We start from the raw sequence: 111,878 nt of genomic DNA on the forward strand, positions 1-111,878 counted from the left end.
GCGCGCAAGGCCCCCAAGCCCGCCGCCCTCGCCGAGGCCGGCGAAGAGTGGGCCGAGTTCTAGTCCTCTCCTGAGGCTCAACCTCCTCTCCCCCCCTCGAGCCTCTTCAAACCTCCGGCAGGCAACTGCCGGGGGTTTTCTTTTTCCGGCCTACAGAAACCAGCTTCGCAGCCGATACGGACTGTGGGCCCGTACCCGATCCAACCCGAGGATGCACCTCGCGTGAGCGCAGTCGAAAAAGAGTTCGATTTCAGCGACCGTGACTTCGATGAAGTCCGGCGGCTGATTCACAAGCACGCGGGCATCGCGCTGCATCCCGGCAAGCGCCACATGGTCTACAGCCGCGTGGCACGACGCCTGCGCGCGACGCGCCTGACCCGCTTCGACCAGTACCTCTCCCGGCTCGAGAGCGATCGCGTCGAGTGGCAGAACTTCGTCAATTCACTGACGACCAACCTCACGGCGTTTTTCCGTGAGTCGCACCACTTCCCGCTGCTGGCAGAGCACGTGCAACAGCACTGCCGCGGGCGCGAGGTGGTGATCTGGTCGGCGGCCTGCTCCACCGGCGAGGAAGCCTGGTCGATCGCCATGACCATGGTCGACGCGTTCGGCACTTTCACGCCGCCGGTGAAGATCGTCGCCACCGACGTCGATACCAACGTCCTGATGCACGCAGAAGAAGGCGTGTACAGCACCTCGCGTATCAGCGGCATCCCGGAACAGGACGTGAAGCGCTTTTTCCTGCGTGGGAAAGGCGCCCGCGAGGGGCTGGTGAAGGTCCGGCCCGAACTGATGGAGCTCGTCACCTTCCGGCCGCTGAACCTGCTCGCCGAAGAGTGGTCGGTGCGCCCGCCGGTGGACGCGATCTTCTGTCGCAATGTCATGATCTATTTCGACAAGCCCACGCAACGGCGGGTGCTGGAGCGTTTCGTGCCGCTGTTGCGGCCCGAGGGCCTGCTGTTCGCCGGCCACGCCGAGAGTTTCTCGCACGCCGCCGACCTGTTCCGCGCCCGCGGTAAAACCGTTTACACCCTGACGGGGGCCAAATGAAGCCGACCCCGGCAGTCACGACGCCGCCGCTGGGCAGCAAGCTGGTGCCCAACCTGTACTTCGACCGCGACCACGGGTCCATGGCGGTGAAGATCCTGCCGGGCGAGTTCTATGTTTCCACCCGCGGCGAGATCATCGTCACGGTGCTCGGCTCCTGCGTCTCGGCCTGCATTCGCGATCCCAGGCTCGCCATCGGCGGCATGAACCATTTCATGCTGCCGCATGGGCACCCCGACAGTCGTTGGTCGCAATGCCTCTCCCAGGCGGCGCGCTACGGCACCTATGCCATGGAGTGCCTGCTCAACGAGCTGTTCAAGCTGGGCGCCGACCGCCGCCGACTCGAGATCAAGCTGGTCGGCGGCGGTCGGGTGCTGGCGCAGATGTCGGACATCGGCAAGCGCAACGCCGAGTTCGTGCGCGAGTTCCTGCGCACCGAGGGGCTCAAGGCGGCCGGTGAGGACCTTGGCGGCGACTTCCCGCGCAAGGTCGTCTATATGCCCGAGTCAGGTCGCGTAAAAGTGAAGCGACTCCAGGTGCTGCGCAACGACACCATCGCACAGCGCGAGAAGAGATACCTGGATGAAATCGACCATATGCCCGACCAGGGCAGCGTGGAGCTTTTTTGAGGTGCGCACATGAGCGGCAAGCCTATCAAGGTGTTGGTGGTCGACGACTCGGCCCTGGTCCGCAAGATCCTCACCCTGATGCTGCAGCACGACCCCGCCATCGAGGTCGTCGGCGCGGCCCCGGACCCCTATATCGCACGCGAGAAGATCAAGGAGCTGGAGCCGGACGTCATCACGCTGGACGTGGAGATGCCGCGCATGGACGGGCTGACCTTCCTGCGCAACCTGATGCGCCTGCGGCCGATGCCCGTGATCATGGTCTCTTCACTGACCGAGCGCGGTGCGGATGTCACGCTCGAGGCCCTGTCGCTCGGCGTGGTGGACTTCATCACCAAGCCCAAGGGCGACCTCGGCAACCAGCTGCAGGCGCTGGGCGAGGAGCTGTGCGCCAAGGTGAAGGCGGCCGCGCACGCGCGCATCCGTGGACCGGTCCCGCAGCAGAAGCTCAGTGCCGATGCCGTGCTGCCGCGCCGCCCGCACAAGCACCTCGCCACCACCGACAGCCTGATCGCCATCGGCGCCTCCACCGGCGGCACCGAGGCCATCAAGGAAGTCCTGCTCGGCATGCCGCCCGACGCTCCTGGCATCGTCATCACGCAGCACATTCCGCCGGGCTTCAGCCGGGCCTTCGCCGAGCGCATGGACAAGATGACGCGGCTGCGCGTGAAGGAAGCCGAGGACGGCGACGCGGTCATCCAGGGACATGCCTTCGTCGCACCCGGGGACAAGCACTTGTTAGTGGAGCGCTCCGGCGGCCGCTACGTGTGCCGCCTCAGCGACGGGCCGCCGGTGAACCGCCACAAGCCCAGCGTCGACGTGCTGTTCCGCTCCATCGCGCATTCCGCCGGGCCGCGCGCCACCGCGGCGATCCTTACCGGTATGGGCGCCGACGGCGCGCAGGGCCTGCTGGAATTGCACGAGGCCGGCGCCCACACCGTCGCCCAGGACGAGGCCACCTGCGTAGTCTGGGGCATGCCCGGCGAGGCGGTGAAACTCGGTGCAGCGGATGAAGTGCTGCCCCTGGCCAAGGTGGCTGCGGCACTGCTCGCCGCGCCGGCGACCCGCGGCACTGCGCGTGCTAAAGCGGCGGCCGGTACCGGCCGATAACAAGCACACACGGACGCGACCACCTGGACACCAGACATGCATAGCATCCCGACCCGAATCTACATCGCCATCGGCGCCGTCGCTGCGCTGGTGCTGCTCGGTCTCGCACTCGCTGCGGGCGCATGGCTCCAGGCCAGCGTGGCGGTCGCCGCGGTGCTCGCGCTCGCCGCAGCGGCCGCTGCGGATATCGCTTCGCGGCGGAATGCCGTGCGGCAGGAAGCGCAGGTCGCGAAGGTGGTCGACGCCGCCCTGGCCGAGGAACTGCCTCGCATCCACACCCAGATCGACCGCGTGAAGCGGCTGATCGCCGACGCGGTGAACCAGTTGTCGCGCAGCTTCAACAAGATGCACGGCCTGAGCCAGGCCCAGTCCGCGGTGCTGCAAAAGGGCTTCCAGGAAGCCTCGCGGGACGAGGGCCACGCGCGCGAAGAACAGCCCAGCGACGCGCTGGAACGTTTCGTGGACGCACTGATCCAGTCCAGCCAGCAGAGCGTGCACATGGCGAACGAGACCGAGAAGATGCTCGGTCACCTGCAGGGCATCTTCAAGCTGCTGGAAGACGCGCGCAGCCTGGCGGAGCAGACCAACCTGCTGGCGCTCAACGCCAGCATCGAGGCCGCGCGCGCCGGTGAAGCGGGCCGCGGATTCGCGGTCGTCGCCGACGAAGTGCGCAAGCTCTCCATCCGTTCCGCCGAGTTCAACGAGCAGATCCGCGGACGCGTCACCGAGACCAGTGAGGCCGTGGCGCGCGTGCAGCAAAAGGTCAACCAGATGGCGGCGCGCGACATGAGCGAGACGCTGCATGAAAAGGAACGCATCACGCACATGATCGCCCAGGCCGAGGCCGTGAAGGCCCAGCTCCGGTCTGCTATCGGAGAGCTGGGCCCGATCGGCGACGAGCTCGGTGCCGCGGTGGCGGATGCCGTCCGCTCGCTACAGTTCGAGGATATATCCGCCCAGTCGCTGGGGGTCGCGGTGGAGAGCATCGAGCATCTGGAAGCGCTGCGTGGCGAGATCCATGCGCCGACGGCCAGGCCAGCCCCGATGGAACACGCCGCAACCAGGGCCGCCCCGGTCCCCGCTCCGGCTGCGCCGGCGCCGCGCCCGCACGGCCCGGTCTCCCAGACCAGCATGCAGGCAGGCAGCGTCGAACTGTTCTAGATACTGTCGTCGCCGGGCCGTACGTGGCCCGGCGCCTCATTGCGGCGGGGTTCGGCCGTGCGCAAGCAGCGCCCGCGCCAGCCCGTCGGCCACGCCTCCCCCGGCATTGACCAGGACGACGAGCGCGAGGTCCTCGTCCGGGACGATGGCGAGAAAGCTGCTGCTGCCGGCGGTCCCGCCGTTGTGCCAGGTCACCGTCCGGTCCGCGATGGTGACCTGATGCCATGCCAGCCCGCCACCGTCCTCCGTGCGCGGCTCCAGTGCGGCAGTCACCCAGGCCGGCTCTCCGGACACCAGGCGCTGCGCCAGCGCCAGTGCGTCCCGCGCCGAGGTCTGCCAGCCGCCTGCCGGGGCGTAGGCATCCAGCGTCCACGGCGGGACAGGCTGGCCCGCCTGGTGGCCCTGTGCACGGCGGCCATCCACCGCATCGGGCGCCAGCGCGGGCGCCGCCAGCCCCAGCGGAGCGAACACGCGCTCTGCCAGCAAGTCCGCGTACGACGCCTCGCCCGCCCGCGCCAGGAGCTGCCCGAGCAGGGCGCTGCCGAAGTTGGAATAGGCATAGCTGCCGCGACCGGCAGCGACCTGCGCCGCGTCCACCCGCGCCACGTCGGCGAAGATCTCCTCCGGCGTGCTGCCCGCATAGGGGTCGGCGCTGGTCATGCGAGCCTGCATCTCGGGCCCGCTCGCCAGCCGGGGCAGGCCCGAGCGATGCGTGGCGAGCTCTTCGAGGGTAATGGCCGCGACTGCGGGATCGACACCCAGATCCGCCGGCAGCAACTCGCCGACGGGCTGGTCCAGCCGCACGTCCCCTGCATCGACCATCTGCGCCAGCAGCAGCCCCGTCAGTCCCTTGGTCACGGAGCCGGCCTCGAACACCGTGTCGGGGTCCGGCGCGCGGCCGTCGCCGGCATCGCCATGCGCCACGAAGCGGGCGCCCTCGCTGTCGAGCAGGCCCACCACCACGCCTGGCGCAACCTGCCGCTGCTCGACGAATTCCTCCAGATACTGCGCCACCACGTCATCGGCGGGCAGGCGCCCGTCCGGCGTCTCGCCGGCAGCCACGGCGGCGCCGAGATTTTCCGCCGGCGCCGGCCGGACGCTGAAACCCTCGATGAGACCATCCGGCCCCAGGGCCCAGGTGACGGCGATGGGGTTCGGCGACCCGCTCCACCGGCTCACGCGGCGATACACCGCGATGCCCTGCTGCCGTGTGACCTGCTCGGACAGCACTGCGTTCTCCTCGCCGAGCTGCGCCAGGATGCCGGCGCCGGTCTGGGCCAGGCCCTCGCGACTGCCCACCACCGCCTGCATCTGGGACCCGAAGCGCTCCCACAGCCCGGCAATCTCGCCGGACATCCATTGCTGGGTCAGCGCGCGCCCGGCCTCCAGCACCGGCGCATCAGACGCCGTATCGGTCTCGGCCAGCGCGCCGGCGGCATGTCCCGCCAGAACGCATATCGTCAACACCACCACCATCCGCTGCACAATCGTTTTCATCTCTGCTCTCCTCCATTCCTGTTGTCTCGCACTTCACCGATCAGCGCCTTCAGCTGCTCGCGATAGCGCGCCAGCGCCGCCTGTCCGGCCGGCGTGATGGCCGCCCGCGTCTGTGGGCGCTTGCCGACGAAGCGCTTTTCGATGAGTACCAGGCCGCCGGCCTCCAGCTTGCTGAGGTGACTCGAAAGGTTGCCCTTGCTCAGCCGGCAGGCCATTTCCAAGAAGCTGAACTCCGCGTGCTCGGCCTGGCTCAGCACCGTGAGAATCGCGAGGCGCGCGGGCTCGTGGACCAGGCGGTCGATGCCGAGCACGCCATCGATGGCGTCGCGCGTACTGTCTTTCACTCGCGCGCCTCCTGGGCCGCGAATTCCGCGCGCAGCGCAAGATACTCGCGGTGTTCGCGCAGCCCGTAGAACGCGGCGATGGCCGCGCAGGCGCCGACGTAGATGAGCCAGGTGGCCGGGTAGTTACCGCCGCCGATCACCACCGCGGACTGGCACATCAGGAGCACACCGACCAGGAAGTCGCTCACCGACCAGAACCAGCGCCAGGCCACCAGCGGCAGTGCGGTGACGATGAGGGCATAACCGAGCATGTCCGGACCCGGCATCTTGCCCACCTCGAGCGCGGTGTAGCCGAGCACCCCGAGAACGAACGCGGCGACCACCGCGAGATAAATCACCATCCAGCGATGCTCGCGCTGTTCCTTGGCGGTCGGTGCCTGCAGGGCCCGGCCGTCGCGCTGGTAGTAGCCGACCCGCAGCAGTTCCTTGGCGAGCAGCCAGAGCGCCGGCGCCAGCGCCAGGACGATCCGGTCCGCCGGGCCGAGCTCGACATAGGCATTGGCCAGGAAACTGGCAAAGAGCAGGATGCCGCCGATCACGGAGCTGAGCCCGCCGGCGCTGCGTGAATATCTTGCGTAGCGCTGTGCGCGCGCAGCCAGTCGGTCGAGGTCGTCGAGGTTCACGTGCATCTGCCTGCCTCCCTATGGATGCAAACTAGTTTGCAGCGCAAACCTTATGTCGTCAACCCCCTCTTGTCAGCCGCTCCTGTCGACAGCCCGGCGCTGGCGCCGCATCACCACCAGCACCAGCACGATGGCCGGAATCCCCGTGGCCGCGGCGTAGATGAAGAACAGCGGGTAGCCAAAGGCGTCTACGAACACGCCGGACCAGCCGCTGATGGCCTTCCCCACGAGCGACATCAGCGAGCTGAACAAGGCGTACTGGGTGGCGGTATAAGCCGGGTTGGTGAGGCTGGACAGCCAGGCGATGAAGGCCACGCCGGCCAGGCCCATGCTCAGGTTGTCGCCGCTGATGGTGAACACCAGGATCCGCAGGTCCGGCCCCGACAGGGCAAGGAACATGAACATCAGGTTGGTCACGGCCAGCATCACCGCCGCCAGCAGCATGGTCTGCAGCGTGCCCCAGCGCGCCACCAGCACGCCGCCGGCAGCGGCGCCGACGATGGTCATCATGAAGCCGAAGACCTTGGTGACACTGGCGATCTCGGACTTGGTGAAGCCGAGGTCGAGATAGAAGGGATTGGCCATGATGCCGAGCACGCGGTCGGAGATGTTGAAGCACAGCACCAGGCCCAGCAGCACCAGCGCGAAGCGGCCGTTACGGCGGAAGAACTCGGCGAAGGGCGACACCACGGCGGCGCCGATCCAGGCTGCCATCCGCCGCAGCGGGTCCCACAGGCCCGCGTGCGCGGAGAGATAACGCGCGATCTCGCCTTCCATTTCCGCGGTGATGGGGTCGATGCGGCGTTCCGGCTCGCCCACGGACAGGGTGGTGACGACGCCCACCAGCATGAGGCCGGCCATGGCGGCGTAGGCCACGTGCCAGTTGTAGAAATCGGCCAGGTAAAGCGCGCCCGCGCCGCCGGCGAGCACCGCGAAGCGGTAGCCGAAGTTGTAGGCCGCCGCCATGGCCCCCTGGCGGGACTGCTCCACGGCCTCGATACGCCAGGCGTCGACCGTGATGTCCTGCGTCGCCGAGGAGAAGGCGACCAGAAGCGCGAAAACCACCACGCTGCCGATCTGCAATGCCGGATCCAGGCGCGAGAGCATGTACAGCCCCGCCACCACGCCGACCTGCGCGAGCAGCATCCAGGAGCGCCGCTGGCCGAGGAGCCGTGTCAGCCCGGGCAGGGCCACCCGGTCCACCACCGGCGCCCACAGCACCTTCACCGAGTACGTGATCCCGATCCAGGCGAAGAAGCCGATGGTGGCCCGCTCGACACCGAAGTCCCGCAGCCACGCGGAGAGCGTGGAGAAGACCATCGGGAACGGCAGCCCGGCGGAAAAGCCGAGGAACAGCATGGCCAGCACCCGCGGATGCCGGTAGATGCGCACCGCCTCGAGCCAGGCGCCGAGGCGGCTGCTCACCCGCCGGCGCTCCCGGGCTCGAAGTCGTAGTCGAGGATCAGCGGCGCATGATCGGAGAAGCGTTCGCCGGTGTAGATGTCGGCAGCCCTGACTCTCTCGCCGAGCCCGGGCGTGACCACCTGGTAGTCGATACGCCAGCCCACGTTCTTCTCGCGCGCCCGGCCGCGGTTGGACCACCAGGTGTAGCGGTCGGGCCGGGGATCGACGACGCGGAAGGCGTCGACGAACTTGAGCCGGTCGAACAGCATGTCCATCCAGGCCCGCTCCTCGGGCAGGAAGCCGGAGTTCTTCAGGTTGCCGCGCCAGTTCTTGATGTCGATCTGCTTGTGGGCGATGTTCCAGTCCCCGCAGATGACGTACTCGCGTGGGCGGCGCTTCACCCGGCGCAGGAAATCCTCGAACTCGTCGAGGAAGCGGAACTTGGCCTCCTGGCGCACTTCGCCGGAGGAGCCCGACGGCATGTACAGGGACGCCACCGAGAGCCCGGGGAACACCGCCTCGATGTAGCGCGCCTCGGGGTCGAACTCGGCCGAGCCGAAGCCCGCGATGACGCGGATCGGCTCCTGCCGGCAGTAAAGCGCCACGCCGCTGTAGCCCTTGCGCTCGGCATCGAGGTAGTAGCAGTGATAGCCCGCGGGCCGGAACAGCCCGTCGCTGATCTGGTGCTCCTGGGCCCGGGTCTCCTGCAGGCAGACGACGTCGGCCTGCTGGCCGGCGAGCCACTCGAAGAAGCCCTTGCGGGCGGCGGAACGGATGCCGTTGGCGTTGAGGCTGATGATACGCATGTCACAGGAGGACTCGGGCCTGCGGTGTATGATACCTGCCGACGCAGGATCGGCCGCAGCGCGGCCCACGACAGCCTTTGCGGATAGCTACATGCAGGATTACAAGCACGCCTTCATCGAGCTCGCCATGGCCCGCGGGGCCCTGAAATTCGGCAGCTTCACGCTGAAGTCGGGGCGCCAGAGCCCTTACTTCTTCAATGCCGGCCTGTTCAACACGGGTGCGGCGCTGGGCGAGCTGGGCGCCTGCTACGCGGACGCCATCGTCGCCTCCGGCATCGAGTTCGACGTGCTGTTCGGGCCGGCCTACAAGGGCATCCCGCTGGCCACGGCGGCCGCCACGGCGCTGGCCGAGCGCCACGGGCGCGACATGCCCTGGTGCTTCAACCGCAAGGAGGCCAAGGACCACGGCGAGGGCGGCAACCTGGTCGGCGCGCCGCTGGCGGGGCGGGTGCTGGTGATCGACGACGTCATCACCGCCGGCACCGCCATCCGCGAATCCATCAGCATCATCCGCGGCGCCGGGGCGGAGCCCTGCGGCGTGGTGCTGGCGCTGGACCGCCAGGAACGCGGGCGCGGGGAACGCTCCGCAGTGCAGGAGGTCGAACAGGACATGGGCCTGCCGGTAGCCAGCATCATCACCCTCGCGGACCTGCTGGCGGACATGGCGGCGCGGTCCGACACCGATGCCGAGAGCCTGGCGGCGCTGCGGGACTACCGCGAGCGCTACGGGGTCGGCTGAAGGCGGAAACCCAGGAAGATGTTGAGGGGGGAGGCACCCGGAGGCACTATGAGGCGCATGAGCATGAGACACCTTGGCTTGCTGGCCGCGCTGGCGCTCGCCGTCTTTCCCATGGCGGATGCTGTTGCCAGCTCCGGCAAGATCTACCGCTGGGTCGACGAGAACGGCGTGGTGCATTTCGGCGACGCCATCCCGCCCGAGTATTCCAAGGAACGCCACGACGTCGTGGACGAGCGCGGCGTGCGCACCGCGGTGAACGAGGCGCGGCCGGCGGAACCGGTGCAGAGCGACCGCGACCGCGCGCTGCTCGCCACCTACGGCAGCGTGGGGGAGATCGAGGAAGTGCGCGATCGGCGCACCGGCTACCTCGATGCGCAGAACGACGTGGCGCGGGATCGCCTCGAAGGACTGAAAACGCGCCGGCAGGAGCTCGAGGGCAACCCGAACGCCATGAACGAGCTCGCCACCGTGACCCAGCGCATCGGCGAGTACGAGGCCGAGATCGGGCGGCGCAGTCGGGAGATCGAGCGCATCCGCGGTGATTTCGACGCGGATATCCGGCGCTTCCGCGAACTGAAGGGGCTGCCGGAACCGGCCCAACCGGCGCCGCCACAGTAACCCGGGCCGGGCGGCGCGCGCCGCCTAGTGCCTGCCGGAGTGACCGAAGCCCCCGGCGCCCCGGGCACTGGCGTCGAAATCGTCCACCACCTCGAAACGCGCCCGCACCACCGGGACGATCACCATCTGGGCGAGGCGTTCGCCGGGCTGGATGGTGAACGGGGCGGTGCCCCGGTTCCATGCCGACACGTACACCTGGCCCTGGTAGTCCGAGTCGATCAGCCCGACCAGGTTGCCCAGCACGATGCCGTGCTTGTGCCCGAGCCCGGAGCGCGGCAGCAGCACCGCCGCCAGGCCGGGGTCGTCCAGGTGCATGGCCATGCCCGTCGGCACCAGTTCGGCCTGGCCCGGCGCCAGCTCCAGCGGCCCGTCCACGCAGGCGCGCAGGTCCAGCCCCGCGGAGCCGGCAGTGGCGTAGTCCGGCAGCGGGAAGTCGCGCCCCAGGCGCGGGTCAAGAATTTTCAGCTTGATGACCTGCACGCATCCTCTCCGCAATAATCTCCACCAGGCGCCGCGCCAGCCCGGCCTTGGCGCCGCTGCCCAGGTCCTCGCCGCCGCCCGGCCACAGCACGCGCAGCGCGTTGTCCTCGCGATCGAAGCCGCAATCGGCGCCGACGCGGTTGGCGGCGATCATGTCCAGGCGCTTGCCCTCCAGTTTCTTGCGCGCGTTGGCCTCGACGTCGTTGGTCTCGGCGGCGAAGCCGACCACGAAGGGCCGCGGCGCCGCCGCCGCCACCTCGGCGAGGATGTCCGGATTGCGCAGCAGCTCGAGCTGCATCTCGTCCGCCTGCTTCTTGATCTTGCTCGCGGCGACCTGCGCCGGGCGATAGTCCGCCACCGCAGCCGCGGCGACGAACACGTCCGTCCCGGCCAGCTCGCCCTGTACGGCCGCACGCATCTGCGCCGCGGTTTCGACCCGGATCACCCGCGCCCCGGGCGGCGACGGGAGATCCACCGGCCCACTCACCAGCACCACCTCGGCGCCGGCCTCGAGCGCCGCCCGCGCCACCGCGTAACCCATCTTTCCCGAGCTGCGGTTGGTGAGGTAGCGCACGGGATCGAGCGCCTCGCGCGTCGGCCCGGCCGTGACCATGACCTTGCGGCCTGCCATCGCACCCTCGGCCGGAGTCGGCGCCCCCTGCAGCGCGGCCACGATCTCGACCGGCTCGAGCATGCGCCCCGCCCCGGTCTCGCCGCAGGCCTGGGCGCCCTCGGCCGGGCCCAGCACGCGCAGGCCCCGGGCCTGCAGGCGCACGATATTGTCCTGCGTGGCGGGGTTGGCCCACATCTGCCGGTTCATGGCCGGCGCCACCCACAGCGGCGCCTCGGTCGCCAGGCACAAGGTGGTGAGCAGGTCGTCGGCCATGCCCGCCGCGAGCCGGGCGAGGAAATCCGCCGTGGCCGGCGCCACCAGCACCAGGTCGGCCCAGCGCGCCAGCTCGATGTGGCCCATGGCGGCTTCGGCCGCCTCGTCCCACAGGCTGTCGCGCACCGGGTTGCCGGAGACCGCCTGGAAAGTGAGCGGCGTGACGAACCTGGCCGCCGCCGGGGTCATGACCACGCGCACCTCGGCGCCCTGCTCGCGCAGGCGCCGCACCAGGTCGGGCGCCTTGTACGCGGCGATGCCGCCGGTGACGCCGAGAAGCACCTGTTTTCCAGCCAGACTGCCCATAAAGGCTCCATGCCCCGGATGCGTGCGGCAGCTTAACCTGAGTGACCCACGAATTGGCAACCTCGGGACACCTGCACGCCATGCCACACCTGCCCATCCGGGACTGGCCGAAGAGCGAGCGGCCGCGCGAAAAACTGCTCGCCGCCGGGCCTTCACGACTGTCCGACGCCGAATTGCTGGCCATTTTCCTGCGCACGGGCGCCCGCGGTCGCAGCGCCGTGGACCTGGCGCGGGAGCTGCTGGTGGGATTCGGCGGCCTGCGCGGCCTGCTCACCGCGGATCTCCCCCGCTTCTGCGCCCTGCCCGGCCTCGGGCCGGTGAAGTACGCCCAGCTGCAGGCCGGCCTGGAGCTGGCGCGGCGCCACCTCGAGGAGACCGTGCGGCGCGGTCCCGCCCTGGGCTCGCCCGACGCCGTCCGCACCTTCCTGCGGGCGCGGCTGCGCGACCTGCCGCACGAGGTGTTCTGCTGCCTGTACCTCGACAACCGCAACCGCGTGATCGCCTTCGAAGAGCTGTTCCGCGGCACCATCGACGGCGCCAGCGTCCATCCGCGGGAAGTCGTCAAGCACGCCCTGGCGCAAAACGCCGCCGCCCTCATCCTGGCCCACAACCACCCCTCCGGCGTGGCCGAGCCGAGCCAGGCCGACGAGGTCATCACCCGCCGGCTGAAGAGCGCCCTGGGGCTGGTGGACATCCGGGTGCTGGACCACCTGGTCGTGGGCGACGCGACCTGCGTATCCTTCGCCGAGCGCGGCCTGCTGTAGGCGGGAGAGCCCCGCGCGGCGGCCCGCGGTCTTGCACCACGGCAGGCGGGGCGGCATAATGCCCGACTCTCCAGCGACCGGGTCACCGGTTTTTTCGAGGAATAACAGTCATGTCGCGAGTCTGCCAGGTCACCGGCAAGGGGCCGATCACCGGGAACAACGTGTCCCACGCGAACAACAGGACGCGCCGGCGCTTCCTGCCGAACCTCCACACCCATCGCATCTGGGTGGAGAGCGAGCGGCGCTGGGTCAAGCTGCGCGTCTCCCAGCAGGGGCTGCGCATCATCGACCGCAAGGGCATCGACAGCGTCCTGTCGGAGCTGCGCGCCCGCGGCGAAAAGGTCTGAGGAGCAATACGATGCGCGACAAGATCAGGCTCGTATCGAGCGCCGGCACCGGCCACTTCTACACCACCACCAAGAACAAGCGCCTGCACCCGGAGAAGATGGAGGTCATGAAATATGACCCCCGCGTGCGCAAGCACGTGGCGTACAAGGAAGCCAAGATCAAGTAAGGCTTGCCGCGCTTGCAGCGACGCATGAAAAAGCCCGCCTTTCGGCGGGCTTTTTCGTTACCGGCTGTTGCCGCCAGGCGCGGCGCGCAGCAGGTTCAGGCCGCGCGCAGCTGGTAGCCGCGCAGGGACGCGGCGAATTCCTGCAGGGCGCGGACGCCGCTCTGCTCGGCCTGGGCGCACCACTCGCGAAACTGCGCCAGCAGGGCCTCGTTGCTCGCAGCCTTGCCGCTCCAGATGGACTTCAGGCGCTCGCGGAACTCGTGCACCGTGGCCAGCGCCTGGCTGTTCGCCAGCACTTCTTCCAGCCGCCGTCGCGCCGCAGCGTCCAGCAGCGCCGTCTCGCGCACCAGCAAACGCCGCAGATGCCCGCCGCGCTCCGGCAGGCGGGCGCGTAGCGCGGCCAGTTCCAGGCGCAGAGTCGGCAGGGTGACGTGCCGGCTGTAGTCGCGCATCACGTGCATGCGCGCCACGACCACGGCGCGCAGGGTTTCGAGCTCAGCCTGCGGGGCCGCAGCAGCGCGTGCCGGCCGGGGCGCGGTACGCCGCACCCGCGCCAGGCGGAAGAACTGCAGCAGCCGCAGCACGCCCCAGCCGATGTCGACCTCCCACGGGCGGATCGAGAAGCGTGCGGAGGAAGGATAGGCATGGTGGTTGTTGTGCAGTTCCTCGCCGCCGAGCAACAGCGCCCAGGGGGTGACGTTGCGAGACGCATCGGCGCACTCGAAGTTGCGGTAGCCGGCGTAGTGGCCCACCCCATTGATGATCCCCGCCGCGAGCAGGGGCTGGGAGACCAGCTGCACGGCGATCATGATGATGCCCGGCACGCCGAACAGCAGCAGGAAGGCGACGACCATCAGGCCGATGCCGAGGTAGGTGTGGCCGGAATAGACGTTGCGCTCCAGCCAGTCGTCCGGCGTGCCGCGACCATACTTCTCCAGGGTCTCGGCATTCTGCGCCTCGGCGCGGTACAGTTCCGCCCCTTCGAGGAGCACCTTGCGCAGCCCCTCGACCTGGGGACTGTGCGGGTCGTCGGGGGTTTCACAGCGCGCATGGTGCTTGCGGTGGATCGCGACCCATTCGCGCGTGCTGATGCCGGTGGTGAGCCACAGCCACAGGCGGCTGAAATGCCGGATGGCCGGATGCAGGTCGACGGCGCGGTGCGCTGCGTCCCGGTGCAGGTACAGCGTGACGGCGAAGACCGTGACCTGCACCATGAGCAAGGAGGCAAGCACGTAGCCCCAGGCGGACAGGCCGAGCAGGCCGTTGAAATGAGCGAGAATGAAATCCATCACAGGGAGCGCACCGTATTGAGAATCGTTCTCTCGACTATAGAGGGTCGGTACCGGGAAGTCATGTCGCGCGCTCCCGCGTTCGCGGACACGCCGCATGCCTGAGCTGCCGGAGGTCGAAACCACGCGCCGCGGCGTGGCGCCGTGGATCGAGGGCGTGCGGGTCAGCGCCGTGGACCTGCGCCAACCCGTGCTGCGCTGGCCGGTGCCGCGCAGCATGGCGCGCGAACTCCCGGGACGGCGCATCGTGGCGGCACGGCGCCGCGCCAAGTACCTGCTGTTCGAGGCCGAGGGCGACCGCACGCTCATGCTGCATCTCGGCATGAGCGGCAGCCTGCGCGTGCTGCAGCAGCCGGAACCGGCCGGCGTCCACGATCACCTCGACATCGCGCTGGAGAACGGGCGCGTGCTGCGTTTCCGCGATCCGCGTCGTTTCGGCTCGGTGGACTGGGTGCGCGGCGACCCGCTGCGGCATCCGCTGCTGCGCGAGCTCGGGCCCGAACCACTGGGCCCGGACTTCACCGCGGGGTATCTGCGCGCTGCCTGCCGCGGGCGACGCACCAGCATCAAGCAGCACATCATGAACGGCCGCATCGTCGTCGGCGTGGGCAACATCTACGCCAGCGAAGCGCTGTTCCGCGCCGGCATCCACCCGGCGCGCGCCGCAGGACGCATCGGCGCGCCGCGCATCGCCGCGCTGGTGGCCTCCATCCGCGAGGTGCTGGAGGACGCGATCCGCCAAGGCGGCACCACGCTGCGCGACTTCGCCTGGGGCGACGGGCAGAGCGGCTACTTCCGCATCGAGCTCGCCGCCTATGATCGCGCCGGCCAGCCCTGCCAGCGCTGTCATGGCATCATCAGGGCCATCGTCCAGGGACAACGCACGACTTACTACTGCCCCGCATGCCAAAGGTGAGCCGCCCGCAATGAGCCTGTTCAGCTTCTCCCGCCTGACACCGTTCGAGAGACTGCTGTCGGCGCTGACCTCGGTGCGGCCTGGCGAGGGTCGCGGCATCTTCCTCATGCTGGCGCAGATCTTCCTGCTCATGCTGAGCTATTACCTGCTGCGACCGCTGCGCGAAGCGCTCATCCTCGCGGAGGGCTCGCCGGAGATTCGCGCCTACGCCACCGGGGCCGTGGCGCTGGTGCTGATCTTCATCATCCCGCTGTACAAGATGCTGTTCTATTACCTGAAGAACAGCGGCGGGAAATCGGCCGTGCTGCGCTGGGTCGGCGCCTTCTTCGTCGTCAACCTGGTGATCTTCGCCGCCATGATCTGGCTCGAGATCCCCGTGGCGGTGCCGTTCTACATCTGGCTCGGCGTGTTCAGCGTCATGGTCGTGGCGCAGTTCTGGGCCTTTGCGGCGGACCTGTTCAACGTCAAGACCGGCCAGCGGCTGTTCGCGCTGATCATGGTCGGCGCCGCGGTGGGCGCCTGGCTCGGCAGCCAGGTCGCGGGCCGGCTGTTCGCCGTCCTCGGCGCGCCGCGCCTCATGCTGCTGGCTGCCGGCATCCTGGCGGTCACGCTGGTCATCAGCCGCAAGGCCGAGCAGGTAGTGCCCGAGGGCTCACGCAGCATCGATTCGCGCGACGCGGCCCCGGAGGAACTCAACGGCATCTCGAAGGTGCTGGCGGGCTTCCAGATCGTGGCGCGCAGCCGCTACCTGCTGCGCATTGCGGTGTTCGTGCTGCTGCTCAACTGGGTCAACTCCACCGGTACCTACATCCTCGCCACCTTCGTCACCGCGCATGCGGACGCGACCGTCATCGCCAGCGGCGGGGCCGTCACCAGCGGCGAGGTGCTGGCGCGCTTCTATGGCAGCTATTTCGCCTGGATCACCGCGCTGCAGATCGGCCTGCAGCTGTTCCTGGTGTCACGCATCTTCCGCTGGTTCGGCGTGCGCGGCGCGATCCTGGTGCTGCCGCTGGTGATGGTGACGAGCTACGGCCTGATGCTGCTGGTGCCGGTGTTCGCACTGGTGCGCGTGATGATGATCGCGGAGAGCGCCACCAATTACTCGGTGCAGAACACCACCAATCATGCCCTGTACCTGCCGGTGACGCGCGACGAGAAGTACGTCGGCAAGACCACCATCGACACCTTCTTCGCGCGCTTCGGCGACCTGGTCTACGCGGCGATGATCTTCCTCACCGCCCAGGTACTGCTGTTCGACATCAGCTGGATCATCGCCATCAACCTCGGCCTGGCCGTGGTGCTGGTGACCCTCGGCATAGGCATCGGCCGCCACCACCGCAGCGAGATCCGGCAGAACCTCGCCAACCTGCCGCCGGTGGTGAATGCGCGGCTGCCGGACGTCTACGTGCCGGCCGGGCAGATGCTGGTGTTCACCGTGCCCGAGCACGCCTTCCTCGATCCGGACCCGGGCGATGCGCTGCGCTTCCAGGCCTGCTGCGGCGACGGCGCTCCGCTGCCCGGCTGGGTCCGCTTCGACGCCTTCAACCACAGTTTCACCATCCGGCCGCCGCCCGGGGAGAGCGGGACGCTGGAGGTGAAAGTGTCGGCCACCGACTTCGAGGGCCTGAGCGTGGAGTCGGCCTTCGCCATCAGCTACGGCGCCGACCCCGTGCCCCGCTTCATGGAAGCTGCTGCAGAGCCTGTGCCCGGCTGACCAGCGCCTGCACCTGGCGCCGGTTGAGCCAGGGGCGGAGCGGCTCGAGCCGTTCCTCCGTGACGCGCGCCAGCATGGCAGCAAGCTCGGGCGTGATCTCGACGCGTGCGTCTTCCAGCATGTCGGGAATGCCACGCTCCGTGCCGAAGGCACGGCTGTGGTCGATCAGCCAGACCTGGTGGCGGGCGTCGTACAGCACGTTGCCGAGATTGCGGTCGACGTTGAAGATCAGCAGGTCGAATACGTTCATGAGGTTGAACTGCGCGGCGATGCTGCAGGGCGTGTCGAGGGGGATGCCGTCACGCTGTCGCTTGCCCTCGTGAAAGCTGTCCGGCAGCCAGTACTGCAGCGTGCCGGCTTCGCCCTCCAGCGTCCTGGCCACGGCCACCGGCACCATCCCGAGTCCCAGGATGCGGTCGAGCTTGTAGGCCGCGATGTCGTAGACGTGGCGGTCGGCACGATCGTCCGCGCGCGACCAGCGGCGCTTGCTCTCCAGGCCGGGGTCGGTGTCCATGCTCTTGAACACGCCCTGCATGACCTTGCCGTCCTGCTCCAGGGTGAGGCGGCGCGGCCGGGTCACGCCTTCGCCCAGCTCCTCCACGCGGGTGATCTCGGCGCTGCGCAGGAAGTCCTCGATCTCGGCGTCCGTCATGCCGTAGGGCCGGTCCCACTGGCGCACCGGCTCGGCCGCCACGGCGACCGCGCCCGCACCGGGATACCAGGCGAATATCGCGTCGTCCTCGAACACCAGCGCAGCCGGGTTGCCTTGATAAGCGGCGCGATTCATGCCGGTGTCGACGCGGTAGACCAGGCCGTCGAGGCGACTGGTGAGCCGCCGCTCGGCGGTCGGCGTGTGCCCGATCACCACCCGCGCCGCACCGAGCGCGGCCAGGATGTCACGCAGCGCCGGCGCCTCGGCCCAGGCATGGCAGCGGGCGTTGCCGCGGTACCAGAGTACCCCGTCGGGGTGGAACGGCAGCCCGTCGAGCGCGTCCGCGATCGCGCGCGCCTTGCCTGCCTGCGCTGCTGCCGCCGCGCCCTCTGCCGTGTCCCGCGCCCAGTCGCGCAGGTCGCCGAAGTCGTCCTCGTCCGCCATGACGCCGGCGGCGAGCAGCGCATGCCATCCATCCGTCACGGTGCGCAGGTCGCCCGCGGCGGCGCGGTTGATCTCCGCCAGCGACAAGCCCTCGGCGCGGGACGACAGCCCGCCGTGCACGAACAGCGTGTCGTTGATCACCAGTGCGAATGGCAACGTCAGCAGCCAGCGCCCGTAAGCGCCGTCGGGCGCGAGCGCGGCACGGCGTTCGAAGAAGCCTGCGGGAAAGCCCGCGCGCGCCTCGGCGCCGTACTGGGCATAGTCGCCCGCGCTGACATAGCGCAGGTCGCCGACCAGGTTCATCGCCTCGTGGTTGCCGGCCAGCACGTGCACGGCGCCGCCGGCCGCGGCGGCTTCCTGCTGCAGGCGCATCATGAGGTCCATCACCTGGCGCCCGTGGTCGCCGCGGTTCAGCAGGTCGCCGACCGACACCAGGTGCGTGGCGCCGCCGCTCCAGCGATCCTCGGCATCGATCAGGCCGATGTCCCGCAGCAGGCCATGCAGCTCGTCGTAGGCGCCATGCACATCGCCGATGGCGACCACCCGCTCGACGCCCGCGATGCGCCATGGCTCGGCCGCATAGCCTGGCGGCGCGGCCAGCAACCACGCGAGGAGGAGAAGAAAAAAGAGTCTCGTCGCAATCAGGCGCATGCGTTCATCCTCCGCGCAGGCGCCATGCCCGGCGCGCGCTCCTCAACGGTCACTCTAGCTCCGGATGGCCCCACGGCGTGGGCGGGAGAGCCACCGGCGCCGCGAGGTCGAACTCCACCCGGAACAGCCGCCCCGAAGGCCGGGACAGCTCGTAGACGAAACGTTCGCCCGGCGCGATCTCCATCGCCCAGGTGTTCTGCAGCGAGGCCGCCAGGCCCTCGCGCTGGAACATGGCGACGGAGTGCTGGTCCACGGGAAACTCCTGGCGCCATGGCGTGCCCGGCCCGGTGCTGTCGCCGCCGTACTGGGTGACGGCGTCCTCGCTGCCGTCCTCGTGGCGGTGGTCGTGCTTCAGGCGCAGCCCCTCCGGCGTGCGGGTCAGCACCCAGGTGCGGCTGTGGTCGTCGCCGACATGGAAGGGAATCTTCAGCTCCCCGGGCGTGCATTCGCGCACGTGCATCACCAGCGCCTTGCCGGCGAAAGGATCGTCCGGCTGCGGCGGCTCGTTGGCCACGATGCGCCCGGCGAAAGCCTGGCCGCAATGGCTCGCAATGCGCGCCATGAAAGCATCGGGCGGATACATCTCGGAGCTCGCCGGCAGCGCCGCAGCGCCAAGGCCGAGACACAGGAACAGCACGCCACGGTTCAGTAAGTCCATGTCTCCACCTCCGCACGCGGGTCAGTCGCCGCCTGCATGCGTCGCTCGCCGAGGTCCCAGGTGACCACGTTCATGTTGCCGTACAGGCGCCGGCTCTGCTGCAGCACGTGGCCGCGCCGCTCGAGCTCGACCAGCTCCGCGGCGCTCAATGCGCCTTCCTCGTACAGCACCCGGTCGGGCAGGTACTGGTGGTGATAACGCGGCAGCGCGACCATGCCCGCGGCGTCGGCGCCGTCCACCCATGCCAGCGAGGCCAGCAGCACCATGCTGATGATGCGGCTGCCGCCCGGCGTGCCCAACACCGCGACCCCGCGCGGCGACTCGATGAAGGTCGGCGTCATGCTCGAGAGCATGCGCTTGCCCGGCTGGATGTTGTTCGCCCCGGCCCCCACCAGCTGGTAGAGGTTGGGTGCGCCCGGCTTCACCGCGAAATCGTCCATCTCGTTGTTCAGCAGCAGGTCGAGCCCGGGCACCGCGAAGCTGCTGCCGAACCAGCCGTTGATGGTCTGCGTCACCGCCACCCGGTTGCCCTCGGCGTCGATGATGGAGAAATGCGTGGTGTGCTCCCCGCCGTCCTCGCTGTGCAGCGGCGCGAAAGTCGCGCTGGGCGTGGCGCGATCCAGCCGCAGCGTGGCGCGCAGCCCGTCCGCGTAAGCCGGGTGCAGCAGCGTCTGCAGCGGCATGTCGACGAAGTCCGGGTCGCCGAGCCAGGCGCGGTCGCGGAAAGCGCGCCGCAGCACCTCGATCACCAGGTGCTTCCGGTCCACCTCCGCCAGTTCTTGCGCCGGCCCCGACTGCAGCATGTTGAAGGCCTGGATCATGGCCACGCCCCCGGCCGACGGCGGCGGCGGCACGACCAGGCGCAGGCCGCCGGGATACTCCGCCACCAGCGGTTCGCGTTCCACCACGCGATAGCCCTGCAGGTCCTCGAGCGACCAGATCCCGCCGTGTGCCCGTACGGCCTCGACCATGCGCGCCGCAATCTCGCCCTGGTAGAAACCGGCCGCACCCTCCGCCGCGAGACGCTCCATCACCTCGGCCAGCCCCGGCAGGCGGATGAGCGTGCCCGGCTCCGGCACCTTGCCTTCCGGCAGGTACGCCTCGACACCCGGCCAGCGCCGCAATTGCTCGGCCTTGAAGGTGAGGCCGAGGTGCATGCGGCGATACAGCGGGAAGCCCTCGCGCGCCTGGCGGATGGCCGGAGCCAGCGCCTGCTCGAAGGGGAGGCGCCCGTAGCGCTCGCTGATGTGCACCAGCGCGGCCGGCGTGCCCGGGATCCCGGCCGCCAGCGGCCCGTTGAGCGACAGCCCTTTGACCGGCTCGCCCTCGGCGTCGAGGTACATCGCGGCATGCGCCGCGCCGGGCGCGGTCTCGCGCGCGTCCACCACCACCTGGCGACCGTCCGCGGCAAAGTGCAGCAGCCAGAACCCGCCGCCGCCCAGGCCGGAAGAGAACGGCTCGACCACGCCCAGCGCCGCGCTCACGGCGACGGCCGCATCGAAGGCATTACCGCCGGCCTTGAGCACTTCCAAGCCGGCGCGCGTCGCCAGCGGGTGCGCACTGGCGATCGCCGCCTGGCCGGGGGGCGGCGCCGGTTCCGCCGCGACGCTGCTGACGCACGTCAGCAGCGCCAGCGCCAGCCAGGCGTGGAGGCATCGTCGGCCAAGCGCGCGGCTCATCACTTCCCTCCCGCAGCGTCGCGGCGCCGGCACAGCGCCGCCTCCACCACGGGGTGCACGAAGCGCGACACGTCCCCGCCGAGCAGCGCGATCTCGCGCACCATGCTCGAGGAGATGAAGCTGAACTGCTCGGTCGGGGTGAGGAAGACGGTCTCGACGTGGCCGGCGATCTGGCGGCTCATGGTGGCGAGCTGGAATTCGAACTCGAAGTCCGACACCGCGCGCAGGCCGCGCACCATGACGTCCAGCCCGTGCTCCTCGGCGAACTTCACCGTCAGGCCGCTGTAGCCGCGCACCTCGACGTTGGGGATGTCCGAAAGCACCGCGCGCGCCAGCGCCACGCGCTCTTCCAGGCTGAACAGCGGCGCCTTGGACGGGTTGGCGGCGATGGCCACCACCACGCGCTCGAAAATCGAGGCGGCGCGCCGGATCAGGTCCTGGTGGCCGTTGGTGATGGGATCGAAGGTACCGGGATACAGCGCCGAGGTGCTCATGTCTCTCCTGCCGTGTGCGGCTCGAAACGCGCCAGATGGTAACGCACCTGGCCCGCCGCGGCGCTGCGCGCCAGCACCCAGCCAGGCGGCAGCGCCGGGGGCGCGGCTCCGGCCTCGTGCTCCAGGTAGACAACACTCGCCGCTCCCACCCAGCCGCGTGCCACCAGCCGCGCGAGGGCGGGGGCCAGCATGCCGCGCCGGTAAGGCGGGTCGAGAAACACGACATCGAAGCGCGTCGCGGGTCCCTCGAGATAGCCCGCCGCATCCATGCGCACGGTGCGGCCGCGATCGCAGCGCAGCAACTCCAGGTTGGCGGCAAGCTGGCGCAAGGCAGCGGGGGCCTGGTCGACGAAGATCACTTCCCCGGCGCCGCGCGACAGCGCCTCGAGGCCCAGCGCGCCGCTGCCTGCGTAGAGGTCGAGGCAGCGCGCCCCGGCGATTACCGGCGCCAGCCAGTTGAACACGGTCTCCCGCACACGATCCGGGGTCGGGCGCACATCCTCCAGCGCCGGCACGGCCAGGCGCCGGCTGCGCCACTCGCCGCCGATGATGCGAAACTGCCCGGGCCGGCCACCCGGAGCACGCTTGTGTCGACGATCTGCGGATTTGGCCATGCAGCAAAGTTAAGGCCTTGAAACGACTCCGACAACCGGCGTAGGCTTGCTGGGACGTGCGCGGCAGACAGCCGGATGTCCGAGCCGCGGCGCGCGCGTCCCCGACCATAAGATTCGATAAAGATCACCCCTGTTGGGAGGAGTCAGAACAATGAGAAGCCTCTATTCGGTGACGCTGGTCGCCGTGGCGCTGGCGTTGTCCGGGTGCATCAAGGACTCGGAAAGCGTTTCCGGCAAAATTGGCGAGCCGAATACCGGCGTGCCGCAGGTGCCGACGGCCGACGCGACTTTCCGCGCCCAGTTCGACCCGCTGAAAGCCATCATGCCGTACCCGAACGACATCCTCGGCTTCGTCGCGGCGCCGGATACCGACGGCACGCTAAACCTGCCGGCGCAGCCGCTGCAGCCGCTGGCGCCGCTGGTCAACCAGCTCGACGGCTTCTCCATCAACGCTCGCATCAGCGCCAACTTCACGCGCGCGGTTGACCCGGAGAGCCTGGCGCCGGGCACCGTGTTCCTCATCGAGGTGGCGATCGACCCGGCCACCAAGGGCGTCGTCGGCCTGTCCGACGCCACCCTGTGCAAGCTCGGCGCCGCGCCGCCGGAAGCCTGCGCCTCGATCGGCGTGGCCTGGGGCGGACAGAGCCCGTTCCTGGTCCAGGGCGTGGACTACGAGGTCGGCGTCGCGCCGGACATCGACGCCGGCGGCCAGACCATCCAGCTGAAGCCGCTGCGCCCCCTGAACTCCAACCGCGGCAACCTGTTCACGCCGGGCACCGAAAACGGCTACCTGCTGTTCCTGACGGACGGCATCACCGACACCGCCGGCAACCCGGCCCAGCCCGACGCCACTTACGCGGCCATCCGCGCCGGCTTCCTCTCCGGCGCCATCCAGTTGCCGGACCCGGAAGTGGGCCTGCCGCCCGGCCTGACCACTGAACAGCTGCTCGGCATCTTCATCGCCGCGCACCTCGCCGTGGGCGAAGTGGTGCAGATCGACCCGGCCAACGTCGTCGTCACTGCCAGCTTCACCACCCAGGACACGACCACGGTGCGTGACACGGTGGCCGACATGGCGACCGCCGGCCCGAGCCAGGTCGAGCGCGCCGTAACACCGGTGCCGGTGCCGATCTCCGCCGAGATCACCCTGCCCCCGGGCACGCCGGTAACGACCACCCTGCTGCTCGGCCTGCAGGGCGTCGACGGCACGGCCATCCCCGGCGAGGGCGACGTGTACGCCGGCGCCGTCGTGGTGCCTTACTACCTGTCGCCGCCTTCGGCCGAGGCACCCACGGCGCCGCTGAACCTGCCGTGGATCGCAGCCTCCGAGAGCCCGCTCGACGAGACCAGCCGGGTGCTCAACAAGTACAACCCGGTGCCGCTGAAGCGCGCCGACCAGCCCGTTCCGGTGCTGATCACGGTGCCCAACGACAATACCGCCTACGCGGCACTGAATGGCGGCACGGCCGTGAAGCCGGAGACCGGCTGGCCGGTGGTGATCTTCTATCACGGCATCACGCGCAACCGATTTGATGCGCTGGCCCTCACCGAGCCGCTCAACAACGCCGGCTACGTCGTAATCGCCATCGACCAGCCGCTGCACGGCGTGGCCGCGCCGGAGATCGATTTCGAGACCATCACGCCGGAAGAACTGGCCGACATCCTGGCCAACAACCCGACGGCGCTGCTGCGGGTCCCCGGCGTGCCGGAGCGCACTTTCGATCTCGACCTGCTCAACAACACCACGGGCGCGGCCGGTCCGGACGGCGTCGTCGACGCCAGCGGCGCGCACTTCATCAACCTGTCCAACGGGCTGGTGAGCCGCGACAACCTGCGCCAGGCGGCCGCCGACCTGGTGGCGCTGACGCGCACCATCCCGACCATCGACCTCGACGGCGACGAGTTGCCCGACCTCGACGGCAGCCGCGTGCACTTCATCGGCCAGTCGCTGGGCGGCATTTCCGGCACCAACTACCTCGCCATGGACGACACCGCGGTCACCGCGACCCTGGGCGTCGCGGGCGGCGTGATCTCCGACCTGCTGCTGGACAGCTTCTCCTTCGGCCCGCGTATCGAGGCGGGGCTGATCGGCAACGGCCTGGTGCCCAACACCAGCCTGTACAACAACTTCATCCGCGACCTGCAGTCGCTGGTGGATGCGGGCGACCCGATCAGCCACGCGGCCGACGCCGCCGGCGCTGCCGCCATCCACTTCATCCAGGTGGATGGCGACCTGGTGGTGCCGAACAGCGCCTCCAACCGCCTCGCCGCCGAGATGGAGCGGGCCGGCCTCGAGGACTACGCCTTCTCGCCGACCCCGGTCATCGATCTGGCCGGGCTGAAGGCGCGCGTCTGCTTCACCAACGGCGCCTCGCACGGCTCCCAGCTCGACCCGGGCACCACGCCCGAGTCGCAGACCGTGACCGGCGAGATGCAGGCCCAGCAGCTGGTGTTCATCGCCGGCAACCCGCTGGTGCCGCTGCCCGCGAACGGCCAGACGCTGCTCTTCGGCGGCAGCCAGAGCCCGCTCGCGGCCAGCGTGTACGGCGATTTCGCCACGGACTGCGACGCGCCCGACCGCGTGCGGACCAACGAGCCGGCGCCGGTCGAATAACCGGCTGCAGCCTTCTCATGACGGGCGGCCCTCGGGCCGCCCGTTTTCTTTCCGGGGGCGCGAGCGAAGCGGTAGCATAGGGCCTCGTCCGCAACCGCCTTTCGCACCGCCCATGTCTTCACCTCCCCCCACCCCCGCAACCGAGCCCGGCGCCGGCGAAAAGCGCAAGGGCTTCTTCCGCCGCCTGCGCGAGCGCCTCAACAAGGGCGACAGCTGGCTGACCTACGATCTCGCCCATCTCCTGCCGGGCGGCAAGGTCGGCGAGGAATTCATCGAGGAGATGGAGACGCGCCTGCTCACCGGCGACGTCGGCGTGGACGCCACCCAGCAGATCGTCGACGGTCTGGAGAGAAAACTCTGGCGCGACGAGCTCGGCGACAGCCGCGCGGTGCTGGCCACCATCCGCGACAGCATGCTGGGCATCCTCGGGCCCTGCGAGCAGCCGCTGCGCATTCCCGACGACGTGCGGCCTTTCGTGATCCTGGTGGTGGGCGTGAACGGCTCGGGCAAGACCACCACCATCGGCAAGATCGCGCATCGGCTGAAAAGCGACGGGCTCTCGGTGATGCTCGCCGCCGGGGACACTTTCCGCGCCGCGGCGGTGGAGCAACTGCAGGCCTGGGGCCAGCGCAACAACGTGCCGGTAATCGCCCAGGGCACCGGCGCCGACCCGGCAGCGGTCGCCTACGACGCCTTCGAGGCGGCGCGGGCGCGCGGCGTGGACGTGCTGCTGGCCGACACCGCGGGGCGCCTGCACACCCAGGAAAACCTCATGGACGAGCTGCGCAAGGTGAAGCGCGTGCTCACGCGTCTCGATCCCGCGGCGCCACACGAGGTGCTGCTGGTGCTGGACGGCGGCAGCGGCCAGAACGCGCTGCTGCAGGCACGTCGTTTCAACGAGGCCATCGGCCTGACCGGTGTCGCCATCACCAAGCTGGACGGTACCGCGAAGGGCGGCGTGGTCCTGGCGGTGGCGCGCGAACTGCAGCTGCCGGTGCGCTTCATCGGCATCGGCGAAGCGATCGAGGACCTCGCCCCCTTCGAGGCGGGCCCCTTCGTCGACGCCCTGCTTGGCGCACCCGGCGAACGCGCCCCACGGTGAGGCCATGATCCGCTTCGAGCAGGTGTACAAGCGCTACCCGGGCGGGCGCGACGCGCTGCGCGACTTGAGCTTCCGCGTCGCCGAGGGCGAGATGGCGTTTCTCACCGGCCACTCCGGCGCCGGCAAGAGCACGCTGCTGAAACTGGTCGCCTGCATCGAGCGGCCCACGCGCGGCCAGGTGCTGATCGGCGGGCGCAACACCGGCGGCATCTCGCGGCGCCAGGTGCCGGCCTTCAGGCGCCACATCGGCATGGTGTTCCAGGACCACAAGCTGCTGGCGGATCGCACGGTGTTCGACAACGTGGCGCTGCCGCTGGTGATCGCCGGCACCGGGTCGCGCGAAACCGGCCGGCGCGTGCGCGCAGCGCTGGACCAGGTCGGGCTGCTCGGCAAGGAAGGCCTGCCGCCGGTCATGCTCTCCCAGGGTGAGCAGCAGCGCGTCGGCATCGCGCGCGCCATCGCCGCCCGCCCGCCCCTGCTCATCGCCGACGAGCCGACCGGGAACCTGGATCCCGACCTGTCGCTGGAGATCATGTACCTGTTCGCGCGCCTCAACCGCGTCGGCACCACGGTGCTCGTCGCCAGCCACGACCTGGCGCTGCTCGAGCGCATGGGCCATCGCCGCATCGCGCTGGGCGACGGACGCCTCGTCGAGGACCTGGATCATGCCTTCCCGGGCGCCCCGGCCTAGGGCCCGCAAGGGCGGGCCAAAGCGCGGGCGGCAGCCGCTGCTGGCCCGCCTGTCCGCCCTGCGCCTGCCGCGACCGGCGCTCAAGTGGCCGCGCTGGCGCGGCCCCGGGCTGCTGCGCAGCTGGGTGCGCCTGCACGTCCAGACGCTGGTCGGCTCCCTCGGCCGGCTGGCGGAGCAGCCTGTCGCCACCGCCATGACGCTGGCCGTGATCGGCATCGCCCTGGCCCTGCCGGCGAGCCTGTACCTGCTGGTGAACAACCTGCAGGGCCTGTCGGGACACTGGGAGCAGGGCGTCGAGCTGTCGGTCTACCTCGAGCCGGGACAGCCGGAGGCGCAGGTCCGGTCCCTCGCCGCCGACATCGAGGCGTGGGACGAGGTCGCCGCCACCGGGCTCATCACGGCCGCAGAGGCGCTGGTGACTTTCCGCGCCGAGTCCGGGCTGGGAGATGCCCTCGGCGCACTCGAGCACAACCCGCTGCCACACTTGATCACCGTGCGGCCCGCGCCCGATCACGACTCTCCGGAGGCGATCGAGGCCATGGCCGAGCGCCTGCGTGCGCTGCCGGAAGCGGACCTGGTGCAGGCCGACGCCGACTGGGTGCGCCGCCTGTTCGCCATGCTGGACATCGCGCGGCGCCTCGCCACGCTCGCCGGCGTGCTGCTCGCCGTGGGCGTGCTGGTGATCGTCGGCAACACCATCCGCCTGGACATCCAGAACCGTCGTGCGGAAATCGAGGTCATGAAGCTCATCGGCGGCACGGACGGCTTCATCCGCCGGCCGCTGCTCTACGGCGGCACCTGGTACGGCCTCGGCGGCGCCCTGGTGGCGCTGGCCATCGTGCAGCTCGGGCTCTGGACGCTGTCGGACCCGGTGGCGCGCCTGGCCGGGCTGTACGGCTCCGGATTCCGCCCGGGCGGCCTCGGCGGCACGGGTGCGCTGGCGTTGTTGCTGCTCGGCGCGGGTCTCGGCTGGCTCGGCGCCTGGGTGTCGGCTACGCGCCACCTGCGCCGGGTCGAGCCCGGCCTGTAGGGGAACCCCGGCGCCGCTTAGCACTCTAACCGCTCGAGTGCTAAAATTCGGCCGCTATGGGAGGAAATGCATGAGCTCAGCGCTCGTCGCACGACATGATGGAATGATGCTGGCCGTCCCGGTCGGCAACCTGGACGCCTACATCAACGCGGTGTCCAGCGTGCCCGTGCTCAGCGCGGAAGATGAAACCGAGCTGGCCTGGCGCTTCCGGCGCGACAACGACCTCGACGCCGCCCGCCAGCTGGTGCTGTCGCACCTGCGCTTCGTGGTGCACATCGCGCGCGGCTACAACGGCTACGGGCTGCCCCTCGGCGACCTGGTGCAGGAAGGCAATATCGGCCTGATGAAGGCCGTGAAGCGCTTCGATCCCAGCGTGGGCGTGCGCCTGGTGTCCTTCGCCGTGCACTGGATCCGCGCCGAAATCCACGAGTTCGTGCTGCGCAACTGGCGCCTGGTCAAGGTCGCCACCACCAAGGCGCAGCGCAAGCTGTTCTTCAACCTGCGCAAGGCCAAGCAGCGCCTGGGCTGGCTCTCCGCGGAGGAGACCCGCGCCGTGGCGGAGGACCTGGGCGTGACCCCGGCCGAAGTCAACGAGATGGAACAGCGCCTGGCGGCGCGCGACATGGCGCTGGACCCGGCGCCCGACGCCGACGACGAGGAACGCATCGGCAGCCCGGCGCATTTCCTGCCGGCGCCCGATGCGGATCCCGCCGAGCTGGTCGCCCGGGACGACTGGGAAGACAACGCCACCGAGGCGCTGGGCGCCGCCCTCGCCGACCTCGACGAGCGCGGGCGCGCCATCCTGCAACGGCGCTGGCTCAGTGAGCAGAAGGCGACCTTGCAGGAACTGGCCGCAGAGTACGGCGTCTCGGCCGAGCGCATCCGCCAGCTCGAGGCGGCGGCGATGAAGAAGCTGCGCGCCGCGCTGGCCGGCTCCAGCGCCGCCTGGTCAGCCTAGCCCTTCCGGGGCGCGCTCAGCCCGTAATCGGCGACAGCCGGATTTCCACCCGCCGGTTCAGTGCCCGACCTTGCGCGGTCGTATTGTCCGCGATCGGCTGCGTCAGGCCGCGACCAAAAGCGAGGATGCGCTGGCGATCGATGCCACGGTTGTTCAGGTAAGTCGCCACCGTGGCCGCCCGCTGCTCCGAGAGGGTCTGGTTGTAAGCCGCGCTGCCCGTGCTGTCCGTGTGACCCGTGACCTCGACGACTGTCTTGTCGAACTTCAGCGCCACCAGCGCCACCGAGTCGAGCACGCCGAAGAACTGCGGCTTGAGGTCCGAGCTGTCGGTCTCGAAGGTGATGTTGCCGGGCATGTTGAGCACGATCTCGTCGCCCACGCGCGTCACACCGACCCCGGTGCCTTCCAGTTGGCGCCGCAGCTCGGCTTCCTGCTGGTCCATGTAGTTGCCCACCGCGCCGCCGGCCAGCGCGCCGACGCCGGCGCCGATCAGGGCGCGCTTGCGCCGTTCCTTGGAGTCGTCGCCCGTGAGGATGCCCAGCAGCGCCCCGGCCCCGGCGCCGATGGCGGCGCCCTTGGTGGCGCTCGCGGTCTTCTCCTCGCCGGTGTAGGGGTCGATGGTCTGGCAGCCGGCCACCAGGGCGGCGGCGACGGCGGTGAGCATTAAACGCTGCATGCGGGAAGTCATGATGATTCTCCCTGGTTCCTGTTTTTGCGCTGCCGGGCCGGGTCCCGCCGGAAGCGGCTTGTGTTAGTTTCTCAGACCGTCGCGCCCGGCGCGCGTTCCGGAATTGCCTGGAGGACACCGATGCGCAGCATCCACCAGTGGCTGGCCGAGTACGGCGAGAGCCACCAGAACCCGGTCAACAAGCGGATCCACTGGGTCTGCGTGCCGGCCATCGTGCTCAGCGTCATCGGCCTGCTGTGGTCGTTGCCGGTGCCGGAGGCTTTCGGCGCCATCTCGCCGGCGATGAACTGGGCCGTGCTGTTTGCCATGGCAGCTGTAGTGTACTACTTCATCCTCTCGGTGCCGCTGGGTATCGGCGCCGCAGCAGGGTTGGCGCTGCTGCTGCTCGCGACGGCCGCGCTGGATCGACTGGCCACCCCGCTGTGGGTGCTCTCGCTGGCGATCTTCGTGGTGGCCTAGATCGGCCAGTTCATCGGCCATCACGTCGAGGGCAAGAAACCCTCATTCTTCAAGGACCTGCAGTTCCTGATGATCGGCCCGCTGTGGCTGCTGGCGGCGGCGTACCGCGGCGCCGGGCTGCGTTACTGAGTCCCGCCCCGTTCCGCGCACGCGCCTGAGTCCCGCGCCGCCTGCGCGACGGCGCGGCTCACGGCATCGTGCACGCGCGCGTCCAGCGGCTCCGGCACCAGCTCGTGCTCGCCGGCATGGTCGGCGATGGTCTCGGCGGCTGCGACGAGCATCTGGTCGGTGAAGCGGCGCGCGCCGGCTTCCAGGGCGCCGCGGAACAGGCCCGGAAAGCCCAGCACGTTGTTGATGCTCTTGCCGTCCGCGGCAAAAGACGCCCCGGCCGCGAGGGCGTCGGTCGGCTCGATCTCGGGGTCCGGGTTGGACAGCGCCAGGATGACCTGGCCGGGGCGCACCATGGCGGGCTTGAGCAGGCCGCGCACGCCGGTGGTGGCGATGACGATGTCGGCCTCGGCCATGACGCGAGCCAGCTCGGCCGGCTCACCGCCCAGCGCGGCGAAGCGCTCCAGCGCCGCGGGGTCCAGGTCGGCGCCGAGGATGCGCGGCGTGCCGCGCGAGAGCAGCAACCGTGCGATGCCGATGCCCGCGGCGCCCAGGCCCACCTGGCCGACGACGCTCTGGGACAGCCGCTGCCCGGCCTGGCGCCCGGCATTGCGCACCGCCGCCAGGGCGACCACGGCCGTGCCGTGCTGGTCGTCGTGCAGCACCGGGATGTCGAGCCGGGCGCGCAGCGTATCCTCGACCTCGAAGCACGCCGGCGCGGCGATGTCTTCGAGCTGGATGGCGCCGAACGAGGGCGCGATGGCCGCCACCACGGCGGCGAGCTTCTGCGGATCCTTCTCGTCCACCAGGATGGGCACGCCGGACAGCCCGGCCAGCCCCGCCATCAGCGCGGCCTTGCCCTCCATGACCGGCAGCCCCGCCAGCGGGCCGATGTCGCCGAGGCCGAGCACGGCGGTGCCGTTGGTGACGATGGCCACGGTGCGTGCGATGGCGGTGAACTCGCGCGCCAGCGCCGGCTCGTCGCGGATGGCCAGGCACACGCGTGCCACGCCGGGCGTGTAGACGTCGCGCAGGATCTGCAGGCTGCCGATGTCGAGCGCGCTGACGGTGCGGATCTTGCCGCCGCGATGCCGGTTGAACACCCGGTCGGAGCGGCCGAGCAGGCGGGCGGTCGGCAGGGCGTCGATGCGCTGCTGCAGCCGCGGCCCCGCGCTGGCCTCCATCTCCAGCGTGATCTCCCACACCGTGCGGTCCTGGTCGCGGCGCACCGCGGCGAGGTGCTCCACCACCAGGCCCTCCTCGCCGATCACGGCCAGGATGCTCGCCAGGCTGCCCGGGCGGCGCTCGGATTCGACCAGCAGGATCTCGGGTATCTTCATGGCGCGCATTATAGAATGGGCGCCTGCCAGCCCGGAGATTCCAGCGTGAGTGCCGTCAATCCCCTCGACTTCTACGACGTCCGCAGCCTGCTCAGCGAGGACGAGCAGATGGTGAAGGACACCGTCGCGCGCTTCACCGACGAGAAGGTGCTGCCGATCATCCGCGAGTGCTTCGAGGAGCACCGCTTCCCGGCCGAGCTGGTGCCGGAGATTGCTGCGCTCGGCCTGCTCGGCTCGTCGCTGGAGGGCTACGGCTGTGCCGGCCTGAACGGCGTCTCCTACGGTCTCATCTGCCAGGAGCTGGAGCGCGGCGACTCGGGCATCCGCAGCTTCGTCTCGGTGCAGTCCAGCCTCGTCATGTGGCCGATCCACGCCTACGGCAGCGAGGAGCAGAAACAGCGCTGGCTGCCGGCGCTCGCCGCCGGCGAGGCCATCGGCTGCTTCGGCCTCACCGAGCCGCACGGGGGCTCCGACCCCGGCAACATGAAGACGCACGCGAAGCGCGACGGCGGCGACTGGGTGATCAACGGCGCCAAGATGTGGATCACCAACGGCAGCGTCGCCGATGTCGCCGTGGTGTGGGCCATGACCGAGGACGGCCTGCGCGGCTTCCTGGTGGAAAAAGGCACGCCCGGCTTCGACGCCCCCGAGATCCATCGCAAGTTCTCGCTGCGCGCCTCGGTGACCTCCTCGCTGTTCTTCGACAATGTGCGCGTGCCGCAGGAGAACATGCTGCCCGGCGTGGTCGGCCTGAAGGGCCCGCTGAACTGCCTCACCCAGGCGCGCTACGGCATCACCTGGGGCGCCATCGGCGCCGCCCAGGCCTGCCTGCGCGAGTCCATCGACTACGCCAACGACCGCGAGCTGTTCAACCGCCCCGTCTCACACACCCAGACCGTGCAGCGCCGCCTCGCCGACATGGCGCGGCGCATCACCACCGCGCAGCTGCTGTCGCTGCAGCTCGGCCGCCTCAAGGACGCGGGCGCGATGAAGCCGGCGCAGGTGTCGCTGGCGAAATGGAACAACGTGCGCATGGCGCTGGACATCGCGCGGGACGCGCGCGACATCCTCGGCGGCGCCGGCATCAGCGCCGAGTACTGTCCCATCCGCCACATGCTGAACCTCGAGAGCGTCATCACCTACGAGGGCACGGAAACCATCCACGAGCTCGTGGTCGGGCGGGAGCTGACGGGTGTCAACGCCTTCTGAGGCCGCGCTGGCCAAGAAAGCTGCGCGCGGGCTGAACCGCGCCGCGGTCGTCGATGCGAACTTCACGGCTTGCGTGCGCGGCCTCGCAGTCCCCGGGCGCGCGCGCCCGGCGGCGCACGACACCATCGCCCCGGGCAGCCGTCTCACCGCGGCCGAGTTCCTCGAGGTCTTCCGCTACCAGTTGCAGTCGCGCCATCTCGACCTGCAGGCGCGCGAGATGCGCGCGCGCAACGAGGGCTTCTACACCATAGGCAGCTCGGGCCACGAGGCCAACGCGGTGCTCGGCTTCCTGACGCGGGAAACCGACCCCGCCTTCCTGCACTACCGCTCCGGCGGCTTCATGATGGCGCGCCTGGCGAAGGACCCCGACAAGGACCCGGTGTACGAGACCTGCCTGTCGCTGGCCGCGAGCAGCGAGGAGCCGGTGTCCGGCGGACGGCACAAGGTGTGGGGCAGCGACCGCAAGCTGTGGGTGCTGCCGCAGACGTCGACCATCGCCAGCCACCTGCCCAAGGCCGTGGGCACCGCCATCGGCCTGGAGCAGGCCAAGCGCCTGCAGCGTCCCCTGCCGGTGCCCGCCGACAGCATCGTCCTATGCAGCTTCGGCGACGCCTCGGCGAACCACGCCACCGCGCTGGCGGGCTTCAATGCGGCGCAGTGGGCCGCCTACCAGCGCCTCCCGGTGCCACTGCTGTTCGTGTGCGAGGACAACGGCATCGGCATCTCGGTGCGCACCCCGGCCGGCTGGATCGAGGCCAGCTTCGCGCGCCGCGAGGGCCTGGACTACTTCGCCGCCGACGGCACCGTGCCGGGTGAGAGCTTCGAGATGGCGGCGCGTGCAGTCGAGCACTGCCGGCGGCGCCGCCGGCCGACCTTCCTGCACCTCAAGGTGCCGCGCCTCCTCGGCCATGCAGGCACCGACTGGGAAGGCGACTACATGGAGCTCGCCGCCATCGAGGCCAACGAGGCGCGCGACCCGCTGCTCGCCGCGGCGCACCTCGCGGTGGAGAGCGGCTGCATGACGCCGCAAGAAGTGCTGGCGCTGTACGAGGAGACGCGCGCGCGCGTTGCCGATGCTGCGGCGCGTGCGGCGCAACGACCGCGGCTGGAATCCGCCGCCGAGGTCGTGACGCCGCTGGCGCCGCTGCATGCCGACGCGGTGCATGCAGAGGCCGGGCGCAGCGCCGACGCCGGGGCACGTGCGGCGGCCTTCGGCGGCGACGGCAAGCTGCCCGAAGCCGGGCCGCCGCGCCACCTGTCGCTGCAGATCAACCGCGCGCTGCACGACCTGATGGCGAAATACCCGGAAATGACGCTGTTCGGCGAGGACGTGGCGCGCAAGGGCGGCGTGTACACCGTCACCGCGGGCCTGGCCGCCACCTTCCGCGGCAACCGCGTGTTCAACACCCTGCTCGACGAGACCACCATCCTCGGCATGGCACAGGGCGCGGCCTACATGGGACTGCTGCCCTTGCCCGAGATCCAGTATCTCGCCTACTTCCACAACGCCTGCGACCAGGTGCGCGGCGAGGCCTGCTCGCTGCAGTTCTTTTCGCGCGGGCAATGGGCCAACCCCATGGTCATCCGCGTCGCCGGCCTGGCGTACCAGAAAGGCTTCGGCGGCCACTTCCACAACGACAATTCCTTCGCCGCGCTGCGCGACATCCCGGGCCTGGTGGTGGCCTGCCCGTCGCGAGGCGACGATGCGGCCGGCATGCTGCGCACGGCCGCGGCGCTGGCGCGGGTGGACGGCCGCGTGGTGCTGTTCCTCGAGCCCATCGCGCTGTACATGACCAAGGACCTGTACGCGGAGAAGGACGGCGGCTGGCTATTCCCCTACCCGGCGCCAGGCGAGTTCGTGCCCGTCGGCGCCCCGCGGAGCTACGGCGCCGAGGACCCGGCCGTGCTGGTGATCACCTACGGCAACGGCGTGCGCATGTCGCTGCGCGCGGCGCGGGCGCTGGGACCGGAACGGGAACCGCGCGTGCGCGTGCTGGACCTGCGCTGGCTGAAGCCGCTCAACGCCGCGGCGATCATTGCCGAGGCCGGGCGCGCGCAGGCCGTGCTGGTGGTGGACGAGGGGCGGCGCACGGGCGGTATCGCCGAGGAACTGTTCACGTTGCTCGACGAACAGGGCCCGCCCGGCCTGCGCAAGGCGCGCGTCACGGGCGAGGACACCTACATTCCCCTCGGCCCCGCGGCGGACACCGTGCTGGTGTCGGAAAACGGTATCGCGCAGGCGCTCGAGGCGCTGCTGCGGGATTGAAGACCGACCGCGCGGGCATCGGCGGCGCGCCGGGGGTAAACTCCGGTTTTTGAGCACTTCGACGGCCACGACATGCAGGCAACCGCAGACCTTCCCCGGCTCACCCTTTCCGGCATCTCGCAGGTCTCCATGCGTGCCCGCGACCTCGACCGGGCCATCGAGTTCTACCATCACACGCTCGGCCTCGAGCTGCTGTCGCGCCACGAGGGCATGGCCTTCGTGCTGGCCGGCTCGGTGCGCATCATGCTGGCCGTGCCGTCCGCGCCGGAGTTCGATCATCCGGGCTCCATCCTGTACTTCGACTGCACGGACATCGACAGCGAGTTCGCCGCGTTGCAGGCGCTCGGCGTGGACGTGCTGCGCGAACCTTTCGTCGCGCACCGCGAGGACGAGCACGAGTTCTGGCTGGCGTTCTTCCGCGACAGCGAGGGCAACACGCTCGGCCTCACGCAATGGCGTCGCGGGCCGCGCTGAGGCCGCCGCAGGAAACCTGGACGGGTGAGCCGGCATATCGCGATCGTCGAGGACGAGGCGGCCATCCGCGAGAACTACGCGGATGCCTTCCGGCGTGAAGGCTACCGCGTCAGCACCCATGCCGGGCGCCGCGAGGCGCTCGACGCCTTCGGCGCGCGCCTGCCGGACCTGGTGCTGATCGACGTCAGCCTGGGCGACGAACCTGAAGGCGGCTTCGAGCTGTGCCGTGAGCTGCGTGCCCGCGCCCCGCGCCTGCCGCTGATCTTCCTCACCGCGCGCGACAGCGACTTCGACGCCGTGTCGGGGCTGCGGCTCGGGGCCGACGATTACCTCACCAAGGACATCAGCCTGCCGCACCTGCTGGCCCGCGTTGCGGCGCTGTTCCGGCGGCTGGACGTGCTGGGCGACCCGGCCGGCGGCCAGGACGGGCTGGTGCGCCGTGGCAGTCTGGAGCTGGACACCGACCGGCTCGAGGCTCGCTGGAACGGCCACGACCCCGGCCTGACACTGACGGAGTTCTGGATCGTGCACGCCCTCGCGCGCCATCCCGGCCACGTGAAGAACCGCCAGCAACTGATGGACGCCGCCCGGGTGGTGCTGGACGACGCCACCATCACGTCTCATGTGAAACGTATCCGGCGCAAGTTCGCTGCAATCGACGCAGGCTTCGACGCCATCCAGACGGTTTACGGCCTGGGCTATCGCTGGCGCGACGGCGCCGCGTCATGAGGCTGGCGGGCCAGCTGTTGCTGGTCGGCTCCTTCACGCTGCTGTTGCCCTGGGCGGGTTGCCAGTACGCCCGCGAGGTCGAGTCTGCGCTGCGCAGCGGCGAAGCCGAAGCGGTGGCGGCGACAGCACGGCTGCTGGGCGCAGCGCTGGCGCCCGCCACGCGCGACATCGCGCCGGACCCGCAACGCTGGGCGCCGCGGCGGACGGACGACGCCGACCTCTACGTCCATCCCCTGGCGTCGGCGCCGACGCTGGACGGGTTCGTCGAGGACTGGCGCCCGCCGGGCGAGCTCGTCGAGGCCGTCGGCGGGCTGCGACTGGCGGTGGGCAGGCATGGCCAGTTCACCTACGTTTTCGCGGCGACGCGAGGCTCGCGGCCGCCGCAGCGCCTGTTGCTGCACGGCCTCGACAGCGTGCTGGAATTCCCGCTGGATGCGCCGGGCAGCGTGCTGCCGCGCGCGCTCAGCGGCGCGGCCGACCCACGCAGCCGTGGCGCGTGGCAAGCGACCAGCGACGGCTGGCAGCTGGAGGCGCGCGTGCCCTCGAGCCTGTTGCAAGGTCGCCTCGGGCTCCGTGTCCTGGGGCCCGACGGCGCGGTGCTCGCGCAGACCTTCGTCGGCCGGCCCGGCTGGCTGACCGGGCCCGCGCCCGCGGCGCAGGCCGTGCTCGACGACCTGGCGCCGCCGGGCTCGCGCGCCTACCTGGCTGATCGCGCCGGCTTCATCCTGGCGCAGCATGCCGCGGGACCGCCGGAAGGCGGCGGAGGCCGCGACGGCTGGATGGAGCGCATCTTCCGCCTGGCGCTGGGCGCGGAACTCGAAGTCGACCGGCTGCCGGCCGCGCGGCCGGGGCAGCTCGCCGGACGGCACATCGAGCTGGCTGCGCTCGGCGCAGTCGACGCCCGCAGCTATATCCGCGACGGGCGGCGCCTGCTCGCCGCGGCCGCGCCGGTCGGCGGCGGTGCGCAACCTGCATTGCTGGTGGCGGTGGAACGGGACACTGCCGAGATTCTGGCCCTGACCCGTGAGCCGACGCGCCGGCTGTTCGCCGCCAGCCTGCTCGCCAGTTTCGGCGCGGCGCTGCTGCTGGTCGGCTATGCGGCGTGGCTGTCGTGGCGCATCCGGCGCCTGCGCGACGCCGCCGGCCGCGCGGTGGGCCGGCGCGGCGAAGTCGTGGCCGCGCTGCCGGGCACTGCGGCGCCGGACGAGCTGGGCGACCTGGCGCGCCAGCTGGACGGCCTGCTCGGCAAGGTGCGCGACCACAACCTCTACCTGCAGGGCCTGGGCGGTCGCCTGGCGCACGAGTTGCGCACGCCGCTCGCCGTGGTACGGACCTCGCTGGACAATCTCGAGGCGGAGCCGGGCGCGCCCGGGCCCTGGCTCGGCCGCGCCCGCGAGGGCGTGGAGCGCATGAGCATGCTGGTCAACGCGCTGGCCGCGGCCCGCCAGATGGAACGCGCCATCGCCGCAGCGGAAACCGAGCCCTTCGACCTGGCGGCGCAAGTGGAGGACATGACCGGGGCCTATCGCGAGCTGCACCCGGCGCTGGCGTTCGCGTTCGAGCGACCGGCGGGCGCCTGCCTGATCGATGGCGCGCCCGAGCTGGTCGCCCAGGCGCTCGACAAGCTGGTCGACAATGCGGCGGACTTCGCCCCCGCGGGATCCACCATCCGGCTGGCGCTGGAGCGCCGCGGCTCGGCCTGGCGCCTGTCCGTGAGCAACACCGGCAGTCGTCTCCCGCCCGGGTCGCCGGCACAGCTGTTCCAGTCGCTGGTGTCGCTGCGTACCGGCGACCGTGCGCCGCACCTGGGTCTCGGGCTCTACATCGTCCGCCTGGTGGCCGAGCGCCATGGCGGCCGCGCCGGCGCGATGAACCTGCCGCAGGACGCCGGCGCCTGTTTCTACATGGATTTTCCGGCCCCGGCCCCGGGCGGGAGCGGCTGAACAGCGGGCCGCCGGATGCGGGCGACCACGTATGCGCGGCGACCGCCGGCGGGCTATAGTGGGCGCACCAGCCAGTACCCGGAGCGTCCATCATGAACCGCGCTTTCCTGTACCTCTGCGGCGTGCTTTACCTCGGCTACGGGCTCTGGGTCCTGCTCTCTCCGACCACCAGCCTGGCTTACCTCGGCGTGGACCTGTCCGCCGTGAATGCCATGTCCGACCTGCACGGCAGCCACGGTGGCCTGAACGTGGCGGTGGGACTGTTCCTGCTCTGGTCCGCCGGTAACCAGGACTGGTTCCGCTACGGGCTGTGGCTGGTATTCCTGATGAACCTCGGCTACCTCGGCGGGCGACTGGTGGCGCTCGCCTCCGACGGCATGCCCACCGGCATCGTGCCGCTGGTGATGCTCATGGAAGCCGCGTTCGTCGTGGTCGCCTTCCTGTTCGCCCGGCGCACCAGCCCATCCACCTGAGCCCGGCGTCCCGACCAGGCACGCAGGGGCGCACGAGTTGAGCGACTGGCGCCTGCTCACCCCCGACAGCGAGCTGCCCGACGCGCCCGCAGCGCCGGCGCCGTGGCGACTGGCGGGCGACGGCTGGATCCTTTTGCTGGAGCTGCCGCAGGCGGTGCGCCACGACCCGCGCCACCTCCCGCCCGCACTGCGCGACCGCCCGCTCGGCGGCCCCGCGATCGTGATGTTCGTCGACTACGCCGCATCGCCCGCCGGGCCATACCGCGAGTTGCTTTACATTCCCGGGCGCTTCACGCTGGCCGACGGGCGGCACGCCTGGTCGGTGACGCGGATCTACGTCAGCACCTGGGACAGCGTGGTGAACGGCCGGCGGAACTGGGGCATTCCCAAGGACCGGGCCGATTTCAGCCGGCAGCAGGCGGACGGCGCGGAACAGCTGCACGCCAGCGTCGACGGGCGCAAGGTCGCTGAGCTCGAGCTGAAGGCGCACGGACCTCGCCTGCCGGCACGCGCCGGCCTGCTGCCGGCCGCGATGCGCCGCCTCGTGCAGTACCACGCCGGCAGCCGCTTCGAGCTGGCGCCGGGCGCCCATGGCGGCGTGCGCCTGGCGCGCGCGACGCGCCTGGCCAGCGATCCAGCGCTGTTCCCGGCACTCGCGGACGCGCGGGTCCGCCTGGCGCTCAAGGCCGAACGCTTTACGCTCGAGTTCCCGGTCGCGGCGATCGCGCCTCAGATGCCGAGGTAGGCGAGGATGCCCTTGGCCGCCTCGCGGCCCTCCCACACGGCGGTCACCACCAGGTCCGAGCCACGCACGTTGTCGCCCCCGGCGAAGATCTGCGGGTGCGTGGTCTGGTAGCGGTAACGTCCTTCGACATCGACCTGCAGGCGCCCGTCGGCGTGGGTGTTGACGCCGGCCCCGGTGAGCCATTGCGGCGGGTCGGGACGAAAGCCGAAGGCGATGATCACGGCGTCGGCGGGCAGCACTTCCTCGGTGCCGGGAATCGGCTCCGGCCGGCGCCGGCCGCCCGGGCCCTTGTCGCCGAGACGCGTGCGCACCACTTTCACGCCCGCGGCCGCGCCGTTGCCGACGATCTCGATGGGCTGGCGGTTGAACAGGAACTCCACGCCTTCCTCGCGGCTGTTCGCGACCTCGCGCCGCGAGCCCGGCATGTTCTCCTCGTCGCGCCGGTAGGCGCACGTGACGCTCAGCGCACCCTGGCGGATGGCAGTGCGGTTGCAGTCCATGCCGGTGTCGCCGCCGCCCAGCACCACCACGCGCTTGCCGGCCATAGACAGGAACGGCTCGTCCTCCGCCATCAGGCCCAGCTCCCGCCTGATGTTGGTGACCAGGTACGGCAGGGCCTCGTGCACGCCCGGCAGGTCCTCGCCCGGCAACCCGCCCTTGACGTAGCGGTAGGCGCCGGTGCCGACGAACACGGCGTCGTAATCGGCCAGGAGCTGGTCCAGCGTCACGTCACGCCCGACCTCGCACTCCAGCACGAACTCCACGCCCATGCCCTCGAGCAGCATGCGCCGGGTCTCCACCACCTCTTTCTCCAGCTTGAAGGGCGGGATGCCGAAAGTGAGCAGTCCACCGATGCGCGGGTAGCGGTCGTAGACCACCGGGCGCACGCCGTTGCGTGCCAGCACGTCGGCCGCGGCGAGCCCGGCCGGCCCGGCGCCGATGATGGCCACCTCGCGCCCGGTCGGCTTCACGCCCGAGAGGTCCGGGCGCCAGCCCTGGCGCACCGCCTCGTCGGTGATGTACTTCTCGATGCTGCCGATGGTGACCGCGCCGAAGCCGTCGTTCAGGGTGCAGGCGCCCTCGCACAGCCGGTCCTGCGGACACACGCGACCGCAGACTTCCGGCAGCGAGTTGGTCTGGTGGCACAGCTCAGCCGCCTCGAACAGGTTGCCTTCCTCGACCAGCTTCAGCCAGTTCGGGATGTAGTTGTGCACCGGGCACTTCCACTCGCAGTAGGGGTTGCCGCAGTCGAGGCAGCGCCCGGCCTGCTGGTTGGCATTCTCGGCGTCGTACTGGCCGTAGATCTCGCGGTAGTCACGCACGCGCTCCGGCGCCGGCGTCTTCTTCGGGTCGGTGCGCGGAATCTCGAGGAAGCGAAGGGGCTTTTCCAGGCTCATGGCGTCCTCAGGCAGCGCGCCGCAGCGAGTCGATCAGGCTCTCGAGATCCGCCGCCTTCGGCTTCACCAGCCAGAACTTCGGCAGGTAGGAGCGGAAGTCGTCGAGGATCTCGCGCCCCCAGGCGCTGCCCGTCTCGCGCGCGTGCTCTTCCAGCAGGCAGCGCAGGTGATGCAGGTGCGCCTCCATGGTCTCCGGCGTGACGCGGTGGATGTCGATCAGCTCGTGGTTGTAGCGGTCGACGAAATCCCGGTCGAGGTCGAGCACGTAGGCAAAGCCGCCGGTGAGGCCGGCGCCGAAATTCACACCGGTGCGTCCCAGCACCACGGCCACGCCGCCGGTCATGTATTCACAGCCGTGGTCGCCGCAGCCTTCCACCACCGCCACGGCGCCCGAGTTGCGCACCGCGAAACGTTCGCCGGCGGTACCCGCGGCGAACAGCTCGCCGCCGGTGGCGCCATAGAGACAGGTGTTGCCCATGATGGGCGCGCTGCGCGCCTCGAAGCGGCTGTCGGTGGGTGGGTAGATCACCAGCCGGCCGCCCGACATGCCCTTGCCGACGTAGTCGTTGGCGTCGCCCTCGAGATAGAGGTGCAACCCGCCGACGTTCCACACGCCGAAACTCTGCCCCGCCGAGCCCTTCATGCGAATGGCCAGCGGGTTCGCCGCCATGCCGAGATTGCCGTAGCGCCGCGCGATCTCGCCCGACAGGCGCGCGCCGATGGAGCGGTGGAAGTTCTTCACCTCGTAGAAGAAGGTGCCGCCACGCCGCTCTTCGATGGCGTTGCGGCATTCCGTCACCATGCGTTCATTCAGCAACCCCTCGTCGAAAGGCGGATTGCGCGGCTCGGTGCAGAAGCGCGCCTCGGCCGCGGACAGGCCGCCGGGGTCGAGGAGCGGCTTGAGGTCGAGACGGCGCTGGCGCGGCGTCTCGCCCGGGCGCGGCTCGGCCAGGTCGGCGCGGCCGATCAGCTCTTCCATGCTGCGCGCACCCAGCGCCGCCAGCAGCTCGCGGGTCTCGCGCGCCACGAAGCGGAAGTAGTTCATCACCATCTCGGGCAGGCCGATGAAGTGGCGCTCGCGCAGGATCGGGTGCTGCGTGGCCACGCCGGTGGCGCAGTTGTTGAGATGGCAGATGCGCAGGTACTTGCAGCCCAGCGCCACCATCGGCGCGGTGCCGAAGCCGAAGCTCTCGGCGCCGAGCAGCGCCGCCTTGATGACGTCGAGGCCGGTCTTCAGGCCGCCGTCGGTCTGCAGGCGCACGCGGTGCCTGAGCTCGTTCTGCACCAGCACCTGGTGGGTCTCTGCCAGGCCGAGCTCCCACGGCGAGCCGGCGTACTTGGTGGAGGTCAGCGGGCTGGCGCCGGTGCCGCCGTCGTAGCCGGAAATGGTGATGAGGTCGGCATAGGCCTTGGTCACGCCGGCCGCGACGGTGCCGACGCCGGCCTGCGCCACCAGTTTCACCGACACCAGCGCCTGCGGATTGACCTGCTTGAGGTCGAAGATCAGCTGCGCCAGGTCCTCGATGGAATAGATGTCGTGGTGCGGCGGCGGCGAGATCAGCCCGACGCCGGGACGCGCGTAGCGCAGCCGGGCGATCATCTCGTTGACCTTGTGCCCCGGCAGCTGCCCGCCTTCGCCCGGCTTCGCACCCTGCGCGATCTTGATCTGCAGCACCTCGGCGTTGACCAGGTACTCGGCCGTGACGCCGAAGCGCCCGGACGCCACCTGCTTGATCTTCGACACCTTCTCGGTGCCGTAGCGCACCGGGTCCTCGCCGCCCTCGCCCGAATTCGAGCGCCCGCCGAGACGGTTCATGGCGATGGCGAGCGCCTCGTGCGCCTCGGGCGAAAGGGCGCCGAGGCTCATGCCGGCCGAGTCGAAGCGCGCCAGGATGGCTTCCTCGGATTCCACTTCCTCGAGCGGCAGCGGCGGCCCCAGCGGCTTCACGTCCAGCAGGTCGCGGATGACCATGGCCGGGCGGTCGTTCACCAGGCGCGCGTACTCCTGGTAGACGGAGTAGTCACCGCTCTGCACCGCAGCCTGCAGGGTGGCGATGACGTCCGGGTTGTAGGCGTGGTACTCGCCGCCATGCACGAAGCGCAGCAGGCCGCCCTGCTCCACGTCGACGCGACTGTTCCAGGCGCGCTGTGCCAGGGTCATGGCGTCAGACTTCAGGTCGGTGAAATCCGCGCCCTGGATGCGCGACACACTGCCGGGGAAGCAGCGCTCCATCACCTCGTCGTGCAGGCCGACGACTTCGAACAGCGACGCGCCGCGGTAGCTGGCGATGGTGGAGATACCCATCTTGGACATGATCTTGAACAGGCCCTTGCGGATGCCGCGCCGGTAGCTGCGGCCCAGCTGCCGGCCGCTCTCGAGGCCGCCGCGCAGCCGGCTGGTGCGGGCGAGGTCGTTCAGGCACTCGTAGGCGAGGTAAGGGTAGACCGCCGTGGCGCCGTAGCCGACGAGGCAGGCGAAGTGGTGCGGGTCGCGCGCGGTCCCGGTCTCCACCAGCAGGTTGCAGTCGCAGCGCAGTCCGACGCGCACCAGGTGGTGGTGCACGGCGCCGGTGGCCAGCAGGGCGTGGATCGGCACCTTGCCGGGCGCGAGCTCGCGGTCGCTCAGCACGATCATCAGCTTGCCGGCGCGCACTGCCGCCTCCGCGGCCGCGCACAGTGCGTCGAGCCCGTCCTGCAGCGACTCGGCCTCGGGCCGGTTGAGGTCGAGCACGACGTGGCCGTACTCCGCGTCGTCCTCGGCCAGCAGCTGGCGGAACTTGCGTTGCGACAGCACCGGCGAGTTGATGACGATGCGCCGCGCGTGCTCGGGCCGCGGCTCGAACAGATTCTGCTCGCGGCCGATCTGGGTCTCCAGCGACATCACCACGCGCTCGCGCAGCGAGTCGATGGGTGGATTCGTGACCTGGGCGAACTGCTGGCGGAAATAGTCGTACAGCGAGCGCACCCGGCGCGACATGAAGGGCAGCGGCGTGTCGTCGCCCATCGAGCCCACGGCCTCGGCCTCGTTCTGGCACAGGGGGCGCAGCACTTCCTCGCGTTCCTCGCGGGTGATGCCGAACATTTTCTCGTAGTGCCCGAGCTGCTCGCGGCCCATCGGCTCCAAGAGGAGCTGCGGATCCACCAGCGAGGTCTCGAGGTAGCGCACGCCGCGCCGCAGCCATTCCTTGAAGGGTGCGCGCGAGGCCAGCGCGTCGTCGATCTCGCGCCACTCCATCAGCTTGCCGCTGCTGGTGTCGGCCAGGATCATCTCGCCCGGGCCGAGCCGGCCCTTGGCGACCACCTGGTCCGGGCGGTAGTCCCACACCCCGACTTCGGAGGCGATGGTGAGATGATCGTCGTCCGTCACCACCCAGCGCGCCGGGCGCAGCCCGTTGCGATCCAGGATGCAGCCGGCATTGCGGCCGTCCGTCATGACGATGCCCGCGGGCCCGTCCCAGGGCTCGAGGTGCATGCCGTAGTACTCGTAGAAGGCGCGGATGTCCGAGTCGGTGTCGTCCACGGTGGCCGGCGGAATGAGCAGCCGGATCGCCTGCATCATGTCCATGCCGCCGGCGAGCAGCACCTCGAGCATGTTGTCCAGGCTGGAGGAGTCCGAGCCGCTCAAGGAGACCAGCGGCGCCAGCTGCTGCAGCTCCGGCAGCACCTGGGAGCGGAACTTCGGCGCCCGCGCCAGGGCCCAGTTGCGGTTGCCCTGGATGGTGTTGATCTCACCGTTGTGCGCCAGGAAGCGGAACGGCTGCGCCAGGCGCCACTGCGGCAGAGTGTTGGTGGAGAAGCGCTGGTGAAACACGCAGATCTTCGCCTCCAGCCGCGGGTCGGCGAGGTCGGGAAAGAAACGCGGCAGCTGCTCGGGCATCACCATGCCCTTGTAGGCCAGGGTGTCCGGGGACAGGCTGGCGACGTAGAACACCGGGTCCACGCCCTCCAGCTTCTGCTCCGCGCGGCGCCGCGCCACGAACAGGCGGCGGCGGAACACGTCGGCGGTCATGTGCTCAGGCGCGGTGACGAAAACCTGCTGGATCAGCGGCAGCGTCTTGCGCGCCTGGGCGCCGCAGGCGTCGGGCTCCACCGGCACCGTGCGCCAGCCGTCGAGGCGCAGCCCCTCGGCCGCGACGCAGGCGCGCATCACGTTGCGCGCGGCAGCGGCCCGCGGCGGGTCCGGATCGAGGAATACCATGCCAGCCGCGAAGTGGGCGCCGGTCTCGATGCCCGCCTCGGCGGCCACGGCGCGCAGGAAGGGCTCCGGGGTGGAAAACAGGATCCCGCAGCCGTCGCCGGTCTTGCCGTCCGCAGCCACGGCGCCGCGATGCGTGAGGCGAGCGAGTGCAGCCACGGCGGTCGCGACCAGCCAGTGGCTCTCGCGTCCCGCCAGGCTGGCGATGAGCCCGAAGCCGCAGCTGTCGCGCTCGAACGCCGGTCGGTAAAGGCCCTGCTCGACAGACACGGTCACGCTTCCCTCCGGCGCTAGGCCGACCCCTTGCGGGCTGCCCTGGGTTAAGAACTCCGGTGCCGTGCCGGCCCGGCTCTTGCAAGTGCCTGTTTTCGCTCAGGCGCTCATGCGACTGCGGTTTTTGTGCGCAGTGCAACACAGAATATAAAACAGACCGCGTGCCGCACGTCAAATACCGCCGGCCGCTTCGCGCCCCCAGCGCGCCCGGGTCACCTGCCAGCCATCGCCCTCGTCACGCAGCGACAGCTCGAGCAGAAAGGCGTCGGCCGACACCCCGGCCGGCCCGAGGCCCGCAGTGAGAATGTCGAGCCTGACCCGCGCCAGTTGCGGCGAAAGAAGCTCGATCTCCCGCACGCTGACGATGAGCTCCAGCCGCGGATAGCGCATCAGCAATCCCCGAATAGTGAGCACCATGCGCGTACGGTCGCGCCCGGAAGCATCGGCGTAGTCGCGCGCCACCAGCGCGGCGAGTACGGCGTGCTCCCCCGCCTCCGCCGCTTCCTCGGCCGCCGCGATTGCCGCCCGGAGGCGACCCTCGGGATCGGGCGCGGGTCCGCCGCAGGCCGTCATCGCCAGCGCCGCCAGCAGCAGCGCCGCCCGCGCTGCCAGGCCCATGGCTCGCGACCCTGCCCCGGGCCGGCTGTTCATACGCTCGTGCTGCATCGTCGCTCGCGCCTTGCACCCCTGTCCGGCATCCAGCGTAAACTGGGCGCGCAGCCCGCGAAAGCAGGAGGACCCCGACCCATGCACGACCAGTCCATCGCCGACGAGATCCTGGACTACTGGTTCGGCGACACGGTGCGCGACCCGTCCCGGGCGCCCGGACGCATGGCGTTCTGGTTCGGCGCGGATCCGGCGCGGGATGCGGACATGCGCGAGCGCTGGGGCGAGCTGGTCACCGCCGCTTCCGAGGGCAAGCTGGACTTCTGGACCCGCACTCCGCGCGGACGCCTCGCGGTGCTCATCCTGCTCGACCAGATGCGCCGGAATATCTACCGCGGCACGGCCGAGGCGTTCCGCCGCGACGGGCGCGCACGCTACCTGATGCGGGACGGCGTCAGCCGCATGATGGACCTCAAGCTGACGCCCATCGAGCGCGTGTTCTTCTACATGCCGCTGCAGCATGCCGAATCGCTGGACGACCAGGAACTGGCGGTGGACCGTTTCCTCCAGGTCGAGCGCGAGGTCGCCTCCCAGCATCGCGAGATCTTTGCCGGCTTCCGCAAGTACGCGCAGAAGCACCGCGACATCATCGCCCGCTTCGGCCGCTTCCCGCACCGCAACGCCATCCTGGGGCGGCGCGACACCAGCGAGGAGGCCGCCTGGCTGGCCGGCGGCGGCGAGCGCTTCGGCCAGGCCGTCGCATCGGGCACCACGGAGCCCGCCGACACGGTGAGCCCGGCGCGCCCGGACGTTCTCACCGGCTAGCCGGGCCTCAACCTGCTGCACCGCCGGCGCCGCCGGCCAGGGCGTCCTGGTGCGTCGCGGCAGCAGCGACACGTCGATTCGACAGGCGCGCGAAACGCGTCGTCAGCAGGATGGCGGTCACAGTCAGGCCGGCGATCAGCGCGATCCATATGGCCACCGGCCCGAGGCGGGCGTGGACGCCGGCGTACCAGGCCATCGGGAAGGCGATGAGCCAGTAACTGCCGACATTCATGAGCATCGGCACCCGCGTGTCTTTGAAACCGCGCAAGGCGCCGGCCGCGCCGACCTGCAACCCGTCGGAGACCTGGAAGATCATGGCCATGGTCAGCAGCGATGTCGCCAGCGGCAGCAACTCGGGATCGTTGGTGTAGAAGCTGGCGATGTGCTCGCGAAACAGCAGCAGCACCAGCGCCGACAGCAGCATGAACGCGCCGCACAGGCCGATGCCGCTCCACCCGGCGAGGCGCGCGAGCACCGGCTCGTCGCGCCCCAGGGCCTGGCCGACCCGGATCGTGGTCGCGGAGTGAAAGGCCAGCGGCACCATGAACATGGTCGCCGCATAATTGATGGCGATCTGGTGCCCCGCCACCTGGGTGGCGCCGAGCGTGCCCATGATCAGCGCCACGCCGGCGAACAGCCCCGCCTCCGCCTCGACGCTGGCGGCAATGGGCAGACCCAGGCCGAGGATGTCGCGCTGCGTGCTCCAGCGCGGCCACTCGAAGCCGCGCCACAGGGCGAAGCGCGCGTAGCGCGGCGACCTGCGCACATAAAACAGCATGGTGGCAAACATGCACCACATGGCAATGGCACTGGCCATGCCGCAACCGACGGCGCCGAGCCGGGGGAAACCGAGGTTGCCGTACATCAGCACCCAGTTGCCGAACACGTTGACCACCAGGCCGACGGCGGCCGCATACATGATAGGCCGCGTCCAGCCCAGGCCCTCGCTCATGAAGCGCATGGCGAGGAAGGCGAAGATGCCGGGCAGCCCGAAGGAAATGGCGAACAGGTAACCGCCGGTCAGCGGCACCACTTCAGGGTCGATGCCGATGGCCGCCAGCAGCAGCGGCACGCCGAGCAGCGCGGTGAAAGCGAGCACCGCCAGCGCCTGGCTGAGCCATAGCGCCTGGCGCAGCACGACCCCGGCGTCCTCCCAGCGTCCGGCGCCGTAGGCGTGCGCCACCACCGGGCTGACCGCCATGAGCACGCCCAGCCCGCACAGGAACACCACCATCCAGGCCGACCCGCCCACGGCCACGGCGGCCAGGTCGCGCGTGCCGAGCCGGCCGGCCATGACCGTGTCGGCGAAGTTCATCCCGGCCAGCGCCAGGTTGTTGAACACCAGCGGCCCGGCCAGGCGCAGGATGGCCAGCGCTTCGCCGAACTTGCGATGGCGGGAATCAGGATGCGCAGGCACGGTCGCTCACCGGGAAACGGGGCGAGCATTCTACGCCCGCGCCCGCCTCCCGGTCGCGCCGGACCGCGCGGCTAGAAGCGGTAAGCCACCCCGAGGTTGATCACCGGGTAGTATTTCGCGTCCTCGAGCTCCCCACGCAGCGCCTCTTCTTCGCGCGCCAGGTCGTCTTCGAACTCCGCCTGGAGCAGCGGGTCGTCGACCGTGCCGGTCAGCGACACCGTCGGCTCGCCGGTGAACATTACGCCGAGGTCGAAGGAGAACGACCAGCCGGCGCTGCCGACGGCGTTGCCCCAGCCGATGCCGAGGTAAGGCGCGAAGCCGTCCCAGTCCACGTCGGCCTGCAGCTGCGCGAGATAGGTGTTGTCGCCGACATCGAGCTCGCCGTCCGCGCTGCCGCCGAAAGCATTGCCGCTCTGCACGCCGCCGACGCTGACGCGGAAAGCCCCCGTGAAAGGATGCCAGTCGGCGAACAACCCGAGGTTGCTCAGCTCGAGGTCGCCATCGTACTGGATGCCGTTTTCCTCGATGTCGGTCGAGTAGTCGAAAGCATAGAAGCCGCCGCGCAGGTTGAATGCCTCGCTCATACGGAAAGTGCCCTCGAGCCCGAGCCCGGTGGTGCCGGCCTTCGCCCCGAGGGCGAAGTTCTCTGCGGCAGCGCCGTGTCCGCCGAGGAGCAGGGCGAGGGCGCAGGGGACGGCGAATGCCAATCTGGTTTTCATAACGCGTTTCTCCAGCTGTGTAGTCAGTCTTGCCGGAAGCAGTGCAATTCGATGCGCAGGCGCACGACCTTGCGGTTGGGCGCCCACGACAGCGCTGCCGACTCGCCGGCAGCCACGATCGCCCGGCGGGTGCGCGCGATCTCGGGACCGTTACGGAACACGGCCTCGCAGCGCAGTGCGAAGTCTTCGCCGTTCACGACGCGCACCAGCGCGAGCCGTCCGTCGCTATGCGCCTCGGCAACGACGTCCAGCCCGGCCGGATCGAACTCGAGCTCCACGGCGAAGGCGAGGGCGTTGCCGGCGGCCAGCAGCAGCGCAGCCAGGGCGGCCGGCCTGAACAAAAGCCGGGCGAGTCGTAGGATAATGCGTGCAGTCACGGGAGCATTTTTCATGAGCCAATACCTCGGCACGAGCACATTTCACCACGGCAAGGCGGAAAAACTCGGGATTCTCGTCACAAACCTGGGCACGCCCGACGCCCCCGAGACCGCCCCGCTGCGGCGCTACCTGGGCGAATTCCTGTGGGACCCGCGCGTGGTGGAAGTGCCGCGCCCCCTGTGGTGGCTGATTCTCCATGGCGTCATCCTGCGCACGCGACCGAGCCGCTCCGCCGAAGCTTACCGCAGCGTCTGGACCGAAGCAGGCTCGCCGCTCCTGACCTGCGCGCGGGAACAGGCGGCCGGCCTCAAGGCGCGCCTGGCGCCGCGGCTCTCCGGGCCGGTGGAGGTCGCGCTCGGGATGCGCTACGGCAATCCCTCGATTTCCTCGGCGCTGCGCCAGCTGCACTCTCTCAACGTCACGCGCCTGCTGGTGCTGCCGCTCTACCCGCAGTATTCCGCCAGCACCACCGGCTCCACCTTCGACGCCGTCGCCGCCGAGCTGATGCGCTGGCGCTGGGTGCCGGAGCTGCGTTTCATCGGCCGCTACCACGAAGAGCAAGGCTACATCGCGGCGCTGGCCGCGAGCATCCGCGAGCACTGGGCGGCGCACGGGCGCGGCGAGCACCTGCTGATGAGCTTCCACGGCGTGCCGCGGCGCTACCTCGACTCGGGCGACCCCTACCACTGCCAGTGCCACAAGACCGCGCGCCTGGTGGCGGAGGCGCTGGAGCTGGAGGACGGCAGCTGGACCACCACCTTCCAGTCGCGCTTCGGCCGCGAGGAATGGCTCAAGCCCTACACTGACGCCACGGTGAAGGCGCTGGGCGCCAAGGGACTGAAGCGCATCGACGTGGTCTGCCCCGGCTTCTCCGCCGACTGCCTCGAGACCATCGAGGAGATCGCCGAGGAGAATGCGGGCTACTTCCGCGAGGCCGGCGGCGAGACGCTCAGCTACATCCCCTGCCTGAACACCCGCGACGACCACCTCGACTTTCTCACCGAGCTGGCGCTGAAACACCTGCAGGGCTGGCCCGAGACCGGCCCGGCGCCAGACCCGGACCGCGTGGCCGCGGAGTTGCGTGCCAGCAAGGAACGGGCGGACCGCGTCAAGGCGGCACGCGAGGCAGGCGAGCTCGGCTGATGCTCGGCCGCTTTCTCGAGCTCAGCGTTTTCAGCCGCGACATCGCCGCCTCGGTGGCCTTCTGGGAGCACCTCGGCCTCACCCACGGGCGCGTCGGCGACACCTGGCGGCACCACTACGCGGTATTGAGCGACGGACGCCTGGTGCTCGGGCTGCACGCCTACGAGTTCGATTCGCCATCGGTGACCTGGGTCCGGCCGGGCCTGGCCGACGCGCTCCCCGGCATGGCGGCGCTGGGCGTCGAGTTTGACTTCGCCAAGACCGGCGAGCACGAGTTCAACGAGGCCGGCTTCCGCGACCCCGACGGCCAGGTGGTGACGCTGCTGGAGGCACGCACCTGGTCGCGCGACTTCGACCAGGCCTGGCCGGCGACACCGCTGGGTCACTTCCGCGAATACCGCTATCCCTCGCGCGACCCGGCGGCCACCGTGGCCTTCTGGGAACGCCTCGGGCTGGTGGCCGACGCGACGTGCACAGGCCCGGTTGCGGTGGCCGGCGGCATCACCCTGGCGCCGCGCCAGTCGGCGCGCGGGCCGGAACTCGTGTTCGAGCACCCCGAGCTCGGGGCCGCGCGCGACGCGCTGGCCGCGCGGGGGCTGGCGGTCGAGGCTGCGGCCGGCGGCGAGCTGGTGTTGCCGGCCCCGGACGGGCTGCGGCTGCGCTTGCAGGCGGCCGGCGCCGAGGACTAGGGCAGCCCGGCGCCGCTGCCGACGGCATCCAAGAGCGCGCCTGCCTGGCGCACATAGCCGCCACCGAACAGGTTGGCGTGGTTCAACACGTGGTAGAGCTGGTACAGCGGCAACCGCTGCCGCCAGCCCGGCGCCGGTGGCAGCACCGCGTCGTAGGCGTCGTAGAAGGCCCGGTCGAAGCCGCCGAACAGGCGGGTCATGGCGAGGTCGCACTCGGGATCGCCGTAATGCACGGCGGGGTCGAACACCACCGGCCGTCCCGCCTCGTCGGCGGCCCGGTTGCCGCCCCAAAGGTCGCCGTGCAACAGGGCGGGCGCCACTTCCCGGTCGGCCAGCAGGGCCGGTATCCGCTGCACCAGCCGTTCGCCTCGCGCCAGCAACTCGGCCGGCAGCCCATTGCGCCGGCCGAGCTCGAGTTGGGCGCCGATGCGGCAGCGGGCGAAGAACCGCCCCCAGTCATCGTCCGGCGTGTTGAGCTGCGGCGAGGCGCCGATGGCGTTGTCGCAGGACCAGCCGAAATACGGACCGGGCACGGCATGCTGGCGCGCCAGGCCCGCGCCGAGCGCAGCCTCCGTCACCGGCGACGGCGCGCGCAGCTCCAGCCACTCCAGCGCCAGCCAGGCGGAACCCTCGGCCTCGCCGCAGCCCAGCACCGCGGGGACCGGCAGCGCGCCGGCCGCGGCTAGCGCAGCCAGGCCGTCCGCTTCCGCCTCCAGCATCCAACCGGCGTCGGCTGAGTTGGTCTTGAGGAAGACAGGTCCCGGTCGGCCTGCCACACGCCAGGCGTGGTGGATGCAGCCGCCGCCCACCGGGCGCGCGGAGCCGGGCTCGAGCTCGAGCCCGGCGGCGCCGAGCGCGGCCACGAGGCGGTCGATGGAACTCACGGACCCGGGTACGGCGACGCGCGGCGCGGGCGGCCGGTTATTGCCATCGCGCCGAGGACAGCCGTGCGTGCAGCGGGCTGGTGCGCGGGAAGTGCGCGCGCAGGTATTCCATCTGGTCGGCGAGGACACGCCGGCCCTTCAGGTAAATGTACTCGGCATAGGTCGGCTGGAAGGGCACCGCAAGCAGCTGCATCCCGGCCTCCTCCGGGGTACGGCCGGCCTTGTGGTTGTTGCAGCGGCGGCAGGCGGTGACGACGTTGGTCCAGGCGTCGCGCCCGTTGCGCACCAGCGGGGTGACGTGATCGCGCGACAGGTTCACGGCGAGGAAGTGCTCGCCGCAATACAGGCACAGGAAGGCGTCACGGCGGAACAGCGCGTGGTTGTTCAGCGGCGGGGTGTAAGCGTCGCGCGCCGGATAAGTGGCGCCATGGCCGTGCGTGGCGATGATGCTGGAGACCTCGACCGCGGAACGCCGGCCGGTGCGGGCGTTGATGCCGCCGCGCAGGCGAAACAGCGGCCGGCCGCACTCGTAGGCGACCTGCTCCGTGTGGTAAAGGCGCACCGCGCACCGGTAGTCCACCCACTCGAGAGGCATGCCGGCGACGTCGGTGCGCAGGATCTGCTGGCCCAGGGACATCCCCATCGCCGACCGCTCCGTTGCGCTGCCTCGTCGCTGCAGGTGTTATTCCAGAAGGCCGCGGGAAAATCAATCAGGACATCAACGGGCGCGCGTCTTCCTGTACACTCGACCGCCGGGTTAAGAGGGGCCCAGGGGCCCGGGGGAGATTGCCCATGGCGGTGGTCATTGGCGTCCTGCGCGAGACCGTTGCAGGCGAAACGCGTTCAGCACTGGTGCCGGAAGTGGCGAAGAAGCTCGCCGCGCTCGGCGCCACCCTGTGCGCCGAAAACGGCGTGGCGGAAGCCGCGCGCATTCCCGACAGCCGCTTCGAGAACGTCGAGTTTCTCGGGCGCGAGGAAGTGGTGAAGCGCGCCGACGTGTTGCTCTCGGTCAACCCGCCGCCGCTCGAGGTGGCCTCGGGCCTGCGCGAGGGCGCCGTGCTCATCGGGCTGCTGCAGCCGCATCGCTCCGACGAGCTGGTCGGGCTGATGCGCGACCGCAAGATCACCAGCTTCGCCATGGAGCTGGTGCCGCGCATCTCGCGCGCGCAGTCCATGGACGCGCTCTCCTCCCAGGCCGCGGCAGCCGGCTACCGCGCCGTACTCATCGCCGCGATGCAGCTGGACAAGTTCTTCCCCATGCTCACCACCGCGGCAGGCACCATCCGGCCCGCCAAGGTGCTGGTCATCGGCGCCGGCGTGGCCGGGCTGCAGGCCATCGCCACCGCCAAGCGTCTCGGCGCCGTGGTGGAGGGCTACGACGTGCGCGCCGCGACGCGCGAGCAGGTGCAGTCGCTCGGCGCCAAGTTCGTCGACACCGGCATCAGCGCCGAGGGCAGCGGCGGCTACGCGCGCGAATTGACCGAAGAAGAGAAAGCCAAGCAGGCCGGCATCCTGGCCGACCACGTGGCGGCGGCCGATGTCGTGATCACCACCGCGGCCATCCCCGGGCGGACCGCGCCGCGCATCATCGACGCCGAGACCGTGGGCCGCATGCAGCCCGGCTCGGTCATCGTCGACCTGGCCGCGGAGACGGGCGGCAACTGCGAGCTCACCAGGGCCGGCGAGGTGGTGGACGCGGACGGAGTGCAGGTCGTGGGCCCGGTGAACCTGCCGGCCGCGGTGGGGCGCCATGCCAGCGAGATGTACGCCAAGAACCTGCTCAACTTCCTCAGCCCCGCCATCAGCGAGGGGGCCCTGCAACTGAATTGGGACGACGAGGTGTTCGCCGGCAGCGTGCTGACCCACGACGGCGAGATTCGCCATGCCCAGACCCGCGAGCGGATCGAGGGCGCCGGCGCAGGAGAAAACTCATGATCGACGGGTTTATCGCGCTCTACATTTTCATGCTGGCCGCGTTCACCGGCTACGAGATCATCGCCCGCGTGCCGGTGATCCTGCACACGCCGCTGATGTCCGGCTCCAACTTCGTGCACGGCATCGTGCTGGTCGGCGCCATGGTCGCGCTCGGCAAGGCCGACAGCACGCTCGGCATGCTGATCGGCTTCTTCGGCGTGGTGCTCGCCGCAGGCAACGCGGTCGGCGGCTACGTGGTGACGGAACGCATGCTGGAGATGTTCAAGGCCAGCAGGGAGCGCAAGTGATGGGCTTCGCCGAGTTCATGATCAAGGTCAGCTACTTCGCGGCCGCACTGCTGTTCATCATCGGCCTGAAGCGCATGAGCTCGCCGCGCACCGCGCGCGGCGGCATCGTGTGGGCCGGCTGGGGCATGGTGATCGCCACCGTCGCCACCTTCTTCTGGCCCGGCCTGTCCTGGGGCAACATCACCCTGATCGCGCTGGGCATCGCGGTCGGCGGCGGCCTCGCCTGGTGGACCGGCAAGAAGGTCGCCATGACCGACATGCCGCAGATGATCGCGCTCTACAACGGCATGGGCGGCGGCGCCGCCGGCGCCATCGCGGCGGTGGAGCTCTACCAGGGCGGCAACCACGGCCTCACGGTCACTTTCCTCGCCGTGCTGGGCGGCCTGATCGGCTCCGTGTCCTTCTCCGGCAGCCTGATCGCCTTCGCCAAGCTGCAGGGCTGGATGACCAAGCCGATCCGCTTCAAGGGCGGCAACCAGGTCAACGCCGCGCTGCTGCTCGGCGCGTTCATCGTCGGCATGTTCCTGCTCGGCAACTATCCCGCCCACACCACGCTGGTCACCATTTTCTTCGTTCTCGCGCTGACTGCGGGCGTGATGCTGACCAATCCCATCGGCGGCGCCGACATGCCGGTGGTCATCTCGCTCTACAACGCCCTCACCGGGCTGGCCGTCGCCTTCGAGGGCTTCGTGCTGCAGAACGAGGCCATGATCATCGCCGGCACGGTGGTGGGCTCCGCGGGCACGTTGCTGACCCAGCTCATGGCCAAGGCCATGAACCGCTCGCTCGCCAGCGTGCTGTTCAGCGGCTTCGGCGACGCGGCCGTGGACGGCGGCGAGGTCGAGGGCAGCATGAAGGAGATCGAGGCGTCCGACGCCGGGATCCAGATGGCCTTCGCCAGCCGCGTCATCATCGTGCCGGGCTACGGCCTGGCCGTGGCCCAGGCCCAGCACAAGGTGTGGGAGCTGACCCGGCTGCTGCAGGAGAAGGGCGTCCAGGTGAGTTTCGCGATCCACCCGGTGGCGGGGCGCATGCCGGGGCACATGAACGTGCTGCTGGCCGAGGCCGGCGTGCCCTACGACCTCATCTACGACCTCGACGAGATCAACGCCGATTTCGAGAAGACCGACGTGGTGCTGGTCATCGGCGCCAACGACGTGGTCAACCCGGTCGCCCGCACCGACCCGTCCAGCCCGATCTACGGCATGCCCATCCTCAACGCAGACAAGGCGAAGAACGTCATCGTCATCAAGCGCGGCAAGGGCAAGGGCTTCTCCGGCATCGAGAACCGGCTGTTCTACCTCGACAACACGCGCATGCTCTACGGCGACGGCCAGGCCGCGGTGTCCGAGCTGATCCACGCCGTCAAGGCCAGCTGATGGACGCGGGGCTGCCCTTCCCGGCAGCCCCGCAGCGCCCGCGCCGGGCCCCGGCGCCGGCCTCCCGCGACCTTGTTCCTACCGGACGCAAGGCGCCCTGCCCGATGCGCCTTCGACCCGCTCCGCGGCCTCGTCCTGGAGCACTTATTCACAAGAACCGGAAATTACCGTGTGAAACGTGCTTTAGCGCACAAAGCACCGGAACTAGGTACCGTAACTGATTGTTTTTTATTTTATTTATTGACATGACCATTTTTTGACCAAACTGAGTCGCCCCCATAAGTGACGCGGACTACCCCGCAAATCCACCCACTAGTCCACAGAGTTATCCACAGGTTCTGTGGACAACTTTGGCCGCCCGCCGGACGATCATCGCCATGACCATTCTCCGCGTCGCGGTCGATGCGCCGCTCGACACCTTGTTCGACTACCTCGCGCCGGCCGCAGGCCCGGCCCCGGCGCCTGGCACGCGCGTCCGCGTACCCTTCGGCCGGCGTCGCCCGGTGGGGCTGGTGATGGCGCACGCGCCGTCCTCGGACCTCCCGCCGGAGCGGCTGAAACCGGTGCAGGAAACCCTCGACGAAGCGCCGCTGTTCGACCCCGGGCTGCTGCAGCTGCTGGCTTGGACGGCGCGCTACTACCACGAGCCGCCCGGCAGCGTAGCGGCCACGGCCCTGCCGGCGCCGCTGCGCCAGGGCCGGCCGCTGCCCGAACCACCGCTGCGCGTCTCGGCCAGGGGGCCTGCCCCGGACGCCATGACGCGGCGCGCGCCGAAGCAGGCGGCGCTGCTGGACCTGCTGTCAGCCGGACCCCGACGCGCCGACGACCCGACCCTCCCGGCCGGCTGGCGCGCCACGGCCGCGCGCCTCGCCGCCCGCGGCCTGGTGGACATCGAGCCCGAGCCGGCCGCCGCCTCCTGGGACATGGCCAACCCCGGCCCGGAACTCAATGCCGCGCAGGCCGACGCCGTAGCAGACGTGCTGGCGTCCCTGGGCAGCTTTTCCGCACGACTGCTGTTCGGCGTCACCGGCAGCGGCAAGACCGAGGTGTATCTCGCCGCCGCGGCCGAGTGCCTGCGCCGCGGGCTGCAGGTGCTGGTGCTGGTGCCCGAGATCGGGCTCACGCCCCAGCTGGTGCAGCGCTTCAGCGCGCGCCTGGGCGTGCCGGTGGCAACCCTGCACTCCGGCCTGGGCGCGAGCGCACGGCTGGCGGCCTGGGCCGACGCCCGTGCCGGGCGCGCGGCCGTGGTCATCGGCACCCGCTCCGCGGCCTTCGTGCCCCTCGCCCGGCCCGGCCTGATAATCGTCGACGAGGAGCATGACCCCTCGCTGCGGCAGCACGAGGGCCTGCGCTATTCGGGGCGGGACGTGGCCGTGATGCGCGCCAGCATCAGCCGGATCCCCGTGGTGCTCGGCTCCGCCACACCCGCGCTGGAAAGCCTGCGGCACGCACGCGAGGGCCGCTATGCGCTGGCGCGGCTCCCGGAGCGGCCCGGAGCGGCGCGCCATCCGGCGGTGCGACTGGTCGACCTGCGGCGCCATCCGGCGAGCGAGGGACTCTCCGGGCCGCTGCTGCGGGCCATGGCGCAACACCTGGAGAAGGACGGCCAGGTGCTGCTGTTCCTCAACCGCCGCGGCTTCGCCCCGGCGCTGTTCTGCGCCTCCTGCGGCTGGACCGCGGACTGCAGGCACTGCGATGCGCGCTACACGTGGCACCGGCGTGCCGCACGCCTGCGCTGCCATCACTGCGGCCACGAGACGGCTTTGCCGCCGGCCTGCCCCGACTGCGGCGCCGACCTGCGTCCCGCCGGAGAAGGCACGGAGCGGCTCGAGGAGGCGCTGGTGCGCCGCTTCCCCGGCGTCGCGCTGGCGCGCATCGACCGCGACAGCACGCGGCGGCAGGGCGCCGTCGACCGGATCCTCGACGACGTGCGCGACGGCCGCACGCGCATCCTGGTGGGCACCCAGATGATGGCCAAGGGGCACGACTTCCCGGGCGTCACCCTGGTGGGGATCATCAATGCCGACCAGGGCCTGTTCGGCACCGATTTCCGCGCCAGCGAGCGGCTCGCCCAGACCCTGGTGCAGGTGGCGGGCCGGGCCGGGCGCGCCGACCGCCCCGGGGAAGTCCTGGTGCAAACGGCCTACCCTGAACACCCCCTGCTGCGGCGCCTGCTCGAGGGCGGCTACGAGGCCTTCGCCGAGGCCACGCTGGAGGAGCGCCGCGCCGCGGGCTGGCCGCCGTACAGCCACCTGGCACTGCTGCGCGCCGAAGCCGACCGGCCGCAGCGGGCCATGGCCTTCCTCGCGGCGCTGCGCGACGCGGTCCGGGTCCCGCGCACCGTCACCGTGCTCGGCCCGGCGCCGGCGCCCATGGAGAAGCGCGGTGGGCGCTGGCGGGCGCAGCTGCTGCTGCAGTCCGCGGCGCGGCCGGCATTGCACCGCGCGCTGGACGCCTGCAGCGACGCCGCGCCGGGACTGGCGGAGAGCCGCGGCGTGCGCTGGTTCATCGAGGTGGATCCCCAGGACCTGTTCTGACGCTGACCCGCAGCCGCGCCTGACGCTACAATGAGCGGCTCACCGCCTGACCACGCAGGAAATCCCGCCGTGAAGACAAAGATCGAAGGCCTGCTCGCCACGGCGCTGGATGCGCTGCGCGACCAGCTCCCGCAGGACATCGCCCTGGAGGCGCGGGTCGAGCGTGCGCGCGACCCCAGGCACGGCGACCTGGCCACCAACGCCGCGCTGATGCTGGCCAAGCCGGCGGGGCGCAACCCGCGTGAGCTGGCCGAGCTCATCGTCGCGCAGCTGCCCGCCTCCGAGCTGGTGGAAAGCGTGTCCATCGCCGGGCCCGGCTTCATCAACTTCCGCCTCAGCAAGCTGGCCTTCGAGCAGGAAATCGCCGCGGTGCTGGAGCAAGGCGCGGGCTATGGGCACTCCTCGACAGGCGCAGGCCGCCGCGTCCTGGTCGAGTTCGTCTCCGCCAACCCGACCGGCCCCCTGCATGTCGGCCACGGGCGCCACGCTGCCTACGGCGACTCCGTGGCCAACCTGCTGGAGGCAACGGGCCACGCCGTGCACCGCGAGTATTACGTCAACGACGCCGGGCGCCAGATGGACATCCTCGCCGCCAGCGTCTGGCTGCGTTACCTCGAAGCGCTGGGCGAGTCCTTCGCTTTCCCGGCGAACGGTTACCGCGGCGGCTACGTGCAGCCGATCGCCGACAGGCTCGTGGCGGAGGCCCATCACAGCCTGCTGCGCCCCGCCGCCGAGGTGTTCGCGGGCCTGCCGCCGGACGCGCCCGAGGGCGACAAGGACGAGTACATCGACGCCGTGGTGGCGCGCATGCGCGAGCTGCTCGGCGAGGACGACTACCGCAAGGTGCACAAGCTGGGTCTCGACGAGATCCTCGCCGACATCCGCAACGACCTGGAGGAATTCGGCGTCACGCACGACGAGTGGTTCTCGGAGCGCAGCCTGACCGAGCTCGGCCTCGTGGCGGAGTGCATCGACCGCCTCAAGGCGGACGGCCACGCCTACGAACGGGACGGCGCACTGTGGTTCCGCGCCAGCGCGCTGGGCGACGAGAAAGACCGCGTGGTGGTGCGTGACAACGGCCAGGCCACCTACATCGCCTCCGACATCGCTTACCACCTCAACAAGCGCCAGCGTGGCTATGCGCAGCTGCTGGACATCCTCGGAGCCGATCACCACGGCTACGTGGCCCGCGTGCGCGCCGGGCTGGAGGCCATGGGCGAGCCGGGCGACAGCCTGGAAGTGCGCCTGGTGCAGTTCGCCGTGCTCTATCGCGGCGGCGAGAAGGTGCAGATGTCGACGCGCTCGGGCGAGTTCGTCACGCTGCGGGAACTGCGGGAGGAAGTCGGCAACGACGCCGCGCGGCTGTTCTACGTGCTGCGCTCCAACGACCAGCACCTCGACTTCGACCTCGAGCTGGCCAAGTCACGCAGCAACGAGAACCCCGTCTACTACATCCAGTACGCTCACGCGCGCGTGCGCAGCGTGTTCCGCCAAGCGACGGAGAAGGGACTGGACTGGAAGCCCGCGCAAGGCGTCGCCGCGCTCGCCGCCCTCGACAGCGAGCACGAACGCGCCCTGATGGCGACGCTGGGACGCTTCCCGGAGGCCGTGGAACTTGCCGCGGCCAACCGCGCGCCGCAGAACGTCGTGCATTACCTGCGCGAGCTCGCCCAGGAGTTTCACACCTGGTACAACGCCGAGACCTTCCTGGTCGACGATGCGACGGTGCGCGCCGGGCGGCTGGCGCTGGCGGAGGCCGCGCGCCAGGTCATCGCCAACGGCCTGGCACTGGTCGGCGTGAGCGCGCCGGAGTCGATGTAGGACATGGCGCAGGATTACAAGCGCCGCAGCCGGAGGAAGCCGCCGACGCCAGCGTGGGTATGGTTCACCAGCGGGCTCGCGCTCGGCCTGTGCGTGGCGCTGGGCGTGCACCTGTATCACGGCCGTATCCAGGCACCGGAGCAGCCGGTGGCCACGCGCAGCGCCAAGCCCGCCTCGCAGCAGGTCGAAGAGCCGGTGGCGGTCGAGGCCGAGGAAGACGGCGGCTTCGATTTCTACACCATGCTGCCCGGTCTCGAAGTGGTGGTGCCGGAAGAACCCGCGGCCGTGCGCCGCGGCGAGAAACCGGCGCCCGCGCCGAACCTCGCCCCGGGACGCTACTGGATCCAGGCCGGCTCGTTCCGTCGCTTCGCGGATGCCGACCGGCGCAAGGCCGAGCTCGCGCTGCTCGGGCTCACCTCCAGCATCCAGGCCGTCGCCATCGAGGGCCAGACCTGGCACCGCGTGCGCATCGGTCCGCTGCCGGATGCGGCCCAGGCCGACGCCACGCGCCGGCAACTGGCGGAGGCGGGCATCGGGGCGCTGGCCGTCAGGGAGCGGAACTGAGCAGGGTCTCCCGGAAAAGCACCACGCCGGCGATTCCCGCCAGCAGCAAGCCGAGACCCAGTACCGGGAACAGCGCCGTCAACGGCAAGCCGAAACCCAGCCCGGCCAGCGACCATGCCAGGCCGTCGGCCCGCGCAGCGCGCGTGGCGGGCAGCAGCCAGCGGCCGAGCAAGCGATCGACGCTGAGCTTGCCGGCGCCGTTGAGCACCAGGGGCAAGAGCATCAACGCGAACAGCAGCGGCAGCTTGAAGTTGCCATAGCCGTCGTCGCTGATGGCATAGCCCTGCCACAACTCCGCCAGCGAAGACCAGCCGTCAGGCCAGTGCACCGCCGCCGTGGCCACGAAGGTGAGGATCAGCAGCGAGAACGCGAAGAACCGCGTGAACAGTCCCAGGACGAGCGCAAAGGCGCCGATGATCTCGAACCAGGTCGCCATGAACCAGCTCAGCTCGGGGCTGACGATGCTGAAGGGGAAGGGAAAGCTGTCCTGCACATGGCTGAACCAGTTCTCGCCGTGCAGCTTTTCGACACCGGCCTCGCCGAACTCCCAGGCCAGGATCAGCCTCAGGCCGAGCGGCGCCAGCCAGGCACCGAGTCCCTCGAGGCGTGAAGTCGTGAGGCGCCAGAGGGTCGGCAGCGATTGCGACGCATCGTTCATCAGCTCTCTCCTGCAAGTTCTTTACTTCCCGCGCGGGCGGGTATGCAGAGAGAGACCCGGGTCAGGGCGAAAACATTACGCGCGCGGCTGCGCTGGATCAGTCATCCGAACCGCCGCTGCGGAAATCGATGCCGAGCGCGCGCAGCTTACGATACAGGTGGGTGCGCTCCATGCCGACCCGCTTGGCGAGCCGGCCGACCTTGCCCTCGCACAGCTGCAGCTGCTGCTGCAGGTAAGCTCGCTCGAACTGTTCGCGCGCCTCGCGCAGCGGCAGCGCCATGAGGTCCTGGCTGAGCAAGGGCTCGTCCGGCGGCGCCGTCTCCGACAGCGCCTGCTCCACTTCGCCGAGCCCGATCTCCTCGTCACCGCCGAGGATCAGGAGCCGATGCACGAGATTGCGCAGCTCGCGCACGTTCCCGGGCCAGGGGTAATTGCGCAGGCGGTTCTGCGCCGCCACGCTGAAGCGGCGGTACGCCAGGCCCTGGCTGTCCACCAGCTTGTCGAGATAATGGCGCAACAGGTCGGGGACGTCCTCGGGGTACTCGCGCAACGGCGGCACGGTCAGCACCACGACGGCCAGGTACATCAGCAATTCCTGCCGCAGCCCCGCCGGAGGAGAACGCTCAAAGCCGGGGGGCGCCGAGGCGATAATGCGCGCATCCAGGGGGCGCGCGACGTCGCCGCCCAGGGGCTTGTAGCGGCCGCTCTCGAACGCACCCAGCAGCAGGCGCTGGGACTCGGCGCCGAGGTCGTGCAGGTTCTTGATGAAGAGCGTGCCGCCCTGGGCGCGCTCCAGCAGGCCGGGCTCGATGTTGCCCTGGAACGCCCTGCCGAACAGCGCTGCCTCTGCGCCCGCGTCCTGCATCGCACTGGCGACGAGCCTGACGAAGGGCCCGCGCGCGCGCGGCCCCATCGAGTGGATGTAACGCGCGAACAGCTCCCGCCCGCTGCCTGCCTCCCCGGTGACGAGGACGTTGGTAGCGTGGCCGGCGACGCGCTCGGCCTGCTCCCGCAACGCCTGCATGGCGCGGCTGTGGCCCACCGGCGCTGTCGACTGCGGCACCAGGCCGCGCCCGCCCTTGCCGCCGGCGCGATCGGCTTCGAGTGCGCGCTCGACCGTGCGCAGCAGCTTGGCCAGCGACACCGGCTTTTCGATGAAGTCCACGGCGCCGAGACGAGTCGCCTCCACCGCCGTCTCGACCGTGCCATGTCCCGACATCATCACCACCGGGCACTGGCGGGCCGACTTGGCGGCGGACCATTCGCGCAGCAGCGTGATGCCGTCGACGTCGGGCATCCAGATGTCGAGCAGGACCAGGTCGGGCGAATCCTTGGCGTAGCGCTCGCGCGCCTCCGCCGCGTTCGCCGCCGCCACCACCGCGTAGCCTTCCTCGGAGAGGATCTCTTCCAGCAGGCTGCGGATGTCCGCCTCGTCGTCGACCACCAGGATCCTGGCGCTGCTCATGCGTGCGTTCTCCTCAGCTCAGCGCCCCGGGCCTCGCGTCGCAGCATGGCGCTGCGCGCCTCCTCGTCGGCCGGGAGCGCGATGGTGATGCGGACGCCGCCCTCCTGGCGGTTGCTCGCTTCGACCCAGCCACCGTGCTCCTCGACGAGCTTCTTCACGATGGCCAGGCCGAGGCCGGTCCCCTTGGGCTTGGTCGTTACGTACGGATCGAAAACCCGGTCCAATGCCTCCGCCGGCAGTCCCGGCCCGTTGTCCTCGACAATGATGAACACGGCGTGCAGCTCGAACTCCTCGGTGCTGCGCGTGGTGATGCGGAGCATGGCGTCGTCCACGCGGCCCTCCAGTGCTTCGACCGCGTTGCGGATCAGGTTGTGCAGGATCTGTCGCAGGCGTCCGGCATCCGCCTCCACGAGCCCGACGTCCGGGTCCAGGCTGAGATCGATGCTGACGGGGATCTCGCGCACGCGGTACAGCTCGGCCACCTCGGCCACGAGGTGGTTCAGGTGGAGGCGCGTGATCTCCATGTCCGGCGCACGGGCGTAGTCGGAGAAAGCGTTCACCATGTCCTTCATGGACTCCACCTGCTGCACGATGGTGCGCGTAGCGCGCTCCAGCACCTGGGCGTCCTCCTCGTTCATGTGCTCGAGGAAGCGGCGCCGGATGCGCTCCGCCGAGAGCTGGATCGGCGTCAGCGGGTTCTTGATCTCGTGCGCCAGGCGCCGCGCGACCTCGCCCCAGGCCGCGTCGCGCTGCGCCTGCAACAGGGCCGTGATGTCGTCGAACACCACCACGAAGCCGTCCGGCTCGCCGTCGTCTCCGGGCAGCGCAGAGCAGGCGCACATCAGCACGCGCCCGCCCGCTTCGCCGCGCAGCACGATCTGCTCGCGCCACTCGTAATCACCTGCATCGATGTGGGTACGCCCCACCTCGATGAACTGCTGCAACAACGGCTTGTCGACCGCGACTTCGGGCAACGGCTTGCCGACCGCGGCTTCGAGATCGACGCCGAGGATGGCGCCGGCGGCCTGGTTGGCGGTGCTGATGCGCCAGTCGCGCTGCAGCGACACCACCCCGGTGGACAGCCGGCCGAGAATCACCGCCAGGTATGCGCGCTGGCTTTCCACGGCCTGCTCGCTCTGCCGCGCCAGCTCGCGCGCCCCGGCCAGGCGCGTGATCATGTCGTTGAAGCTGTGCACCAGGAAGCCCATCTCGTCCCGCGCCGGCAACGGCAGCCGCGTGTCGAAGTCGCCCTGCGCCACGGCGCGCGTGCCGGCGACCAGCGTCTGGATCGGCGCGGTGAGCTTGCGCGCGAAGAAAAAAGCCCCCCACACCGCCAGCAGCAACGAGAGCAGCAGGACCAGGGTGAGGGTCAGCGTCAGGCTGCGCGTGAACGGGCTGCGCAGGAACGACAGCTCGCGGTACTGGGCGTAGGCCTCCTGCACCGAGTTGGCGAGCATGCCGACGCGTTCCGGCACCGTGAACAGTCCCTGCAGGACGCGCATCTCCTCGAGCGGGTGCAGGCCGGGTATCGCTACCGCAGTACGGATGACATAGCCCTCGCGCACCGGGTCCAGGCTGACGAAAGGGCGACCCTGGCGGATCTGCAGCATGACCTCCTCAGTCGGCGCCGAGGGCAGGTCGGTCAGGCTGAGGTCTGACGACAGGGCGATGATGCGGCTGCTCTGGCCCACCACGGTCATCTCCGTGGCGCCGGCGCCGCGGCGCGCGAATTCCAGCTGCGCGCCCAGCTCACGGTCCTCGCTGCCGCTGAGCGACTCCGCGATCTGGCGCGTGGCCTCGAGGTGCTCGCGCATGCGACTCTCTAGCGTGGCGCGGGACAGCTCGAGTGCGTCGCCGAGGCCGGCCTCGACATTGACGTCGAACCAGGTGTCGATGCCGCGACTGATGAACTGGACCGAGAAGTAATAGACCATGCCGAGGGGCACGACGGCGAGGCCGACGAAGATCGCCACCATGCGGGAAGCCAGCCGCGAGCCCGGGGTATGGCTGCGGTACTCGCGCACCAGGCGCACCAGGTTGGAAATGGTGAGCGCCAGCAAGACGGCCGCGCCGGCCATGTTCAAGAGGAAGATCCAGTTGTAGATCTCGCCGAAACGATCGGCGCTTTCCACGGTGGATACGAGAAACAGCAGGGCGGCGAACAGCAGCGCCAGCCCCAGGAGGGCGAACGTCGCGACGCCCCAGCGTTTCAGCGCCCCAGTCGCCATCTGAGCCATTCGCTTTCCGTGCGCCAGTCGTTCCAGAACAGGCGCACCACGGCCAGCGGACCACCCTTGCGCTTGATTTCGACCGCGGCGCGAAATTCGACGAAGTACTTGGTGTCGGGATCGATCAGCGCGTCATCGATCACCGGCAGGCCGCGCACCTGGCCGAGCGCTTGCAGCGCCGCACCCAGCGAGGCATGGCTGGACTGCTCGCCGCTGTTCAGGTTGCGCGTGATGTAACGCTCCGTGAGGGCGTGGAACTGGAGCTGGTAACGCTGGCGCAGCTCGGCGAACTCGGCATCCCAGATGATGCGGCGGCGGCGTTCCAGGCGTATGTCGAGCTCGAAATCGAGCGGCAGCCCGCTCTCGAGCGCCTCCAGGGCGGTAGCGCTGAGCTGGTAGTCGATGTCGGCATCGAGGTACCAGACGCCGTCCTGCAGGCGCGTCTGGGCATCCACGATGACGAGGCCTTCATCGGCATGCGCCAGGGGCAGCAACAGGAGGCACAGCGCGCACACGCGGAGCGCGATGCGTCGCCATCCCGATGGACCCCTCCATTGCTCCGCGTGACGCATCGCCTCCCGCCTAGGCCGTCTTTACGAGGCAAGCATAATAAAACCCGTCCGCCCCTGCCTCTCCACTCAAAAGCTGCCGCCCGGGCCCGGCGCGCCGCCCCCAGGCGGGCTCGCCGAAGTCCACCGCGCGCGCGTCCGGGTGCCGGCGCAGGAAGCCGGTGGCCTGGGCCGCGTTCTCCGCCCGCCAGATCGAGCAGGTCGCGTACAGCAGGCGGCCGCCCGGGGCCAGCACGCCCCAGAGCGCGTCCAGCAGCGCCTGCTGGCGGGCGCCGAGCGCAGCCGTGTCGCCGGGGCGCCGCAACAGCTTGATATCCGGATGCCGCCGCACCACGCCGCTGCCGGTGCAGGGTGCGTCGAGCAGGACGCGCTCGTACCAGCGGCCATCCCACCAGCTGGCAGGATCCGCGGCGTCGCCCTGCAACACCTGCGCCTCGAGCCCGAGGCGCGCGAGGTTGTCGCGCACGCGCTCGAGGCGTGCAGCGGCGACGTCGAGCGCGGTCAGCTCGATGCCCTCGTAGCGCTCGAGGAGATGGCAGGCCTTGCCGCCGGGCGCAGCGCAGGCGTCGAGGACGCGCATGCCCGGCTCCGGCGCCAGCAGGCCGGCCGCGAGCTGCGCCGCACCGTCCTGGACGGAGACGTCGCCCGCGGCGAAGCCGGGCAACTCCTCGACCGCCACCGGCTTCTCCAGCCGCAGCGCGTCCGGCGCGGCGTCCCAGGGTTCGGCCTCGATGCCCGCTGCGAGCGCGCGGGCCAGCCACGCCTCGCGGCTGGTCCGGCGGCAATTGACCCGCACCCACATCGGGGCCTGCGTGTTGTTCGCCGCCACCAGCGCCTCCCAGTCACGCGGCCAGTCGTGCGCCAGCGCGTCCAGCCACCAGCGCGGATGCGCGTGAACCACTTCCGGCTCCCGGGCCACCCGCGCCTTCAGCGCGTCGCCCTCGCGCAACCAGCGGCGCAGGCAGGCGTTCAACAGGCCCGCATGGCGCGCGCGCCCCAGCAGGCGGGCCGCCTCGACGCTGGCATCGACGGCGGCATGGTCGGGCACGCGTGAAGCCTCGATCTGGTACAGCCCGATCGCCAGCAGGGCCTGGACATCGGCATCGCGCGGCGGCAGGGGCCGCGCCAGCAGCAGGCCCGCCCAGCGCGCCAGGCGCGGGTAGAGCCGCAGCGAGCCATAGGCGAGCTGCGCGGCCAGGGCGCGATCCGGTCCTTGCAACGCGCCGGTGGCGGCAGCGAGGGCATCGTCCAGCGACCGCCCCGCGCCGATGACGGCGCCGACGGCACGCGCGGCGGCAGCCCGGGCGGCGGCCCCGGCGCTCATGCCCCGAGCTGCTCGCCGAGCAGCGCCCGGCCGTTGAGGAAATCCCGCGCCACCAGGACGCGTCCGCCGGGCGCCTGCAACTCCAACAGGCGCACGCTGCCCAGGCCCGTAGCAACATCTATCCCTTCCGGGCCCGCCCGCCAGACCCGGCCCGGCGGGCCCTCTGCCTCGGCGAGCGCGCCGGCGCGATGCAGCTTGAGGCGCTGCCCGCGCCAGGTCGTCCAGGCGCCGGGCCTCGGGGCGAAGGCGCGGATGCGGCGCGCCAGCTCGATCGCCGCGCCCTGCCAGTGCACCTCGGCATCCTCGGGCGTGATCTTGCCGGCATAGCTGGCGAACGTCTCGTCCTGCGGCCGGGGCCGGAGCCGGCCGGCCACGATCTCGGGCAAAGTCGCGGCCAGCAGCTCGGCGCACATCGCTGCGAGCCGGGTCCGGAGTTCCCCCGCAGTCTCGAGCTCGCCGATGTTCGTATCCTGCATTTTGTATACGGGTCCCGTGTCCAGCCCTTTATCCATCGACATAATGGAAATTCCCGTGGTCGCATCGCCGGCCAGGATGGCCGCCTGGATCGGCGCCGCCCCGCGCCAGCGCGGCAGCAGGGAGGCATGGCCGTTGACGCAGCCATGGGCCGGCAGGGAGAGCACCAGGCCGGGCAGGATGAGCCCGTAATCGACCACGACCAGGACCTCGGGCCGCAGTGCGGCGAGCTGGGCGACGGACGCGGGATCCCGCAGCGTCACCGGGGTCAGGGTCTCGAGACCGAGTTCGGCGGCACGCTGGCCGACGGGCGTCGGCATCAGGCGGCGGCGACGTCCCGTGGGGCGGGGCGGCTGGGTCAGGACGCCGGAGACCTCCCACGAACCCCCCGCCAGGGCCTCGAGCGACGGCACGGCGAAATCGGAACTGCCCGCAAAGACGAGGCGGGGCACGGGCAGGGCCTAGAGCACGCCGGCGGTGGCAGGTTCCCTCTGGCGACGACCCTTTTCAATCCGCTTGCGGATGCGCTGCCGCTTGAGATCGGAAAGATAGTCCACGAACAGCTTGCCCTCGAGGTGGTCCATCTCGTGCTGCACCACCACGGCCAGCAGGCCGTCCAGCTCCATCTCGAAGCTCGCCCCTTCCAGGTTCAGCGCCCGCACGCGGATCCACTCCGAGCGGGTCACGGATTCATAGAAGCCCGGGACGGACAGGCACCCTTCCTCCATCACCTCGGTGCCGCGGCGCTCCAGGATCTCCGGATTGATAAATATGTGCGGTGTGTCCTGTTCCTCGGAGATGTCCGCGACCAGCATGCGACGGTGGACGTCGACCTGCGTCGCCGCCAGCCCGATGCCCGGAGCCGCGTACATGGTCTCCAGCATGTCGGCGGCGAGGCGCCGCAGCTCGTCATCCACCACGTCCACGGGCTGCGCCCTGGTGCGCAACCTGGGGTCCGGGTACTCGAGTATGTTCAGAATGGCCATGAGCGCGGTTCCAATTGCTCGTGTAATACGCCACAAAATGCGGGTAACGGTATGACAATTCAAGCCCACCGTGCTAACTTCGCAGCGGTGCAAAGGTGGCGGGAAAGCCCGCGGCCGGGTACCGGAGACACCGACTGCCGCGGATTATACCAAGCCGCGGCGGAGCACTCTTACAAAGGACAGCATGGAGCAAGGCCCGCCATGTCCCAGTCGATCTTCCGTCTCTTTCGCGTCAGTGTGCTGAGCAGTTTCGGCGCCGCATTGCTGCTCGGCGGCTGCGCCAGCACACCCGAAGCTCCGCCGCCTGCCGCGACGCCGGCGCCTCCGCCCGCCGTGGTGACGCCTGCGCCGCAAGCCGAGGCTCCGGCCCCGGTCGCGACCGCGGCGCCCGCGCCCGCGGTACGACTCAACCCGGCCCACCCCGACCGCTACGTGGTGAAGAAGGGCGACACGCTGTGGGACATTTCCGCCATGTTCCTGCGCGATCCCTGGTTCTGGCCGGAGATCTGGTACGCCAACCCGCAGGTTGCCAACCCGCACCTCATTTACCCGGGCGACGTGCTGACGCTGGTCTACATCAACGGCCAGCCGCGCCTCGTGCTGGAGCGCGGCGCGGGTCGTGAGAGGCTCGAGCCGCGCGTCCGGGCGGAGCCGCTGGAAGACGCGATCCTCACCATCCCCTACGACCGCATCGCCGCTTTCCTGAGCCGGCCGTCCGTGGTCGAGCGGGACGACGCCGACCGCGCGCCCTACATCCTGACGAGCCGGCGCGGCCACATCGTGCACGGAGCACAGTCCGAGGTCTACGTCCGCGGCAGCGACTTTGTCGTCGACGACGACTACAGCGTGACGCGCATCGGTGCGCGACTGACGGACCCCGATACCGGCGACATCCTGGGTTACCAGGGACACTACGTCGGCGAAGGGCGCATCGTCCGCGCAGGCGACCCGGCCACCATGTACCTCACGTCCACGGAGCGCGAGGCGCTGAACGGCGACAAGCTGTTCCCGGTCGACACCGACTTCCCGCTGCGCTTTATCCCGCGGGCTCCCGAGCAGCAGGTCGACGGCAGCATCATCCACGTGCTCGACGGCGTCTCTCTGGTCAGCGCTTTCCAGATCGTCACGCTCAACCGCGGCAGCAACCACGGCCTGGCGCCGGGCCACGTGCTCGCAGTGTGGCAGGCCGGACAGCGCGTGCCGGACCGCTTCGGCGGCGGCCAGGTGCAGCTGCCGGACGAATATGCAGGCTACCTGATGGTATTCAAGACCTACGAAAAGCTGAGCTTCGGCCTCATCATGCAGGCGCAGAACGAGATCCGCGTGCTGGACAAGGTGCGCACTCCCTGACCGCCCGCGTCCGACCGATGAACCGAACCACGACGCCGGCCACAAGCCGGCGTCGTGCTGTCAGGAGCCCGATATGAACGATGCGGCCGCCTGGCTGCGCCTGTCGCTGACGCCGGGGATTCCCGACGAGGCCGCGCGCCGCCTTGCCGGCCATCCGGGCGGGCTGGGGGCCCTGCTGGAGGGGGGCGTGGCGGCGCTGGTGCAGCTCGGCGTGCCGGAACCCGCCGCGCGCACGCTCACCGGGCCGGCGCCCGAGTGGCTGCCCGGCGCGCTGGACTGGCTGGAGCACCCCGGGCACGACCTGCTGACGCTGGCGGACGCGGATTACCCGGCGCTGCTGAAACTGGCGCCAGGGGCGCCGGCCGCGCTGTTTCTGCGCGGCCGCCGGGAGCTGCTCGCGGACCCGCACTTCGCCATTGTCGGCAGCCGCAACCCGACGCCCCAGGGCGCGGAGAACGCGCGCGCCTTTGCCGGCTACCTGGCGGGCTGCGGCCTGGTGATCTGCAGCGGGCTGGCGAGCGGAATCGACGCGGCCGCGCATGAAGGCGCCCTGGCGGCCGGCGCCCCGACCACGGCGGTGCTCGGCTGCGGGCCGGATCGCGCCTACCCCGCCGCCAATGCCGGGCTGGCGCAGCGCATCGCCGCCGAGGGCCTGGTGATATCGGAGTACTTGCCGGGCACCCGCCCGCTGAAGGAACATTTCCCCCGGCGCAACCGCATCATCAGCGGCCTGTCGCTCGGCGTGCTGGTGGTCGAGGCCGCCCGCCGCAGCGGCTCGCTGATCACGGCGCGCCTCGCCGGGGACCAGGGCCGGGAAGTCTTTGCCATCCCCGGCAGCATCCACAACCCGCTGGCGCGTGGCTGCCACCAGCTGATCCGGCAGGGCGCCGTGCTGGTGGAAACGGCGGCCGATATCCTGGCCGAAATCGGCCCCCTCGCCGGCATCCCGACGGAGCCCGCGCCCCCGGGCCGCCCCGCCCGGGAGGCAGCGCCGGAGACGGACGGCGACTACCGCAAGCTGCTCGACGCGCTCGCCCACGACCCCTGCGGGGTCGACGCGCTGGCCGGCCGCACCGGTTTGACCACCGCGGAGGTTTCATCGATGATGCTGATCCTTGAACTCCAGGGAGCCGTGGAGTCCTTGCCGGGCGGACGTTATGCCCGCACAACGACGAGGTCTTGAAATGACGGAGAGTGTGCTCGACGTTCTGATGTACCTGTTCGAGACCGCGGGCGAGGACGGCCTGCCGCCGGAGCCGAACCGGGACGGGCTGAGGGAAGAACTCGAGCGCGCCGGCTTCCACCACCGCGAGATCGAGCGGGCGCTGGAATGGCTGGACGGGCTGGCGGGCCACCGCGGCGGGGACGTCGCCAGTCCGCCTACGGACCGCGCCGTAAGGATCTATGCCCACAGCGAGCGGGCGCGCATGGACGCCGAGGGGCGCGGGTACATGATGTACCTGGAGCAGATCGGTATCCTGTCGCCGCACCAGCGCGAACTGGTGATCGACCGGCTGATGGCGCTCGACAGCGAGGAGATCGACGTCGACGACATCAAGTGGGTGGTGCTGATGGTGCTGTTCAGCCAGCCGGGCGAGGAAAGCGCCTATGCACGGATGGAGGACCTGGTGTTCGACGACCGGGCCTGGGTGGTGCACTAGGACCGCCCGTCGCGCGGCCCTGGCACGAGTCTACGGGGGTCGTGGCGCGAGCCACGGCCCGTTTTTTCGATATGCAGACCGTAAAGTGAGATGAGCAAAAACCTGGTAATCGTGGAATCGCCGGCAAAGGCCAAGACCATCGAGAAATACCTCGGCGGCGACTTCAAGGTGCTCGCTTCCTACGGTCACGTGCGCGACCTCCGGGCCAAGGAGGGCGCCGTCGATCCCGAGCACGGCTTCGCCATGAAGTACGAGGAGATCGACCGCAACAAGCGTCACGTCGATGCCATCGCCCGCGCCATGCGCAACGCCGACGCGCTCTACCTCGCCACCGACCCGGACCGCGAAGGCGAGGCGATCAGCTGGCACGTATGCGAATCGCTGCGCGAGCGCGGCCTGCTCGACAGCCGTCCCGTGTACCGCATCGTGTTCCACGAGATCACCAAGCGCGCGGTCCAGGAAGCCCTCGAGCATCCGCGCGACATCTCCGGCGACCTGGTGAACGCGCAACAGGCCCGGCGCGCGCTCGATTACCTGGTCGGCTTCAACCTCTCACCCCTGCTGTGGCGCAAGATCCGTCCCGGCCTGTCCGCGGGCCGGGTGCAGACACCGGCGCTGCGCCTCATCGTCGAGCGCGAGCGCGAGATCGAGGCTTTCAAGCCGGTCGAGTACTGGAGCATCGAGGCCGGCCTGGAGAAAGACGGCCAGTCCTTCCCGGCGCGGCTGGCGGAGTACGGCGGCCAGCGCATCGACGACAAGCTGCAGAAGTTCTTCATCGGTGACGAAGGCCAGGCCCGCGAGGCCGACCGCACGCTGCGCGAGTCCGCCGCCGGCAAGCTGCTGGTCGCGGCCGTGGAGCGACGCCAGCGCAAGCAGAACCCGGCGCCGCCGTTCACCACCTCCACGCTGCAGCAGGAGGCCGCGCGCAAGCTCGGCTTCACCGCGCAGAAGACCATGCGCACCGCGCAGCGGCTCTACGAGGGCGTGGACTTCGGCGAGGGCGCCACCGGCCTGATCACCTACATGCGTACCGACTCGGTGTCGCTCGCCGCCGACGCCGTGCGCGAGATTCGCGCCGTGATCGGCGAGCGCTTCGGCGCCAGGGCGTTGCCGGAGAAGCCGCGCCACTATCGCACCAAGTCCAAGAACGCGCAGGAAGCGCACGAGGCCATCCGGCCCACCTCGGCTGCATGGCACCCGGACAACCTCGTCGGCCGGCTCGATCGCGACCAGCAGCGCCTCTACGAGCTGATCTGGAAACGCGCCGTCGCCAGCCAGATGGCGACCGCTGTGTTCGACACGGTCTCGCTGGACCTGGTGCCGTCGCAGGCGCCCGAGGCCGGCCACCGCTTCCGCGCTTCCGGCTCGATCCTGGTCGAGCCCGGCTACATCGCGGTCTACCAGGAAGGGCGCGACGACGCCGAGGACGAACAGGACCGGCGCCTGCCGCAGGTCAGCGAAGGCGAGCTCGTGGCGCTGCAGAAGCTAGAGGCGGAGCAGCACTTCACCAAGCCGCCGCCGCGCTTCACCGAGGCCAGCCTGGTGAAGACGCTGGAGGAATTCGGCATCGGCCGGCCCTCCACGTATGCCTCCATCATCTCCACGCTGCTCGATCGCGAGTACGTGGAGCTGGACCGCAAGCGCTTCGTCCCCACGGACGTGGGCCGCATCGTCAGCACCTTCCTCAGCGAGCATTTCACGCAGTACGTGGACTACGACTTTACGGCCCGGATGGAGGATCGCCTCGACGCCATCTCGCGCGGCGAGCAGGACTGGAAGGCGCTGCTCGGACGCTTCTGGGAACCGTTCCGCGACCTGGTCCAGGACAAGCAGGAATCGGTCACGAAGAAGGACGTGATGCCGAACCGCGAGCTCGGCGCCGACCCGGCAACCGGCAAGCCGGTGCTGGTGAAGATCGGGCGCTTCGGTCCTTACGTGCAGATCGGCACCGCCGAGGACGAAGAGAAGCCGCGCTTTGCCGGCATCCCGCGTGGCAAGAGCATGCAGAACATCACGCTGGAAGAAGCGCTGGAACTGTTCAAGCTGCCGCGCGAACTGGGCCAGACGCCGGACGGGCTGCCGGTGCTGGTGAACATCGGTCGCTTCGGGCCCTTCGTGAAGTACGGCGCCAAGTACGCTTCGCTGAAGAAGGACGACGACCCTTACACCATCGGGCTCGAGCGCGCGCTCGAGATCGTGCGCGACAAGGAAGCGCTGGACGCCGCCCGTACCATCCGCGAGTTCCCGGACGCCGGGGTGCGCATCCTCAAAGGCCGCTTCGGCCCCTATGCCACGGACGCAGGGCGCCGCGCGAGCATCCCCAAGGGTCGCGACCCCGCTACCGTGACCCTCGAGGAAGCGCTCAAGCTCCTCGAAGAGGCGCCGGCGAAAAAGGGCGCGCGCAAGAAGAAGGCGGCGAAAAAGGCTGGGGCGAAGAAGGCCACGACCAAGAAAGCCCCAGCCAAGAAAAAGGCGAAGAAAAAGGCCAGGAAGAAAGCCGCTGCCGGCGGAAAGAAGACCGCGGCGAGGAAGAAGAAGGTCGCCGCAGTCGGCCAGGGCGAGACCGGGGAGAGCTGACCATGGCGGGCACCCTCGCGATCCGGCGGGCAGCCGCCCTCGTTCGCGCAGGAGGCGTCATCGCCTACCCGACCGAGTCCGTGTGGGGTCTCGGCTGCGACCCGCTCGACGCCGAAGCCGTAGCGCGCATCCTCGCCATCAAGGAACGCCCCGCGACCATGGGGCTGATCCTCATCGCCGCGGAGATGGCGCAACTCGACCCCTGGATCGAACCGGTCTGCCACGAAGTCGAGGCCCGCGTCGCGGCGACCTGGCCCGGCTCGGTCACCTGGGTCTTCCCGGCGCAGCCCTGGGTGCCGTTCTGGGTACACGGCGGCCGCGGCTCACTCGCGGTGCGCGTCACCGCGCATGCGCAGAGCGCAGCGCTTTGTCGTGCCGTCGGCTATCCCGTCGTGTCCACCAGCGCCAACCGCAGCGGCCATCCACCCGCCCGGACCGCGGCCCAGGTGCGGCGCTGGCTCGGCGACGACATCGATTTCATTCTCGGCGGCGCCACCGGCAACCATCCCTGGCCGAGCGACATCCGTGACGCCCTCACGGGCCGGGCATTACGCCCGGCCTGAGCGGTCCCCGCATGCTGGAGAGTTGATGGAGCCCATGGTTGGAACAGAGGACATTCTCGCCGTAGAACAATGGCTGCGCACGCTGCAGGATGAGCTGTGCGCGTCTCTGCAGGCGCTCGACGGTGGCGCGCGCTTTCGCAGCGATCGCTGGGACCGTCCCGAGGGCGGCGGCGGCGACAGTCGCGTCATCGAGGAAGGCGCGCTGTTCGAGAAGGGCGGCATCAATTTCTCCGCCGTGCACGGTGCGGCGCTGCCGCCTTCGGCCACCGCGCGCCGGCCCGAGCTGGCCGGGCGCAGCTTCCGCGCCACCGGCGTGTCCATGGTGCTGCACCCGCGCAACCCCTACGTCCCCACCACGCACGGCAACTGGCGCTTCTTCGTCGCCGAGAAACCCGGCGAGGCGCCGGTGTGGTGGTTCGGCGGCGGTTTCGACCTCACGCCTTACTACCCCTTCCTCGAGGACGTGCAGCACTGGCATCGCGAATCGCGCGCCGGCTGCCAGCCCTTCGGCGCGGACGTCTACCCGCGCTACAAGCAGTGGGCCGACGAATATTTCTACCTCAAGCACCGCGACGAGCCGCGCGGCGTCGGCGGCCTGTTCTACGACGACCTCAACGAGTGGGGCTTCGCGCGCTGCTTCGAATTCTCGCGCGCGGTGGCGGCGCGGTTCCTGCCGGCCTATACGCCGATCGCCCAGCGTCGGCGCGACATGCCATGGGGCGAGCGCGAGCGGGAGTTCCAGCTCTACCGGCGCGGCCGCTACGTCGAGTTCAACCTGGTGTACGACCGCGGCACGGTGTTCGGCCTGCAGTCCGGCGGCCGCATCGAGTCCATCTTGATGTCGCTGCCGCCGCTGGTGCGATGGGTGTACGACTGGCACCCGGAGCCCGGCTCGCCCGAGGCCGCGCTGTACGACGATTTTCTCAAGGAACGCGACTGGCTGGAGGACGCATGAGACCCAGATTTCACCTGGCCTTCCCCGTGCACGACCTGGATGCAGCGCGCGGCTTCTATGCCGGCATGCTCGGTTGCAGCATCGGACGCGAGTCCGACAAGTGGGTCGACTTCGATTTCCACGGCCACCAGATCACCGCCCACCTGTGCCCGGACACCAGACCGGCCTCGGTCAACCCGGTTGACGGCAACCGGATACCCGTGCGGCACTTCGGGCTGATCCTGGAGCGCAGCGACTGGGAGGCGCTCGGGGCGAGATTGCGCGAAGCCGGCGCCGATTTCCTCATCGAGCCGCGCCTCCGCTTCAAGGGCCGGCCCGGCGAGCAGGCCACCATGTTCGTACTCGATCCCTCGGGCAACGCGCTGGAGTTCAAGTCCTTCGCGGACGACAGCGCGGTGTTCGCGCCGGATCCCGGCGTCGCCTGAGCGGCCGCAGGCCTCAGGCCAGCGCCAGCCAGAGGTTCAGCAGCGCGACCAGCAGCAGTGCGATCCAGGTGAACAGGGTGCCGTAGAAGCGGCCCGGGCTGGTGCCGCCGCTCTTCGACAGACCCCAGGCATGCGCAGCGCGGCCCAGCAAGAAGCCGGCGCCGAGGACATGCAGCAGCCACCCGGGGGCCCCGCCCAGCTCCGCCAGCAGCAGCAGGACCAGGAACAGCGGGACGTACTCCGCGAAGTTACCGTGCACGCGTACCGCCCGCTCCAGGTCCATGTTGCCGCCGGTGCCCAGGCCGACCTTGCCGCGGCGCCGGTGGTCGACCACCTGCCAGCAGAGCACCAGGAAGAGCAGGCCCAGCAGGCCGCCATAGAACGCCGTGATCGCGGGAGTCATGAGAGTCAGCATCTCCGTGCCAGGTGACCGCGCAAGCTTAACCGAGTCCGGAGCCCGGTAGCGCGATGCAAGGACGCTCCTCCCGTGGGGGAGCGGCCGTCTTTCAGAGCGCCAGGCGCGCGCCGGCGGCCACGCACTCCGCATGGCGGTAGCAGCCCACCAAGTGGTCGTTCACCAGCCCCGTCGCCTGCAGGTGCGCGTAAACGATGGTGCTGCCGACAAAGCGGAAGCCGTGCGCCTTGAGCTCCTTGCTGACGCGGTCAGAAAGCGGCGTGGTGGCGGGCACCTGGCGCATCTCCCGCCACTGGTTGACGACCGGGCGGCCGTCGACGAAATCCCATAACCAGGCGCTGAAGCTGCCGTGTCGCGCCTGCAGCTCGAGGAAGGCGCGGGCGTTGCCGATCGCCGCCTCGATCTTGAGGCGATTGCGGATGATGCCGGCGTCGCCGACCAGCCGCTGCACGCTGCGCCGGTTGAAGCGGGCCACGCGTTCCGGATCGAAGCCGGCAAAGGCGCGGCGGTAACCGTCGCGCTTGTGCAGCACGGTGGACCAGGACAGGCCTGCCTGTGCGCTCTCCAGTACCAGGAACTCGAACTGCCCGTAGTCGTCGGTGACCGGGCAGCCCCACTCATGGTCGTGATACGCCTGGTAGGCATCGCTGACGCCGAGGCACCAACCGCAACGGCTGCGATTATCACTCATCTCGGTCTCCCGCCCGTGCGGGCCCTGCATCTGAAAAGAGAAAGGGGTCCGCGACCAGCGCGGACCCCTGGATCATGCCTCAGGATGAGGCGCCCGGACCGACGCTCACACGCCGTCGGGCTTCTTCTTCGCCTTGTCGCCGCCGCACTTGCCTTCGCCACACTTGCCCTCGGCGCCCTTCTCTTCCTTGTCGCCGCCGCACTTGCCTTCGCCGCACTTGCCCTCGCCGCACTTGCCCTCGGCTTCCTTCTTCTCTTCCTTCTTGCCGTGGTCATCGATGGACGCGTGGGTCATGTAGCCGCTGGACAGCGCCGTCATGCCGAAGGGATTGGCGTCGGCGTGGGCGGACTGGATGCCGGCCAGCGAGCCCGCCAGGGCGATACCGGCAGCCAGCGAAACGGGCTTGATGGTCTTCTTCATCATTGCTGTGGTCCTCTCTCTCTCGGTTCTCGGGTTTCCGGCCTTCAGGCCGTTGTTGTAGAGCGGCGCAAGTCCGCTCATAGTCTCCAGTGCACCGCCTGTTGCAGGCGGTCCCGGATGATCTCGATATCCTCGTCGGGTGTGCCGACGATGGCGGCGCTGCCGCCGCCTTCCATGGGCACGATGGTACCCACAAAGCCCTCTTCGTCGATGGGCGTGGGCCCGACCACTTCTTCGTCCGGCAGCAGCATCACGGTGACCGGGCCCTTTTCGCCCTGCACCACGAAGTGCGCCACCATCTCGCCGCGGAAGGGACAGAGCTTGGCGTAGCTGACCGGCCCTACGGGTTGCGCGAGGCCGGCACGCCCGCGACGCAGGACCTCGTCGAACTCCTGCGCCGGCACGGTCCCCGCGGTAACCGCGAGCGAAGCCGGCTCGTGCAGGATATGCGCGATGATTTCGGCGCCGAGCGGCGACACGTCGGCGGGGGGCCGCGTCTGCAGCCCGAGCCAGAGCGCGGCGGCCAGCACCATGCTCGCCGCGACTGCGGCGAAGGCGGGCCAGCGCGGACGCGGCCGCGGCGCCCCCTGGGGTTGCCCCCCGGCGTTCGCCGCCACCGGCACTCGCAGCGCGGCCTCCAGCAAGGCATCGAAACGCCGCTCGTCGGCGAGCAGGGCCTCGCGGCGGCGGCGCTCTTCAGGCGTGATGGTCGTCTTCATTGCCGCCCCTCCGTCGCTGCCGCGTCGGCGAGCAGGGCTTCCTTCAGCTTCTCCCGCGCCCGGTGCAGCCGGGTCAGGATGGCGCCCTGGGTCACGCCGAGGATGTCGGCGATCTCGGCGGTGGAGTGCCCCATCAGCACCTGCAGCACCAGCGGCTCGCGATAGTTGTCCTCGAGCGCCATGATCGCCGTGCGCAGCTCACCCACCATCGGTTCCTCGACCTCGTCGGCGATGTCGGCGAAAACCGCCGGGTCCATGCTGTCCTCGCGCTGCTTCTCGCGCAGCCGCAGGAATTCGCGCCGCACGATGGTCACCAGCCAGGGGCGGGCCTTGGCCTCGTCCTCCAGGCCGTCGAATGACCGCCATGCGCGCAACATCGATTCCTGCACCACGTCCTCCGCGAGTTGCGGATCCCGGCCGAGCCACAAGGCGTAGCGGTAGAGATCCGTCCGCAAGGCGCCGACCAGGCGCTCGAAGCGCCGGCGGTCGCCCAGGTTGGCAATAGCTGCCGTCATGCATAGAGACCGTGAGGGATTCGCATTTATTACACACACAGAACCCCGGGTGCTGGCAAGGCCGGTCCAATCGCGGGAGAATTGCCCTTTGTACCCGGACCCGGATGACGCCCATGACTGCTCCCGTCGACGCCAAGTACCCCCTGACCCGCATGCGCCGCCTGCGCCGGCACGACTTCAGCCGCCGCCTGGTGCGCGAGAACGCGCTGTCGGTCGACGACCTGATCTGCCCGGTGTTCGTGCTGGAGGGCGAGGGCCGGCGCGAAGCGGTCGCCTCCATGCCCGGCGTGGAGCGCATGTCCGTCGACGAACTGGTGCGCGAAGCGACTGCATGGGCCGGGCTGGGCGTGCCCGCCGTGGCCCTGTTCCCGGTGACGCCGGCGGAAGCGAAGAGCCTGGACGGCAACGAAGCGTGGAACCCGGAAGGCCTGGCGCAGCGCGCCGTGCGCGCGCTCAAGGCCGCGCTGCCGCAGCTCGGCGTCATCACCGACGTGGCGCTCGATCCCTTCACCACCCACGGGCAGGACGGCATCATCGACGACTCCGGCTACGTGCTGAACGACGTCACGGTCGAGGCCCTGGTGCGCCAGGCGCTGTCGCACGCCGAGGCGGGCGCCGACTGGGTGGCGCCCTCCGACATGATGGACGGCCGGGTCGGGCGCATCCGCGCGGCCCTCGAAGAGGCCGGGCACGTGAACACCGGCATCCTGGCCTATTCGGCCAAGTACGCCTCGAGTTTCTACGGGCCATTCCGCGACGCCGTGGGCTCCGCCGGCAACCTGGGCGGCGGCAACAAGTACTCCTACCAGATGGACCCGGGCAACAGCGACGAGGCGCTGCGCGAGGTGGCGCTGGACATCGCCGAGGGCGCGGACGCCTTCATGGTGAAGCCAGGCATGCCTTATCTCGACATCGTGCGGCGCGTGAAGAGCGAGCTCGGCGTGCCGACCTTCGTCTACCAGGTGAGCGGCGAGTACGCGATGCTCAAGGCCGCGGCGGCCAACGGCTGGCTCGACGAGAAAGCCGTCGTGCTGGAGGCGCTGCTGTCGATGAAGCGCGCCGGTGCCGACGGCATCCTCACCTACTTCGCCCCGGCGGTCGCGCGCTGGCTCAAGGAAGGCTGAGGCCGCCGCGCCGTTGAATGCGCCCGACCGCTATGCAGTGTTCGGCCACCCGGTCGGGCACAGCCGCTCGCCCTGGCTGCACGCCCGCTTCGCCGAGCTGACCGGGGAGTCGCTGGTCTACGAGGCGCGCGACGTGCCGCCGGGCCGGTTCGAGACCGCGCTGGCCGCGTTCCTGCAGGCGGGCGGCAAGGGACTGAACATCACCGTGCCGCACAAGCTGGCCGCCTTCGCCGCGGCCGAGAAGCTCACGCCGCGCGCCCGCCGCGCCGGCGCGGTGAACACCCTCGCGCTTACGCCGGACGGACTGCTCGGCGACAACACCGACGGCGCCGGCCTGCTGCGCGACCTGCAGCACAACCTGGGCCTGGCGCTGGCCGGCACCCGCATCCTGCTGGTGGGCGCCGGCGGGGCCGCGCGCGGCGCGCTCGGCCCGCTGCTCGACGCCGGGCCAAGTGAGCTGGTGATCGCCAACCGCCATGCCGGGAAAGCGCGCGCCCTCGCCGCCGACTTCGGCGCCGACGGCGCGGTGTCGGGCGTGGGCCTGGACGAAGCGCACGGCCCCTTTGCGCTGGTGGTGAATGCCACCTCGGCGAGCCTGTCCGGCGAAGTGCCGGGCCTGCCTGGCGACGCCGTCGGGCCGGAAACATTCTGTTACGACATGGCCTACGGCTCGGGGCCGACGGCGTTCATGCGCTGGGCGCAGGTTAGAGGCGCGGCAGGCGTGGCCGACGGGCGCGGCATGCTGGTCGAACAGGCGGCGGAGTCCTTCACGCTGTGGCGCGGCGTGCGCCCGCCGACGGACGAGGTCCTGGCGGCGATGCGCAGCGCCGACTGAACGGGACCTGGCCCCGGTGGAACCCTTCCTGGTATCTCTCGGCGTGGTGGCGCTCGCCGAACTCGGCGACAAGTCGCAGCTGCTGGCCTTCATGCTGGCCGCCCGTTTCCGCCGGGTCGCGCCCATCGTCGCCGGCATCTTCCTCGCCGCGGTGGCCAATCACCTGCTCGCCGGCGCGCTCGGCGCGGGGATCGTGCGCCTGCTCGGCCCGGAAGCCCTGCGCTGGGTGGTGGGCGGGAGCTTTCTCGGGATCGCGGCATGGATGCTCTGGCCCGAGCGGGATGACGACGGTGCTGCGCCGCCCCGCCTGGCGCTGGGCGCCTTCGGCACCACGTTCGTGGCCTTCTTCATCGCCGAGTTCGGCGACAAGACCCAGGTGTCGGCAGTGGCGCTGGTGGCGCATTTCGAGACTTTCTTGCCGGTCGTCGCGGGCACCACGCTGGGCATGACCCTGGCCAACGTGCCCGGCGTGTACCTCGGCGACCGGCTGGCCAATCGGCTGCCGGTGCGCGCCATCAGGATCGTCGCCGCCACCCTGTTCGCGCTGCTCGGCGTCATGGCGCTGGCCGGGGCCGGCGCAGCCTTCGGCCTGGCGGACGCGGGCGCCGCCGCGTCCTAGTCCGCCGCCAGCAATTCCACCACCGCCGCCTGCACGGCCGGCCAGGCCGGCGCGAAGGGCGCGATCAGGTCGAAGTGTCCAGCCCCCTCGATGAGCTTCACCTGCACATCCTGGGCATAGGCGCTGGCGCGGTCTGCAAAGGCCGATGCCTGCTCGAGCTTGACGATCGGATCCACTGCGCCCTGCAGCAGGCGCACGGGCACGCCCAGCGGCAGCAGCTCGATGGGACTGGCGGCAGCGTAGCGCTCCGGCTGCTCCGCCGGACTGCCCTCCATGAGCAAGGGCACGGCCGCGTTACAGCCGCGCTCGCCCTCTGCATAGCGCACCAGGTCGGTGATACCGGCCAGCGAGACCACGCCCCGGACGCGCAATGGTCCCGGCGCATGCAGCGGATGTTCCGCCGGCAGGTTGTGCCGCCCTGCCAGCCACAGCGCAAGGTGCCCGCCGGCAGAGTGCCCGACCAGCACCACGCGGTCGAGGTCGAGCGGATAGTCCTGCGCCAGGGCCTGAAGCCACGCAAACGCGCGGGCGGCATCCTCGAAAGTCCCCGGCCAACCGCCGCCCTCGTCGCCGACGCGGCGGTACTCCGGCGTCCACACCGCCACGCCGGCCCGCGCCAGCGCCGCGCCCATATGCGACACGTGTTCCAGGTCGTACTCGGCCCGCCAGCAGCCACCATGCAGCAGCACCGCAACCGGGTGCGGGCCGGGCCCTGCAGGCAGGCGCAGCTCGCCGAACTGCAGCGGGTGCTCGCCGTAAGAGAGACGATGGTCGGGCGGCGGGACCGGCAGTGCCATGATCTCGGCCCAGCGCACGGGCCCCGGCGCCTCTTGCGCCGCGGACTGGCCCTGTTCCGGCAGTGGCGCGACCTGTGCGCAGCCGCCCAGCGCAAGCGCGGCCAGGCAGGCTGCCGCGCGGACGAGCCCGCGCCGCGCCCCGTCAGTCGCCAAGGTAGCGATCCTTGAGGCGCACGTAATGCTCGGCCGAATAGCGCAACATCGCCAGCTCCTCGTCGCTGAGCGAGCGCACGCGTTGCGCCGGGCTGCCGCGGTACAGGCTGCGGCCCTGGAGCCGCTTGCCCGGCGGCACCAGCGTGCCGGCGGCGAGGAACACCTCGTCCTCGAGCACTGCGCCGTCGAGGACGGTGGAGCTCATGCCGATGAGGCAGCGGTCCCCGATGGTGCAGGCGTGCAGCATGACGCGATGACCGATGGTGACGTCCGCGCCGATCACCAGCGGCAGCCCGCCCGGCGAATAAGGCCCGTCGTGGGTCACGTGCAGCACGCTGCCGTCCTGCACGTTGGTGCGCGCGCCGATCGAAATGGTGTTCACGTCGCCGCGCGCCACGGCCATGGGCCATAACGACGCGTCGTCGCCGATCTCGACCCGGCCGATGACCACGGCGGCCGGGTCGATCCAGACCCGCACACCGAGTCGCGGCAGCTCGTCGCCGAAAAGACGCACGTTCACGGCCGCCGCCCCCGCAGCGTCACCAGCTCCTCCGCCGCGGTGGGATGGATGGCGACGGTGTCGTCGAAATCGCGCTTGGTCGCGCCCATGCGCAGCGCGACAGCGAAGCCCTGCAGCATCTCGTCGGCACCGGCGCCGATGACGTGGCAGCCCACGATGCGCTCGTCCGCGCCGACAGTGACGAGCTTCACCACGGCCGGCACCTTGCGCTCGTTCATGGCGTACAGCATGGGAGTGAAGCGGCTCTCGTAGACGCCGACCTGGTCGCCGTAGCGTGCATGCGCCTCCGGCTCCGTGAGGCCGACCGTGCCGATGGGCGGATGGCTGAAGATCACCGTGGGGACGCAATCGTAGTCCAGCTTGCGCTCCGGCATGCCGCCGAACAGCCGGTCGGCAAGACGGCGCCCGGCGGCGATAGCCACCGGGGTCAGTGCGACCCGGCCGGTAACGTCGCCGATGGCGTGGATGCCCTTGACATTGGTGTCCTGCCATTCATCCACGGGAATGAACCCGTCCTCATCGGTGCGCACGCCGGCGGCATCCAGTCCGAGGCCTTCCGTGTTGGGTACGCGCCCGACGGCCCACAGCAGCAGGTCGAAGCCACCGAAGCGCTGCCCGTCGACGGTGAGCAGCTCGATGCCGTTGTCGCGGCGGCTCGCGGCCACCGGCACGGCATGGGTCTCGACGGTCACGCCGTCGCGCTGCATCTGGTCCATCAGGGCCTCGCGCAGCGCCGGGTCGAAGTCGCGCAGCACGCCGTCGCGGCGCGTGGCGATGGTGACCTCGCTGCCGAGCGCGTTGAACACGCCGCCGAGTTCCACCGCGACATAACCGCTGCCGACGATCAGCACCCGCTGCGGCCGTGTCTCGAGGGCGAAGAAGTCATCCGAAGTGATGCCCAGCTCGGCGCCATCGATCTCGGGCACTGCCGGGCGGCCGCCGGTGGCAATGATGATGTGGCTGGCCTCGAGCTCGCGGTCGTCCACGCTGACCCGGCCGGGCCCGGCCAGGGCGGCGCGGCCGTGCAGGAGCGTGATGCCTTTCTTCTCGAGGTTGCCCGCGTAGATGCCGTTGAGGCGCCGGATGTAGGCATCGCGGCGCGCCTTGAGCCCGGCCCAGTCATGCGCCTCCACCGCCACTTGGAAGCCGTAGCCTGCAGCCGCCTCCAGCGTGGCGGCGGTCTCGGCCGCATACCACATCACTTTCTTCGGCACGCAGCCGACGTTGACGCAGGTGCCGCCGAGCGGCCCGTACTCCGCCACCGCGACGCGGGCGCCGTACTCCGCGGCGCGCTGGGCGGCGGCGAGGCCGCCGCTGCCGGCGCCGATGACCACCAGGTCGAATTGCTCTCGTGCGGGCATCTGTACTGTCCTTTGGGCCGAAGGGCATTCTAAACGCATCGCGGCACGCGGATGGGGACGGCCTCCGTGGTAACATCCGGCGCCGCCAGACCCATGGAGACCTGATGGACAACCCCCTGCTCGAGCAGTCCGGGCTGCCGGCCTTCTCCCACATCCGGCCCCGCCATGTGGAGCCCGCCATCCGCGCGGTGCTCGCAGAGAGCCGCGCCCGCGTCGAAGAGATCCTGGCGGCGGCGGAACCCCCGCGCTGGGACAACCTGGTGATGCCGCTGGAGGCGCTCGACCATCGCCTGGCACGAGCCTGGGCGCCGGTGGGTCACCTCAATGCGGTGCAAAACACGGAGGCCCTGCGCAAGGCCTACAACGCCTGCCTGCCGCTGCTCTCGGACTACAGCAGCGAGCTGGGCCAGCACGAGGGGCTGTTCCGCGCCTTCGAGCGCGTGCTTGCGGAGCAGGGCGACGAGCTGCAACCGGGGCAGCGCAAGATCCTCGAGGACGCCTTGCGGGACTTCCGCCTCGCCGGCGTCGCGCTGGCACCGGAGCCGCGCCAGCGCTTCCGCGCCATCATGCAGGAGCTGTCCACGCTGGGCGCGAAGTTCGAGGAGAACGTGCTCGACGCCACCCAGGCCTGGCGCCTGCACCTCACGGACGCGGCCCGGCTCGCCGGCCTGCCGGAGGGCGCGCGCGAGCGGGCCGCAGAAGCAGCACGCACCCGGGGCCTCGAAGGCTGGGTCCTGACGCTCGACTTCCCCTGTTACCTCGCCGTGATGAGCCATGCCACGGACCGCGCGCTGCGGCGCGAGATGTACGAGGCCTGGGTGACGCGCGCCTCGGATCACGGCCCGTCGGCCGGCAAGTACGACAACGGCCCGGTGATGGCCGGCATCCTGCGCCTGCGCCAGGAAGCGGCGCAGATCCTCGGTTTCGCCAACTACGCCGAGCTGTCGCTGGCCACCAAGATGGCCTCCTCGGTGGACGAGGTGCGCGGCTTCCTCGAGGACCTGGCGCGGCGCAGCCGCAAGGCGGCCGAGGAAGAGCTCGGCGCCGTGCAGCGCTTTGCCGGCGAGCCCCTGGAAGCCTGGGACATCGCCTTCTGGTCGGAGCGGCTGCGCGAGCACGACTACCAGGTTTCCGACGAGGAGCTGCGGCCCTATTTCCCGGCCGAGCGCGTCATGGAGGGACTGTTCGACACCACGGCACGGCTGTTCGGCATCCGCATCGTGCCGGGCGGCGAGGTCGAGACCTGGCACCCCGACGTCGAGTTCTTCCGCATCGAGAACGGCGACGGCACCCTGCTCGGGCACCTCTACACCGACATCTACGCCCGCGAGCAGAAGCGCGGCGGCGCCTGGATGGACGAGTGCGTGGGGCGCGCCCGTTTCGGCGCCGAGGTTTCGCTGCCGGTGGCCTTCCTGGTGTGCAACTTCATGCCGCCGGTGGGCGAGCGGCCCGGCCTGCTCAGCCACGACGACGTGGTCACGCTGTTCCACGAGTTCGGCCACTGCCTGCACCACCTGTTGACCAAGGTCGAGTGGCCCAGCGCTGCGGGGATCAACGGCGTGGAGTGGGATGCCGTCGAGCTGCCGAGCCAGTTCCTGGAGAACTTCGCCTGGCACCCGGAGGTCATCGAGCGCCTGTCCGGCCACTACCAGTCCGGCGCGCCGTTGCCGCGCGAGCTGCTGGACCGGCTCATCGCCAGCCGCAACTTCCAGTCGGCAATGCAGATGCTGCGCCAGGTGGAGTTCGCCCTGTTCGACATCCGCCTGCATGCGCGCGAGGCTGCAGACGCGGCGGCCATCATCGACGAGCTCGACGCCGTCAGGCGCGAAGTGGCGGTGGTGTCCTATCCCGACTTCAACCGCTTCGCCCACGGCTTCTCGCACATCTTCGGCGGCGGTTATGCCGCCGGCTACTACAGCTACAAGTGGGCCGAGGTGCTGTCGGCCGATGCCTTCAGCGCGTTCGAGGAGCGCGGCGTGCTCGACGCGGAGACGGGCCGGCGCTTCCGCGAGTGCATCCTCGAGGTCGGCGGCAGCGTCGATCCCATGGACGCCTTCATCGCCTTCCGCGGGCGGCCGCCGGAGCCCAGCGCGCTGCTGCGCCTCGCGGGCATCGACGCGGAGACGGCTTCGGCCGCCTGACGCCATGAAGATCGCCAGCTGGAACGTGAACTCCCTCAAGGTCCGCCTGCCGCAGGTCGTCGACTGGTTGCAGGCGCACCAGCCCGACGTGCTCGGGCTGCAGGAAACCAAGCTGGTGGACACCAACTTCCCGCTGGAGGCGTTCCGCGCGCTGGGCTACCACGCCAGCTTCAGCGGCCAGCCCACCTACAACGGCGTGGCGCTGCTGTCGCGCAGCCCGCAGGAGGATGTGGTCACCGATCTCGACGGCCTCGACGATCACCAGCGGCGCGTGCTCGGCGCCACTGTCGACGGCGTGAGGATATTCAATCTCTACGTGCCCAACGGCCAGGCCGTGGGGACGGACAAGTACGCCTACAAGCTCGGCTGGCTGGAAAAACTCCATGCACACCTGGGCGCCGAACTGGCGCGGCATTCCCGCTGCGCAGTGATGGGCGACTTCAATATCGCGCCGGACGACCGCGACGTGCACGACCCGGCCGAGTGGGCCGGCAAGGTCCTGTGCAGCGAGCCGGAGCGGGCGGCCCTGGAGAAGATCCTCGCCCTCGGCTTTGCCGACACCTTCCGCCTGTTCGAGCAGCCCGAGGGCGTGTACAGCTGGTGGGATTACCGCGCTGCGGGTTTCCGGCGCAACCGCGGCCTGCGCATCGACCTGGTGCTCGCCAGCACGGAACTGGCACGCAGCTGCACGCATTCCAGTGTCGACGTCGAGCCGCGCCGTAACGAGCGGCCTTCCGACCACGCTCCCGTGGTCGCGGTCTTCGACCCCGCCTGACCCACCCCGCCTGACCCCTGTGACGATGGTCACAGAACCCGCATCGCGAGATGGCGGCCGCATCTGAGCTGCCCTAGACTCGTTTCATGGAAGCGGTCAAGCCAGAAGGCCGGGTGATCATGCTGCGCGACCGGCGCAGCGATCACGACGTCACCAACACCGTGCTGCTCACGCGCTGGGAGCCCGTCTGGGAGACCGTGCACGACAGCTTCGGACGCATTTACCCGGGCGTGCCGCTGCGCCTGTTGCGGCGCGCCTTCGAAGATTTCGACGCCCTGTTCCGCGGCCGCATGCCGGGCTATCTCGGCTGCGACACCGTGTACCACGACATCCAGCACACGCTCGACATGACGCTCGCCATGTCGCGCCTGATCGAGGGCCACGAGGTCTCCGTGGGCAGCGACGAGAGGCTCGGCGCGCCACGCGCCATCCTCGGCATCATCTGCTCCCTGTTCCACGACTCCGGCTACATCCGTCACTCCAGCGACGAAGGCCACGTCAACGGCGCCGAGTTCACACGCTCGCACGTCACGCGCAGCGCGCAGTTCCTCGACCGTTACCTGCAGGACGTCGGCCTCGGCGCCATGGCCCATGTCGCACGCCAGGTGGTGCATTACACCGGCTACGAGGTGCGCCTCGACCAGATCAAGGTCGAGCGCGAGAAGGATCGCCGCCTCGGCCACATCATGGGCACGGCCGACCTGCTGGCGCAGATGTCCGATCGCTGCTACCTGGAGAAGTGCCGCGACCGGCTCTATCCCGAGTTCGTGCTCGGCGGCATCGCCATCTGGCGCGAGCCCTCCGGGCGCGTCGTCACGCGCTACCGCTCCGGGCTCGACCTGCTGCGCCAGACGCCGGCTTTCTTCCGCCAGGTCTGCTACCCGCGCCTGGACCGCGCCTTCGGCGGCATCTACCGGCACATGGACGCGGTGTTCGAAGGCCGCAACCCCTACATGGTCGCGGCGGAGCGCAACCTGTTCTACCTCGAGCGCGTGCTGCAGGGCGAACGCTGGCCGTTGCTGCGGCGGCATCCCAGCTGCGAACTGGCCGAGCCGGATGCGCTGGAGAAGACCCGGCGCATGGTCGCCGAGCGGTTGCGCGACCTGCGCGCCGAGGCGGCCTGAACCCGGCGGGCTTGCGCCCCGCTCAGCTGCGACCGATGTCGTCCACGCGCTCCTGCAGGCGCAGGCGATCCAGCGTGGCAAAAGGCAGGTTGAGAAAGATGGAGATGCGGTTGCGCAGCTCGCGGTAGGTGCGCGCGAACGCCGCTTTCCGTTCGATTTCCGTGCCCTCGGCCGCCGCCGGGTCGGGCATGCTCCAGTGGGCCGTCATCGGCTGGCCCGGCCAGGCGGGGCAGACTTCGCCCGCGGCGTTGTCGCAGACGGTGAAGACGAAGTCCATGTGCGGCGCACCGGGCGCCGCGAACTCGGCCCAGTCCTTGCTGCGGAATCCCTCGACGTCGTGGTTGTTCCGTTGCAGCTCGTACAGCGCCAGCGGGTGCACCGCGCCCTTCGGGTGGCTGCCGGCACTGAAGCCTCGGAACCGCCCCGCTCCCAGCCGGTTGATCAGCGCCTCGGCGATGATGCTGCGCGCCGAGTTGCCGGTGCAGAGAAAGAGGATATTGACGACTTTTTCCGACATGGCTGCTACGCGCCCCGCTGACAATGCGACAACGGTCCACGATGCCAGCGCTACATGACGAAAAAATTACAACCGCCCGGTGCCGCTGGGGTTACTCCGCCGGCGTGAAGGAGAACTTCTGGCCGCCGATGGAGGCCTCGTACATCAGGCCGCCCTTGGCGATGATGAAGGTCGCCATGCCCTTGTAGTACTGGCCGGCGGTCACGGCGTCCTTCCTGCCGCCGCTGGCCCCGGCGCTGGCCCCGGTGGTGCCGGCGCCGGCGCTGGCCGCGGCGGTGACGACCACCGCGCTCGCCTGGGCGCCGAACTCGAAGTTGCCCGAAGTGAATTCTTCGAAGCTGCGCTTGTCCTCGAAGAAGATGATCTGGCTGTAGGCCTGGCCGCCCAGCTGGAAGCCGATGCTGAGCTGGGTCAGCGTGGTGTCGCCGACGTAGGCGCCGCCACGGTAGACGCGGCCTTCGCCGCGCGCGCCGCCGATACCGATGCCGGCCTTGCCCACGGTCGGGAAGACGGCGTAGCCATAGCTGTGACCGAAGAAATACGCGCTGTCGCCGGCGTTCTTGAACAGCTCGATGGTTTCGGTGTACCGGTCGGCCATGGCCGGAGCCGCGAAACCGAGCGAAAGCAGCGTAAGGGCAAATACTCGGGTCATGATCTGCATGGCATTACTCCGTGCCGGATTGCTGTATGCGGACCATCATAACCGGATTGCGAAGCGCGCCTTCCAGGCCTTGTCGCTGAAACCGACGCTGACGGCCCCGTCGGCGGTCACCAGCACCGGCCGCTTCACCAGCGCCGGGTGTTCCCTCAGCAGGAGCGTCCACTCCGGGTCGCTGCCGGGCGACTTGCGCGCTTCGGGCAGCTGGCGCCAGGTGGTCGAGGCCCGGTTGACCAGCTTGTCCCAGCCACCCACCTGGGCGGCCCAGTCCTTGAGAACTTCCGGCGCCACGCGGTTGGCGCGGTAGTCCACGAACTCGTGCGCGATGTCGAAACGCTTGAGCCAGTTGCGTGCCTTGCGACAGGTGTCGCAGGTGCCCAGTCCGTAGACGATGATGGTCTCGGGTTCGCTCATGTTGTCACCGGAAAATAAAGATCTTTCGTGTGAAGCCTTGTAGCTTATTGATTCTTTTTTACCGGCCCGATCTCTATTGAATCCTTAAAGTTCTTTCCATTGGGCCTGTTTGTGGCTGGCTCTGGCAACCGTCGAACAATAAAGTGCTTTCCATGTGCAAATGCTATCCGCAGCTACGGCGCAATTCGATCTCCGTCGAGACCCAATCTACGTCAGTCACTTTCCGGCTGTCGTTGAATTGAGGAAGTTCACGGACCCGTGTGATGGTGCCGCTAATGAAGCGCATCCGTTCCTCGCTCATCGCCCAGCGGCACGAAGCGCATCAGCGATCCGGGTGGACCATGAGCACAAACACCGTTACGTCGGCGTCGCGCCGCACTGCCTCGAGCGCACTGTCGTACTCCGCCAACAACCCCACGCAGGGCGGACAGAGACCCTCCTCCATCGAAACGTAGACCAATGCACCACGTTCGACGGATGAACTTGTGTCTACGAAGAACATCGACCTTAGATAATCGAGCGTGAAGGTGGGCTGATGGGGCTCGCCGTCTGACAGCGCCTTTGCGACCAGCCCGGAGATGTCTCCCGTTGGCCGGCCATGAGTCTTCAGCGTGAGCTCCCCGCGGCCATTAAAAACCAACGCCATAGGCACATGAAGGCGCCCAGAGATCACTCCAGCGTCGTCCAGAGCATCGAACACGGCGCTCGTTGGTGCCTCAGCAGTGTGTTGGGCAGGCGGCTGGCCACCTCTGGCTCCCGCAGCAATAAGAAAGAGCGCGGCCACCAGTAGCAGACGCCAAGCCGCTTGATACTCCATCAGTTATCGCCGGCGGGTCGCGGGGGGAATAGAATGGTCGCTTCACCCGTCTCTTGGTTGATGGTCACCTCGGCCGGTGACTCGGTCCGGGATTCGATGGTCAGGACCGAGAGACCCGTCCCGTCCGCACGTGGCCTGAAGCTCTCCAGGTGCACCTGGACACCAGACGATGCTTCATCGGCGAGTAACCTGGCGTCCATGTCTGACATGAAATCCGAGACGAGGTGCGCTGTGTCCGCGCTCATCGGCTGCACAAGCCCCAGTTCAAAGCGGCATTTTCCTTCGCTGCAACTGAACTGGTCCATGTAGGCCGCGCCACGCACTTTCGGCTGGTCCAGCGCCTGGTAGAGCGCCTGCTCCGCTCGCGCCCGTGTCTGGTAGGACCATCCGGTTTCCGGATCCAGCGCCGCTGTAGCCTGCATGTCCGGCTCATCCGCGCGGTCAAACGATGTGGCACCGGAGCCGGCCATGGACTCGCCTAGGACGCGGAGCTCGGCGGTAGCGGTCGCTGCATCGACGTCGGGGGATTCGGCTGGCTCCTGTCCCGGTTGCGGTTCTGCGCTGCTGCCTTTTTCCAGCAGAGGCATCGGCGTCACTCGTTGCGGATGGTCGGACTCCCCACCGGCCCACAGAGCGACAACCCCAACACCCACCAGGCCAAGGATCACGGCAATAAGCGCAAGAGAACGAGGACCTGTCATGGGAACTTGCTTAGCTATTTAGCGGTCACGCGAGCCTAGTTTTCCTGTTCGCTGACACGGAATGTCAAGCATCCGTCTGCATTGCAAACCGTACAAAACGATCCGGAACACACAAAGACGTCGCAAGGCGGTTCACAGACTACACCACCGTCACCATCGCCTTGTGGCGGATCGCTCAGAATGTTGTTGCTGGCCAGAACAAGAACCAGCCCCAAACTGTACAGAGAAGCCCGAAAATTTCGTTTCATGTCCGCCCTCGGTGAATAAAGCAGCGTGGTGTCCTGTATATGCGCGTTATGGCCCATATACGGCACCAGATACTACTCACCCCTATATCGGAGCGTCAATGCCTTGCGAGACCTTCGGGCTGATTGAATGGGAACTCGGTGCGTAAGGCAGAAGCTGCCCCCTCGGCACCAAACCCCGGAAAACCCTGTGCATCCTTGCAGACCCTGGCGTGCCTGACCGTCACCTTGGGCGCGACCGAGTTTTCGATGGTTCCTTCCGCCTTGCGGCTTGAATTTTCAGGAACGGTTGGAAAGAACTCTATTGTTCTATCGCGTCCGGCAACGGCACGAGTTGGAAAGAAATTTATTGTCTTGGAAAGGACTTTTTTGCTTTAGAAAGAACTTTATTGTTCGATGACAATGCTACACCCCCTAAGAGAACTACTCCACCGTCACCGACTTCGCCAGGTTGCGCGGCTGGTCCACGTCGGTGCCCTTGAGCACGGCGACGTGGTAGGAGAGCAGCTGCAGCGGGACGGTGTACGCAATCGGCGCCTGGAAGTCCTCGATGTGGGCCGGCATCTCCAGCACCGTCACGCCGGGCCCGTTCTCGACGTGGGAGTCGGGGTCGGCGAAGACGAACAGCTCGCCGCCGCGGGCGCGGACTTCCTGCATGTTGGCCTTGAGCTTCTCGAGCAGCTCGTTGTTCGGCGCCACGATGATCACCGGCATGTCGTCGTCGACCAGCGCCAGCGGGCCGTGCTTCAGCTCGCCGGCCGGGTAGGCCTCGGCGTGGATGTAGGAAATTTCCTTCAGCTTCAGCGCGCCTTCCAGCGCCACCGGGAACTGGATGCCGCGGCCGAGGAACAGGGCGTTGTGCTTGTCGACGAAGCGCTCGGCCAGCAGCTCGATGGCCGGGTCCATCTCGAGGATCTTCTCCAGCAGCGCCGGCACCCCGGCGAGCTGGCGCACCAGGTCGGCCTCGGTCTCGGCATCCAGCCCGTTGCGCCGCGCCAGCGCCAGGCCGAGCAGTGACAGCGCGGCGAGCTGGGTGGTGAAGGCCTTGGTGGAGGCGACGCCGATCTCGGGGCCGGCGCGGGTCATCAGCACCAGGTCGGACTCGCGCACCAGCGCGCTCTCGGGCACGTTGCAGATGCCGACCGTGGCGAGGTAGCCCATCTTCTTCGCCGCGCGCAGCGCCTCGAGGGTGTCGAGGGTTTCGCCGGACTGGGAAATGGTGACGTAGAGGGTGTCGGCGGGCACCACCGGCTGGCGGTAGCGGTACTCGCTGGCGATCTCGACCATGCACGGGATGCGCGCGTACTTCTCGATGAAGTAACGCGCCACCATGCCGGCATGGTAACTGGTGCCGCAGGCCACGATCTGCACCGCGCGCACCGACTCGAACACCTTCTCCGCCGCCGGCCCGAAGGCCTGCGCCAGCACCTTGCCGGCGCCGATGCGCTCGCTCAGCGTCTCGGCCACGGCGCGCGGCTGCTCGTGGATCTCCTTCTGCATGAAGTGGCGGTACTGGCCGCGCTCCATGGCGTCGGCCGACAGCGCGCTCTCCTTCTCGGCGCGCTGGACCTTGCGGCCCGCGGCGTCCTCGATGGTGACGGCCTGGCGCGTGACCAGGGCGATGTCGCCTTCCTCGAGGAAGATGAAGCGCCGCGTCACCGGCAGCAGCGCGGCGACGTCCGAAGCAACGAAGTTCTCGCCGATGCCCAGGCCGAGCACCACCGGGCAGCCGGCACGGGCGACGACAATGCGGTCCGGGTCCTCCGAACTGATCACGGCCAGCGCATAGGCGCCCTCGAGGTCGGCCACCGTGCGCTTCACCGCAGCGTGCAAATCGGTGCCGTCGGCCAGGTAATGGCGGATGCGATGCGCGACCACCTCGGTGTCGGTCTCGGACTCGAAGACGTAGCCGAGTTCCTGCAATTCGCGCCGCAGCGCCTCGTGGTTCTCGATGATGCCGTTGTGCACCAGCGCCAGGCCGGGGCCAGAGACCTGGGGATGAGCGTTACGCTCGCTCGGCACACCGTGGGTGGCCCAGCGGGTGTGGGCGATGCCGCAGTTGCCGCGCAGCGGCGCCGCATCGAGCGAATCCTGCAGCCGTTGCACCTTGCCCTGGGTGCGACGGCGCTCGATGGTGCCTCCCTCGACCTCGATCGCGAGGCCGGCCGAGTCATAGCCGCGGTACTCGAGACGGCGCAGCCCCTCCATGAGGATGGGGACCACGTCGCGCTCGGCGATGCCTCCTACGATTCCGCACATATCGGTTGTCCTGTTCGCTGCCGGCGCGCCTCGTCGGGACGGCCCGGGATTACTTCTTGGTCGGCCGCTTCCAGCCGCGCACCGTGACCTGCTTGCCGCGCGCCACGGTGAGCTCGCCGGCCGGTGCGTCCTTGGAAATTGTCGAGCCCGCGCCGATGGTCGCTCCGGCCCCGACCTCGACCGGCGCCACCAGCGCGCTGTTCGAGCCGATGAAGGCGTCGTCGCCGATCACCGTGGAGTGCTTGTTCACGCCATCGTAATTGCACGTGATCGTCCCGGCGCCGACGTTGACGCGCGTCCCAATCTCCGCATTCCCGATGTAGCTGAGGTGGTTGACCTTGCTGCCGGCGCCAATGCGGCTTTTCTTCACCTCGACGAAGTTGCCCACCTTGACGCCGTCGGCCAGCACCGCGCCCGGCCGCAGGCGCGCGAACGGGCCGAGCTCGCAGCCGGGACCGACGTCTGCGCCCTCGATGAGGGTGTTCGCATCCACCCGGCATCCGGGGCCGAGGCGGCTGTCGCGGATCACCACGTTCGGGCCGATGACGACATCGTCGCCGAGAATCACCACGCCCTCGAACACCGCGTTGACGTCGATCACCACGTCGCGCCCGCACTCGACCCGCCCGCGCACGTCCACCCGCGCCGGGTCGACCAGGGTCACGCCTGCCGCCATGAGCTCGTCGGTGATGCGCTTACGCAAGGTGGTCTCCAGGCCGGCGAGCTGCCGGCGGTCGTTGATACCCAGCACCTCGGTCATGGTCGGCGCCAGCATGGCCTCTACCGGCACGTCATCGGCCACCGCCGCGGCGACCACGTCGGTCAGGTAATACTCGCCCTGTGAATTGTGGTTGGACAGCCCCTCCAGCCAGGCCCGCAGGCGTTTCGCCGGCGCCGCCAGGATGCCCGTGTTGACCTCGCTGACCGCGAGCTCGGACTCGCTGGCGTCCTTCTGCTCGACGATGCGCACGACCCGGCCGGCCGCGTCGCGAATCAGGCGGCCGTAACCGGTGGGGTCGTCGAGATACACCCCGAGCAGCGCCAGCGCCCCGCCGCGGGCCTTGTCCACCAGCGGCTGCAGCGTGCGCGCCTCGATCAGCGGCACGTCGCCGTAGAGCACCAGCACGGTGCCGTCGTCCGGGATGCCGGGCATGGCCTGCGCCACGGCATGGCCGGTGCCGAGCTGTTCCGCCTGCAGCACCCACTTCACGTCGGCGTCCGGGAAAGCGGCCGGCACGGCGTCGCCGCCATGACCGTAAACCACATGGGTGGCATGGGCGCCGAGCCCGAGGGCGCGCCCGAGGACGTGCGCCAGCAACGGGCGGCCCGCCAGGGGCTGCAGGACCTTGGGCCGGGCGGACTTCATCCGCGTGCCCTGGCCGGCGGCGAGGATTACGACGTGTAAGGCCATGTTTTTAATCGTCCTTATTTGCTAGCCGGCGCATTTTGTCACGATGCGGCAGCCAGGGGACATGCACCAAGCACAAATATGCCCTGGGACCATCCCAGGCATCTTATGCACAAGCGGCCGCATCAGCCCCAACCCTGTGGATAACTCCTCACGAACCGGATCGTGCAGTGCGTTGAGAACCAGATTCGACTGTATTCCAGTCACTTGCAAGCATTCGCCCTGTGGACAAGTCATTCACGGCAGGCGCTCCAGGGCATCGGCAAGGGCGCGGGCCAGGCGCTCCGGCTGGTCCGTACCGAGCCGAAATCGGCTACCGTCTTTACGCGTAATCTCCACCGCGTCGAGACCCGAGACGCTGTACAGCATCCCGCGCGGGGTCAAGCGCCAGCCGACACCCCAGTACCAGGGGTTGCGGACGACCTCGACACTCTCGACCTCCGCCAGCGGGACATGCTTGCGCAGAACCCCGGGTCCGAACCAGAACACCAGCGACGAAGCGCTGACCTGCACCGTGAGCGAGGAAAAAACCACGGCCACCAGCAGCAGCGCGCCGAACACGATGAACATCGCCGGATGCGCCGCGCCCGGACCCAGCAGCACGATGATCGCCACCACGGCGACGGCCATGGCGCCGACCATGAAGCTGCCGAACTGCTTGTGTCGGTAGGTGTTGCGCAACAGTGTCCGGCTCAAGTTCGCGGCATCCCCTCGCCGGGCGTGACCACCCAGCCGAGCGCATCGGGCTCGCGGCCGGTCTCCCAGCGATCCACGATTTCCCAGTCGGCGGTGTCGATCACGGCGATCTCGTTGCCGCCGCTGATGGCGACGAATGCACGCTTCCCGTCCGGCGCAACCTCGATACCGATGGGCAGGGCCGAGTCTCCGAGCAAGGTCTGCTGGTACTCGCCGTCAGGATCGGCGATCTGCAACGTGGCGACGAGGCTGCGGTCGCGGATGTCGAAAACAGACAAGGTCGCGGCACGCGCGTTGGTGACCAGCGCGTGGCTGCCGGTCGGCGTGACGGCGATGCGGATCGGGAAGCCGGCCGACTCCAGCGTCGCCAGCACCTCGAGGCTCTCGGCATCGATCACGCTCACGGTATCGTCGCCGCGATTGGTCACCCAGACTTCGCGCCGGTCGTCGACCACGGCCACGCCCTCGGCGCCCGCGCCGGTCGCTACGGACTGCAGCACCTCGCCAGTGAGGACCTCCACCTTCTCCAGCGTGCCGGCCGAGATGTTGGTGACGTAGGCGAAACGGCCGTCGCGCGACGCGGCCACCATGTGCGCCACGCCCTCGCCGACGCCGATGGTGGAAACGACGTTGCCGCGCGCGACATCCACGACCAGCACGCTGTCGCTCCCCTCCGTGGTGATCGCGGCGAGGTACCCGCTGAGAAAGGCCATGCCGTGCGGGCGGGTGTTCTCTCCCAGGTCGATGACGCGCGCGACCCGGGCAGCGGGCCACTCGATCACGGTGAGCGTGTTGCCGGCGGCTTCGCGCTCGCCGTAGTTGCTGACCACCGCGTAGCGGTGATCGGACGACACTTCGACTTCGTGCGGGCCCACGCCGGTTTCGAACTCGGCGAGCTTCTCGCCCGTGACCGGGTCGAGCGCCCACAGCGTATGGGCGCTCTTGTTGCCCACCAGCAGGACGTCCGCATCCCCGGCCGAGGGGGCCAGCAGGCAGGCCGCGATGGCGAGGAGCGTGTAGAGTCTCATAGAATCATCTCCGGTGACGGAACGGCCTGGCCGGCCGGCTGCAGGTCGCCGGGTGTGTCGGCCAGGAGCACCGCGATGATATCGCGTTCGCCTCGAGAACGTGTCAGCCGATTGCGAACAGGGCGGGTCAGACAGTGGCAGGGTATAACTACTACTTCATCTCCTCGCCGCTGCATTTCCTGCTTTCGGTCAACATGGCGATCCGCTGCGGAGAGACCCGCAGCGTCGCCGTGATCTCCTCGCGCATCGAGAGCAACGCCCGCCTGCTCAGGGAAGTGATCGAGCGGGACGGGCGGGTCTTCTGCGACGTGATCACCCTGGAAAGCGGGCCGGGAAAGGGCCACGGCAGCAAGGCCCGCCAGCGCAAGCAACGCATGCAGGTGCTGCGCGAGTACCTCGCGGAGCGCCCGGCGGCGCGGATTTTCACCGGCACCGACCGGCACGTCGAGTTCCAGTACGCCATGCACATCGCGCGGCAGCACGACCCGGCGGTCGAAGGCATCTACCTGGACGACGGCCTGCACACCTATCTCGGCTCCCGCCGCATGCACAGCTTCCAGCACAAGTACGGCGATGCCCTGCTGAAGAAGCTGTACTACGGCTGGTGGTGGAAGAACCCGGTGATCCTCGGGACGTCCGGCTGGATCTCGAAGGTCTATGCGGTGTTCCCGGAGCTGGTGCATCCCGTCTACCGGGAGATGGGCAAGACCGTGCTGCCCTTCGATGCGCACTATTTCGCCGATCCGGCCTTCGCGGGCATCTCGCGTGCCCTCGCCGAGGTGGCGGAGCTCGACCGCGACACCCTGGGCCGGCTGGATTTCGTGCTGTTGCTGACCCACGAGCAGCACTACGCCGATCCCTGGGCCCACATGGACAAGATGATGCAGCTGCTCGGCGCGCATGCCCCGCCCGAACGCATCGCCATCAAGGCGCATCCCCGCTCGCGCCTGCTGGACGAACTGCGGGCGAGGTATCCGCGCCTCGTGCACCTGGACAACCGCGTGGGCTTCGAGCTGCTGCTGCCGTTCCTGCGCGCGGACTGCGTGTTCCTCGCCGACATCAGTTCCTCGCTGTTCACCGTGAAGTGGCTGCAGCCGAAGCAGCGCGCCTTCGCCATCGAGGTGCCGCACCCGACCATCGAGCACTACCGCGGCGAGCTGCAGGCGCTGTTCACCCGGATGGGCATCCAGCAGGTGTCCTACGCGCAGCTGGAGACCGAGCTGGAGAAAATCGCCGCCGACGCGTGACAGCGTCGCGGGCCGGCGGCCGCGCCGGCTTCAGTCGGACGGGCGCCAGCGCATGTGCGCCCAACGCTTCTTGAGCTTCGCCACCAGCGGATGTCGCCGCACGCCGCGCGTCCGCCCGATGTCGCCCCAGTCCTCGGCGGACAGGCCGTAGGCCGACAGCCGCTCGACCAGTGCCTCGACCGAGTCCTGGTCGATGTCGAACTCGATGAACTGCTCGGGACGGTCGGCCATGAAGGCCCGCACCTCGGCGAGGTGTGTGTCCCATTCGCGCCGCCAGGTCTCGGCCAGTTCTTCGCTGGAGGCGATCTTGCGCTGGCGCATGACCCGCTGGGCGAACTCGCCATGGCTGTGCTTGAGGCGCGACTTGATCCAGTCCTCGCGGTTGCGCACGTTGAGCAGCAGGATGGTGTCCGGGTAGTCGCGCATGATCTCGCGGAAATAGCGGATCGGTTCGAAGCCGTCGCTCTCGGTCTGGTAGATCAGGTCGCCGTAGAAAACGTGGTCTTCCATCCCGGCGAAAATCTTGCGTCCTGCCTCGAGGTTCTGGCGCATGATCAGGCCGGCGTTGCGGCTGCGGCGCAGGGGCCGCCGCAGCTTGTACTTCACGACCGGGTGACCGGCGCCGCGGAACAACTGCTCCAGGCTGCGCGTACCGCACTTGTGAAAGCCGATCTGCACCACGCGGGGCAGCGTGTCCGTGCGCCTGGTCTGTGCTGTCATCGGCGGGTTCTCACTTCGTGTTCCACGGTTCAATCCTGTTTTCCTTCGCGCAGCCGCAGCTGGATGCGGCGGATGCGCGTGCGCAGCCGCGCTGTCCAGGTGTCCTGCTGGTAGCGGCCCTTGCTGACGTGGCGGATGCGATACACCCCGGGAGCCTCGACGGGCACGCCTTGCGTGCGCAGCAGCCAGCGAAAGGCCCGGTCCTCGTGCGCCTTGGCCCAGCGCGCCACGGGCTGCTGGTAGACCCTGAGCTGCTCGCAGTAACCGCAGGCGCGCGCCACGTCGCCATGCGCAACCTGCAGCGGTCCCGTGGCGCGGTCCCGCGCCTGCGCGGTGAAGGCCGCCGGGTCTATATCGAGCACGCGCGGCGCGCCCTTGCCCGCCTCCAGCATCGGGTCGCCCGGCTCCAGCACCGCGGAGACGTGCTCGACGCGCGGGAACACCAGCGTATCGCGGCGGCCCTGCACCGCCTCGGCGAGGCCGTCGAGGCAACCGGCGCCGAACACGACGTCGCAGTCCGTGAACCAGATCCAGTCGGCCCGGGTGGCGCGCGCGGCGTGGTTGCGGCCGATGGCGCGCCGGAACAGGTGGTACTTGTCCATGGCCTGCCAGTTCCATGACACGCCGGGCACCTCGATGGCGCCGAAGTACTCGAGCAGCGCAGCCGTCGCGGAATCTTCCGGCGAGTAATACACCGTCATGGTCACGTCGGCCCGGGTCGGCGGATGCCGGACCAGGGAGCTGAGCTGGTAGGCCTGCATGTGAGCATAGCCCCAGCAGTGGCTGACGATCTCGATGTGCAGCCGGTCGGTCGCGGCCTTGCGTTCCGACTCCGGCGGCAGCGCCTTGAGGAACCAGCGCGCCGGCACCCAGCCGCTGGCGGCGAGACGCATGAACAGGAGAGCGAGGCGATCGCCCAGGGTCTCGCGCGGCATGGTATTGCTCATGGCAGGGCTCGTTGCATCAGGCGTATTGTCCCGCGGCGTGGCCGGAAGCCCAAGCCCACTGGAAATTGTGGCCGCCGAGGTGCCCGGTCACGTCCACCACCTCGCCGATGAAATACACGCCGGGGTGGTCGCGGCACTCCATGGTCTTGGACGAGAGGGCGCCGGTGTCGACGCCGCCGATGGTGACCTCGGCAGTGCGATAGCCCTCGGTGCCGGCAGGATAAACCGTCCAGGGCTGGCAGGCCGACGCCGCCTGCTCGATGTCGGCGTCGCTCACGTCGGCCAGCGGCTTGTTGTCCAGCCAGTGCTCGCACCAGCGCTGCGCCATGCTCTTGGGCAGCGTCTCGGCCAGCAGGGTCTTGAGCTCGACGCGCGGCCGGCCACGGCGCGCGCCGCGCAACCGCTCGGCCAGGTCCGCGCCGGGGAACAGGTCGATTTCCAGCGGCTGCCCCGGCAGCCAGTAGGAGGAGGCCTGTAGGATGGCGGGGCCGCTGAGGCCGCGGTGGGTGAACAGGATGTTCTCGCGAAACTCCGCACCGCCGGCCCGGGTCACCGTCTCCACGGAGACCCCCGACAGCCCCTCGAGCCTGGCCAGCAGCCGCGGCTCCAGCGTCACCGGCACCAGCGCAGCCCGGGTCGGCTGGATCTGGAGGCCGAGCTCGCGCGCAAAATCGATACCGAAGCCGGTGGCGCCCAGCGACGGGATGGAATAGCCGCCGGTGGCGATCACCAGCGACTCGGCCAGCAGCGTCCCCTGCGGCGTCTCCAGCCGGTGCGGCGGTCCCAGCTGCTCGATCCGCGTCGGCGCGTGGGTCAGCACTTCGGCGCCGACGGCAGCGCATTCCGCCAGCAGCATGCGGACGATGTCTTTCGAGGAGCGGTCGCAGAACAGCTGCCCGAGCTTCTTCTCGTGGTAGGGGATGGCGTGTTTCTCCACGAGCGCGACGAAGTCGGCCGGCGTGTAGCGGCTTAGCGCCGACTTGGCGAAGTGCGGGTTGGCCGAGAGGAAGTTGGCCGGCGTGGAATGGAGGTTGGTGAAGTTACAGCGGCCGCCGCCTGACATCAGGATCTTCTTGCCGACCTTGTTGGCGTGGTCGAGCACCCGCACGCGGCGGCCGCGCCGGCCGGCGGCGATGGCGCACATCAGGCCGGCGGCGCCGGCGCCGATTATGGCAACGTCGACCTCGGTCACATGGTCTGTGGGGCGCGTCATCCCTTGGCGTCTCGGCCATCGGCCAGTACGCATCATCGCCTGCCGGGCGGCTGCGATGCCACCTGCCTGTCTCGTGACCGCAGCCGATAGGCCGCCGCCAAAAGAAAAGTCCCGCGGGCCGAGTGGCCCGCGGGACAAAGGTTAGACAGTTAACAGTAAGCGCCGCCCTCAGGGCGTGGTCGTCTCCGGCGGGGCCGGCGGCACGTCGATGACCGACTTACCATTCAGCACAACGTCACCTTCCAGCAGGTCGAATACCGTGCAGGCATCGGTGAGGTCGTGCTCATGGTCTGACCCGGTCAGATGCTCCTCGAAGGTCTGCAGCCGGCGGGCATTGCCGCCATTACCGACAGCCGGCAGGCCAACAAGGATCGTCTCGCCCGTCACGTCGTCGTGACCGTTGGGTATGCACAGCTCCGGATGGTCGAACTTGCCCTCCTCGTAAGCCACGCGCCAGTCGGTCAGACCGATTTCCATCAGCTCCACCACGGAAGCCTCGTCCGTCGGGCCGAGGTCGAAAATCCTCATGCCGGCGTCGAGGTTGTGGAAATTGAGATTCTGGAAGTCGCCGGCGGTCTTGTAGAACTCCAGCACCTGCCGCAGGTTCATCTTCGACCCGTTGTGCAGGTACGGCCCCGTGAAGAACGCGTTGCGCAGACCCTGGGCCTTGAAGGCCCCGTTGCGGAGCAAGCGCTCCCCGCGAACCATCTGCGGGACGCACTGCGGGCCCGGATTATTGTTGGCGTTCGGGTTGTTGAGGCCGGCGCCACAGGCGATGTTCAGCTCCCACGGGACCGGCGTCAGGTCGGTCGGCGAGAACGGAATCATCAGGACATTGCCGGCCGTCAGCCATCCCTGGATGGTGTTGATCTTTTCAATGTCATAACCGGTCGCGTCGCCCCCGACAAAGATCTCCATCAGCTTGGACAAGGACAACGGCACCCCGCCCTGGTCTGCGCCGAGGGCGATATCTTCCGGCGTCGGACGCACGCCGATATTGTAGAAACCCGCGTCGTAGACCGCGGGCTGGCCGTTGAACGTGATCATGCGTTCGGCCACCACCGGCTGCTCGACTTCGCGCGCGACCTGTCCCGGGGGCAGCACCCCAACCGGGCCGGCGCCCCAGCCAGTGATGTTCTGCACCGTGGCACCGTTGAACTCCGGGTTGAAATGGCAGACCGAGCAGGCTGTCGCGCCCGCGAACCAGCGGCCGAGGCCACGTTCGACGTTCAGGATCGTGGCGATGCCATTGGCCTCGTTGGGGCTGGTCTCACAGGTGAAGGGATCGGTGGGTCTGATGCAGCCGCCGATCGGAGCGCCTGCCGGCACCGGGAACAACGCCAAGTTTGATTCCGTGCCGGAATGCGCTTTGGGATGAATGAACTTCGCGTAGTGGGCCGCGCAGATCTGCTCGGCGTCGGCCTGCGCTGCCGCCCTGTTGTTGAGGGCGAGCGCGACGATGCAGGCCTCGAGCGGCTGGCCATCGACGACGAAAGTCCGCAACTGTCGGCCAGCGCCGTTCGTGAGGGTGCCCGTGGCAATGCCGCCGCCGATCAGGTCGACGATGGTTTCCTCGGTGAACAGCGTCGCCTCGTAGGCCTGGACGGCCAGACCGAAGAACAACGGGAAGTTGTAGGCGAGCAGCGAGTAACCTGCCGGGTTGTCGATCTGGCAGTCAACGGTTAGGCCGGTGCTATCGACGCAAACGCCTTCAGAATCAGGCAAGCCAGCGGCGGGATTTGCGATCTGGCAATCGACCACTTCACCCCCCTCATCGAGGCATAGCGCGCTGTTCCAGAACCGATCGTCAAAGATGTCCTTGATCCTCTCGCCGTAGGTTCCGATCAGCCCACGCCCATAGGTTGCGTCTATCTCGAACCCAGGCGGCGCCCCAGTCCCAAGCAACGAATCGTTTGGGTCGATCAACTGGCCGCGCAGCGGCTGCGCATTCTCGAGCTTCTTGCCGAGGTCGGCCGTGCGGAACTCGAACACCATCTCGAACTCGCTGCCCGTCGGCCCGACGGCCTGGGAGGCCAGCGACGAGAAAGGCAGCATCAGCAGCTCATCGCCGATTCCATCGCCATCCACCACCTTCACCCGGGCATCCGGATCACGGAAGCCGGCCGGGTTGCGGCCGTTGAAGAAGGAATCGGCGCGCCCGTCCCAGAAATTGCGATGGTTGTAGACCGCATTCAGCACGGTCGGCGCGTTGCGCGGCTCGACCCGGCGGACCGTGTCGGGCACGCCGGGCGCATTCGTGGTGAAGTCATGCGTGAACCCCTGGGCGTTGTCGTTATCGTGCAACGTGGCCGTATCCACACGGTTGGCGCTGACGCCGTCATGCGTGCCCGCCCGGATGCCCTGGGAGGAAACCACGTCGTTCACGTCGAGTGTCGAGTCGGCCTTAACCACGCTGCCGGGTGTGCCGTCGGGCGCGTCGCCAATCGAGTTAACGGCGATCAAGGCAGCTTCGCTGGTGGGCAAGCCGCGACCCGGATTGTCCGGCCCGCCGGCGAAATCGCCGGTCGTGAGCACCTGGTTGGCGCCGATAAAGCCGTTGGTGCCGATAAAGTCATGGACGTTGTCGCCGCCCCGCAGGCCGGGGCTCATCTGGTTCACCTTCCGGTGATCGGCGCCGGCATGGTAATGGCAGGTCGCGCAGGCCTGGATACCGTCGCCGCCTACCTGCATGTCCCAGAACAGCGCCTTGCCGAGGGCCTGCAAGGCCGTTTGCTGCCCGGTCTGCGTGATCGGCTGCCAAGGCCAGGCGGTTGCATTGGTCCCGGTCTTGTCGAGCAGCCCCAGCACATTGATATCAGGCACTGCCGTCAGGCTGAGCGGGAACACGTCCGGGTTGATCGCGTTGCCCACCGCTGCGCCTCCGCCACCGCCCCGGGGTGCCGCCTGGCCGTAGGCCTGGCCGTGTCCCGCCATGAGAACAAGCGCGGCGGCGCACAAGGTCAGTGGCCCGCCGCGGCCGAGAGTAAATAAGGCCTCTTTTGTCTTCTTCCACATTTGGTGATTCCCCCCAATCTTCCGTATGTGCGACTGGTGTCGCCGTGGCACGGACCCCGGTCCTGGTGCGACACCTGGACGCGGGCGCCGGCCGTATCCCGCGAATCTTTCGCAAGGACCGTCGAAGCTAGTCCGTCCTGGGCGGCCGCTGGTATGAAGAATTCAGCCCCGGATTGCACAAATTCGATGCCAGGCAGAGAAATTTGTCGGTTTGAGCGCCGTTTTGACGCGTTAGAGGAAAGGAGACCGGATTGGGGACTTTCGGCACGCGCGACATGCGCACGGATCGGCAAGCATGGAAACCGTTACACAAACGGCTGGGCCAGGGGCACAGCCCTGCATCCTGTGGATAGATTGGGGGGCCACCGACCGCTCCTCGATGGACGCCTTCTCGGGCCATGCGGAGATCCTGCATATCTCCGCTTCTCTACGCGCTCTCGGGCGGCTGGACGTCAAGCGGGTCGCGGCCGCCGTCTTCGATCTCGATGCCGCGCCCTGCTACGACCCGGTGGCAGAGTTCAAGCGCGCGGCCGCATCGATTCCGCTGGTCCTGCTCACCAGCAAAGTGCACCCGACATTGCTGCTCTGGGCGCTCCGCGGCGGCATCCGGGACGTGCTTGCGAAGCCCCTGGATGCCGCTGACGTGGTCCGCGTGTGGAGGGAACTCGGTGAGCTCCAGCGGCTGCGGCGCGCCGGCCTGTCGCGCCGGGAAGCGCTCATGGGGCGGAGCCATGACGCAAAAAACGGGGAGCCGGTCGGAGGCACAGCGACCAATTCGCGACCGGAGCGCATCGCGGCGCAGATCCGTAATTATGTCGGCCGGCACCTGCAGGACGACATCGCCATGGACGACATCGCCGCGGCTTGCGGTTGCTCGCGTAACGAGTGCAACAACGTTGCCAAGAAGCAGCTGGGCGGCAAGCTGAAGAGCTTTGTCGTGGCGGAGCGGATCGCCCATGCCAGGAAGCTCCTGGTCGCAACCGACCTGCCGATAGCGGAGATCGCGGAGCGGAGCGGCTTTCATGAAAGCGCGTATTTCTGCCGCACGTTCCGGCAGCATTGTGGCGAGAGCCCGAGTTGTTACAGGGCCCGCTTCAGGTCGGGGCCTCCAGCCGAGGATTCCGACTGACGACTTTCCCGGGCTCAGGCCAGCCGGACGCCTTCGCGGGCAAGGAGCTTGCGTTTCAGTGGCAGCCCGCCGCCGAAACCGCCGAGGCCGCCGTCGCTGGCGACCACCCGGTGACAGGGCACCAGCAGTGGGACGGGGTTGGCGCCGCAGGCCTGGGCCGCCGCGCGGATGGCGCGCGGTCGGCCCGCCTGGCGTGCGAGCTCGGCGTAGGAGATCACCTTGCCGGCCGGAATGCGTGCGATGGCTCGCCAGACGGCACGCTGGAAGTCGGTCCCGACCAGGTCGAGCCGCGGCCCCGGAGCGGCCTGCGGCCGGTCGATCCAGTCCCGCAGCGCCGCCACGGCCGCCGCCGTCCCGGCATCGTCGCGCACCAGCTCGGCGCCGGGGAAACGACGCCCCAGGTCACTCTTAAGCGCGACCTCGTCCCAGCGGAAGTGGACAGCGCAGATGCCTTTTGGGGACACCGCGATCCCAAGGTTGCCAAGGGCTGTGGACGCTTTGGTATACAAAATACGATCGGCGGGGCGCTTCCTCGCGGTCATTTCGACTCCTTCAACACGCCCATGGCGCGGAGCTGGCGGTCATGCAGGCGGGCCAACAGCACCAGGGCAACGACAGCGCCGATGAGCGCGAAAAACATGTCCGACTGGGTATCCCAGGAATCGCCCTGGGTGCCGAGGAACTCGTGGGCGCCCTGGCCCATGGCAAGGCCGGCCCACCACTCGATCAGCTCGTAGAAAGCGCTGACCGCCAGCGCTATGCAGACGCAGAGAAAGTGGAGCATGGCGCGCCCGTTCACGTAGGCGCCGCGCAGCAGGATCTCGCGGGCGATCAGCACCGGCACGAAGCCCTGCATGAAGTGGCCGATCTTGTCGTAGGGATTGCGCACCGTGCCGAGCACGTCCTGCAGCCAGAAGCCGAGCGGCACATGGGCGTAGGTGTAGGCGCCGCCGTAGATCAGCACCAGCGCGTGCAGGGCGATCAGGATGTAGAGCAGGTGCGTGAGCGGGTAACGGCGATAGGTCGCGACCAGGATGGGCGCCGCGATCAGCACCGGCGCCACCTCCATCCACCAGGTCACGCGGTCGCGCGGCGCGATCCCGGAGGCCACCAGTGCAACGGCGACGATGAACGCCAGCGCCAGGACGAGTTTCAGGCGGTCGACGGTCACAATGCTCCCCCGCGAATACGTCCCGTCATTCTGGCAGCACGGCGGGGGCGCGGGAAGCGCGCGTCAGCGTGCGGGGTAGCGGCTGTCGAGGTAATCACCCGAAGCGATACGGCGTCCAAGCGCGACAGCCCCGGCGTAGATATATACCCAGGCGGAAACCACTTCCCCCGAATCGAGCGCCACGTTCGTCTCGCGTCGCAGGAACAGCGACCGTTCGGGCCGGCGCGGGTCGTAATCCTCGTAGGCGTCGAGGCGCGCGAGTGCGCGCCGTCCGCGGATAGCATGCAGTTCGCCGCGCACCCATTCGTCCTGCGTCACCGCGGCCACGAGGCCCGGGTAGGCGCCGAGATCCAGCAGCCGTCCGCGGACCCGGCCACGGCCGAGAAACTCCGCGCCCTCACCCAGCAGTTCGTGGCGGCTGCCGGGCGCGTCCCGCCGCAGCGAGCCGTACACGAAAAGCCTTGGCGCGCTCACCACTTCTTCGGCAAACGCGGATCTTCCGGCCCGAAGCGCTTGTAGCGGGCCCGGCGCTGCTTGCGCTCGATCTCGCGCCGCCGTTGCTCGGTGAAATCCCGATTCCAGCGCTCCTGCCAGTCGGCGGCCAGGCGAGCGTATACCGTATACAGACCGGTCCATTCCAGCAGCGGGCGCAGACCAATGCCGAGGAACAGCACCAGCAGGACGTGCCAGGCGAGCCAGTAAGACGAGACCACCGCCGTCACCGGCAGCAGGCAGACCAGGGCGATGAATGACCCCCGGGCCAGGGGGCCGTACTCGAATCGATGCCCCGGCACCCGACGGCTCATGGCTTGCGCGCGACCAGCTGGACGACGGCGGAGAGGCCGCTATGGCCGGTGCCCTCGATGACCTCGCGCTCGAGCTCCTCGAGGTGAAGAAAGTCGAGGCCCGGGATCTCCGCGCGCAGGATGTCCGCGGTCAGGAGCAGGTCCGCGGATCGTGGCCCGCCCGTGCCGCGGCCCAGCTGGTCCGGGGTATAGGCCTCCAGCAGCAGGATGCCGCCCGGCTTGAGCGCCTTGTGCAACTCGGCGTAGACCTTGTGCCGCACGGCCGGCGCTACGTGGCCGAAGATCGAGACGATGCCGTCCCAACGCGCCGTGCCGAAGTCGTAGTCTGCGAGATCGGCGCAAATCGTGTGTATTTCGACGCCTTTCTCTGCAGCAAGCCGCTGTGCCTTGTCCATGCCTACGGGCGACTGGTCGACCGCCGTGACATTGAACCCCAGGCCGGCGAGATACACCGCATTGCGCCCCTCGCCCTCGGCCAGGCAGAGGATGTCGCCGGGCGGCAGCTCCACGGCGTAATCCGCGAGGAAGCGGTTCGGCTCCTTGCCGTAAACGTAGTGCTCAGCGCTGTATTTCTCGTCCCACATAACGTCTCACTCGCTTGCGTCGGGCCAGGCCCCGACACGGCGCAGAAAGCTTCGCGCCATCCCGCCGCGAAACTGCGCGATGGAAGCATAGCTCGGGCCGCGCACGAAAAGCGCGTATGCGACCGGCGCCGTGCCCGCGCAGTCTACCCAGCCCACCAGCCAACCCTCAAACGGGCCGTCCATGTCGCCGCCGTCCACCGGGCCCGAGCCGGTCTTGCCGTGCAGGCGGCAGCCGTCTCGCGCCTCGAGCAGGCTGACCTCCTCGAGCGCCATCACGTTCTCCGGCCTGAGCGGCAGCTCGCCCTGCACGAGGCGGACGATAAACTCGGCCTGCTCGCGCGGCGAGATCGCCAGCGGCCCGATGAGCCAGAGGGTGTCGTTGTCATCGGGCGCCATGGCGTTGCCGTAGTCGAAAGCCCGGAGCATCTCGCGATAGCGCGGGCCGCCGACTTCGAGCGCCAAGTCCCGGAAGTACCAGACCGTAGAACGACGGAAAGCCTGTGCGAGCGTCTGGTCCTCGCGCCAGGCCTCCGACCACCACGGCTCTGCCGGGCGACGTTCGGGATCACGCTGTCGCAGGTCGTCGACCGAGCCCGCGACGCCGGTTTCGAGCGCGATGAGCAGGTTGGGAATCTTGAAGGTGGAGTAGGGCGTGTGGGGCTCGTCGGCGCGCTCCAGCGCCCAGGCATAGTGGCGACCATCCGCCAGGTCGATGGCGTAAAAGATCGCTTCGCGGCCGTCGAGCTCCGCTGTGACGCCGGGGTCGGCGATGACCGTGACCCCGGCCTGTGGAGCTGCAGCGCCACAGGCCGCGCCACAAGCGAGCGGTGCCACCAGGACGACCAGCCTCAGGGCGCGCATGCCGGCTTGCGCATGAGAATCCAGTCCCCGGCGTGGTGACAGCCCGGGAACGACACTACCGGCCTCCGTGCCACGGCGGCAACCGCATTCACGTACCAGCTGCCGGGCGCGCGCCGACGTCCAGCGGGTCCTCGCCGGGCTCGGCCCGTTGCGACCAGAGATGCCGCCGCAGGCGCACCGGGCTTTACCTCTCGCCGGCCTCTTGCAGGAACGCGTCAACCGGTTGCTCGAAGGCGATGGCAAGCACACAGGCCTGCGGGCCGGAACAGAATGCGTCATGCGGCAACTGCGGCGGACCGTAGGCATAGCTGCCCGGCGTCATCACGACCGCGTCGTGCCCGTCATAGGTCACGCGCAGCTCACCTGAAACCAGCACCATGCGCTCCGCCGAGGTGTGCGAGTGGCGCGGCACCATCACACCTGCCGGCACCTTGAAAAAGATGTCGGCGTTCTCCCGCGCCGGGTCCCCGTGCAGCACGGCGATGGCGCAGCCTGCCGGCATGAACTCGGGGCACGGCCCCCACTCCAGCGCGGGGTCAGCGAAGTGCAGTTCGACGGGCGCTTCGCCGGCCGACGCACCCGCCGCGATTATTCCGCCGCAGCATAGCAGTCCCAGCAATGCTGCAGCCTGTTTGTGCAGGCACATAGGACACTCTCCATTTTGTTTTGCAAACGCCCCTGGATATAGCACAAAGCCCTGGATGCCACAGGAATGCTGCAGCCGTGCCCGGCGCCGCTGGTCAGGGAACCGCCCGTGACAGCCGCCACTGGTCCGGCACGCCTTTGAGCGCGCGCACGCCCAGGTCCGCCCAGCCGGGGATGAGCACGATATCGCGCTCGCAGGCGCCGAACACCTGGTAGGCGATGTTCAGCTCACCACTCTTCGCGTAACGCGTATCGATCTGGTTCGTATCAAGCATGGACACGCCGATCATACGACCCGCGCAGGCGGCCTGGCGGCCGACGCCGGTGGCAGGATCAGTCTCGACTACTAGACTTTAAAGGACATGGGTTGCCGCTGGGGCGGCGACCCCGAACGCAAGCCCCGGCGCCAGACCGGGAAGGAGCAAGACATGGCAGACCGCGACATTTACGAACTTTTCACCGCCGCACTGGACGTCACCAATCGCTCCTTGGAGAAAAACCGGGAGTCCGGCTTCTTCAAGGCCCTGGTCGCTGCCGCGGACAAGTTCCTCGACGGCCACAAGGCCGGCGTCGCAATCTATGCGGAGGACCCGGAAAAGCCGTTCGACTATTTCACCATCCGCTATCTGAACGAGAAGTTCGAGATCCTGTCCCGCGGCAAATCCGAGCACGACACCGAGTGGAAGGTCTCGCGCGACTACCTGGAGTCGGTGGCCGACAACCCGCAGGAATACATCGACAACCCGGCGAAACTCGATTTCGACTGGCTCAAGCATCGCCTGCCCGATGCCGCCTCGAAGCTGTTCGACAAGGCGAGCTGAAGCCAGCGCCGTCTGAACGTCCTTTACTCCAGCGTGAAGCGCGCGGGTGCGTGGCTGCCGATCGGCCTGCTGGCGGCGCTGCCGCCGCTGTTCTGGTCGGGCAACTTCGTGCTCGCGCGGGCGCTGCACGAAGACATCCCGCCGATCGCCCTGTCCTTCTGGCGCTGGGTCGGGGCGCTCGCGATCCTGTTGCCCTTCACCTGGCACCGCCTTTGGCAGCATCGCGACGCCCTGCGCCGGCACTGGGTGGTGCTGAGCCTGCTGGCCCTGCTGGGCATCACGAACTTCAACACCTTCGCTTACCTCGGGCTGCAGCACACCACGGCCACCAACGGTGTGCTGCTCAGCTCTGCGACGCCCGTGCTCATTGTCGGGGTGTCATTCCTCATGCTCGGCACGAAGGTGCGCGCGCGACAGCTGGTCGGCATATTCCTCTCGCTGTTCGGCGTCGTCCTCATCGCCACTGAGGGCGCCCCGCAACGACTCGCTGCGCTGACCCTGAACCGTGGCGACATATGGATCCTCGTGGCCGCCGTCGACTGGGCACTGTATTCCGTCCTGCTGCGCTGGCGGCCCGCCGACCTGGCGCCCGAGGTGTTTCTCACCGCGCTCGTCGCGCTCGGGCTCGTGCCCCTGGCCGGGCTGTATGCCTGGGAGCTCGCCGGCGGACAGGGCTTCGCGCTCAATGCAACGAACTTTGCTGCGATCGGTTATGTCGCGATATTTCCCTCAGTGCTGGCCTACGTGTTCTGGGATCGCGCCGTGAACGAGCTGGGGCCGAACCGGACAGGGCATTACCTGCACCTGATGCCCGCTTTCGGGGCCTTGCTCGCGGTCGCCCTGCTCGGTGAACGCCTGCACATGTTTCACCTCGCCGGGGCGCTCCTGATCGCAGGCGGGATCGTGCTGGCGACGTGGGTTGTCAGTGCTCCGCCCAGACAGCGAGCTCATTCCCGCTCGGGTCAAGGAAATGGAAGCGACGGCCCCCGGGGAAAGTGAAGGGCTCCAGGGTGATCCGCCCGCCGGCGGCGCGGACGCTCGCCAGGGAGCGCTCCAGATCCCTGGAATAGAGGATCACCAGCGGTCCGCCCGTGACTGCATCCGGCGCGGCGCGCAAGCCCCCTGCCTCGCCGCCCGGTTTCCGTATACCGGCGTATTCCGGGCCGTAGTCGTTGAATTCCCAGCCGAAAGCCTCGGCATAGAACTGCTTCGCCCGCGCCATGTCAGTGACGCAGAACTCGATGTAGTCGATGGCGTGGTGGACATGGCCTGGTGTCGACATGACGGGGTCCTCGTGGACTGATTGCAACTAAGGGCCGGAGCGACTCAGCCTTCTCCGATCGATCATGCCCCGAAGCCAAATTTCTCTTTCGGGACGTCACGGACTTCCTCGCACGCGGCGCGGAAGTCGTACGGAACCTCATCGGCACAATCCGGCCACTTGCCCCTGGCCAGCCACAGCTCGACAAGACCGAGGCGGGCGCAAAGCCGCGGGAAGCGCGGGTCGTTGCGCAGCTCGGGCATGCCTGCCTGGAACATGAGCGTCGGGCGGTAGCCGTCCGGACCCATGATGTCGTAGGGCGTTCCGGTGGGCCCGAGCGCAGCAGTCTCGGCAACCTGGTATGCCTCATCGACCAGGCCGAGGTGCGCGGAGTAGACCAGACGGCCGACGTCAATGCTGCCGGTCTTGCCCAAGAAGTCCTCGACCTCGCGCCACCAGGCCGCGATTCTTTCGGGCGACGGGTCGCGCTTGGCACGGATGAAACTGAGGCCGTCGCGGAACTCGTGCATCTGGCGCTTTTCGGCCAGGGCCAGCATGCGGTCGACGGCGTCCCAGTCCTGCTGGAAGGCGTAAGCCCGAAGCAGGCTGGAAAAGGGGAAGTTCATTCCCGGGGCACGCTCGACGACATCGGCGAATACGGGCACCGCCTCGTCGAAGCGGCCTGCAGCGATGCGGGCCAGTCCGACCATGTTCGCGGACATCACGCTGAGCGGGTCGAGCTGGAAGCAACGCTCTGTTTCCTCCAGCGCCTCGCGCACGCGGCCCATGGCACGGAGGCCCCAGCCCAGGTAGCGGCGCGTGTCGCTGTTGCCAGGGGCCGCCCGCATGCGCTCGATGAGCGTGTCGAACTCGAGGAAGCTGCCAAAGGCGGGCAACGCCAGGGCCTGCGCCATGCGGACGTACGAGCCCTCGGGGTCGAGCGCCAGCGCCCGGGCGGCGTCGTGCGCCATGCGCGCGGCATTCGCCGGACGCTCCGCGAAAGGAATGTAGAAGTGCAGCCAGGAGCGCAGGTAGACGAGGCGCCCCCACGCCTCGGCGAAGTCGGGCGCGCGCTCCGTGGCCACTTCGAGCAGCGCGACCAGGGGGCGAAACTCGTCCGGCGCATAAGTCTTGGGACTGGCCCGCAGGTAGAGATCGTAGACCGCAGGGTCGATCTTCCGCGGCGTGAATCTCGAAAATGCCTGGTCCAGCGCCTTCGCGATGCTTTCGGTGATGTCGTCCTGGACGGCGAAAATATCCTCCAGCCCGCGGTCGTAACGGTCCGACCAGAGCACGGTGTTCGTCTTCGCCTCGGTGAGGTGCGCGCTGACCCGCACGCGGGACCCTGCTCGGCGAA

General features: G+C 69.3%; 112 protein-coding genes (1 of these 112 running past the window's edge). 51 read left to right on the plus strand and 61 right to left on the minus strand.

Annotated features, from left to right (window positions below; all coding sequences use genetic code 11):
• Positions 1-222 precede the first annotated feature (222 nt).
• The 4 genes from G8346_RS11880 to G8346_RS11895 are packed head-to-tail and all read left to right on the plus strand — an operon-like array spanning position 223 to position 3,944.
• Positions 223-1,050: a CheR family methyltransferase gene (locus tag G8346_RS11880; protein ID WP_370520621.1), complete on the plus strand. Its 828-nt coding sequence runs from the start codon at positions 223-225 to the stop codon at positions 1,048-1,050.
• A complete protein-coding gene (gene cheD / locus G8346_RS11885) occupies positions 1,047-1,676 on the plus strand; it encodes a chemoreceptor glutamine deamidase CheD (RefSeq protein ID WP_166051491.1) in 630 nt (209 codons plus the stop codon). The genes G8346_RS11880 and cheD overlap by 4 nt, the downstream gene beginning before the upstream one ends.
• 9 nt (positions 1,677-1,685) lie before the next feature.
• Positions 1,686-2,783 (plus strand): chemotaxis response regulator protein-glutamate methylesterase, encoded by a 1,098-nt coding sequence (locus G8346_RS11890; RefSeq protein ID WP_166051493.1) that lies wholly within the window; start codon positions 1,686-1,688, stop codon positions 2,781-2,783.
• 36 nt (positions 2,784-2,819) lie between these two features.
• Positions 2,820-3,944, plus strand: a complete 1,125-nt coding sequence (locus G8346_RS11895; protein ID WP_166051495.1) for a methyl-accepting chemotaxis protein — start codon at positions 2,820-2,822, stop codon at positions 3,942-3,944.
• Positions 3,945-3,980: 36 nt separating this feature from the next.
• Here G8346_RS11895 and G8346_RS11900 read toward each other — a convergent pair whose 3' ends face one another.
• From G8346_RS11900 to G8346_RS11920, 5 genes are all read right to left on the minus strand, one after another.
• The gene (locus G8346_RS11900; protein ID WP_166051497.1) at positions 3,981-5,441 is read right to left on the minus strand and encodes a serine hydrolase; all 1,461 of its coding nucleotides are present in this window, start codon (positions 5,439-5,441) and stop codon (positions 3,981-3,983) included.
• Positions 5,438-5,785, minus strand: a complete 348-nt coding sequence (locus G8346_RS11905; RefSeq protein ID WP_206202708.1) for a transcriptional regulator — start codon at positions 5,783-5,785, stop codon at positions 5,438-5,440. Before G8346_RS11905 ends, G8346_RS11900 begins: the two co-directional genes overlap by 4 nt.
• Positions 5,782-6,414 (minus strand): hypothetical protein, encoded by a 633-nt coding sequence (locus G8346_RS11910; protein ID WP_166051499.1) that lies wholly within the window; start codon positions 6,412-6,414, stop codon positions 5,782-5,784. Before G8346_RS11910 ends, G8346_RS11905 begins: the two co-directional genes overlap by 4 nt.
• A 66-nt stretch (positions 6,415-6,480) precedes the next feature.
• Complete coding sequence (locus tag G8346_RS11915; protein WP_206202709.1) at positions 6,481-7,833, minus strand: MFS transporter; 1,353 nt, start codon at positions 7,831-7,833, stop codon at positions 6,481-6,483.
• A complete protein-coding gene (locus G8346_RS11920) occupies positions 7,830-8,618 on the minus strand; it encodes an exodeoxyribonuclease III (protein WP_166051501.1) in 789 nt (262 codons plus the stop codon). Before G8346_RS11920 ends, G8346_RS11915 begins: the two co-directional genes overlap by 4 nt.
• A 91-nt stretch (positions 8,619-8,709) precedes the next feature.
• Between G8346_RS11920 and pyrE the strand changes: the two genes are divergently transcribed.
• Together pyrE and G8346_RS11930 are read left to right on the plus strand one after the other, a co-directional pair.
• On the plus strand, positions 8,710-9,357 hold the full coding sequence (gene pyrE, locus G8346_RS11925) for an orotate phosphoribosyltransferase (RefSeq protein ID WP_166051503.1): 648 nt from the start codon (positions 8,710-8,712) through the stop codon (positions 9,355-9,357).
• Positions 9,358-9,414: 57 nt separating this feature from the next.
• Positions 9,415-9,975, plus strand: coding sequence for a DUF4124 domain-containing protein (locus G8346_RS11930; RefSeq protein ID WP_166051505.1), 561 nt, complete (start codon positions 9,415-9,417; stop codon positions 9,973-9,975).
• A 24-nt stretch (positions 9,976-9,999) separates the two neighbouring features.
• Here the strand turns inward: G8346_RS11930 and dut are convergent, their stop codons facing one another.
• Positions 10,000-10,455, minus strand: a complete 456-nt coding sequence (dut, locus tag G8346_RS11935; RefSeq protein WP_166051507.1) for a dUTP diphosphatase — start codon at positions 10,453-10,455, stop codon at positions 10,000-10,002.
• Complete coding sequence (coaBC, locus tag G8346_RS11940; protein ID WP_166051509.1) at positions 10,427-11,647, minus strand: bifunctional phosphopantothenoylcysteine decarboxylase/phosphopantothenate--cysteine ligase CoaBC; 1,221 nt, start codon at positions 11,645-11,647, stop codon at positions 10,427-10,429. Before coaBC ends, dut begins: the two co-directional genes overlap by 29 nt.
• An 89-nt stretch (positions 11,648-11,736) precedes the next feature.
• Here coaBC and radC point away from each other — a divergent pair, with 89 nt between their 5' ends.
• The 3 genes from radC (at position 11,737) to rpmG (ending at position 12,925) form a co-directional block, all read left to right on the plus strand.
• Positions 11,737-12,411, plus strand: coding sequence for a DNA repair protein RadC (radC, locus tag G8346_RS11945; RefSeq protein WP_166051935.1), 675 nt, complete (start codon positions 11,737-11,739; stop codon positions 12,409-12,411).
• Between the two features lie 110 nt (positions 12,412-12,521).
• On the plus strand, positions 12,522-12,758 hold the full coding sequence (gene rpmB, locus G8346_RS11950; RefSeq protein ID WP_166051511.1) for a 50S ribosomal protein L28: 237 nt from the start codon (positions 12,522-12,524) through the stop codon (positions 12,756-12,758).
• Positions 12,759-12,769: 11 nt separating this feature from the next.
• A complete protein-coding gene (rpmG, locus tag G8346_RS11955; protein ID WP_165347807.1) occupies positions 12,770-12,925 on the plus strand; it encodes a 50S ribosomal protein L33 in 156 nt (51 codons plus the stop codon).
• A 95-nt stretch (positions 12,926-13,020) separates the two neighbouring features.
• On the opposite strand, the gene G8346_RS11960 is transcribed toward rpmG, so the two are convergent.
• Positions 13,021-14,214 carry an acyl-CoA desaturase gene (locus tag G8346_RS11960; protein WP_166051513.1) on the minus strand — a complete coding sequence of 398 codons (1,194 nt, stop codon included), beginning with the start codon at positions 14,212-14,214 and terminating at the stop codon, positions 13,021-13,023.
• A 97-nt stretch (positions 14,215-14,311) separates the two neighbouring features.
• Here G8346_RS11960 and mutM point away from each other — a divergent pair, with 97 nt between their 5' ends.
• Positions 14,312-15,130 carry a bifunctional DNA-formamidopyrimidine glycosylase/DNA-(apurinic or apyrimidinic site) lyase gene (mutM, locus tag G8346_RS11965; protein WP_166051515.1) on the plus strand — a complete coding sequence of 273 codons (819 nt, stop codon included), beginning with the start codon at positions 14,312-14,314 and terminating at the stop codon, positions 15,128-15,130.
• 10 nt (positions 15,131-15,140) lie between these two features.
• Positions 15,141-16,844: an ATP translocase gene (locus tag G8346_RS11970; protein ID WP_166051517.1), complete on the plus strand. Its 1,704-nt coding sequence runs from the start codon at positions 15,141-15,143 to the stop codon at positions 16,842-16,844.
• Here the strand turns inward: G8346_RS11970 and G8346_RS11975 are convergent.
• The 5 genes from G8346_RS11975 to rsmD are packed head-to-tail and all read right to left on the minus strand — an operon-like array spanning position 16,810 to position 22,036.
• On the minus strand, positions 16,810-18,591 hold the full coding sequence (locus tag G8346_RS11975; RefSeq protein WP_166051519.1) for a metallophosphoesterase: 1,782 nt from the start codon (positions 18,589-18,591) through the stop codon (positions 16,810-16,812). The two genes, G8346_RS11970 and G8346_RS11975, sit on opposite strands and share 35 nt — an antisense overlap.
• Before the next feature lie 49 nt (positions 18,592-18,640).
• On the minus strand, positions 18,641-19,249 hold the full coding sequence (locus G8346_RS11980; protein ID WP_206202711.1) for a hypothetical protein: 609 nt from the start codon (positions 19,247-19,249) through the stop codon (positions 18,641-18,643).
• Positions 19,237-20,928: a gamma-glutamyltransferase gene (ggt, locus tag G8346_RS11985; RefSeq protein ID WP_166051520.1), complete on the minus strand. Its 1,692-nt coding sequence runs from the start codon at positions 20,926-20,928 to the stop codon at positions 19,237-19,239. Before ggt ends, G8346_RS11980 begins: the two co-directional genes overlap by 13 nt.
• A complete protein-coding gene (gene coaD / locus G8346_RS11990) occupies positions 20,928-21,422 on the minus strand; it encodes a pantetheine-phosphate adenylyltransferase (RefSeq protein ID WP_166051522.1) in 495 nt (164 codons plus the stop codon). Before coaD ends, ggt begins: the two co-directional genes overlap by 1 nt.
• A complete protein-coding gene (gene rsmD, locus G8346_RS11995; RefSeq protein WP_166051524.1) occupies positions 21,419-22,036 on the minus strand; it encodes a 16S rRNA (guanine(966)-N(2))-methyltransferase RsmD in 618 nt (205 codons plus the stop codon). The genes coaD and rsmD overlap by 4 nt, the downstream gene beginning before the upstream one ends.
• A gap of 151 nt (positions 22,037-22,187) precedes the next feature.
• Here rsmD and G8346_RS12000 point away from each other — a divergent pair, with 151 nt between their 5' ends.
• From G8346_RS12000 to rpoH, 5 genes are all read left to right on the plus strand, one after another.
• A complete protein-coding gene (locus tag G8346_RS12000; protein WP_166051526.1) occupies positions 22,188-24,650 on the plus strand; it encodes a hypothetical protein in 2,463 nt (820 codons plus the stop codon).
• Between the two features lie 112 nt (positions 24,651-24,762).
• Entirely contained in the window at positions 24,763-25,752 is a 990-nt protein-coding gene (gene ftsY / locus G8346_RS12005) for a signal recognition particle-docking protein FtsY (protein ID WP_166051528.1), read from the plus strand.
• 4 nt (positions 25,753-25,756) lie between these two features.
• The gene (ftsE, locus tag G8346_RS12010; RefSeq protein WP_166051530.1) at positions 25,757-26,443 is read left to right on the plus strand and encodes a cell division ATP-binding protein FtsE; all 687 of its coding nucleotides are present in this window, start codon (positions 25,757-25,759) and stop codon (positions 26,441-26,443) included.
• On the plus strand, positions 26,418-27,473 hold the full coding sequence (gene ftsX, locus G8346_RS12015) for a permease-like cell division protein FtsX (RefSeq protein WP_166051532.1): 1,056 nt from the start codon (positions 26,418-26,420) through the stop codon (positions 27,471-27,473). Before ftsE ends, ftsX begins: the two co-directional genes overlap by 26 nt.
• A gap of 70 nt (positions 27,474-27,543) precedes the next feature.
• A complete protein-coding gene (rpoH, locus tag G8346_RS12020) occupies positions 27,544-28,431 on the plus strand; it encodes an RNA polymerase sigma factor RpoH (RefSeq protein ID WP_166051534.1) in 888 nt (295 codons plus the stop codon).
• A 16-nt stretch (positions 28,432-28,447) separates the two neighbouring features.
• Here the strand turns inward: rpoH and G8346_RS12025 are convergent, their stop codons facing one another.
• Positions 28,448-29,107, minus strand: coding sequence for an OmpA family protein (locus tag G8346_RS12025; RefSeq protein ID WP_206202712.1), 660 nt, complete (start codon positions 29,105-29,107; stop codon positions 28,448-28,450).
• A gap of 132 nt (positions 29,108-29,239) precedes the next feature.
• Between G8346_RS12025 and G8346_RS12030 the strand changes: the two genes are divergently transcribed.
• Both G8346_RS12030 and G8346_RS15170 read left to right on the plus strand, forming a co-directional pair.
• Positions 29,240-29,578: an Mpo1-like protein gene (locus tag G8346_RS12030; protein WP_206202713.1), complete on the plus strand. Its 339-nt coding sequence runs from the start codon at positions 29,240-29,242 to the stop codon at positions 29,576-29,578.
• Positions 29,579-29,590: 12 nt separating this feature from the next.
• Positions 29,591-29,707: a hypothetical protein gene (locus G8346_RS15170; protein WP_370520646.1), complete on the plus strand. Its 117-nt coding sequence runs from the start codon at positions 29,591-29,593 to the stop codon at positions 29,705-29,707.
• Here the strand turns inward: G8346_RS15170 and G8346_RS12035 are convergent.
• Entirely contained in the window at positions 29,701-31,035 is a 1,335-nt protein-coding gene (locus G8346_RS12035; protein WP_206202714.1) for an NADP-dependent malic enzyme, read from the minus strand. The genes G8346_RS15170 and G8346_RS12035 overlap by 7 nt on opposite strands.
• A gap of 6 nt (positions 31,036-31,041) precedes the next feature.
• On the opposite strand from G8346_RS12035, the gene G8346_RS12040 reads away from it, so the two are divergent.
• The 7 genes from G8346_RS12040 (at position 31,042) to G8346_RS12070 (ending at position 38,865) form a co-directional block, all read left to right on the plus strand.
• Positions 31,042-32,235 (plus strand): acyl-CoA dehydrogenase family protein, encoded by a 1,194-nt coding sequence (locus tag G8346_RS12040; protein ID WP_166051538.1) that lies wholly within the window; start codon positions 31,042-31,044, stop codon positions 32,233-32,235.
• On the plus strand, positions 32,219-34,501 hold the full coding sequence (locus G8346_RS12045; RefSeq protein ID WP_370520623.1) for a thiamine pyrophosphate-dependent enzyme: 2,283 nt from the start codon (positions 32,219-32,221) through the stop codon (positions 34,499-34,501). Before G8346_RS12040 ends, G8346_RS12045 begins: the two co-directional genes overlap by 17 nt.
• 72 nt (positions 34,502-34,573) lie before the next feature.
• A complete protein-coding gene (locus tag G8346_RS12050) occupies positions 34,574-34,975 on the plus strand; it encodes a VOC family protein (protein ID WP_166051539.1) in 402 nt (133 codons plus the stop codon).
• A gap of 24 nt (positions 34,976-34,999) precedes the next feature.
• The gene (pdsR, locus tag G8346_RS12055) at positions 35,000-35,704 is read left to right on the plus strand and encodes a proteobacterial dedicated sortase system response regulator (protein ID WP_166051542.1); all 705 of its coding nucleotides are present in this window, start codon (positions 35,000-35,002) and stop codon (positions 35,702-35,704) included.
• Positions 35,701-37,647, plus strand: a complete 1,947-nt coding sequence (locus G8346_RS12060) for an ATP-binding protein (protein WP_166051544.1) — start codon at positions 35,701-35,703, stop codon at positions 37,645-37,647. The genes pdsR and G8346_RS12060 overlap by 4 nt, the downstream gene beginning before the upstream one ends.
• Positions 37,648-37,739: 92 nt before the next feature.
• Positions 37,740-38,120, plus strand: a complete 381-nt coding sequence (locus G8346_RS12065; RefSeq protein WP_166051546.1) for a DUF4345 family protein — start codon at positions 37,740-37,742, stop codon at positions 38,118-38,120.
• Between the two features lie 37 nt (positions 38,121-38,157).
• On the plus strand, positions 38,158-38,865 hold the full coding sequence (locus G8346_RS12070; protein ID WP_166051548.1) for a hypothetical protein: 708 nt from the start codon (positions 38,158-38,160) through the stop codon (positions 38,863-38,865).
• On the opposite strand, the gene G8346_RS12075 is transcribed toward G8346_RS12070, so the two are convergent.
• The 3 genes from G8346_RS12075 to G8346_RS12085 all read right to left on the minus strand — a co-directional run bounded on the left by G8346_RS12075 (position 38,850) and on the right by G8346_RS12085 (position 45,396).
• On the minus strand, positions 38,850-40,262 hold the full coding sequence (locus G8346_RS12075) for an FAD-dependent oxidoreductase (protein ID WP_166051550.1): 1,413 nt from the start codon (positions 40,260-40,262) through the stop codon (positions 38,850-38,852). The genes G8346_RS12070 and G8346_RS12075 overlap by 16 nt on opposite strands.
• Before the next feature lie 7 nt (positions 40,263-40,269).
• The gene (gene gltB, locus G8346_RS12080) at positions 40,270-44,733 is read right to left on the minus strand and encodes a glutamate synthase large subunit (protein ID WP_166051552.1); all 4,464 of its coding nucleotides are present in this window, start codon (positions 44,731-44,733) and stop codon (positions 40,270-40,272) included.
• Positions 44,734-44,901: 168 nt separating this feature from the next.
• Positions 44,902-45,396, minus strand: coding sequence for a hypothetical protein (locus tag G8346_RS12085; RefSeq protein ID WP_166051555.1), 495 nt, complete (start codon positions 45,394-45,396; stop codon positions 44,902-44,904).
• 81 nt (positions 45,397-45,477) lie between these two features.
• On the opposite strand from G8346_RS12085, the gene G8346_RS12090 reads away from it, so the two are divergent.
• Entirely contained in the window at positions 45,478-46,161 is a 684-nt protein-coding gene (locus tag G8346_RS12090) for a DUF924 family protein (RefSeq protein WP_166051556.1), read from the plus strand.
• Positions 46,162-46,168: 7 nt separating this feature from the next.
• Here the strand turns inward: G8346_RS12090 and G8346_RS12095 are convergent, their stop codons facing one another.
• From G8346_RS12095 to G8346_RS12105, 3 genes are all read right to left on the minus strand, one after another.
• Positions 46,169-47,578 (minus strand): MATE family efflux transporter, encoded by a 1,410-nt coding sequence (locus G8346_RS12095; RefSeq protein WP_166051558.1) that lies wholly within the window; start codon positions 47,576-47,578, stop codon positions 46,169-46,171.
• A gap of 71 nt (positions 47,579-47,649) precedes the next feature.
• Positions 47,650-48,297 (minus strand): hypothetical protein, encoded by a 648-nt coding sequence (locus G8346_RS12100; RefSeq protein WP_166051560.1) that lies wholly within the window; start codon positions 48,295-48,297, stop codon positions 47,650-47,652.
• Between the two features lie 23 nt (positions 48,298-48,320).
• Positions 48,321-48,674, minus strand: coding sequence for a 3-phosphoglycerate kinase (locus G8346_RS12105; protein WP_166051562.1), 354 nt, complete (start codon positions 48,672-48,674; stop codon positions 48,321-48,323).
• A 13-nt stretch (positions 48,675-48,687) separates the two neighbouring features.
• Between G8346_RS12105 and hemH the strand changes: the two genes are divergently transcribed.
• Positions 48,688-49,818, plus strand: coding sequence for a ferrochelatase (hemH, locus tag G8346_RS12110; RefSeq protein ID WP_166051564.1), 1,131 nt, complete (start codon positions 48,688-48,690; stop codon positions 49,816-49,818).
• Positions 49,818-50,507, plus strand: a complete 690-nt coding sequence (locus G8346_RS12115) for a VOC family protein (RefSeq protein ID WP_166051567.1) — start codon at positions 49,818-49,820, stop codon at positions 50,505-50,507. The genes hemH and G8346_RS12115 overlap by 1 nt, the downstream gene beginning before the upstream one ends.
• Here G8346_RS12115 and G8346_RS12120 read toward each other — a convergent pair.
• Both G8346_RS12120 and G8346_RS12125 read right to left on the minus strand, forming a co-directional pair.
• A complete protein-coding gene (locus G8346_RS12120; protein ID WP_166051569.1) occupies positions 50,504-51,391 on the minus strand; it encodes a fructosamine kinase family protein in 888 nt (295 codons plus the stop codon). The two genes, G8346_RS12115 and G8346_RS12120, sit on opposite strands and share 4 nt — an antisense overlap.
• Positions 51,392-51,428: 37 nt before the next feature.
• Positions 51,429-52,028, minus strand: a complete 600-nt coding sequence (locus G8346_RS12125) for an HNH endonuclease (protein ID WP_370520647.1) — start codon at positions 52,026-52,028, stop codon at positions 51,429-51,431.
• 155 nt (positions 52,029-52,183) lie between these two features.
• On the opposite strand from G8346_RS12125, the gene G8346_RS12130 reads away from it, so the two are divergent.
• The 6 genes from G8346_RS12130 (at position 52,184) to G8346_RS12155 (ending at position 59,914) form a co-directional block, all read left to right on the plus strand.
• Positions 52,184-53,326, plus strand: coding sequence for an NAD(P) transhydrogenase subunit alpha (locus G8346_RS12130; RefSeq protein ID WP_166051573.1), 1,143 nt, complete (start codon positions 52,184-52,186; stop codon positions 53,324-53,326).
• Complete coding sequence (locus G8346_RS12135) at positions 53,323-53,613, plus strand: NAD(P) transhydrogenase subunit alpha (protein ID WP_166051575.1); 291 nt, start codon at positions 53,323-53,325, stop codon at positions 53,611-53,613. The genes G8346_RS12130 and G8346_RS12135 overlap by 4 nt, the downstream gene beginning before the upstream one ends.
• Positions 53,613-54,992: an NAD(P)(+) transhydrogenase (Re/Si-specific) subunit beta gene (locus tag G8346_RS12140; RefSeq protein ID WP_166051943.1), complete on the plus strand. Its 1,380-nt coding sequence runs from the start codon at positions 53,613-53,615 to the stop codon at positions 54,990-54,992. Before G8346_RS12135 ends, G8346_RS12140 begins: the two co-directional genes overlap by 1 nt.
• Positions 54,993-55,369: 377 nt before the next feature.
• Positions 55,370-57,529, plus strand: a complete 2,160-nt coding sequence (locus G8346_RS12145) for a primosomal protein N' (RefSeq protein WP_166051577.1) — start codon at positions 55,370-55,372, stop codon at positions 57,527-57,529.
• A 69-nt stretch (positions 57,530-57,598) separates the two neighbouring features.
• Positions 57,599-59,350: an arginine--tRNA ligase gene (gene argS / locus G8346_RS12150; protein ID WP_166051579.1), complete on the plus strand. Its 1,752-nt coding sequence runs from the start codon at positions 57,599-57,601 to the stop codon at positions 59,348-59,350.
• A 3-nt stretch (positions 59,351-59,353) separates the two neighbouring features.
• Positions 59,354-59,914, plus strand: coding sequence for an SPOR domain-containing protein (locus tag G8346_RS12155; protein ID WP_166051581.1), 561 nt, complete (start codon positions 59,354-59,356; stop codon positions 59,912-59,914).
• Here G8346_RS12155 and G8346_RS12160 read toward each other — a convergent pair.
• The 7 genes from G8346_RS12160 to def form a co-directional block, all read right to left on the minus strand.
• Positions 59,898-60,572 carry a DoxX family protein gene (locus G8346_RS12160; RefSeq protein ID WP_166051583.1) on the minus strand — a complete coding sequence of 225 codons (675 nt, stop codon included), beginning with the start codon at positions 60,570-60,572 and terminating at the stop codon, positions 59,898-59,900. The two genes, G8346_RS12155 and G8346_RS12160, sit on opposite strands and share 17 nt — an antisense overlap.
• Positions 60,573-60,669: 97 nt before the next feature.
• Complete coding sequence (locus G8346_RS12165; RefSeq protein ID WP_166051585.1) at positions 60,670-62,037, minus strand: sigma-54 dependent transcriptional regulator; 1,368 nt, start codon at positions 62,035-62,037, stop codon at positions 60,670-60,672.
• Entirely contained in the window at positions 62,034-64,274 is a 2,241-nt protein-coding gene (locus tag G8346_RS12170; protein WP_166051587.1) for an ATP-binding protein, read from the minus strand. The genes G8346_RS12165 and G8346_RS12170 overlap by 4 nt, the downstream gene beginning before the upstream one ends.
• On the minus strand, positions 64,247-64,780 hold the full coding sequence (locus G8346_RS12175; protein WP_166051589.1) for a DUF4390 domain-containing protein: 534 nt from the start codon (positions 64,778-64,780) through the stop codon (positions 64,247-64,249). The genes G8346_RS12170 and G8346_RS12175 overlap by 28 nt, the downstream gene beginning before the upstream one ends.
• Positions 64,781-64,847: 67 nt before the next feature.
• Positions 64,848-66,158, minus strand: a complete 1,311-nt coding sequence (gene rsmB / locus G8346_RS12180) for a 16S rRNA (cytosine(967)-C(5))-methyltransferase RsmB (RefSeq protein ID WP_166051592.1) — start codon at positions 66,156-66,158, stop codon at positions 64,848-64,850.
• Positions 66,155-67,084, minus strand: a complete 930-nt coding sequence (gene fmt / locus G8346_RS12185) for a methionyl-tRNA formyltransferase (protein WP_370520624.1) — start codon at positions 67,082-67,084, stop codon at positions 66,155-66,157. Before fmt ends, rsmB begins: the two co-directional genes overlap by 4 nt.
• 9 nt (positions 67,085-67,093) lie before the next feature.
• The gene (gene def, locus G8346_RS12190) at positions 67,094-67,618 is read right to left on the minus strand and encodes a peptide deformylase (RefSeq protein ID WP_166051595.1); all 525 of its coding nucleotides are present in this window, start codon (positions 67,616-67,618) and stop codon (positions 67,094-67,096) included.
• 201 nt (positions 67,619-67,819) lie between these two features.
• On the opposite strand from def, the gene G8346_RS12195 reads away from it, so the two are divergent.
• From G8346_RS12195 to G8346_RS12225, 7 genes are all read left to right on the plus strand, one after another.
• Positions 67,820-68,968 (plus strand): LysM peptidoglycan-binding domain-containing protein, encoded by a 1,149-nt coding sequence (locus G8346_RS12195; protein WP_166051597.1) that lies wholly within the window; start codon positions 67,820-67,822, stop codon positions 68,966-68,968.
• 73 nt (positions 68,969-69,041) lie between these two features.
• A complete protein-coding gene (dprA, locus tag G8346_RS12200) occupies positions 69,042-70,151 on the plus strand; it encodes a DNA-processing protein DprA (protein WP_166051599.1) in 1,110 nt (369 codons plus the stop codon).
• Between the two features lies 1 nt (position 70,152).
• Complete coding sequence (locus tag G8346_RS12205; protein ID WP_166051602.1) at positions 70,153-70,629, plus strand: DUF494 family protein; 477 nt, start codon at positions 70,153-70,155, stop codon at positions 70,627-70,629.
• A 90-nt stretch (positions 70,630-70,719) separates the two neighbouring features.
• Complete coding sequence (locus G8346_RS12210; RefSeq protein ID WP_166051604.1) at positions 70,720-73,206, plus strand: DNA topoisomerase I; 2,487 nt, start codon at positions 70,720-70,722, stop codon at positions 73,204-73,206.
• A 2-nt stretch (positions 73,207-73,208) separates the two neighbouring features.
• Positions 73,209-73,769, plus strand: coding sequence for an L-threonylcarbamoyladenylate synthase (locus G8346_RS12215; RefSeq protein ID WP_166051606.1), 561 nt, complete (start codon positions 73,209-73,211; stop codon positions 73,767-73,769).
• 34 nt (positions 73,770-73,803) lie between these two features.
• Complete coding sequence (gene hemF / locus G8346_RS12220) at positions 73,804-74,724, plus strand: oxygen-dependent coproporphyrinogen oxidase (protein ID WP_166051608.1); 921 nt, start codon at positions 73,804-73,806, stop codon at positions 74,722-74,724.
• The gene (locus tag G8346_RS12225; RefSeq protein ID WP_166051610.1) at positions 74,721-75,149 is read left to right on the plus strand and encodes a VOC family protein; all 429 of its coding nucleotides are present in this window, start codon (positions 74,721-74,723) and stop codon (positions 75,147-75,149) included. Before hemF ends, G8346_RS12225 begins: the two co-directional genes overlap by 4 nt.
• A gap of 13 nt (positions 75,150-75,162) precedes the next feature.
• On the opposite strand, the gene G8346_RS12230 is transcribed toward G8346_RS12225, so the two are convergent.
• The 5 genes from G8346_RS12230 to G8346_RS12250 all read right to left on the minus strand — a co-directional run bounded on the left by G8346_RS12230 (position 75,163) and on the right by G8346_RS12250 (position 77,909).
• Positions 75,163-75,552, minus strand: a complete 390-nt coding sequence (locus tag G8346_RS12230; RefSeq protein WP_166051612.1) for an MAPEG family protein — start codon at positions 75,550-75,552, stop codon at positions 75,163-75,165.
• A 103-nt stretch (positions 75,553-75,655) separates the two neighbouring features.
• Entirely contained in the window at positions 75,656-76,255 is a 600-nt protein-coding gene (locus G8346_RS12235) for a DNA-3-methyladenine glycosylase I (RefSeq protein ID WP_166051614.1), read from the minus strand.
• 105 nt (positions 76,256-76,360) lie between these two features.
• Complete coding sequence (locus G8346_RS12240) at positions 76,361-76,678, minus strand: low-complexity protein (RefSeq protein ID WP_166051616.1); 318 nt, start codon at positions 76,676-76,678, stop codon at positions 76,361-76,363.
• Positions 76,679-76,752: 74 nt separating this feature from the next.
• Entirely contained in the window at positions 76,753-77,394 is a 642-nt protein-coding gene (locus tag G8346_RS12245; protein WP_166051617.1) for a DUF3379 family protein, read from the minus strand.
• Positions 77,391-77,909 carry a sigma-70 family RNA polymerase sigma factor gene (locus tag G8346_RS12250; protein WP_166051619.1) on the minus strand — a complete coding sequence of 173 codons (519 nt, stop codon included), beginning with the start codon at positions 77,907-77,909 and terminating at the stop codon, positions 77,391-77,393. Before G8346_RS12250 ends, G8346_RS12245 begins: the two co-directional genes overlap by 4 nt.
• Positions 77,910-78,022: 113 nt before the next feature.
• Between G8346_RS12250 and hemB the strand changes: the two genes are divergently transcribed.
• Genes hemB through G8346_RS12265 form a run of 3 tightly spaced genes read left to right on the plus strand, consistent with a single transcriptional unit; the run spans position 78,023 to position 80,487 of the window.
• Positions 78,023-79,033: a porphobilinogen synthase gene (gene hemB / locus G8346_RS12255; protein ID WP_166051621.1), complete on the plus strand. Its 1,011-nt coding sequence runs from the start codon at positions 78,023-78,025 to the stop codon at positions 79,031-79,033.
• A gap of 13 nt (positions 79,034-79,046) precedes the next feature.
• A complete protein-coding gene (gene aroE / locus G8346_RS12260) occupies positions 79,047-79,868 on the plus strand; it encodes a shikimate dehydrogenase (RefSeq protein ID WP_166051623.1) in 822 nt (273 codons plus the stop codon).
• A gap of 16 nt (positions 79,869-79,884) precedes the next feature.
• Entirely contained in the window at positions 79,885-80,487 is a 603-nt protein-coding gene (locus tag G8346_RS12265; RefSeq protein ID WP_166051625.1) for a TMEM165/GDT1 family protein, read from the plus strand.
• Here the strand turns inward: G8346_RS12265 and G8346_RS12270 are convergent.
• From G8346_RS12270 to gorA, 3 genes are read right to left on the minus strand one after another with little or no spacing between them, the layout of a single operon-like run.
• Positions 80,484-81,437 carry a S9 family peptidase gene (locus G8346_RS12270; protein WP_206202717.1) on the minus strand — a complete coding sequence of 318 codons (954 nt, stop codon included), beginning with the start codon at positions 81,435-81,437 and terminating at the stop codon, positions 80,484-80,486. The two genes, G8346_RS12265 and G8346_RS12270, sit on opposite strands and share 4 nt — an antisense overlap.
• The gene (locus tag G8346_RS12275; protein WP_166051627.1) at positions 81,427-81,957 is read right to left on the minus strand and encodes a gamma carbonic anhydrase family protein; all 531 of its coding nucleotides are present in this window, start codon (positions 81,955-81,957) and stop codon (positions 81,427-81,429) included. The genes G8346_RS12270 and G8346_RS12275 overlap by 11 nt, the downstream gene beginning before the upstream one ends.
• A complete protein-coding gene (gene gorA, locus G8346_RS12280; RefSeq protein WP_166051629.1) occupies positions 81,954-83,318 on the minus strand; it encodes a glutathione-disulfide reductase in 1,365 nt (454 codons plus the stop codon). The genes G8346_RS12275 and gorA overlap by 4 nt, the downstream gene beginning before the upstream one ends.
• Before the next feature lie 104 nt (positions 83,319-83,422).
• On the opposite strand from gorA, the gene G8346_RS12285 reads away from it, so the two are divergent.
• From G8346_RS12285 to G8346_RS12295, 3 genes are all read left to right on the plus strand, one after another.
• Positions 83,423-85,459, plus strand: a complete 2,037-nt coding sequence (locus G8346_RS12285) for a M3 family metallopeptidase (protein ID WP_166051630.1) — start codon at positions 83,423-83,425, stop codon at positions 85,457-85,459.
• 4 nt (positions 85,460-85,463) lie between these two features.
• Complete coding sequence (gene xth / locus G8346_RS12290; RefSeq protein WP_166051632.1) at positions 85,464-86,234, plus strand: exodeoxyribonuclease III; 771 nt, start codon at positions 85,464-85,466, stop codon at positions 86,232-86,234.
• Positions 86,235-86,320: 86 nt separating this feature from the next.
• Complete coding sequence (locus G8346_RS12295) at positions 86,321-87,358, plus strand: hypothetical protein (protein ID WP_166051635.1); 1,038 nt, start codon at positions 86,321-86,323, stop codon at positions 87,356-87,358.
• A 22-nt stretch (positions 87,359-87,380) separates the two neighbouring features.
• On the opposite strand, the gene G8346_RS12300 is transcribed toward G8346_RS12295, so the two are convergent.
• The 9 genes from G8346_RS12300 to G8346_RS12340 form a co-directional block, all read right to left on the minus strand.
• Positions 87,381-87,875, minus strand: a complete 495-nt coding sequence (locus G8346_RS12300; RefSeq protein WP_166051637.1) for an arsenate reductase ArsC — start codon at positions 87,873-87,875, stop codon at positions 87,381-87,383.
• A gap of 91 nt (positions 87,876-87,966) precedes the next feature.
• Entirely contained in the window at positions 87,967-88,536 is a 570-nt protein-coding gene (locus G8346_RS12305; RefSeq protein WP_166051639.1) for a YSC84-related protein, read from the minus strand.
• Between the two features lie 36 nt (positions 88,537-88,572).
• Positions 88,573-88,947 (minus strand): Spx/MgsR family RNA polymerase-binding regulatory protein, encoded by a 375-nt coding sequence (locus G8346_RS12310; RefSeq protein ID WP_166051641.1) that lies wholly within the window; start codon positions 88,945-88,947, stop codon positions 88,573-88,575.
• 322 nt (positions 88,948-89,269) lie between these two features.
• Positions 89,270-89,647 carry a hypothetical protein gene (locus G8346_RS12315; RefSeq protein WP_166051644.1) on the minus strand — a complete coding sequence of 126 codons (378 nt, stop codon included), beginning with the start codon at positions 89,645-89,647 and terminating at the stop codon, positions 89,270-89,272.
• A gap of 116 nt (positions 89,648-89,763) precedes the next feature.
• A complete protein-coding gene (locus tag G8346_RS12320; RefSeq protein WP_166051646.1) occupies positions 89,764-90,351 on the minus strand; it encodes a hypothetical protein in 588 nt (195 codons plus the stop codon).
• 782 nt (positions 90,352-91,133) lie between these two features.
• Complete coding sequence (gene glmS, locus G8346_RS12325; RefSeq protein WP_166051648.1) at positions 91,134-92,969, minus strand: glutamine--fructose-6-phosphate transaminase (isomerizing); 1,836 nt, start codon at positions 92,967-92,969, stop codon at positions 91,134-91,136.
• A 49-nt stretch (positions 92,970-93,018) separates the two neighbouring features.
• Positions 93,019-94,380, minus strand: coding sequence for a bifunctional UDP-N-acetylglucosamine diphosphorylase/glucosamine-1-phosphate N-acetyltransferase GlmU (glmU, locus tag G8346_RS12330; protein ID WP_166051650.1), 1,362 nt, complete (start codon positions 94,378-94,380; stop codon positions 93,019-93,021).
• 234 nt (positions 94,381-94,614) lie between these two features.
• The gene (locus G8346_RS12335; protein ID WP_166051652.1) at positions 94,615-95,073 is read right to left on the minus strand and encodes a hypothetical protein; all 459 of its coding nucleotides are present in this window, start codon (positions 95,071-95,073) and stop codon (positions 94,615-94,617) included.
• Positions 95,070-96,101, minus strand: a complete 1,032-nt coding sequence (locus G8346_RS12340) for a YncE family protein (RefSeq protein WP_166051654.1) — start codon at positions 96,099-96,101, stop codon at positions 95,070-95,072. Before G8346_RS12340 ends, G8346_RS12335 begins: the two co-directional genes overlap by 4 nt.
• A 134-nt stretch (positions 96,102-96,235) precedes the next feature.
• Between G8346_RS12340 and G8346_RS12345 the strand changes: the two genes are divergently transcribed.
• Positions 96,236-97,348: a polysialyltransferase family glycosyltransferase gene (locus G8346_RS12345; protein ID WP_166051657.1), complete on the plus strand. Its 1,113-nt coding sequence runs from the start codon at positions 96,236-96,238 to the stop codon at positions 97,346-97,348.
• 30 nt (positions 97,349-97,378) lie between these two features.
• On the opposite strand, the gene G8346_RS12350 is transcribed toward G8346_RS12345, so the two are convergent.
• The 4 genes from G8346_RS12350 to G8346_RS12365 form a co-directional block, all read right to left on the minus strand.
• Positions 97,379-98,068, minus strand: coding sequence for a hypothetical protein (locus G8346_RS12350; RefSeq protein ID WP_166051659.1), 690 nt, complete (start codon positions 98,066-98,068; stop codon positions 97,379-97,381).
• Between the two features lie 29 nt (positions 98,069-98,097).
• On the minus strand, positions 98,098-99,015 hold the full coding sequence (locus G8346_RS12355) for a glycosyltransferase (RefSeq protein ID WP_166051661.1): 918 nt from the start codon (positions 99,013-99,015) through the stop codon (positions 98,098-98,100).
• Between the two features lie 16 nt (positions 99,016-99,031).
• On the minus strand, positions 99,032-100,228 hold the full coding sequence (locus G8346_RS12360) for an NAD(P)/FAD-dependent oxidoreductase (protein WP_166051663.1): 1,197 nt from the start codon (positions 100,226-100,228) through the stop codon (positions 99,032-99,034).
• A gap of 168 nt (positions 100,229-100,396) precedes the next feature.
• A complete protein-coding gene (locus G8346_RS12365) occupies positions 100,397-103,243 on the minus strand; it encodes a cytochrome c peroxidase (protein WP_166051665.1) in 2,847 nt (948 codons plus the stop codon).
• Between the two features lie 379 nt (positions 103,244-103,622).
• On the opposite strand from G8346_RS12365, the gene G8346_RS12370 reads away from it, so the two are divergent.
• Positions 103,623-104,372: a helix-turn-helix domain-containing protein gene (locus tag G8346_RS12370; protein ID WP_166051667.1), complete on the plus strand. Its 750-nt coding sequence runs from the start codon at positions 103,623-103,625 to the stop codon at positions 104,370-104,372.
• A 14-nt stretch (positions 104,373-104,386) separates the two neighbouring features.
• Here G8346_RS12370 and G8346_RS12375 read toward each other — a convergent pair whose 3' ends face one another.
• From G8346_RS12375 to G8346_RS12410, 8 genes are all read right to left on the minus strand, one after another.
• A complete protein-coding gene (locus G8346_RS12375; RefSeq protein ID WP_166051669.1) occupies positions 104,387-104,836 on the minus strand; it encodes a methylated-DNA--[protein]-cysteine S-methyltransferase in 450 nt (149 codons plus the stop codon).
• A 74-nt stretch (positions 104,837-104,910) separates the two neighbouring features.
• Complete coding sequence (locus tag G8346_RS12380) at positions 104,911-105,543, minus strand: DUF2238 domain-containing protein (protein WP_370520628.1); 633 nt, start codon at positions 105,541-105,543, stop codon at positions 104,911-104,913.
• 63 nt (positions 105,544-105,606) lie between these two features.
• The gene (locus tag G8346_RS12385) at positions 105,607-106,017 is read right to left on the minus strand and encodes a gamma-glutamylcyclotransferase family protein (RefSeq protein ID WP_166051671.1); all 411 of its coding nucleotides are present in this window, start codon (positions 106,015-106,017) and stop codon (positions 105,607-105,609) included.
• Positions 106,014-106,349, minus strand: a complete 336-nt coding sequence (locus G8346_RS12390; RefSeq protein ID WP_166051673.1) for a hypothetical protein — start codon at positions 106,347-106,349, stop codon at positions 106,014-106,016. The genes G8346_RS12385 and G8346_RS12390 overlap by 4 nt, the downstream gene beginning before the upstream one ends.
• Positions 106,346-106,933, minus strand: coding sequence for a cyclopropane-fatty-acyl-phospholipid synthase family protein (locus G8346_RS12395; RefSeq protein ID WP_166051675.1), 588 nt, complete (start codon positions 106,931-106,933; stop codon positions 106,346-106,348). Before G8346_RS12395 ends, G8346_RS12390 begins: the two co-directional genes overlap by 4 nt.
• Before the next feature lie 6 nt (positions 106,934-106,939).
• On the minus strand, positions 106,940-107,794 hold the full coding sequence (locus G8346_RS12400) for a class D beta-lactamase (RefSeq protein WP_166051678.1): 855 nt from the start codon (positions 107,792-107,794) through the stop codon (positions 106,940-106,942).
• Between the two features lie 184 nt (positions 107,795-107,978).
• Positions 107,979-108,440: a cupin domain-containing protein gene (locus G8346_RS12405; protein WP_166051680.1), complete on the minus strand. Its 462-nt coding sequence runs from the start codon at positions 108,438-108,440 to the stop codon at positions 107,979-107,981.
• Positions 108,441-108,534: 94 nt separating this feature from the next.
• Complete coding sequence (locus tag G8346_RS12410; protein WP_166051682.1) at positions 108,535-108,714, minus strand: hypothetical protein; 180 nt, start codon at positions 108,712-108,714, stop codon at positions 108,535-108,537.
• A gap of 153 nt (positions 108,715-108,867) precedes the next feature.
• Here G8346_RS12410 and G8346_RS12415 point away from each other — a divergent pair, with 153 nt between their 5' ends.
• Both G8346_RS12415 and G8346_RS12420 read left to right on the plus strand, forming a co-directional pair.
• Complete coding sequence (locus G8346_RS12415) at positions 108,868-109,260, plus strand: hypothetical protein (RefSeq protein WP_166051684.1); 393 nt, start codon at positions 108,868-108,870, stop codon at positions 109,258-109,260.
• Positions 109,261-109,293: 33 nt separating this feature from the next.
• Entirely contained in the window at positions 109,294-110,259 is a 966-nt protein-coding gene (locus G8346_RS12420) for a DMT family transporter (RefSeq protein ID WP_166051686.1), read from the plus strand.
• On the opposite strand, the gene G8346_RS12425 is transcribed toward G8346_RS12420, so the two are convergent.
• The gene (locus G8346_RS12425; protein ID WP_166051688.1) at positions 110,183-110,542 is read right to left on the minus strand and encodes a VOC family protein; all 360 of its coding nucleotides are present in this window, start codon (positions 110,540-110,542) and stop codon (positions 110,183-110,185) included. The genes G8346_RS12420 and G8346_RS12425 overlap by 77 nt on opposite strands.
• Before the next feature lie 62 nt (positions 110,543-110,604).
• A protein-coding gene (locus G8346_RS12430) for an adenylate/guanylate cyclase domain-containing protein (RefSeq protein ID WP_166051691.1) crosses the window boundary here: on the minus strand, positions 110,605-111,878 show its 3' portion. Its footprint extends 868 nt past the window's final position; only the last 1,274 of its 2,142 coding nucleotides appear in the window; the start codon falls outside the window, past its right edge; it ends in the stop codon at positions 110,605-110,607.

This window comes from Thioalkalivibrio sp. XN279 (assembly GCF_011089885.1).
GTDB lineage: Bacteria > Pseudomonadota > Gammaproteobacteria > Steroidobacterales > XN24 > XN24.

Excerpts from the sequence above, each read along its gene's own strand:
- xth (WP_166051632.1), top strand. The coding sequence starts at position 85,464 with ATGAAGATCGCCAGCTGGAACGTGAACTCCCTCAAGGTCCGCCTGCCG.
- G8346_RS11890 (WP_166051493.1), top strand. The coding sequence starts at position 1,686 with ATGAGCGGCAAGCCTATCAAGGTGTTGGTGGTCGACGACTCGGCCCTG.
- rsmD (WP_166051524.1), bottom strand. The coding sequence starts at position 22,036 with ATGGCCAAATCCGCAGATCGTCGACACAAGCGTGCTCCGGGTGGCCGG.
- G8346_RS12295 (WP_166051635.1), top strand. The coding sequence starts at position 86,321 with ATGGAAGCGGTCAAGCCAGAAGGCCGGGTGATCATGCTGCGCGACCGG.
- G8346_RS12320 (WP_166051646.1), bottom strand. The coding sequence starts at position 90,351 with ATGCCTCTGCTGGAAAAAGGCAGCAGCGCAGAACCGCAACCGGGACAG.
- ftsX (WP_166051532.1), top strand. The coding sequence starts at position 26,418 with ATGCCTTCCCGGGCGCCCCGGCCTAGGGCCCGCAAGGGCGGGCCAAAG.
- G8346_RS12245 (WP_166051617.1), bottom strand. The coding sequence starts at position 77,394 with ATGAAGACGACCATCACGCCTGAAGAGCGCCGCCGCCGCGAGGCCCTG.
- G8346_RS12100 (WP_166051560.1), bottom strand. The coding sequence starts at position 48,297 with ATGAAAACCAGATTGGCATTCGCCGTCCCCTGCGCCCTCGCCCTGCTC.
- mutM (WP_166051515.1), top strand. The coding sequence starts at position 14,312 with ATGCCTGAGCTGCCGGAGGTCGAAACCACGCGCCGCGGCGTGGCGCCG.
- G8346_RS12060 (WP_166051544.1), top strand. The coding sequence starts at position 35,701 with ATGAGGCTGGCGGGCCAGCTGTTGCTGGTCGGCTCCTTCACGCTGCTG.
- rpmG (WP_165347807.1), top strand. The coding sequence starts at position 12,770 with ATGCGCGACAAGATCAGGCTCGTATCGAGCGCCGGCACCGGCCACTTC.
- glmS (WP_166051648.1), bottom strand. The coding sequence starts at position 92,969 with ATGTGCGGAATCGTAGGAGGCATCGCCGAGCGCGACGTGGTCCCCATC.
- G8346_RS12405 (WP_166051680.1), bottom strand. The coding sequence starts at position 108,440 with ATGTGCCTGCACAAACAGGCTGCAGCATTGCTGGGACTGCTATGCTGC.
- G8346_RS12340 (WP_166051654.1), bottom strand. The coding sequence starts at position 96,101 with ATGAGACTCTACACGCTCCTCGCCATCGCGGCCTGCCTGCTGGCCCCC.
- G8346_RS12235 (WP_166051614.1), bottom strand. The coding sequence starts at position 76,255 with ATGAGTGATAATCGCAGCCGTTGCGGTTGGTGCCTCGGCGTCAGCGAT.
- G8346_RS12400 (WP_166051678.1), bottom strand. The coding sequence starts at position 107,794 with ATGCGCGCCCTGAGGCTGGTCGTCCTGGTGGCACCGCTCGCTTGTGGC.
- G8346_RS11960 (WP_166051513.1), bottom strand. The coding sequence starts at position 14,214 with ATGGATTTCATTCTCGCTCATTTCAACGGCCTGCTCGGCCTGTCCGCC.
- G8346_RS12125 (WP_370520647.1), bottom strand. The coding sequence starts at position 52,028 with ATGTCCCTGGGCCAGCAGATCCTGCGCACCGACGTCGCCGGCATGCCT.
- dprA (WP_166051599.1), top strand. The coding sequence starts at position 69,042 with ATGAACGATGCGGCCGCCTGGCTGCGCCTGTCGCTGACGCCGGGGATT.
- G8346_RS12170 (WP_166051587.1), bottom strand. The coding sequence starts at position 64,274 with ATGGCTCAGATGGCGACTGGGGCGCTGAAACGCTGGGGCGTCGCGACG.
- hemF (WP_166051608.1), top strand. The coding sequence starts at position 73,804 with ATGGTTGGAACAGAGGACATTCTCGCCGTAGAACAATGGCTGCGCACG.
- G8346_RS12425 (WP_166051688.1), bottom strand. The coding sequence starts at position 110,542 with ATGTCGACACCAGGCCATGTCCACCACGCCATCGACTACATCGAGTTC.
- G8346_RS12250 (WP_166051619.1), bottom strand. The coding sequence starts at position 77,909 with ATGACGGCAGCTATTGCCAACCTGGGCGACCGCCGGCGCTTCGAGCGC.
- G8346_RS12050 (WP_166051539.1), top strand. The coding sequence starts at position 34,574 with ATGCAGGCAACCGCAGACCTTCCCCGGCTCACCCTTTCCGGCATCTCG.
- G8346_RS12130 (WP_166051573.1), top strand. The coding sequence starts at position 52,184 with ATGGCGGTGGTCATTGGCGTCCTGCGCGAGACCGTTGCAGGCGAAACG.
- hemH (WP_166051564.1), top strand. The coding sequence starts at position 48,688 with ATGAGCCAATACCTCGGCACGAGCACATTTCACCACGGCAAGGCGGAA.
- G8346_RS12390 (WP_166051673.1), bottom strand. The coding sequence starts at position 106,349 with ATGAGCCGTCGGGTGCCGGGGCATCGATTCGAGTACGGCCCCCTGGCC.
- G8346_RS12215 (WP_166051606.1), top strand. The coding sequence starts at position 73,209 with ATGGCGGGCACCCTCGCGATCCGGCGGGCAGCCGCCCTCGTTCGCGCA.
- G8346_RS12115 (WP_166051567.1), top strand. The coding sequence starts at position 49,818 with ATGCTCGGCCGCTTTCTCGAGCTCAGCGTTTTCAGCCGCGACATCGCC.
- G8346_RS12145 (WP_166051577.1), top strand. The coding sequence starts at position 55,370 with ATGACCATTCTCCGCGTCGCGGTCGATGCGCCGCTCGACACCTTGTTC.
- G8346_RS11970 (WP_166051517.1), top strand. The coding sequence starts at position 15,141 with ATGAGCCTGTTCAGCTTCTCCCGCCTGACACCGTTCGAGAGACTGCTG.
- G8346_RS12135 (WP_166051575.1), top strand. The coding sequence starts at position 53,323 with ATGATCGACGGGTTTATCGCGCTCTACATTTTCATGCTGGCCGCGTTC.
- G8346_RS11910 (WP_166051499.1), bottom strand. The coding sequence starts at position 6,414 with ATGCACGTGAACCTCGACGACCTCGACCGACTGGCTGCGCGCGCACAG.
- G8346_RS12300 (WP_166051637.1), bottom strand. The coding sequence starts at position 87,875 with ATGTCGGAAAAAGTCGTCAATATCCTCTTTCTCTGCACCGGCAACTCG.
- G8346_RS12000 (WP_166051526.1), top strand. The coding sequence starts at position 22,188 with ATGAGAAGCCTCTATTCGGTGACGCTGGTCGCCGTGGCGCTGGCGTTG.
- G8346_RS11920 (WP_166051501.1), bottom strand. The coding sequence starts at position 8,618 with ATGCGTATCATCAGCCTCAACGCCAACGGCATCCGTTCCGCCGCCCGC.
- G8346_RS12085 (WP_166051555.1), bottom strand. The coding sequence starts at position 45,396 with ATGCAGCACGAGCGTATGAACAGCCGGCCCGGGGCAGGGTCGCGAGCC.
- G8346_RS12310 (WP_166051641.1), bottom strand. The coding sequence starts at position 88,947 with ATGAGCGAACCCGAGACCATCATCGTCTACGGACTGGGCACCTGCGAC.
- G8346_RS12365 (WP_166051665.1), bottom strand. The coding sequence starts at position 103,243 with ATGTGGAAGAAGACAAAAGAGGCCTTATTTACTCTCGGCCGCGGCGGG.
- G8346_RS12360 (WP_166051663.1), bottom strand. The coding sequence starts at position 100,228 with ATGACGCGCCCCACAGACCATGTGACCGAGGTCGACGTTGCCATAATC.
- G8346_RS12370 (WP_166051667.1), top strand. The coding sequence starts at position 103,623 with ATGGACGCCTTCTCGGGCCATGCGGAGATCCTGCATATCTCCGCTTCT.
- coaBC (WP_166051509.1), bottom strand. The coding sequence starts at position 11,647 with ATGGGCAGTCTGGCTGGAAAACAGGTGCTTCTCGGCGTCACCGGCGGC.
- G8346_RS12035 (WP_206202714.1), bottom strand. The coding sequence starts at position 31,035 with ATGCGCGCCATGAAGATACCCGAGATCCTGCTGGTCGAATCCGAGCGC.
- G8346_RS12395 (WP_166051675.1), bottom strand. The coding sequence starts at position 106,933 with ATGTGGGACGAGAAATACAGCGCTGAGCACTACGTTTACGGCAAGGAG.
- G8346_RS12155 (WP_166051581.1), top strand. The coding sequence starts at position 59,354 with ATGGCGCAGGATTACAAGCGCCGCAGCCGGAGGAAGCCGCCGACGCCA.
- G8346_RS12065 (WP_166051546.1), top strand. The coding sequence starts at position 37,740 with ATGAACCGCGCTTTCCTGTACCTCTGCGGCGTGCTTTACCTCGGCTAC.
- G8346_RS12350 (WP_166051659.1), bottom strand. The coding sequence starts at position 98,068 with ATGACAGCACAGACCAGGCGCACGGACACGCTGCCCCGCGTGGTGCAG.
- def (WP_166051595.1), bottom strand. The coding sequence starts at position 67,618 with ATGGCCATTCTGAACATACTCGAGTACCCGGACCCCAGGTTGCGCACC.
- G8346_RS11975 (WP_166051519.1), bottom strand. The coding sequence starts at position 18,591 with ATGCGCCTGATTGCGACGAGACTCTTTTTTCTTCTCCTCCTCGCGTGG.
- G8346_RS12240 (WP_166051616.1), bottom strand. The coding sequence starts at position 76,678 with ATGATGAAGAAGACCATCAAGCCCGTTTCGCTGGCTGCCGGTATCGCC.
- G8346_RS11895 (WP_166051495.1), top strand. The coding sequence starts at position 2,820 with ATGCATAGCATCCCGACCCGAATCTACATCGCCATCGGCGCCGTCGCT.
- coaD (WP_166051522.1), bottom strand. The coding sequence starts at position 21,422 with ATGAGCACCTCGGCGCTGTATCCCGGTACCTTCGATCCCATCACCAAC.
- G8346_RS12225 (WP_166051610.1), top strand. The coding sequence starts at position 74,721 with ATGAGACCCAGATTTCACCTGGCCTTCCCCGTGCACGACCTGGATGCA.
- G8346_RS12090 (WP_166051556.1), top strand. The coding sequence starts at position 45,478 with ATGCACGACCAGTCCATCGCCGACGAGATCCTGGACTACTGGTTCGGC.
- G8346_RS12415 (WP_166051684.1), top strand. The coding sequence starts at position 108,868 with ATGGCAGACCGCGACATTTACGAACTTTTCACCGCCGCACTGGACGTC.
- G8346_RS12230 (WP_166051612.1), bottom strand. The coding sequence starts at position 75,552 with ATGACTCCCGCGATCACGGCGTTCTATGGCGGCCTGCTGGGCCTGCTC.
- rsmB (WP_166051592.1), bottom strand. The coding sequence starts at position 66,158 with ATGAGCGCCGGGGCCGCCGCCCGGGCTGCCGCCGCGCGTGCCGTCGGC.
- glmU (WP_166051650.1), bottom strand. The coding sequence starts at position 94,380 with ATGGCCTTACACGTCGTAATCCTCGCCGCCGGCCAGGGCACGCGGATG.
- G8346_RS12165 (WP_166051585.1), bottom strand. The coding sequence starts at position 62,037 with ATGAGCAGCGCCAGGATCCTGGTGGTCGACGACGAGGCGGACATCCGC.
- gorA (WP_166051629.1), bottom strand. The coding sequence starts at position 83,318 with ATGCCCGCACGAGAGCAATTCGACCTGGTGGTCATCGGCGCCGGCAGC.
- ggt (WP_166051520.1), bottom strand. The coding sequence starts at position 20,928 with ATGAGCCGCGCGCTTGGCCGACGATGCCTCCACGCCTGGCTGGCGCTG.
- G8346_RS12195 (WP_166051597.1), top strand. The coding sequence starts at position 67,820 with ATGTCCCAGTCGATCTTCCGTCTCTTTCGCGTCAGTGTGCTGAGCAGT.
- G8346_RS11980 (WP_206202711.1), bottom strand. The coding sequence starts at position 19,249 with ATGGACTTACTGAACCGTGGCGTGCTGTTCCTGTGTCTCGGCCTTGGC.
- G8346_RS12160 (WP_166051583.1), bottom strand. The coding sequence starts at position 60,572 with ATGAACGATGCGTCGCAATCGCTGCCGACCCTCTGGCGCCTCACGACT.
- G8346_RS12140 (WP_166051943.1), top strand. The coding sequence starts at position 53,613 with ATGGGCTTCGCCGAGTTCATGATCAAGGTCAGCTACTTCGCGGCCGCA.
- G8346_RS11900 (WP_166051497.1), bottom strand. The coding sequence starts at position 5,441 with ATGAAAACGATTGTGCAGCGGATGGTGGTGGTGTTGACGATATGCGTT.
- rpoH (WP_166051534.1), top strand. The coding sequence starts at position 27,544 with ATGAGCTCAGCGCTCGTCGCACGACATGATGGAATGATGCTGGCCGTC.
- cheD (WP_166051491.1), top strand. The coding sequence starts at position 1,047 with ATGAAGCCGACCCCGGCAGTCACGACGCCGCCGCTGGGCAGCAAGCTG.
- G8346_RS12030 (WP_206202713.1), top strand. The coding sequence starts at position 29,240 with ATGCGCAGCATCCACCAGTGGCTGGCCGAGTACGGCGAGAGCCACCAG.
- rpmB (WP_166051511.1), top strand. The coding sequence starts at position 12,522 with ATGTCGCGAGTCTGCCAGGTCACCGGCAAGGGGCCGATCACCGGGAAC.
- hemB (WP_166051621.1), top strand. The coding sequence starts at position 78,023 with ATGACTGCTCCCGTCGACGCCAAGTACCCCCTGACCCGCATGCGCCGC.
- G8346_RS12040 (WP_166051538.1), top strand. The coding sequence starts at position 31,042 with ATGGGCGCCTGCCAGCCCGGAGATTCCAGCGTGAGTGCCGTCAATCCC.
- ftsY (WP_166051528.1), top strand. The coding sequence starts at position 24,763 with ATGTCTTCACCTCCCCCCACCCCCGCAACCGAGCCCGGCGCCGGCGAA.
- G8346_RS12285 (WP_166051630.1), top strand. The coding sequence starts at position 83,423 with ATGGACAACCCCCTGCTCGAGCAGTCCGGGCTGCCGGCCTTCTCCCAC.
- G8346_RS12355 (WP_166051661.1), bottom strand. The coding sequence starts at position 99,015 with ATGAGCAATACCATGCCGCGCGAGACCCTGGGCGATCGCCTCGCTCTC.
- G8346_RS12025 (WP_206202712.1), bottom strand. The coding sequence starts at position 29,107 with ATGCAGCGTTTAATGCTCACCGCCGTCGCCGCCGCCCTGGTGGCCGGC.
- G8346_RS12210 (WP_166051604.1), top strand. The coding sequence starts at position 70,720 with ATGAGCAAAAACCTGGTAATCGTGGAATCGCCGGCAAAGGCCAAGACC.
- G8346_RS12075 (WP_166051550.1), bottom strand. The coding sequence starts at position 40,262 with ATGAGCCTGGAAAAGCCCCTTCGCTTCCTCGAGATTCCGCGCACCGAC.
- G8346_RS12410 (WP_166051682.1), bottom strand. The coding sequence starts at position 108,714 with ATGCTTGATACGAACCAGATCGATACGCGTTACGCGAAGAGTGGTGAG.
- G8346_RS11930 (WP_166051505.1), top strand. The coding sequence starts at position 9,415 with ATGAGCATGAGACACCTTGGCTTGCTGGCCGCGCTGGCGCTCGCCGTC.
- ftsE (WP_166051530.1), top strand. The coding sequence starts at position 25,757 with ATGATCCGCTTCGAGCAGGTGTACAAGCGCTACCCGGGCGGGCGCGAC.
- G8346_RS12305 (WP_166051639.1), bottom strand. The coding sequence starts at position 88,536 with ATGCAGATCATGACCCGAGTATTTGCCCTTACGCTGCTTTCGCTCGGT.
- G8346_RS12205 (WP_166051602.1), top strand. The coding sequence starts at position 70,153 with ATGACGGAGAGTGTGCTCGACGTTCTGATGTACCTGTTCGAGACCGCG.
- pyrE (WP_166051503.1), top strand. The coding sequence starts at position 8,710 with ATGCAGGATTACAAGCACGCCTTCATCGAGCTCGCCATGGCCCGCGGG.